At 71.2% G+C, this 113,746-nt stretch carries 99 protein-coding genes and 4 tRNA genes (1 of these 103 running past the window's edge); 51 read left to right on the top strand and 52 right to left on the bottom strand.

Features of this window, described 5'->3' with window-relative positions:
• Positions 1–77: 77 nt before the first annotated feature.
• Together ACH4G3_RS14070 and ACH4G3_RS14065 are read left to right on the top strand one after the other, a co-directional pair.
• Positions 78–923: an RNA polymerase sigma factor SigF gene (locus ACH4G3_RS14070; protein ID WP_397624677.1), complete on the top strand. Its 846-nt coding sequence runs from the start codon at positions 78–80 to the stop codon at positions 921–923.
• Between the two features lie 268 nt (positions 924–1,191).
• On the top strand, positions 1,192–2,097 hold the full coding sequence (locus ACH4G3_RS14065) for an RNA polymerase sigma factor SigF (protein WP_243380166.1): 906 nt from the start codon (positions 1,192–1,194) through the stop codon (positions 2,095–2,097).
• Positions 2,098–2,464: 367 nt separating this feature from the next.
• Here ACH4G3_RS14065 and ACH4G3_RS14060 read toward each other — a convergent pair whose 3' ends face one another.
• The gene (locus ACH4G3_RS14060) at positions 2,465–2,662 is read right to left on the bottom strand and encodes a hypothetical protein (RefSeq protein WP_397624676.1); all 198 of its coding nucleotides are present in this window, start codon (positions 2,660–2,662) and stop codon (positions 2,465–2,467) included.
• A gap of 215 nt (positions 2,663–2,877) precedes the next feature.
• Here ACH4G3_RS14060 and ACH4G3_RS14055 point away from each other — a divergent pair, with 215 nt between their 5' ends.
• The 3 genes from ACH4G3_RS14055 to ACH4G3_RS14045 all read left to right on the top strand — a co-directional run bounded on the left by ACH4G3_RS14055 (position 2,878) and on the right by ACH4G3_RS14045 (position 6,850).
• Positions 2,878–3,366 (top strand): MarR family winged helix-turn-helix transcriptional regulator, encoded by a 489-nt coding sequence (locus ACH4G3_RS14055; RefSeq protein WP_397624675.1) that lies wholly within the window; start codon positions 2,878–2,880, stop codon positions 3,364–3,366.
• Positions 3,367–3,379: 13 nt separating this feature from the next.
• Positions 3,380–5,926 (top strand): MFS transporter, encoded by a 2,547-nt coding sequence (locus tag ACH4G3_RS14050; protein ID WP_397624674.1) that lies wholly within the window; start codon positions 3,380–3,382, stop codon positions 5,924–5,926.
• Positions 5,927–6,028: 102 nt separating this feature from the next.
• Entirely contained in the window at positions 6,029–6,850 is an 822-nt protein-coding gene (locus ACH4G3_RS14045) for a YceI family protein (protein WP_397624673.1), read from the top strand.
• Here the strand turns inward: ACH4G3_RS14045 and ACH4G3_RS14040 are convergent.
• Both ACH4G3_RS14040 and ACH4G3_RS14035 read right to left on the bottom strand, forming a co-directional pair.
• The gene (locus ACH4G3_RS14040; protein ID WP_397624672.1) at positions 6,833–7,534 is read right to left on the bottom strand and encodes a GAF and ANTAR domain-containing protein; all 702 of its coding nucleotides are present in this window, start codon (positions 7,532–7,534) and stop codon (positions 6,833–6,835) included. The genes ACH4G3_RS14045 and ACH4G3_RS14040 overlap by 18 nt on opposite strands.
• 57 nt (positions 7,535–7,591) lie before the next feature.
• Positions 7,592–8,314, bottom strand: a complete 723-nt coding sequence (locus ACH4G3_RS14035) for an ANTAR domain-containing protein (protein ID WP_397624671.1) — start codon at positions 8,312–8,314, stop codon at positions 7,592–7,594.
• A 276-nt stretch (positions 8,315–8,590) separates the two neighbouring features.
• Between ACH4G3_RS14035 and ACH4G3_RS14030 the strand changes: the two genes are divergently transcribed.
• Together ACH4G3_RS14030 and ACH4G3_RS14025 are read left to right on the top strand one after the other, a co-directional pair.
• Positions 8,591–8,884 carry an STAS domain-containing protein gene (locus tag ACH4G3_RS14030; protein ID WP_307176174.1) on the top strand — a complete coding sequence of 98 codons (294 nt, stop codon included), beginning with the start codon at positions 8,591–8,593 and terminating at the stop codon, positions 8,882–8,884.
• Positions 8,885–8,894: 10 nt separating this feature from the next.
• Positions 8,895–9,365 (top strand): PPOX class F420-dependent oxidoreductase, encoded by a 471-nt coding sequence (locus ACH4G3_RS14025; RefSeq protein ID WP_397624670.1) that lies wholly within the window; start codon positions 8,895–8,897, stop codon positions 9,363–9,365.
• 14 nt (positions 9,366–9,379) lie between these two features.
• On the opposite strand, the gene ACH4G3_RS14020 is transcribed toward ACH4G3_RS14025, so the two are convergent.
• The 8 genes from ACH4G3_RS14020 to ACH4G3_RS13985 all read right to left on the bottom strand — a co-directional run bounded on the left by ACH4G3_RS14020 (position 9,380) and on the right by ACH4G3_RS13985 (position 19,531).
• Positions 9,380–10,147: a TetR/AcrR family transcriptional regulator gene (locus ACH4G3_RS14020; RefSeq protein WP_397624669.1), complete on the bottom strand. Its 768-nt coding sequence runs from the start codon at positions 10,145–10,147 to the stop codon at positions 9,380–9,382.
• Between the two features lie 145 nt (positions 10,148–10,292).
• Positions 10,293–11,789: an MFS transporter gene (locus ACH4G3_RS14015; RefSeq protein WP_397624668.1), complete on the bottom strand. Its 1,497-nt coding sequence runs from the start codon at positions 11,787–11,789 to the stop codon at positions 10,293–10,295.
• 116 nt (positions 11,790–11,905) lie between these two features.
• Entirely contained in the window at positions 11,906–14,107 is a 2,202-nt protein-coding gene (locus ACH4G3_RS14010) for an ArnT family glycosyltransferase (RefSeq protein WP_397624667.1), read from the bottom strand.
• The gene (locus ACH4G3_RS14005; protein WP_397624666.1) at positions 14,104–15,558 is read right to left on the bottom strand and encodes a bifunctional glycosyltransferase family 2/GtrA family protein; all 1,455 of its coding nucleotides are present in this window, start codon (positions 15,556–15,558) and stop codon (positions 14,104–14,106) included. The genes ACH4G3_RS14010 and ACH4G3_RS14005 overlap by 4 nt, the downstream gene beginning before the upstream one ends.
• Positions 15,559–15,572: 14 nt before the next feature.
• Positions 15,573–17,213: a sensor histidine kinase gene (locus ACH4G3_RS14000; protein WP_397624665.1), complete on the bottom strand. Its 1,641-nt coding sequence runs from the start codon at positions 17,211–17,213 to the stop codon at positions 15,573–15,575.
• Positions 17,210–17,950: a response regulator transcription factor gene (locus ACH4G3_RS13995; RefSeq protein ID WP_397624664.1), complete on the bottom strand. Its 741-nt coding sequence runs from the start codon at positions 17,948–17,950 to the stop codon at positions 17,210–17,212. Before ACH4G3_RS13995 ends, ACH4G3_RS14000 begins: the two co-directional genes overlap by 4 nt.
• A 218-nt stretch (positions 17,951–18,168) precedes the next feature.
• Entirely contained in the window at positions 18,169–19,041 is an 873-nt protein-coding gene (locus tag ACH4G3_RS13990; RefSeq protein ID WP_397624663.1) for a DUF2797 domain-containing protein, read from the bottom strand.
• 94 nt (positions 19,042–19,135) lie between these two features.
• Positions 19,136–19,531, bottom strand: coding sequence for an HGxxPAAW family protein (locus ACH4G3_RS13985; RefSeq protein ID WP_397624662.1), 396 nt, complete (start codon positions 19,529–19,531; stop codon positions 19,136–19,138).
• 103 nt (positions 19,532–19,634) lie between these two features.
• Between ACH4G3_RS13985 and ACH4G3_RS13980 the strand changes: the two genes are divergently transcribed.
• Positions 19,635–20,111 (top strand): MarR family winged helix-turn-helix transcriptional regulator, encoded by a 477-nt coding sequence (locus ACH4G3_RS13980; protein WP_397624661.1) that lies wholly within the window; start codon positions 19,635–19,637, stop codon positions 20,109–20,111.
• A 109-nt stretch (positions 20,112–20,220) separates the two neighbouring features.
• On the opposite strand, the gene ACH4G3_RS13975 is transcribed toward ACH4G3_RS13980, so the two are convergent.
• Both ACH4G3_RS13975 and ACH4G3_RS13970 read right to left on the bottom strand, forming a co-directional pair.
• Positions 20,221–20,547, bottom strand: a complete 327-nt coding sequence (locus ACH4G3_RS13975) for a GYD domain-containing protein (protein ID WP_397624660.1) — start codon at positions 20,545–20,547, stop codon at positions 20,221–20,223.
• Positions 20,548–20,703: 156 nt separating this feature from the next.
• Positions 20,704–22,185: an MFS transporter gene (locus ACH4G3_RS13970; protein WP_397624659.1), complete on the bottom strand. Its 1,482-nt coding sequence runs from the start codon at positions 22,183–22,185 to the stop codon at positions 20,704–20,706.
• A 69-nt stretch (positions 22,186–22,254) separates the two neighbouring features.
• Here ACH4G3_RS13970 and ACH4G3_RS13965 point away from each other — a divergent pair, with 69 nt between their 5' ends.
• Positions 22,255–23,235: a helix-turn-helix transcriptional regulator gene (locus ACH4G3_RS13965; protein ID WP_397624658.1), complete on the top strand. Its 981-nt coding sequence runs from the start codon at positions 22,255–22,257 to the stop codon at positions 23,233–23,235.
• Between the two features lie 80 nt (positions 23,236–23,315).
• On the opposite strand, the gene ACH4G3_RS13960 is transcribed toward ACH4G3_RS13965, so the two are convergent.
• Positions 23,316–23,388 (bottom strand) — tRNA-Arg (locus ACH4G3_RS13960).
• A 178-nt stretch (positions 23,389–23,566) separates the two neighbouring features.
• On the opposite strand from ACH4G3_RS13960, the gene ACH4G3_RS13955 reads away from it, so the two are divergent.
• Positions 23,567–24,406, top strand: coding sequence for an arginase family protein (locus ACH4G3_RS13955; protein WP_397624657.1), 840 nt, complete (start codon positions 23,567–23,569; stop codon positions 24,404–24,406).
• 88 nt (positions 24,407–24,494) lie between these two features.
• Here the strand turns inward: ACH4G3_RS13955 and ACH4G3_RS13950 are convergent.
• Positions 24,495–24,585 (bottom strand) — tRNA-Ser (locus ACH4G3_RS13950).
• Positions 24,586–24,827: 242 nt separating this feature from the next.
• On the opposite strand from ACH4G3_RS13950, the gene ACH4G3_RS13945 reads away from it, so the two are divergent.
• Positions 24,828–25,376: an SSI family serine proteinase inhibitor gene (locus tag ACH4G3_RS13945; RefSeq protein WP_397624656.1), complete on the top strand. Its 549-nt coding sequence runs from the start codon at positions 24,828–24,830 to the stop codon at positions 25,374–25,376.
• A 325-nt stretch (positions 25,377–25,701) separates the two neighbouring features.
• Positions 25,702–30,513 carry a hybrid sensor histidine kinase/response regulator gene (locus tag ACH4G3_RS13940; RefSeq protein ID WP_397624655.1) on the top strand — a complete coding sequence of 1,604 codons (4,812 nt, stop codon included), beginning with the start codon at positions 25,702–25,704 and terminating at the stop codon, positions 30,511–30,513.
• A 57-nt stretch (positions 30,514–30,570) separates the two neighbouring features.
• Here ACH4G3_RS13940 and ACH4G3_RS13935 read toward each other — a convergent pair whose 3' ends face one another.
• Positions 30,571–31,149, bottom strand: a complete 579-nt coding sequence (locus ACH4G3_RS13935) for a TetR/AcrR family transcriptional regulator (protein ID WP_397624654.1) — start codon at positions 31,147–31,149, stop codon at positions 30,571–30,573.
• Positions 31,150–31,279: 130 nt separating this feature from the next.
• On the opposite strand from ACH4G3_RS13935, the gene ACH4G3_RS13930 reads away from it, so the two are divergent.
• Positions 31,280–32,491 (top strand): MFS transporter, encoded by a 1,212-nt coding sequence (locus ACH4G3_RS13930; protein ID WP_397624653.1) that lies wholly within the window; start codon positions 31,280–31,282, stop codon positions 32,489–32,491.
• 64 nt (positions 32,492–32,555) lie between these two features.
• Here the strand turns inward: ACH4G3_RS13930 and ACH4G3_RS13925 are convergent, their stop codons facing one another.
• From ACH4G3_RS13925 to ACH4G3_RS13900, 6 genes are all read right to left on the bottom strand, one after another.
• The gene (locus ACH4G3_RS13925) at positions 32,556–34,199 is read right to left on the bottom strand and encodes a long-chain fatty acid--CoA ligase (protein ID WP_397624764.1); all 1,644 of its coding nucleotides are present in this window, start codon (positions 34,197–34,199) and stop codon (positions 32,556–32,558) included.
• A 157-nt stretch (positions 34,200–34,356) separates the two neighbouring features.
• Positions 34,357–34,917, bottom strand: a complete 561-nt coding sequence (locus tag ACH4G3_RS13920) for a SigE family RNA polymerase sigma factor (protein WP_397624652.1) — start codon at positions 34,915–34,917, stop codon at positions 34,357–34,359.
• 132 nt (positions 34,918–35,049) lie between these two features.
• Positions 35,050–36,222: a lipid-transfer protein gene (locus ACH4G3_RS13915; RefSeq protein ID WP_397624651.1), complete on the bottom strand. Its 1,173-nt coding sequence runs from the start codon at positions 36,220–36,222 to the stop codon at positions 35,050–35,052.
• Positions 36,219–36,602: a MaoC family dehydratase gene (locus ACH4G3_RS13910; protein WP_397624650.1), complete on the bottom strand. Its 384-nt coding sequence runs from the start codon at positions 36,600–36,602 to the stop codon at positions 36,219–36,221. Before ACH4G3_RS13910 ends, ACH4G3_RS13915 begins: the two co-directional genes overlap by 4 nt.
• Positions 36,599–37,582 carry a bifunctional MaoC family dehydratase N-terminal/OB-fold nucleic acid binding domain-containing protein gene (locus tag ACH4G3_RS13905; protein ID WP_397624649.1) on the bottom strand — a complete coding sequence of 328 codons (984 nt, stop codon included), beginning with the start codon at positions 37,580–37,582 and terminating at the stop codon, positions 36,599–36,601. The genes ACH4G3_RS13910 and ACH4G3_RS13905 overlap by 4 nt, the downstream gene beginning before the upstream one ends.
• A gap of 159 nt (positions 37,583–37,741) precedes the next feature.
• Positions 37,742–38,068 carry a hypothetical protein gene (locus ACH4G3_RS13900; RefSeq protein WP_397624648.1) on the bottom strand — a complete coding sequence of 109 codons (327 nt, stop codon included), beginning with the start codon at positions 38,066–38,068 and terminating at the stop codon, positions 37,742–37,744.
• A 328-nt stretch (positions 38,069–38,396) separates the two neighbouring features.
• On the opposite strand from ACH4G3_RS13900, the gene ACH4G3_RS13895 reads away from it, so the two are divergent.
• From ACH4G3_RS13895 to ACH4G3_RS13880, 4 genes are all read left to right on the top strand, one after another.
• The gene (locus tag ACH4G3_RS13895) at positions 38,397–39,263 is read left to right on the top strand and encodes a bifunctional DNA primase/polymerase (RefSeq protein ID WP_397624647.1); all 867 of its coding nucleotides are present in this window, start codon (positions 38,397–38,399) and stop codon (positions 39,261–39,263) included.
• Between the two features lie 47 nt (positions 39,264–39,310).
• Positions 39,311–39,775: a hypothetical protein gene (locus tag ACH4G3_RS13890; protein ID WP_397624646.1), complete on the top strand. Its 465-nt coding sequence runs from the start codon at positions 39,311–39,313 to the stop codon at positions 39,773–39,775.
• 9 nt (positions 39,776–39,784) lie between these two features.
• The gene (locus tag ACH4G3_RS13885; RefSeq protein ID WP_397624645.1) at positions 39,785–40,309 is read left to right on the top strand and encodes a DinB family protein; all 525 of its coding nucleotides are present in this window, start codon (positions 39,785–39,787) and stop codon (positions 40,307–40,309) included.
• A gap of 743 nt (positions 40,310–41,052) precedes the next feature.
• Entirely contained in the window at positions 41,053–41,628 is a 576-nt protein-coding gene (locus ACH4G3_RS13880; protein WP_397624644.1) for a GNAT family N-acetyltransferase, read from the top strand.
• Positions 41,629–41,802: 174 nt separating this feature from the next.
• Here ACH4G3_RS13880 and ACH4G3_RS13875 read toward each other — a convergent pair whose 3' ends face one another.
• On the bottom strand, positions 41,803–45,957 hold the full coding sequence (locus ACH4G3_RS13875) for an nSTAND1 domain-containing NTPase (protein ID WP_397624643.1): 4,155 nt from the start codon (positions 45,955–45,957) through the stop codon (positions 41,803–41,805).
• A gap of 355 nt (positions 45,958–46,312) precedes the next feature.
• Between ACH4G3_RS13875 and ACH4G3_RS13870 the strand changes: the two genes are divergently transcribed.
• From ACH4G3_RS13870 to ACH4G3_RS13860, 3 genes are all read left to right on the top strand, one after another.
• Positions 46,313–46,777 carry a hypothetical protein gene (locus ACH4G3_RS13870; protein WP_397624642.1) on the top strand — a complete coding sequence of 155 codons (465 nt, stop codon included), beginning with the start codon at positions 46,313–46,315 and terminating at the stop codon, positions 46,775–46,777.
• Between the two features lie 88 nt (positions 46,778–46,865).
• On the top strand, positions 46,866–47,102 hold the full coding sequence (locus ACH4G3_RS13865) for a ferredoxin (protein WP_397624641.1): 237 nt from the start codon (positions 46,866–46,868) through the stop codon (positions 47,100–47,102).
• 9 nt (positions 47,103–47,111) lie between these two features.
• Positions 47,112–47,873, top strand: a complete 762-nt coding sequence (locus tag ACH4G3_RS13860) for a PIG-L deacetylase family protein (protein ID WP_397624640.1) — start codon at positions 47,112–47,114, stop codon at positions 47,871–47,873.
• Positions 47,874–47,939: 66 nt separating this feature from the next.
• Here the strand turns inward: ACH4G3_RS13860 and ACH4G3_RS13855 are convergent, their stop codons facing one another.
• Positions 47,940–48,698: a glycosyltransferase family 2 protein gene (locus ACH4G3_RS13855; protein ID WP_397624639.1), complete on the bottom strand. Its 759-nt coding sequence runs from the start codon at positions 48,696–48,698 to the stop codon at positions 47,940–47,942.
• A gap of 134 nt (positions 48,699–48,832) precedes the next feature.
• Between ACH4G3_RS13855 and ACH4G3_RS13850 the strand changes: the two genes are divergently transcribed.
• Complete coding sequence (locus tag ACH4G3_RS13850) at positions 48,833–49,795, top strand: M48 family metalloprotease (RefSeq protein WP_397624638.1); 963 nt, start codon at positions 48,833–48,835, stop codon at positions 49,793–49,795.
• A 50-nt stretch (positions 49,796–49,845) separates the two neighbouring features.
• Here the strand turns inward: ACH4G3_RS13850 and ACH4G3_RS13845 are convergent, their stop codons facing one another.
• The 5 genes from ACH4G3_RS13845 to ACH4G3_RS13825 form a co-directional block, all read right to left on the bottom strand.
• The gene (locus tag ACH4G3_RS13845; RefSeq protein ID WP_397624637.1) at positions 49,846–50,163 is read right to left on the bottom strand and encodes a hypothetical protein; all 318 of its coding nucleotides are present in this window, start codon (positions 50,161–50,163) and stop codon (positions 49,846–49,848) included.
• Positions 50,164–50,298: 135 nt separating this feature from the next.
• Complete coding sequence (locus ACH4G3_RS13840; RefSeq protein ID WP_397624636.1) at positions 50,299–51,144, bottom strand: YhjD/YihY/BrkB family envelope integrity protein; 846 nt, start codon at positions 51,142–51,144, stop codon at positions 50,299–50,301.
• A 452-nt stretch (positions 51,145–51,596) separates the two neighbouring features.
• Positions 51,597–51,920, bottom strand: coding sequence for a hypothetical protein (locus tag ACH4G3_RS13835; protein ID WP_366000539.1), 324 nt, complete (start codon positions 51,918–51,920; stop codon positions 51,597–51,599).
• 301 nt (positions 51,921–52,221) lie between these two features.
• Positions 52,222–52,308 (bottom strand) — tRNA-Ser (locus ACH4G3_RS13830).
• A gap of 63 nt (positions 52,309–52,371) precedes the next feature.
• Positions 52,372–53,799, bottom strand: a complete 1,428-nt coding sequence (locus ACH4G3_RS13825) for a S1C family serine protease (RefSeq protein WP_397624635.1) — start codon at positions 53,797–53,799, stop codon at positions 52,372–52,374.
• Positions 53,800–54,085: 286 nt separating this feature from the next.
• Here ACH4G3_RS13825 and ACH4G3_RS13820 point away from each other — a divergent pair, with 286 nt between their 5' ends.
• From ACH4G3_RS13820 to ACH4G3_RS13810, 3 genes are all read left to right on the top strand, one after another.
• Positions 54,086–54,913, top strand: a complete 828-nt coding sequence (locus tag ACH4G3_RS13820; RefSeq protein WP_397624634.1) for a glycerophosphodiester phosphodiesterase — start codon at positions 54,086–54,088, stop codon at positions 54,911–54,913.
• Between the two features lie 183 nt (positions 54,914–55,096).
• Positions 55,097–55,735, top strand: a complete 639-nt coding sequence (locus ACH4G3_RS13815; protein ID WP_356928248.1) for an ATP-binding protein — start codon at positions 55,097–55,099, stop codon at positions 55,733–55,735.
• A 275-nt stretch (positions 55,736–56,010) separates the two neighbouring features.
• The gene (locus ACH4G3_RS13810) at positions 56,011–56,976 is read left to right on the top strand and encodes a DUF5926 family protein (RefSeq protein WP_397624633.1); all 966 of its coding nucleotides are present in this window, start codon (positions 56,011–56,013) and stop codon (positions 56,974–56,976) included.
• 244 nt (positions 56,977–57,220) lie between these two features.
• Here ACH4G3_RS13810 and ACH4G3_RS13805 read toward each other — a convergent pair whose 3' ends face one another.
• Together ACH4G3_RS13805 and ACH4G3_RS13800 are read right to left on the bottom strand one after the other, a co-directional pair.
• On the bottom strand, positions 57,221–57,670 hold the full coding sequence (locus ACH4G3_RS13805) for a hypothetical protein (protein ID WP_397624632.1): 450 nt from the start codon (positions 57,668–57,670) through the stop codon (positions 57,221–57,223).
• Positions 57,671–57,929: 259 nt separating this feature from the next.
• A complete protein-coding gene (locus tag ACH4G3_RS13800) occupies positions 57,930–58,595 on the bottom strand; it encodes a bifunctional DNA primase/polymerase (protein ID WP_397624631.1) in 666 nt (221 codons plus the stop codon).
• Positions 58,596–59,097: 502 nt separating this feature from the next.
• On the opposite strand from ACH4G3_RS13800, the gene ACH4G3_RS13795 reads away from it, so the two are divergent.
• From ACH4G3_RS13795 to ACH4G3_RS13785, 3 genes are all read left to right on the top strand, one after another.
• Complete coding sequence (locus ACH4G3_RS13795) at positions 59,098–60,630, top strand: PP2C family protein-serine/threonine phosphatase (RefSeq protein WP_397624630.1); 1,533 nt, start codon at positions 59,098–59,100, stop codon at positions 60,628–60,630.
• Between the two features lie 76 nt (positions 60,631–60,706).
• The gene (locus ACH4G3_RS13790) at positions 60,707–62,173 is read left to right on the top strand and encodes an aminopeptidase P family protein (protein ID WP_397624629.1); all 1,467 of its coding nucleotides are present in this window, start codon (positions 60,707–60,709) and stop codon (positions 62,171–62,173) included.
• Positions 62,174–62,352: 179 nt separating this feature from the next.
• The gene (locus tag ACH4G3_RS13785; RefSeq protein ID WP_397624628.1) at positions 62,353–65,346 is read left to right on the top strand and encodes a glycine--tRNA ligase; all 2,994 of its coding nucleotides are present in this window, start codon (positions 62,353–62,355) and stop codon (positions 65,344–65,346) included.
• Between the two features lie 73 nt (positions 65,347–65,419).
• On the opposite strand, the gene ACH4G3_RS13780 is transcribed toward ACH4G3_RS13785, so the two are convergent.
• Positions 65,420–65,890 carry an ATP-binding protein gene (locus tag ACH4G3_RS13780; RefSeq protein WP_397624627.1) on the bottom strand — a complete coding sequence of 157 codons (471 nt, stop codon included), beginning with the start codon at positions 65,888–65,890 and terminating at the stop codon, positions 65,420–65,422.
• 224 nt (positions 65,891–66,114) lie between these two features.
• Between ACH4G3_RS13780 and ACH4G3_RS13775 the strand changes: the two genes are divergently transcribed.
• The 9 genes from ACH4G3_RS13775 to ACH4G3_RS13735 all read left to right on the top strand — a co-directional run bounded on the left by ACH4G3_RS13775 (position 66,115) and on the right by ACH4G3_RS13735 (position 76,044).
• Positions 66,115–66,930, top strand: coding sequence for a hypothetical protein (locus ACH4G3_RS13775; RefSeq protein ID WP_397624626.1), 816 nt, complete (start codon positions 66,115–66,117; stop codon positions 66,928–66,930).
• Between the two features lie 186 nt (positions 66,931–67,116).
• Entirely contained in the window at positions 67,117–67,860 is a 744-nt protein-coding gene (locus ACH4G3_RS13770; RefSeq protein WP_397624625.1) for a YcnI family copper-binding membrane protein, read from the top strand.
• Between the two features lie 87 nt (positions 67,861–67,947).
• Positions 67,948–68,601: an SCO family protein gene (locus ACH4G3_RS13765; protein ID WP_397624624.1), complete on the top strand. Its 654-nt coding sequence runs from the start codon at positions 67,948–67,950 to the stop codon at positions 68,599–68,601.
• Positions 68,598–69,080, top strand: a complete 483-nt coding sequence (locus tag ACH4G3_RS13760; protein ID WP_397624623.1) for a copper chaperone PCu(A)C — start codon at positions 68,598–68,600, stop codon at positions 69,078–69,080. Before ACH4G3_RS13765 ends, ACH4G3_RS13760 begins: the two co-directional genes overlap by 4 nt.
• Positions 69,081–69,093: 13 nt before the next feature.
• The gene (locus tag ACH4G3_RS13755) at positions 69,094–71,154 is read left to right on the top strand and encodes a copper resistance CopC/CopD family protein (protein ID WP_397624622.1); all 2,061 of its coding nucleotides are present in this window, start codon (positions 69,094–69,096) and stop codon (positions 71,152–71,154) included.
• Positions 71,155–71,160: 6 nt separating this feature from the next.
• On the top strand, positions 71,161–72,450 hold the full coding sequence (efeB, locus tag ACH4G3_RS13750) for an iron uptake transporter deferrochelatase/peroxidase subunit (RefSeq protein ID WP_397624621.1): 1,290 nt from the start codon (positions 71,161–71,163) through the stop codon (positions 72,448–72,450).
• A 61-nt stretch (positions 72,451–72,511) separates the two neighbouring features.
• Positions 72,512–73,444 carry a prephenate dehydratase gene (gene pheA / locus ACH4G3_RS13745; protein WP_354737841.1) on the top strand — a complete coding sequence of 311 codons (933 nt, stop codon included), beginning with the start codon at positions 72,512–72,514 and terminating at the stop codon, positions 73,442–73,444.
• 519 nt (positions 73,445–73,963) lie between these two features.
• On the top strand, positions 73,964–75,241 hold the full coding sequence (gene serS, locus ACH4G3_RS13740) for a serine--tRNA ligase (protein WP_397624620.1): 1,278 nt from the start codon (positions 73,964–73,966) through the stop codon (positions 75,239–75,241).
• On the top strand, positions 75,238–76,044 hold the full coding sequence (locus tag ACH4G3_RS13735; RefSeq protein ID WP_397624619.1) for an HAD family hydrolase: 807 nt from the start codon (positions 75,238–75,240) through the stop codon (positions 76,042–76,044). The genes serS and ACH4G3_RS13735 overlap by 4 nt, the downstream gene beginning before the upstream one ends.
• 21 nt (positions 76,045–76,065) lie before the next feature.
• Here the strand turns inward: ACH4G3_RS13735 and ACH4G3_RS13730 are convergent.
• From ACH4G3_RS13730 to ACH4G3_RS13705, 6 genes are all read right to left on the bottom strand, one after another.
• Positions 76,066–76,169 (bottom strand) — tRNA-OTHER (locus tag ACH4G3_RS13730).
• A 276-nt stretch (positions 76,170–76,445) separates the two neighbouring features.
• On the bottom strand, positions 76,446–76,700 hold the full coding sequence (locus tag ACH4G3_RS13725; RefSeq protein WP_397624618.1) for an SGM_3592 family protein: 255 nt from the start codon (positions 76,698–76,700) through the stop codon (positions 76,446–76,448).
• Between the two features lie 102 nt (positions 76,701–76,802).
• The gene (locus tag ACH4G3_RS13720; RefSeq protein ID WP_397624617.1) at positions 76,803–77,522 is read right to left on the bottom strand and encodes an ABC transporter permease subunit; all 720 of its coding nucleotides are present in this window, start codon (positions 77,520–77,522) and stop codon (positions 76,803–76,805) included.
• 9 nt (positions 77,523–77,531) lie between these two features.
• Positions 77,532–78,443 carry an ABC transporter ATP-binding protein gene (locus ACH4G3_RS13715; RefSeq protein ID WP_020274321.1) on the bottom strand — a complete coding sequence of 304 codons (912 nt, stop codon included), beginning with the start codon at positions 78,441–78,443 and terminating at the stop codon, positions 77,532–77,534.
• Positions 78,440–79,357 carry an ABC transporter permease subunit gene (locus tag ACH4G3_RS13710; RefSeq protein WP_397624616.1) on the bottom strand — a complete coding sequence of 306 codons (918 nt, stop codon included), beginning with the start codon at positions 79,355–79,357 and terminating at the stop codon, positions 78,440–78,442. The genes ACH4G3_RS13715 and ACH4G3_RS13710 overlap by 4 nt, the downstream gene beginning before the upstream one ends.
• A complete protein-coding gene (locus ACH4G3_RS13705) occupies positions 79,347–80,315 on the bottom strand; it encodes an ABC transporter ATP-binding protein (protein WP_020274323.1) in 969 nt (322 codons plus the stop codon). Before ACH4G3_RS13705 ends, ACH4G3_RS13710 begins: the two co-directional genes overlap by 11 nt.
• A gap of 168 nt (positions 80,316–80,483) precedes the next feature.
• On the opposite strand from ACH4G3_RS13705, the gene ACH4G3_RS13700 reads away from it, so the two are divergent.
• From ACH4G3_RS13700 to ACH4G3_RS13690, 3 genes are all read left to right on the top strand, one after another.
• Positions 80,484–82,241 carry an SDR family oxidoreductase gene (locus ACH4G3_RS13700; RefSeq protein ID WP_397624615.1) on the top strand — a complete coding sequence of 586 codons (1,758 nt, stop codon included), beginning with the start codon at positions 80,484–80,486 and terminating at the stop codon, positions 82,239–82,241.
• 257 nt (positions 82,242–82,498) lie between these two features.
• A complete protein-coding gene (locus ACH4G3_RS13695; protein WP_397624614.1) occupies positions 82,499–83,401 on the top strand; it encodes an LLM class flavin-dependent oxidoreductase in 903 nt (300 codons plus the stop codon).
• Positions 83,402–83,487: 86 nt separating this feature from the next.
• On the top strand, positions 83,488–84,375 hold the full coding sequence (locus tag ACH4G3_RS13690) for a Cof-type HAD-IIB family hydrolase (RefSeq protein WP_397624613.1): 888 nt from the start codon (positions 83,488–83,490) through the stop codon (positions 84,373–84,375).
• A gap of 50 nt (positions 84,376–84,425) precedes the next feature.
• Here the strand turns inward: ACH4G3_RS13690 and ACH4G3_RS13685 are convergent, their stop codons facing one another.
• From ACH4G3_RS13685 to ACH4G3_RS13670, 4 genes are all read right to left on the bottom strand, one after another.
• Positions 84,426–85,484, bottom strand: a complete 1,059-nt coding sequence (locus ACH4G3_RS13685; protein WP_397624612.1) for a M23 family metallopeptidase — start codon at positions 85,482–85,484, stop codon at positions 84,426–84,428.
• A gap of 176 nt (positions 85,485–85,660) precedes the next feature.
• Positions 85,661–89,179: a thiol reductant ABC exporter subunit CydD gene (cydD, locus tag ACH4G3_RS13680; protein ID WP_397624611.1), complete on the bottom strand. Its 3,519-nt coding sequence runs from the start codon at positions 89,177–89,179 to the stop codon at positions 85,661–85,663.
• A gap of 12 nt (positions 89,180–89,191) precedes the next feature.
• Positions 89,192–90,196: a cytochrome d ubiquinol oxidase subunit II gene (gene cydB / locus ACH4G3_RS13675; protein WP_397624610.1), complete on the bottom strand. Its 1,005-nt coding sequence runs from the start codon at positions 90,194–90,196 to the stop codon at positions 89,192–89,194.
• Between the two features lie 20 nt (positions 90,197–90,216).
• Complete coding sequence (locus tag ACH4G3_RS13670) at positions 90,217–91,725, bottom strand: cytochrome ubiquinol oxidase subunit I (protein ID WP_397624609.1); 1,509 nt, start codon at positions 91,723–91,725, stop codon at positions 90,217–90,219.
• Positions 91,726–91,873: 148 nt separating this feature from the next.
• Between ACH4G3_RS13670 and ACH4G3_RS13665 the strand changes: the two genes are divergently transcribed.
• Positions 91,874–92,266, top strand: a complete 393-nt coding sequence (locus tag ACH4G3_RS13665) for a cyclophilin-like fold protein (protein WP_397624608.1) — start codon at positions 91,874–91,876, stop codon at positions 92,264–92,266.
• Between the two features lie 16 nt (positions 92,267–92,282).
• On the opposite strand, the gene hisC is transcribed toward ACH4G3_RS13665, so the two are convergent.
• The gene (gene hisC / locus ACH4G3_RS13660; protein ID WP_397624607.1) at positions 92,283–93,362 is read right to left on the bottom strand and encodes a histidinol-phosphate transaminase; all 1,080 of its coding nucleotides are present in this window, start codon (positions 93,360–93,362) and stop codon (positions 92,283–92,285) included.
• 431 nt (positions 93,363–93,793) lie between these two features.
• Between hisC and ACH4G3_RS13655 the strand changes: the two genes are divergently transcribed.
• From ACH4G3_RS13655 to ACH4G3_RS13645, 3 genes are all read left to right on the top strand, one after another.
• Positions 93,794–94,906 carry a LacI family DNA-binding transcriptional regulator gene (locus ACH4G3_RS13655; protein ID WP_082319792.1) on the top strand — a complete coding sequence of 371 codons (1,113 nt, stop codon included), beginning with the start codon at positions 93,794–93,796 and terminating at the stop codon, positions 94,904–94,906.
• 279 nt (positions 94,907–95,185) lie between these two features.
• A complete protein-coding gene (locus ACH4G3_RS13650; protein WP_397624606.1) occupies positions 95,186–96,277 on the top strand; it encodes a metallophosphoesterase in 1,092 nt (363 codons plus the stop codon).
• Positions 96,278–96,460: 183 nt separating this feature from the next.
• Positions 96,461–97,327 carry a hypothetical protein gene (locus ACH4G3_RS13645; protein WP_397624605.1) on the top strand — a complete coding sequence of 289 codons (867 nt, stop codon included), beginning with the start codon at positions 96,461–96,463 and terminating at the stop codon, positions 97,325–97,327.
• A 43-nt stretch (positions 97,328–97,370) separates the two neighbouring features.
• Here the strand turns inward: ACH4G3_RS13645 and ACH4G3_RS13640 are convergent, their stop codons facing one another.
• Entirely contained in the window at positions 97,371–98,474 is a 1,104-nt protein-coding gene (locus tag ACH4G3_RS13640) for an NUDIX hydrolase (RefSeq protein ID WP_397624604.1), read from the bottom strand.
• Between the two features lie 78 nt (positions 98,475–98,552).
• A complete protein-coding gene (thiC, locus tag ACH4G3_RS13635; protein ID WP_354737803.1) occupies positions 98,553–100,337 on the bottom strand; it encodes a phosphomethylpyrimidine synthase ThiC in 1,785 nt (594 codons plus the stop codon).
• A gap of 254 nt (positions 100,338–100,591) precedes the next feature.
• Between thiC and ACH4G3_RS13630 the strand changes: the two genes are divergently transcribed.
• The gene (locus ACH4G3_RS13630) at positions 100,592–102,352 is read left to right on the top strand and encodes a YibE/F family protein (RefSeq protein WP_397624603.1); all 1,761 of its coding nucleotides are present in this window, start codon (positions 100,592–100,594) and stop codon (positions 102,350–102,352) included.
• Positions 102,353–102,458: 106 nt separating this feature from the next.
• On the opposite strand, the gene ACH4G3_RS13625 is transcribed toward ACH4G3_RS13630, so the two are convergent.
• From ACH4G3_RS13625 to ACH4G3_RS13610, 4 genes are all read right to left on the bottom strand, one after another.
• Positions 102,459–102,893: an SsgA family sporulation/cell division regulator gene (locus tag ACH4G3_RS13625; protein ID WP_020271172.1), complete on the bottom strand. Its 435-nt coding sequence runs from the start codon at positions 102,891–102,893 to the stop codon at positions 102,459–102,461.
• A gap of 99 nt (positions 102,894–102,992) precedes the next feature.
• Positions 102,993–103,841, bottom strand: coding sequence for an IclR family transcriptional regulator (locus ACH4G3_RS13620; RefSeq protein ID WP_397624602.1), 849 nt, complete (start codon positions 103,839–103,841; stop codon positions 102,993–102,995).
• A 207-nt stretch (positions 103,842–104,048) separates the two neighbouring features.
• Complete coding sequence (locus ACH4G3_RS13615; protein WP_020271174.1) at positions 104,049–104,261, bottom strand: DUF5326 family protein; 213 nt, start codon at positions 104,259–104,261, stop codon at positions 104,049–104,051.
• Between the two features lie 164 nt (positions 104,262–104,425).
• A complete protein-coding gene (locus ACH4G3_RS13610) occupies positions 104,426–104,743 on the bottom strand; it encodes a cupin domain-containing protein (protein WP_020271175.1) in 318 nt (105 codons plus the stop codon).
• A gap of 60 nt (positions 104,744–104,803) precedes the next feature.
• On the opposite strand from ACH4G3_RS13610, the gene ACH4G3_RS13605 reads away from it, so the two are divergent.
• The 5 genes from ACH4G3_RS13605 (at position 104,804) to ACH4G3_RS13585 (ending at position 108,616) form a co-directional block, all read left to right on the top strand.
• Positions 104,804–105,181, top strand: coding sequence for a phage holin family protein (locus ACH4G3_RS13605; protein WP_010032821.1), 378 nt, complete (start codon positions 104,804–104,806; stop codon positions 105,179–105,181).
• 6 nt (positions 105,182–105,187) lie between these two features.
• Positions 105,188–105,679, top strand: coding sequence for a low molecular weight protein-tyrosine-phosphatase (locus tag ACH4G3_RS13600; protein ID WP_397624601.1), 492 nt, complete (start codon positions 105,188–105,190; stop codon positions 105,677–105,679).
• Positions 105,676–106,899, top strand: coding sequence for a cystathionine gamma-lyase (locus tag ACH4G3_RS13595; protein WP_397624600.1), 1,224 nt, complete (start codon positions 105,676–105,678; stop codon positions 106,897–106,899). Before ACH4G3_RS13600 ends, ACH4G3_RS13595 begins: the two co-directional genes overlap by 4 nt.
• A gap of 195 nt (positions 106,900–107,094) precedes the next feature.
• Positions 107,095–108,000: a LysR family transcriptional regulator gene (locus ACH4G3_RS13590; protein ID WP_397624599.1), complete on the top strand. Its 906-nt coding sequence runs from the start codon at positions 107,095–107,097 to the stop codon at positions 107,998–108,000.
• Positions 108,001–108,133: 133 nt separating this feature from the next.
• Positions 108,134–108,616: an NUDIX domain-containing protein gene (locus ACH4G3_RS13585; protein WP_397624598.1), complete on the top strand. Its 483-nt coding sequence runs from the start codon at positions 108,134–108,136 to the stop codon at positions 108,614–108,616.
• Positions 108,617–108,629: 13 nt separating this feature from the next.
• Here the strand turns inward: ACH4G3_RS13585 and ACH4G3_RS13580 are convergent, their stop codons facing one another.
• On the bottom strand, positions 108,630–110,234 hold the full coding sequence (locus tag ACH4G3_RS13580) for a globin domain-containing protein (protein ID WP_397624597.1): 1,605 nt from the start codon (positions 110,232–110,234) through the stop codon (positions 108,630–108,632).
• 556 nt (positions 110,235–110,790) lie between these two features.
• Between ACH4G3_RS13580 and ACH4G3_RS13575 the strand changes: the two genes are divergently transcribed.
• Complete coding sequence (locus ACH4G3_RS13575) at positions 110,791–111,657, top strand: GNAT family N-acetyltransferase (protein WP_397624596.1); 867 nt, start codon at positions 110,791–110,793, stop codon at positions 111,655–111,657.
• A 69-nt stretch (positions 111,658–111,726) separates the two neighbouring features.
• Here the strand turns inward: ACH4G3_RS13575 and ACH4G3_RS13570 are convergent, their stop codons facing one another.
• Both ACH4G3_RS13570 and ACH4G3_RS13565 read right to left on the bottom strand, forming a co-directional pair.
• Positions 111,727–112,149: a GlcG/HbpS family heme-binding protein gene (locus ACH4G3_RS13570; RefSeq protein ID WP_397624595.1), complete on the bottom strand. Its 423-nt coding sequence runs from the start codon at positions 112,147–112,149 to the stop codon at positions 111,727–111,729.
• A gap of 75 nt (positions 112,150–112,224) precedes the next feature.
• The gene (locus tag ACH4G3_RS13565; protein ID WP_397624594.1) at positions 112,225–113,433 is read right to left on the bottom strand and encodes an MFS transporter; all 1,209 of its coding nucleotides are present in this window, start codon (positions 113,431–113,433) and stop codon (positions 112,225–112,227) included.
• A 143-nt stretch (positions 113,434–113,576) separates the two neighbouring features.
• Between ACH4G3_RS13565 and ACH4G3_RS13560 the strand changes: the two genes are divergently transcribed.
• Positions 113,577–113,746, top strand: the 5' portion of a protein-coding gene (locus tag ACH4G3_RS13560; protein WP_020271185.1) for a MarR family winged helix-turn-helix transcriptional regulator. It continues 295 nt past the right edge of the window; 170 of the gene's 465 nt are visible here — the first part of the coding sequence; the start codon lies at positions 113,577–113,579; its stop codon lies off the right edge, out of view.

Raw genomic sequence — 113,746 nt, 5'->3', positions numbered from 1 at the left:
CATTTCTTGTGATGCTATGACCGCTTTTGCTGGAAGAGCTGACGGGCGGGTTGACGGATGACGAGGTGGAGTTGACCGTGCTGGCCAATACCGCACCTCAGGCACCGCCCGCGGAACCGGCCCCTCCGGCTCCCCCGGCTGCCCCGGCTCCCCAGCGGAGCCGCGGCGCCGACACCCGAGCCCTCACGCAGGTCCTCTTCGGTCAGCTCAAGGAGCTCCAGCCGGGGACACCGGAGCACGACCGGGTGCGCGGGGCGCTCATCGAGGCCAACCTCCCGCTCGTGCGCTACGCGGCCGCCCGTTTCCGCTCCCGCAACGAGCCGATGGAGGACGTCGTCCAGGTCGGCACCATCGGGCTCATCAACGCCATCGACCGCTTCGACCCGGACCGGGGTGTGCAGTTCCCGACGTTCGCGATGCCGACGGTGGTCGGCGAGATCAAGCGCTACTTCCGCGACAACGTCCGTACGGTGCACGTGCCGCGCCGGCTGCACGAGCTGTGGGTGCAGGTCAACAGCGCGACCGAGGACCTCACGACCGCCTTCGGGCGCACCCCGACCACCGCCGAGATCGCCGAGCGGCTGCGCATCACGGAGGACGAGGTGCTGTCCTGCATCGAGGCCGGGCGGTCGTACCACGCGACCTCGCTGGAGGCCGCACAGGAGGGCGACGGACTGCCGGGGCTGCTGGACCGGCTCGGTTACGAGGATCCCGCGCTGGACGGGGTGGAGCACCGGGACCTCGTACGGCATCTGCTCGTGCAACTGCCCGAAAGGGAGCAGCGGATCCTGCTGCTGCGGTACTACAGCAATCTCACGCAGTCCCAGATCAGTGCGGAACTCGGCGTCTCGCAGATGCACGTCTCGCGGCTACTCGCGCGTAGCTTCCAGCGATTGCGGTCCGCGAACCGGATCGACGCGTAACCGGAAACACTGGCGAGAGGTCACCGGGGCGAGGGAATCGCTGGTCAGGGCGGTTGCCGACGCTTCGGCGCCGACAGTGCGTCAGACCCCTTTCTTGCAGGGCGGATTCGCGTCTCAGATGTCGACATGTCACTACAGCGTGTTGCCGACATGTGACATTCTGCGGGAAGCGCGTTTGCCGGGGCTTCGGCTCCGGTATTCAGGTGAAGGCTGCGTTCCTCAGACGGGGGCGTTCGCCGCGACCGTCCCGCGACCCAAAGGGGGTGGCATGTCCGCAGAACAGGGCAGCTCGAAGGTGCTCACGCTCGCGGAGAGCGACACAGCTCCCCATGCTCTCGACTCACTCGGCCCCATCGACGACGTTCCGGCCGAGCTCGCGACCGAGCCCGCGCCGGCGCTTGTGGCCACGGGGGCCATCGACACCCGCACCCTGTCCCGCTCCCTGTTCCTGCGGCTGGCCGCGCTCGACGAGGACAGCCCCGAGCGTGCGTACGTCCGCGACACCTTGATCGAGCTCAACCTGCCGCTGGTGCGGTACGCGGCGGCGCGGTTCCGCTCCCGCAACGAGCCGATGGAGGACATCGTCCAGGTCGGCACGATCGGGCTGATCAAGGCGATCGACCGGTTCGACTGCGAACGGGGCGTCGAGTTCCCGACGTTCGCGATGCCGACCGTCGTGGGCGAGATCAAGCGGTTCTTCCGCGACACGTCGTGGTCGGTGCGGGTGCCGCGCCGGCTTCAGGAGCTGCGGCTGGCGCTGACGAAGGCCAGTGACGAGCTCTCGCAGAAGCTGGACCGCTCGCCGACGGTCACCGAACTCGCCTCCGTGCTCGGGGTGTCCGAGGAGGACGTCGTCGACGGGCTGGCGGTGGGGAACGCGTACACGGCGTCCTCGCTGGACTCCCCGGCGCCGGAGGACGACGGCGGCGAGGGCTCGCTGGCGGACCGGCTGGGGTACGAGGACAGCGCCCTGGAGGGCGTCGAGTACCGGGAGTCGCTGAAGCCGCTGCTGGCCAAACTGCCGCCTCGTGAGCGGCGGATCATCATGCTGCGGTTCTTCGCGAACATGACCCAGTCGCAGATCGGCGAGGAGGTCGGCATCTCGCAGATGCACGTCTCGCGGCTGCTGACGCGGACGTTGGCGCAGCTGCGGGAAGGTCTGATCTCGGACTGACGCTGCGGGTAGCGGGGTGCCTGGGGCGGTCTGTGCCTGCGGCGGCCTGTGCGGGTGCGGTGGGGTGCGCGTAGCGCCTGCTCGCCGGTGGTGGGTCGGGGCCGCGTCGGGGGGTGTCCGTCCTCGGAACGGCGCGATGGGGTCACACACCGACTGACTGGCGTTGACGCGCCAACCGCTGCGGGCGGACACCCCCCGACACGTCCCCTTGCGCCGTCCGGCGGGTGCAGGTCCGCTTAGCTGCGGGCATGCGTGCCGCCAAGGGCGGCACGGGTGGGCGATGGGGGTCCCCGCGCCTCAGCGCAAACGGCGGCACCGGGCAACGGCCAGTCCAGCAGCGCCGTTGCCCGGAAACCCGCCGTACGCGTTACGCCAGCGCCAGCCAGGCCACCGCCGCGATCACCGCGACGGCGACGACGACGCCGAGGATGAGACCGATGCGCGGCCCGCCACCGCTCGTCGGCGCGGCCTGCCGCCCCTGCGGCGCCTCGTCGACGAACGCGCGGAACATCTGGGTGCTGCCGGCGGGGTCGTGATTGCCCTGCGGGGCCTGGTTGTTAGCCATGGCCCGAGACCCTAGCGAAAACGCCGGGGCTCCCCAAGTGGGGGTTGGCATTCCGTTCAGTCCCACCCGACCCTTCCCCCCAGCCTCACGACCTGCACATTTACTACCGCAATACTTGCCTTTGCCAAGTTTTTATACCGAACACACCTCTTTTATTTGCCTGTAGCAACCAACAGCTCCTATGGTTGCCCTAAGCAACGAAAGCGGGAGGTGTCATGGCCGAGAGGGCGCAGTACGAAGAGCTGGTCCGCCAGTTCAGTGCCTTCGGTGCCGTGAAGCGGGAGCTCGGCCGGATCATGCCGGCCGACTGCCCCGGCGGGTCGGCGACCGTACTGACCATCCTCGGGCGCCACGGCGACATGCGCATGAGCAAGCTCGCGGAGCTGCTCGCGGTGGACATGTCGGTCACCAGCCGCCATGTCGCGCACGTCGTGGACCGGGGCTGGATCGAACGCTCCCCCGACCCCGCGGACAAGCGCTCCCGGATCCTGCGCCTCACCCCGGCGGGCCACGCACAGCTCGACGAGCTGTCCCGGCGGACCACCGAGGTCCTCGCCGAGCGCCTCAGCGACTGGACCGACGAGGACGTCGGCCGGCTCACCGACCTGATGGCCCGGCTGAGGGAGAGCTTCGACTGCCGGCCCGCGCCCCGGGCGGCACCACCCGCTGTCGAACAGACCACCCGTACACCCGCAAGCACGTAAGAAAAGGAAGCCCATGGCAACGACCACACCAGCCGGTGTGCGGGCTCATGCCAAGCACGGGGGAGGCTCCCACGGCTCCCCCGGCGGCGGCGCTCCGATGACGCACCGGCAGATCATGGAGGCCCTCACCGGCCTGCTGCTCGGCATGTTCGTGGCGATCCTGTCGTCGACGATCGTCTCCAACGCCCTGCCCCGGATCATCGGCGACCTCGGCGGCGGCCAGAGCGCCTACACCTGGGTCGTGACCGCGTCCCTGCTGACGATGACCGCGTCTACGCCGCTGTGGGGCAAGCTCGCCGACCTGTTCTCCAAGAAGCTGCTGATCCAGCTCGCGCTGGTGATCTTCGTCCTGGGTTCGGCGGCGGCCGGCATGTCGCAGAACCCCGGCATGCTCATCACGTTCCGCGCGGTCCAGGGCATCGGCATGGGCGGTCTGTCCGCGCTGGCCCAGATCATCATGGCGGCGATGATCTCGCCGCGTGAGCGCGGACGGTACAACGGCTACCTGGGTGCCGTCTTCGCCACGGCCATGGTCGGCGGTCCGCTGGTCGGTGGTGTCATCACCGACACGGACTGGCTCGGCTGGCGCTGGTGCTTCTACGTCGGCGTGCCCTTCGCCGTGATCGCCCTGATCGTGCTGCAGAAGACCCTGCACCTGCCCGTGGTGAAGCGGAAGGTCAAGGTCGACTGGGCCGGCGCCTTCTTCATCACCGCGGCCGTCTGCCTGCTGCTGGTCTGGGTGACCTTCGCCGGTGACAAGTACGACTGGCTGTCGTGGCAGACGTACGCGATGGTCGGCGGCTCGGTCGTGCTGCTGGCGCTGTTCGTCCTGGTCGAAGCCAAGGCGAGCGAGCCGATCATCCCGCTGCGGCTGTTCCGCAACCGCACGATCACGCTGGCCTCCGTGGCCTCGCTGTTCGTCGGTGTCGCGATGTTCTCGGGGACCGTGTTCTTCAGCCAGTACTTCCAGCTGGCGCGGGACAAGTCGCCGACGATGTCCGGCGTCATGACCATCCCGATGATCGCGGGCCTGTTCGTCTCCTCCACCGTCTCCGGCCAGGTCATCACCCGGACCGGACGCTGGAAGGGCTGGCTGCTCGGCGGCGGTGTGCTGGTGACCGCGGGCCTCGGCCTGCTGGGCACGATCCGGTACGACACCGAGTACTGGCACATAGCGATCTTCATGGCGCTGATGGGCCTCGGTATCGGCATGATGATGCAGAACCTGGTGCTGTGCACGCAGAACCAGGTGGAGCCGGGCGACCTGGGTGCCGCCAGCTCCACGGTGACCTTCTTCCGGTCCCTGGGCGGTGCCGTGGGCGTCTCGGCGCTGGGCGCGGTCCTGGGCAACAAGATCACCGACTACGTCAAGGACGGCCTCGCCGGCCTCGGCGCCAAGGGCCAGGCCCTCGGCCACGCCGGCACGGGCGGTGGCGGCATCCCCGACCTCAATGCGATGCCCGCGCCGATCCGCACCGTCGTGGAGAGCGCCTACGGCCACGGTGTCGCGGACGTGTTCCTCTACTCGGCCCCGCTGGCGCTGCTCGCGCTGCTGGTGTCGCTGTTCATCAAGGAGGTCCCGTTGAAGACGAAGGGCGGACTGGCGCAGGCGGCGGACACCGACGCCCGCGCGGAGGCTCCCGCAGAGGCGGCCGCCGAGGCTCCCGCCGCGGAGAAGGCCGTGCCGAGCTGGGCCGTGGCGGACACCGAGACCGCCGACGGCACCGGGCCCGAGGGCACGCAGCGGCTCGCCGCCGTCGCCACGGCGACCCGGGCCGAGGAGCCCGCGTCCGGTGGGAACGGTGTGCCGGTCCGCGGCTTCGTCCGCGGCAACGAGAGCGCCCCCGTGCCGCGGGCCGCCGTCACGCTGATCTCGCTGGCCGGGCGTCAGCTGGGCCGGTCCGTCGCGCAGGCCGACGGCTCCTACGCCCTCGACGCGCCGGGCGCCGGGTCGTACGTGCTGATCGCCTCCGCCGACGGCTACCAGCCGCAGGCGTCCACGGTCGTGGTGAACGGCGAGCCGGTCGCCTACGACATCCTGCTCAGCGGCACCAGCGGGCTGACCGGCCTGGTGCGGGCCGCCGAGGGCGGGCAGCCGGTGAAGGACGCGATGGTCATCGTGACCGATGTGCGCGGGGACCTGCTGGCCACCGGGACCACCGGTGAGCAGGGCGAGTTCTCCTTCGCCGAGCTGGTGCCCGGGGCCGTGACCGTCGCGGTGAACGCCGCCGGGTACCGGCCGCGCGCCCTGCCCGTCGAGGTGGGCGGCACCGGGGTCACCCGGGTCGAGATCGACCTGGACTCGGGCGCCCGCGTCCAGGGTGTCGTCCGCGCCCCGCACGGCCCGCTGGCCGACGCCCGGGTGACGCTGGTCGACCAGGCGGGCAACGTCGTCGGCTCGGCCACGACCGGATCGGACGGGGCGTACGCCTTCACCGACCTGGACGGCGGCGAGTACACCGTCATCGCCACGGGCTACCCGCCGGTGGCCACCGCCCTGACGGTCACGGGCCGCGGCACCGACGCCCACGACATCGAACTCGCCCACCCCGGCGAGTAGGACAAACCCCGGCCCGTGGCGGTGGGCGCGCTCCGAGCGGAGGCGCGCCCCTGCCACGGGCCGGTTTCCTTTCGAGTTTCTGTTTTAGGGGAGTTAGCTGAGATGGGACTGACCGCGAGGATCCGTACCCGGGACGGTTGGGCCGTGTCGCACGCGGTCGTCACCGTGGCCGACATGACCGGTGCGCAGGCGCTGCGTGCCGAGGCCGACGCGGAGGGCGCCGTACGGGACGCGACGCCGCTGGAGCCGGGGGCGTACACCGTCATCGTCACCGCCGTCGGCTACGCGCCCGCGGCCTCCAGCGTGATCGTCACGGCGAGCGGCCGGGCCGAGGTCGGCACGGTGACGCTGGCACGGCAGGGCGGCACCGAGCTGCCGCCGCCGGGGCCGTGGACCGTCGACCCGGTGCACTCCAGCGTGGCCGCCGTGGCACAGCACCTGGGCATCTCCAGCGTGCACGGCCGGTTCACGGAGTTCTCCGGCTCGATCGAGATCGCCCCGGACGACGTCACCAAGTCGCGGGTGGAGGCGGTGATCCGGGCCGCGTCCGTCGACACCGGCAACGGCATGCGCGACGGGCACCTGAAGTCGCCGGACTTCCTGGACGTCGAGCGGTTCCCCGAGATCACCTACCGTTCGACGGGGCTCACGGCGACCGGGTCCGACCGGTGGACCGTGCACGGTGAGCTGGGCATGCACGGCGTCGTACGGGCCGTGGACCTGGACCTGGCCTACCTCGGCACGGGCCCGGACCCGTGGGGCGGCACCCGGGCGGCGTTCCGTGCCACGACCGAACTGCACCGCGAGGACTTCGCGATGAACTACAACCAGGTCCTCCAGGCCGGCATCGCCGCCATCGGCACCACGCTCAAGGTGGAGCTGGACATCCAGGCCGTGCAGGGCGAGTCACTTCCGGCCGTCTGAGGCCGGTCCGGAAACCTTCGCCACCAACTGGCCGCACAGGTCGCGGAGCTTGACGTTCCGGTGCTGCGAGGCGCGACGCAGCCGCTCCAGCGCGTCCCGGGCGTCGATCCGCTCCCGGGCCATGAGGATGCCGATCGCCTGGTCGATGACGCTGCGCGAGAGCAGCGCGGTGCGCACGTCGGCCGCCGACTGGCGCCGCTGCTCGATGCGCAGCGCGACGTCGATCGCGTCCCCCGCCCGGGCCGCGAAGGTCCGGGCCTTGTCCCGGCCGGTGCCGAGCACCCCGGGCCGCTCGCCGTAGTAGTTGAGCGCCGCTCCCGTCTCGCCCTCGACGGCGAGCGGCACCGCCAGCACGCTCCGGACGCCCGTCCCCAGCGCGTACCGCGTGTACGCCGGCCAGCGGGACTCCTCGGCCAGGTCGGGGGCGTACTGCTCGACGCCGGTCTCGGCGGCCTCGACGCAGGGGCCCGAGCCGTACTCGTACTGCCGCTGGTCAAGGCCGTTGGGCAGGCCGTCGCTGCCGGCGAGGGTGAGCAGCCGGCCGGCGCGGCGCACCGTGATGCTGCACGCGGCGGCGCCGGGAACCTCCTGCACCGCACGGTCGGTCAGATCGCGCAGCAGGGTGTCGAGACCGCTGCTGCGCACCATCGCCTGGTCCAGCGTGTCGGACGTCTCGGAACTCATGAACGTACGGGTATCCCGTCGGCGTCCCTTAACGCCCCCGCTCCAACTCACAGTGACTCACGTGGAGTTGTGAGCGTCGACGATTCCGCGGGCCAGATCGCGCAGTTTCACGTTCTCCTGCTGGGAGGCCCGCACCAGGCTCTCGAAGGCCGCGGCCGCGTCGATGCCCTGGCGCTCCATGAGGATGCCGGTGGCCTGGCCGATCAGGTCCCGGGTGTGCATGGCCTCGGTGAGCTGCTCGCGCACGGTGGCGGAGTCCAGGGCGATGCTGACGTGCGCGGTGAACAGCCGGCCGATGCGCGTCGCGTCCTCGTCGAAGGCGCCCGGTTTGCGCGCGTAGGCGGTGAGCACGGTCAGCCTGCGGCGGTCGGCGCGCAGCCGCAGCGACAGCGCCGAGCGCAGTCCCAGGGCCGACAACACGTCCCAGCCGTCGCCGGCTTCGCTGTCCGTTATCCGCGCCACCGGGTTGTGCCACAACTGTTCCCAGTGCGCGTGCGGTTCGCGGCCGCCGTGCCGGGACTCGGCGGAGCGCACAACATCGTCGGTCCAGGCGAGCGTGCGGAACTTGTTGCCGCGCTCGATCTCGGAGACGCCGGCGTGCTCGGCCCCGGGCATGATGTGCACGGCCAGCCGCACCGCTGTGCGCAGCGTGTTGTGCGGCGAGGGCGTCTCGTGCAGCTGCTGAGCCGCCACCGTCAGGGCCTCGGCCAGCTCGAAGCCGACCGGAAAACGGGGCAAATCAGGAAACTCGGACGCAGCCACCACGAACCTCTTCGGCATGCACGACCAAGGCCGTGCGCAGGAGAGCTCCGCAGCACATTCCCGACTGCGAGCACAGGACGGACAGCACTCTAGCTGCTCGGTTGCGTGCAGGTGACGTCCGGCCGACGGCCGCCACGGGCGCTTCCGCAGCCGCGACCCGGCGTGGTGGAATGGGCCCGAGGGTCAGGAAGCGGCCTTACCGGAATCCGGACGAACGTCTGCCAGGTGAGTGCTGTGACCTTCCTCCCGAATCCCACCGAATCCCGAGGCCTGCCCGGCCGCTTCCGTGTGCCCATGCCCGCTGAGATCGACTTCGGCAACGCCGAGCAGCTGCTTCCGCTCATCGTGTCCGAGACCCTGGCCCGTGGTGACCGGCTGGAGGTGCTCGTCCTCGACCTCACCGCGACCCGCTTCATGGACTCCCAGGGCGTCCGCCTCATCAACGACGTGCGTCACCGGCTGCGCCCCGGGGCCCGGATGCGTCTGGTGGCCCGGCCGGACGGTGTCGCGAGCCGCGTACTGGAACTGACCGGCCTGCGCCGGGACGTGCCGGTGTACGACAACCTCGCCGAGGCCATGGCGTCGTAGGCTGCCTGGCATGGCACCGAACATCGCGACGAACACCCGCGTCTCCCTCGACGAGTTGCTCGACTTCGTACGGCCCCGGCACCACGCGATCCTGCTGACCCGGCGGTCCGACGGCGGCCCCCAGGGCTCGCCCCTGACCTGCGGGGTCGACGACTCCGGCCGGATCGTGGTCTCGACGTACCCGGAGCGGGCCAAGACCCGCAACGCCAAGCGGGACCCCCGGGTGAGCCTGCTCGTCCTCAGCGACGACTGGAACGGCCCCTGGGTCCAGATCGACGGCACGGCCGAGGTCCTCGACACCCCCGACTCCGTCGAACCGCTCGTGGAGTACTACCGGAACATCGCCGGGGAGCACCCCGACTGGGACGAGTACCGCGCGGCGATGGTCAAGCAGGGCAAGTCGATCATCCGCATCACTCCGGAGCGGTGGGGGCCGGTGGCGACCGGCGGGTTCCCGGCGCGGCTGGCCGAGGGGGAGTAGCGGGGAACTCCCGCTCAGGCCCCTCGCTCCCGGGCGACCATCGCCTCGATGCCCGCGATCAGCAGTTCCAGTGCGAACTCGAAGTCGCGCTCCAGCATCTCGGCGACGGTGTCGCCGCCGCGCGCCGCCATGATCTCCTGGGACTCCTGGATGACGTCCGCGGCCTGCGGGGCCGCGGTCACCGTGCTCAGGGCCTGCTGGAAGTACTCGTCCACGGTCATGCCGCCGGCCGCGGCCCGGGCGGAGAGATGGCCCTCCAGCGTGCCGTAGCCGTAGACGAACTGGAAGACGGCCGAGATCGTGCTCGTCAGACGCCTCGCGGGCAGTCCGGTCCGGCGCACCACGCGCTGTACGGTCCGCGAGAAGGCCAGATTGTTGGGGCCGATGTTGAGGAAGACGCCGACCAGCGCGGACACCCAGGGGTGACGCACCAGCAGCGTCCGGTACTCCCGGGCGAGCGCCCCCACCTGGTCCCGCCAGTCCTCGTCGGCGTCCGGATCGGGCAGCCGCATCTCGCCCATGACCTGGTCCAGGGCGAGTTCGAGGAGGTCGTCCTTGGTGTCGACGTACCAGTAGACGGACATCGCGGTGACGTTCAGCTCACCGGCCAGCCGCCGCATCGAGAACCTGGCCAGCCCCTCGGCGTCGAGCAGCCGGACGGTGACCTCGACGATGCGCGCCCGGTCCAGCCCCGAGGGCTGCCCTGAGCCACCGCGCCGCCGGTGCGCTTTGCTGTCCAGCCAGACGCTGGTCCGCGCGGCCTTGTCGGACGCCTTCGCCATGGCGCACCTTCCTCAACTTGCCAACGCCGATCATGCTAGGCGTCCCTGCGGGGGCGCGGGGCAGTGCCGATATGCGGCTCCGCCGCGTGGGCGCGCCCAGCCACAACGAACCCGCACCCGCCGGACAAGGACAAGGACCGATCTCCTAGGCAGATTCTGCCCGCTCGGCCCGCCGCAGCAACGCCGCCGCGACCAGACCACCGGCCAGCACAGCCACAGCCCCGACCAGCTGACTGGTCTCCAACCCGGACGCGAACGCGTCAGAAATACGAGCCTTCTCTTCCGCACTGTCCGCCGCCGCCAACGCCGCCGGCAACGACGCCGCCGACACGGCGACCAACGACGCGAACCGCGAATTGAGCACCGCACCGAGGACCGCCACACCGAGGCCGTTGCCGAACTCCGCGAGCGTTCCGTTGATCCCCGCTCCCACACCCGCCTTCTCCGGCGGTATCGCGCCCATGATCGCGTTGGCCATCGCCGGCATGGACAACGCCACACCCGCCCCCATCACGACCAGGCCGAGCAGCGTCCCGCCGTACCCGTGCCCGCCGAGCAGCGCGATCGCCGCCAGCCCGGCCGACACCAGGGTCATACCGAGCGCGATGGCCGCCGGCGTACCGGCCTTGAGCACCAGCTTCGCGCCGAGCCCGGTGAAGTTGAGCGCGACCACGGTCAACGCCAGCGGCGCCGTCCGCAGCCCGGCGTCCAGCGGCTCGTAGCCGAGCACGAACTGCAGATGCTGGGTGAGCAGGAACAGCGAGCCCGTCATGCCGAACGCCACGAGGATCGCGCCCGCGACCGCGCCGACGAACTTCTGGTTGCGGAAGAAGTGCATGTCGAGCATGGGGTGCTCGGTCCGCAGCTCCCACAGCACGAAGAGCCCGAGTACGGCCACGCCGATCAGCGCGGAGACCAGCACTTGCCCGGACGTCCAGCCGTGCTCGGGGCCGGTGATGATCGCGTACACGACGGACGTCATGCCGATGGTCGACAGCACCGCGCCGACCAGGTCGGGACGGTCGCCCGCCTTGTGCCTGGACTCCGGCACGAGGGCGGCGACCGCGATCAGGCCGATCGCGGCGACCGGGATGTTGATCAGGAAGATCGCGCCCCACGAGAAGTGGTTCAGCATCACTCCGCCGATCAGCGGCCCGGCCGCGAAACCGAGCGAACTGACCGTGGACCACAGCGCGATGGCCTTGACCCGCTCCTTGTCGTCGAAAATCTGCACGACAACGGCGAGGATCGTGGTCATCAGCAGCGCGCCGCCGACGCCCATGCCGGCGCGGGCCGCGATCAGCTGGGCAGGGCTCTGGGACAGCCCGGCCGCCAGCGAGCCCAGGCCGAAGATCGTCAGCCCCGCCATCAGCAGCAGCTTGCGGCCGTAGCGGTCGGCGGCGTTGCCCGCCGTGAGCAGCAGACCGGACTGCACCAGTGAGTAGGCGTTCATCATCCACTGGACGTCGGCGGTCGTCGCGTCCAGCTCGCGGGTGAGCGAGGGGATCGCCACGTTCAGGATCGTGTTGTCGAGCAGCACGGTGAGCTGCGCGAGGCAGATGACACCGAGGATCAGCCAGCGCTGGGGGTGGCCGCCTGGCGCCGTCTGCGGCGGGGCCTCTTCCTGGGGGGATGTCGTCATGCTGTACACCGTAGAATAATTCCCATACGCCGTACAACCGAGTACCCGGCTCCGCCTGCCGGGCATGGAGAAGGGCGGTGGCTTTCGGCCACCGCCCTTCTCCCGGTCAGGGACTGTCAGTTGCTCGCCTTCTGCGTGAGGTCGTAGAAGGTGGCCGAACCGACCGTGACCTTCTTGAAGTTGGCCTCGACCCAGGAGGTGATCTGGGAGGACGTGCCGTCGCTGCCGCCGCGCATGCCCCCGCCCGCGCCGGACGCGATGAAGTAGTGGATCTTTCCGTCCGCCACGTACTCCTTGAACTGGGCCAGGGTCGGGGACGGGTCCGTGCCGTTGAAGCCGCCGATGGCCATCACCGGCTCGCCGGTGGACAGCTGGTAACTCGCGGCGTTCTGGGCGCCGATGGCCGCCGCGGCCCAGGTGTACTGGCCGGCGTCGGTCTTCAGCAGCTTCTTGGCCTCGGAGCCGACGCTGGCGCCGTTGAGCAGCCCGCCGATGCCGCCACCGCCGCCCATGCGGCCGCCGTCACCGGTCCGGCCTCCGGGGGTGGTGTTCTGGCCCTGCTGGTTCTGGCCTTGCTGGTTCTGGCCCTGCTGGTTCTGGCCGCCGCCCGGGAAACCGCCGCCGGGGAAGCCGTTGCCCTGCCCGCCCTGGGTGTTGCCGTTGCCGTTCTGCTGGTTCTGGCCGGCGCCCGGGAAGCCGCCACCCGGGAAGCCGCCACCGCCGGGACCGCCTCCGCCCGGACCGCCCCGGCCGCCCGCGACCGCCGGGCCCGCCGTGACGATCGAGCCCGTGTGCCCCTCGTTCACCGTGGTGAGCGTGTACGCCGCCGGACCGGCCAGCGCCGCGACCAGGCCCAGCCCGGCCGCTCCCAGGGCCAGTCCGCGCCCCAGCCGGCCGGCGAAGATGAGGCCGAGGGCCGCCGTCAGGCCGCCGACCAGGACGAGCCACTTCAGCCAGGGCAGGTAGTCGGAGGAGCGGTTGAGCAGGACATAGCCCCAGGCCGCGGTCGCCGTCATCGCCGCCGCCAGGGTCAGCGACGCCCAGACCTTGTCGCGCTTCTCCCACAGCAGCACCGAGCCCATGCCGATCAGCGGCGCGATGTAGGGGGCGAGCGCCACCGTGTAGTACTCGTGGAAGATGCCCTGCATGTAGCTGAAGACCAGCATGGTCGTGAGCAGCGCGCCGCCCCAGACGAGGAACGCACCGCGCGTCACCGACGTACGCCGTGCCTTCCGCGTGGCCACCAGGCCCGCGACCAGCAGGATCAGCGCGGCCGGGATCAGCCAGGAGATCTGGCCCCCGATGCTGGAGCCGAACAGGCGGTCCCAGCCGGTCTCGCCCCAGTTGCCACCGCCGTTGCCGCCGCCACCGCCGCCTCCGACGCTGCCGGTCTCGTCGCCGTTGAGGCGGCCCAGGCCGTTGTAGCCGAAGGTCAGTTCCAGGAAGCTGTTGTTCTGCGAGCCGCCGATGTACGGGCGGGAGGACGCGGGCCACAGCTCGACGATCGCGACCCACCAGCCGCCGGAGACGACCAGCGCGACCGTGGCCAGGGCCAGTTGCCCGAGGCGCTTCCTCACCGACACCGGCGCGCACACCGCGTAGACGAGCGCCAGCGGCGGCAGGATCAGGAAGGCCTGGAGGGTCTTGGCGAGGAACGCGAAGCCGATGGCCACACCGGCCCACACCAGCCACTTCGTACGGCCGTCCTCCAGGGCCCGGAGGACGAAGTAGCAGGCCAGCGCCATCAGCAGGGCCAGCATCGCGTCCGGGTTGTTGAAGCGGAACATCAGCGCCGCGACGGGGGTGAGTGCCAGCACCGCGCCCGCGATCAGACCGGCCGCGGGGCTGAACCGGCGGCGTACGGCGGCGTGGACGACGGCCACCGTGCCGACGGCCATGAGCACCTCGGGGACCAGGATCGCCCAGGAGCTGAGGCCGAACAGCCGCACGGACAGGGCCATCGGCCACAGCGCGGCCGGGGGCTTGTCGACGGTGATGGCGTTGGCGGCGTCCAGCGAGCCGAAGAAGAAGGCCTTCCAGGACTGGCTGCCGGCCTGGACGGCCGCCGAGTAGAAGGAGTTGGCGTAGCCGGAGGCGCTCAGGTTGCAGAGGTAGAGCACCGCGGTCGCCAGCAGCAGGGCGAGGAAGGCCGGGCGGGCCCAGCGTGGGTCCTCGGGCCGGCCCCGCCACAGCCGTTGCGGCAGGGGCCGCTTGGGCTCACCGGCGTCGGGGGCCGGTGCGGAGGCAGGAGCGCGGCTGGTCCAGGTGCCGGGACTCCGGTCTCCGTCGGTGATCTGCTGGTCGTAGTGGACGGTCATCGGAAGTCCCTCGCATCGGTGTCGTGGGGGCGCACCGGCAGCAGTTGCACGGTGGTGTCCTGCCGGGTGGTGTCGCGCCGGGTGGTGTCCTGCCGGGTGATGTCCTGCCGGGGGGCGTCCCGCCAGGTGCCCTCCTGCCAGGTGCCGTCCGCGGCTTCACCGGCGCGGAACCGGTCGGCGGGGTACGAGGCGACCACCGTCGTCTCGCAGTCCTGCCGGTCCGGGAACACCCACGCCCGGAAGAGCAGGAAGCGCAGCACGGTCGCCGCGAGGTTGGCGGCGATGAGGACCGCCAGCTCGGTGGAGTGCGCGGGCTCGGACGTGGCCGCGTTCAGTGCGGCGAGCGAGCCGCTGGTCAGGGCCAGCCCGATGCTGAAGACGACCAGGCCCTGCGCCTGGTGCCGTACGGCCCCGCCGCGCCCGCGCACCCCGAAGGTGAGCCGCCGGTTCGCGGCGGTGTTGGCGACCGCCGAGACCAGCAGGGCGAGGGCGTTGGCGAACTGGGAGCCGGTGAAGACGCGGAAGCCGCTGTAGAGGAGCAGATAGAAGAGGGTGGAGAGGCCGCCGACCACGCAGAAGCCGACCAACTGGCGGGCGAGGCCCCGCGGTACGTCCTGGATCTCACGGTCGCGCGGGTCGTCGCCGAACGGCCGGGCGAGCCGGTCCAGCGGCAGCGAACCGGTGGCCAGGGCCCTGCCGACCCGCCACACACCCTTGAGGTCGTCGGTCGCGGTCCGGACGATGTGCACGGTCGAGTCGGGATCGTCGACCCAGTCGACCGGCACCTCGTGGATCCTGAGGCCCGCGCGCTCGGCGAGCACCAGCATCTCGGTGTCGAAGAACCAGCCGGTGTCCTCGATCAGGGGCAGCAGCACCTGCGCCACCTCACGGCGGATCGCCTTGAACCCGCACTGGGCGTCCGAGAAGCGGGCCTGGAGCGAGCCGCGCAGGATGAGGTTGTAGGCCCGGCTGATGAGCTCCCGCTTGGGACCGCGCACCACCCGCGAGCTGCGGGCCAGCCGGGAGCCGATCGCGAGGTCCGAGTGGCCGGAGATCAGCGGCGCCACCAGCGGGAGCAGGGCGTTGAGGTCGGTGGACAGGTCCACGTCCATGTAGGCGAGGACCGGGGCGTCCGAGGCCGACCAGACGGCCCGCAGCGCCCGGCCCCGGCCCTTCTGCTCCAGGCGGAAGGTGGTGACCTCGGGGATCTCCGCCGCCAGCCGTGCCGCCACCTGCGGGGTGGTGTCCGTGGAGGCGTTGTCCGCGATCGTGATGCGGAACGCGTACGGGAAGGTGCGGGCGAGGTGTTCGTGCAGTCTGCGGACGCACGGCTGGAGGTCCTTCTCCTCGTTGTAGACGGGGATCACTACGTCCAGGACAGGCGTACCGGCTGGTGCGGCCGGGAGGTGCTCCCGCGCCGGCAGGGTGCCGGGAGAAGAGTCGGTTCGCATGGAACCGACTTTCGTCAGGCGCCCTGTTGTGCCCATGTGGTGACGCTGTGGCGTGCCTGTGAGTGCTGCTGCGAGCGGGAGTGCTGCTGCGAGCGGAAGTGCTGCTGCCGGCTCATGTCCGGCTGCGGCCGGACCGGCAGCGCGGGCAGGTGCACCGTGAACACGGTCCGCCCGGGCACGCTGTCGACGGTCACGGCACCGCCGTGCGCGGTCGCCACGGCCTGCACGATGGCGAGGCCGAGACCGGTCGAGCCGGTGGCGCGGGACCGCGCGGAGTCGCCGCGCGCGAACCGTTCGAAGACGTGCGGCAGCAACTGGGCCGGAATGCCCTGCCCGTTGTCCTCGACGTCCACGCACAGCCAGGTGCCGCGCCGCTGGACGCGGGCGGTGACGGTCGTGCCGGGCGGGGTGTGGGTGCGGGCGTTGCCGAGCAGGTTCACGAGGACCTGTTGCAGCCGGGCCGCGTCCGCCGACACGAGCGCGGGCTCGTCGGGCAGGTCGAGACGCCAGTTGTGGTCCTGGCCGGCCGCGCGGGCGTCGCTGACGGTGTCCACGACGAGCGGTACGAGGTCGGTCTGCTCGAACCGGAGGGGCCGCCCGGCATCGAGCCGGGCGAGCAGCAGCAGGTCCTCGACGAGCAGCGACATGCGCCCGGCCTCGGACTCGATCCGCCCGAGCGCGTGCCGGGTGTCGGGGCCGACGTCCTCTCTTCCGCGCCTGGTCAGCTCGGCGTACCCGCGAATGGAGGCGAGCGGAGTCCGCAGCTCGTGACTGGCGTCGGCGACGAACTGCCTGACCCGCGTCTCGCTCTGCTGCCGTGCGTGCAGGGCGCCGTGGACGTGATCGAGCATCCGGTTGAGCGCGGCACCGACCTGGCCGACCTCGGTGTGCGGATCGGTCTCGGAGTCGGGGACCCGCTCGCTGAGGTTCACCTCGCCGGTGTGCAGGGGGAGTTCGGAGACCCGGGTGGCGGTGGCGGCGACGCGGCGGAGGGGGCGGGTGGCGACGCCGATGAGGACCGAACCGGCGATGGCGGCGGCGACCAGGCCGGCCCCGGTGACGCTCACCTCGACGATGATGAGGGTGTTGATCGTGGTGGTGACCGACTCGGTGGGCAGGGCGACGTAGTAGCTGCCTCCGTCGGCCCCGAGGACGTACTGCACCCGGTACTCGCCGAGTCCGGGAAGGTCGACGGTGTGCATTCCACTGGTCGGCACCTCGGCGAGGGCGGCCTTCTGCTCCGCGGTGAGGCTGACGGCCGCATTCCGCTGGAAGGGGCCGATCTCGTCGGCGGCCTGCTCGGCGATGGCCGCCCGGGTGACCGTGCCGTCGGCACCGACCTCGGCGGCGATGGTCCCCGGCTGGGCCGGTCCCCTGACGAAGCCGGTGATTCTGTCGATCGAGTCGGAGTCCTTTTCGCCCCCGGGTTTCATGGGCCCCGACAGACGCTTGCCGGCGTCCTCGACCTGCCCGTTCAACTGTTCGTACAGATGCGACCTGAGGGCGAGCGTCGTCACCGTCCCGATCACCGCACACACCACGGCGATCAGCACCACGGACGCGACGACGAGCCGTGTCCGCAGCGTGCGCGGCTTGCCCGCGCGCGACAGCCTGCCTGTCCTGTGCTGCGTATCCGGCCGTCGCCGCCCGCTCATGAGGCCGCGGGCTTGATCAGGTAACCGGCACCACGCCGGGTGTGGATCATCGGCTCCCGCCCCACGTCGATCTTCCGCCGCAGATACGAGATGTACAGCTCGACGACGTTGGCCTGCCCGCCGAAGTCGTACGACCACACGCGGTCGAGGATCTGCGCCTTGCTGAGCACGCGCCGCGGATTGCGCATCAGGAACCGCAGCAGCTCGAACTCGGTCGCGGTCAGGTGGATGTGCTCACCGGCCCGGGTCACCTCGTGACTGTCCTCGTCGAGGGTGAGGTCGCCGACGACCAGCATGGAATCGGAGCGCCGGTCGGCGGCACCGGACCGCCGTATCAGCCCGCGCAGCCGCGCGACGACCTCTTCCAGGCTGAACGGCTTGGTGACGTAGTCGTCCCCGCCGGCCGTCAGCCCGGCGATCCGGTCCTCGACGGCGTCCTTGGCGGTGAGGAAGAGAACCGGCACGTCGGGCACTTCACGGCGCAGCCGCCCGAGCACGGCCAGCCCGTCCATGTCGGGCAGCATCATGTCGAGCACGACGGCGTCGGGCCTGAAGTCGCGCGCGGCCTGGAGGGCGCCCTGGCCGTCTCCCGCGCTCCTGATCTGCCAGCCCTCGTAGCGCAGGGCCATGGACAGCAGCTCGGTGATCGACATCTCGTCGTCCACCACAAGCACTCGGACGGGGCTCCCGTCCGGCCTGAGCAGTTCGGTGCGCCCCTGGGGCGAGGTCGTGGTCATGGTGAACACGATGTCGGTGTGCTCTGAGAGCGCCCTTTCGGCAACCTGTGATTTCCCTGAGAAACACACAGGCGCTTCTCAGGGAATGCCTGGGAATGCCGGGGTCGGGTGGGTGGGGTCTGTGGGGGGGACTGTGAGACGGGAGGGGGAAGCTGTGGATCCGCTGGGCGGCGGCACAGCGGACGATCATCCGCGGGCGGGATTCATCAGCAGGTGAGTCAGAACAACCCGTCCTGCACCCCGGCCTCCTCCTTGAACTCCCGCACCGGCACGGTCAGTTCCGCACCCCCGGCGGGCACCAGCTCCCACCCGCTCATCAGCCGCGTATCCAGCACGACGGCCCCACCCGCGGTCGCCAGATGCAGATCGGGCCCGGCAGCAGCCACGAGCTCCCCGCTCACGACCCCACCGGCGACGAGCTCGCCCACCTCCCCGACGGCGCCGGGCAGCCCGGTGAGACCGAACACCTCCACGTGGTCGACAACGCGCAGGGGCTCCCGCACGAGCGACTCCGGCCACCCGCCGAGTGCGACCGCCCGCGCGTGCAACTCGGCGACCTCGACGGCCCGGTCAGCCGCCGCCTCCGGCAACACGGCCCGCACGGCCCGCTTCCCGGCGTATGGAATCCGGTCGGGCACCCCCAACGCGGCCCGCAACAACTCCTCCGTACGCCGCGCGGCCATGAGCGGCCCGACTCCGAGCCAGCTGAAGCACACGGCCCCCTGCTCGAGCAGCCGCGCGGAGCCCCGCTCCTCCGCCGTGATCCCGACCTTGACCATGCCGGGCCCGAACCACGCCAGATACACGCGATACGGCCGCGGATCGTCCGCGATCGTGTCGGCGGCCACGGAGTGCGCCCGGTCCAGCCGCGCACACTCCTCGCACCGAGCCCCCGTACTCCGCGCCGACACGGCCGCCCTCGTCGGACAGGCATGTCCCCGAGCCCCCACGCATGTCCGCACGCCCCCCTCCGCGACCCCGAAGGCGACCCGTTTCCCCCAGGTCAGCGCACTGCGCCGGCCGCCGTCCCACACCAGCACGGGACCGCCGGCGGACCACCGCAGCCCCGAGCACCTCCATGCCTGTGCCATCTCTGCCGAGACTAGAGGGCACCACTGACAACGGCGTCGGCCGGCAACGGATCCAGGGACAACGGCGGCCCACCCACCTCGGCGCTCGCGCGAGTCAGCGCCCGGAGTCGGCCCCCACGGCGGCGGCTTCGGGCTCCCCGCCCACACTCACGTCACCGCGTACGACAAGGTGCCCGGCCACCTGCGCCTTCCGCCCCCGCCCGGCCAGCCGGCACCCGAGGCACTCGGCATGCCCGGCCCGGGCCCCCGAGTCCCGCACCCGCCAGCCCCACTCCTCCCGGGGCCGGATCCCCGGTCCCTTACCCCAGCCGGCCAGATGCAGCGCCCAGGTGACCAGCAGGGCGACCACACCGATCGCGATCCCGCCGGCGATCAGCACGCCGGAGACGAAACACACCCCCGCCCCCGCCGCCACGGCCCCGACACTCGCGATCGCGGTTCCGACCCATCCCGCGGCGGTATGCCCGTGGTCATACTGATGTGCGCTCATACGCTGCCCCCTTACACACGAAGGCCCGGGAACCCGAGCTCCCGAACCTCTCACCAGCTAGCCTTTTAGAACCCAAACATCTCACGAACTAAGGGATCTGGGAATGCAAGCCAAGCCGCGTCCGGCAGCCACGCCGGAGCAGGCACTGTCGGCGATGGACCACCTCATCGCGACCCACCTGGTCGGGCAGCACGAGATCGCCCAGCAGGTAGGCCTGAGTGTGACCGACCTCACCTGTTTCGCCTACGTCATCGAAGCCGGTGAGAACCTGCCCACGGCCGGCGACCTGGCATCCCGTGTCCACGTCACGACGGGCGCGGTCACCGGCATCCTCAACCGCCTGGAACGCGCCGGCTACATCACCCGCCGCCCCGACCCGACCGACCGCCGCCGCATCCGCGTAGCCGCCCAGCCCGACGCGGTCGCCCGCGTCCGAGAGGTCTACGAGCCGTACTACGCCCGCCTCACGGAACTCTTCGCGGACTACTCCCCGGAGGAAATCGCGGTCCTGAACGACTGGTTCACCCGCGCGAGCGGCCTGGCGGCGGACTACTTGGAGGAACACTGCCGGACCGACTGAACGAAGGCCATCGAAAGCGCGTCCTCGCCCTCGATCGCGATCGGCACCTCCAGCTCGGCCTCCTCCCACCACGCCTCACCCCCCGACCGGCCCTCGCCCAGCCGTAGCTTCACGCGCCAGGAGCCCGGTACTGGACCTGCCCGACTGTGCGGAGGGCCTCGATCGTTTCGTCGACGGTCAGGAGAACCGTCGTCTCGAACGAACTCAGCGCGCCGCCGCCGCTGATCGCCAGGGCGACCGCGGCCATGGACACGTTGTCCGGGGCCTCCCACAGGTTGTAGCCGTCGTGCGTGCCGAAGGCGTACCAGAAGCCGTGGAGCTTTCCGCCGACGGACTCGATGTACGACCGAGCGGCCTGGGCCCGGTCCTCCGGGCGGTCGATCAGCCTCGCCCAGGTCTCCGGGGTGTAGCTGAACCTCGACAGGTAGAGCGGCATCGTGTCTCCCTTTCGTTCCCTCAAGGGATGCCCCCGCGGGGCGGGAAAGGCGCCGGCGGGGACCCGCGCATCCCCCGAACGGCGGGGGCCGAGGAGCGTTCGTCGAGCCAGAGAAACGCCAGAGGCCCCGGTGTGATCCGGGGCCTCCGCGTGGGTTCACTGGTCGACGTGCTCGGCCGCGGTCTTCGGGAGCGCGAGCATCACGAGTGCCGCCACGACGTACAGCACCGCGGAGACGACGAGGACGATGGTGAGCGCGTGACGGTAGTCGGCCGGTCCCGGTGTGCCGGTCGACGATCCGGTGACGGCGGCGAAGAAGATCGTGCCGAGAACGGCGATGCCGATGGCGCCGCCTATCTGGTTGACGGTGGAGAGGACGCCGCCCGCCGCGCCCGCATTGCGTCCGGGGACACCGGCGAGCACGACGTTGACGAGAATGGGTGCGGCGAGGCCGAGTCCCAGGCCGCCGATGAACAGTGCGAGCGCGAGGAGCCAGTATCCGGGGTCGCTGCCGCCCCTGATGACGGCCAGGAGCACGAGCTGAGATGCCGCGATGGTGAGCGAGCCGGTGATCAGCAGGGCCCTGCCCGCCCTGGCGGCGAGAGCCACACCGAGTCCTGAGGTGATGATCGAGCCGAGGGCATAGGGCAGGATCACCAAGCCGGTATCCCACGCGGTACGGCCGGTGCCGACCTGAAGGTAGACCGACAGGGTGAGGAAGAACGATCCGATACCGCCGAAGAAGAGCAGGGACGCGCTCAGACCGATGGCGAAAGCGCGGATTCTGAGCAGGGCCGGGTCGAAGACGGGTTCGCCCCGGCGTCCGGCGAGGCCGCGCTCGTATGCGAGGAAGATCGTGAGCATGATGATTCCGGCCGCCAGGAGGGCGTAGCTGGCCGCGGTCCACCCCCATGTCTCGGTCTGGATGATCGGCAGCAGGAGGAGCAGGATGCCCGAGGCCGCGAGAAGCGCACCCACGAGGTCCAGTCGCGCGGTGGAGGCGGAGCGAGACTCCGGCAAGACCTTGGCCCCGATGACGAGGGCGAGGACCGAGATGGGGACATTGATCCAGAAGATGGTGCGCCACCCCAGACCGAACAGGTCGGCCTCGACGAGGAGTCCGCCCAGCAGTGGGCCCGCGACGGCGGCGAGCCCCTGGACAGCCCCGTAAGCGCCGAATGCCTTCGCGCGCTCTGCCGGGGCGAACGATGCCCGGATCACGCCGAACACCTGCGGGACCATGATCCCCGCGGTCAGTCCTTGGGCTGCGCGCATGCCGATGAGCGTGCCCGGAGTGACGGCGACTGCGCAGAGCGCCGAGGTGACCATGAACCCGGCCAGCCCGATCATGAACAGGCGCTTGCGGCCGAACTGGTCACCGAGCCGTCCGCCAGTGATCAGTCCCGCGCCCAGGGCGAGGGTGTAGGCGGCGATCATCCACTGGATCTGAGCGTCACCGGCGCCCATGTCGCGGGCTATGGCCGGGGCCGCGACGGTGACGATCGTCGCGTCGACGAGGTCCATGAAGGAGCTGAACAGCACGACCAGGAGCGCCAGGCTCGCGCCTGCGCCGGAGATGAGTGCTGGGGGAGCGTCGGGGCCACGTGTGCCCTCTCGGGATGCCTGTGGAGCGGTCATGCCGGCCAGGCTCACAGATAAAGTTGCCATCGGATGACCACTATCCGGGAGGGTTCCGGGAGCATGGCTGTGACCTCCGCGCGAACGCTCAGGCTGCTGTCGATCTTCGGCATCGGCGCCACCCTGACCGCCGAGGAACTCGCCAAAAGACTCGGAGTCTCCCTTCGGACGGTGCGACGCGACATCGACACGCTCAGAGAGCTCGGGTACGAGATCGAGGCCGTGCGCGGTGCGGGCGGAGGCTACCGGCTCGGACGCGCCACCCGCTTGCCACCGGTCGTCTTCGACGAGGATCAGGCGGTCGCCGCGGCCGTCGCACTCCAGACCGTCCCCACGGTCCTCTCCGGCATCCGCGAGAACGCGGCCCGCGCCCTCGCCACGCTGCAGCAAGCGATGCCCGCCCGCAGCCGCATCCGCACCGAGCCGTTCACCGTCTCCGCAGCGCGCAACTACTGGGAATTCCCCGCGGCACCCATCGACGCCGAGATCATCCGCGTCATCGGTGGCGCGATCAGCCGGCAGCACATCGTTCGCGTGGACTACACCGGCGACGACGAACCGACGACGCTCACGCTGGAACCGCACGACCTCGTCGTCTGGGCGGCACGGTGGTACCTCGTCGCGTTCGAACCGGACGCGGGCCGCTGGCGCGCGATACGAGTCGACCGCCTCGAACCACGCATGCCCACGGGGAGAACCTTCGACCGCCGCGACGTCCCGCACGGCGATCCGACCGCCTTCGTCATGAGCACGTACGACCGCGGCGACACCCTGTCGGACTGGCCATGCCGCGGGTCGGCACTCGTCGCACTGCCCGCGCCCGTCGTCGCCCGGTTCGCCCCCGGCGGCTCGACGGTCGAGCACGACACCGACTCCAGCTGCCGGCTCACGCTCGGTGCATGGTCATGGGCAGGGCTGGCAGGACTGCTCCTCACTTTCGACGCTGACATCACAGACATCGAACCGGCAGAGCTCAAGCAGGCGTTGCGCTCCCTGCGCACCCGCATCGACGAAGGACTCGGGTGTGCCAGCGATGCCGAGACCGGCTGACTTCGGCGGTTGCTGTACTTCACTGCTGGACGCCCTGAAACGCAAGAGGCCCCGGATCTCTCCGGGGCCTCTGACCTGTGTGCACTCGGCAGGATTCGAACCTGCAACCTTCTGATCCGTAGTCAGATGCTCTATCCGTTAAGCTACGAGTGCTTGTTCTGTTTTTTCGCCGCTCTCGGGCCTTCCGGCTCGCTCGCGGCGACAGGAAGAACATTACATGACTGCCGTCGCCATGTGAAATCCGTTTGCCATACCGCTTGTGGCCTGCGGAAATGTCCTCAGACGGGGCTTCGTGACCGGGTGCGGAGACCGAGTGGGGAAGGGAGCGTTCGTGCGCGGTCCGGTCGTACTCGAAGTGGCGCAGTGGCAGGGGTCGGGTGCCCCTACGGCGCGTCGGTTGCCCGGCGGGGCTGCCTGGCTCGCCGAGCTGGTACCCGCAGGTCGGCGGCGCACGGTGACGCTCCACGACAGTGTCGGCAACGCGCGGGGCGGCGTGCAGAACGCCGATGTGCTGGAGCGCCATCTGGTGGCGATACGCGCGGCACTGGCCGAGGTTCCGCCGGGCGAGCGGACAGTGACCATCGGCGGCGACTGCGCGGTCGACCTCGCGCCGGTCGAAGCCGCGCTCTCCGCGTTCGGGGACCGGCTGACGGTGGTGTGGTTCGACGCGCACGGCGATCTCAACACCCCGGAGTCGTCGCCCTCCGGGGCCTTCCACGGCATGGTGCTCCGCGCACTCCTCGGCGACGGGCCGGAAGGCCTGCGGCCCGCGCGGAGCCTGTCGGCCGACCGCGTCGTGCTGGCGGGCGCGCGGTCACTGGACCGGGGCGAACAAGACCTTGTCGAGCACCGCGGCATACGGCACCTCGGCGTCGAGCAGCTGGCGGAACCAGGGCCGCTCCTGGCCGCCGTGCGCGCCACCGGCGCCGACGCGGTGTACGTCCACATCGACCTCGACGTCCTCGACCCGCAGGTGTTCCCGGCCGTCGGCACACCCGAGCCGGGCGGACTCGGGGTGGAGGAGCTGCTCGGAGCAGTGCGGGCGCTGACTGAGGAGTTCACCCTCGCCGGCCTTGCGCTCACCGAGTACGAACGGACGGAAGCCGCTGACCAGGAGGAGGCGGTACTGCGGCGGATCGTCGACGGACTGTTCGGGGCCGACCGAGGCTGAGCAGCGCCTCGGCGCCGGCGACGGACACGGGCCTGGAACGCGACTCAGGGAGTCCAGCCGCATGGGGCCGAACTCCCTGGTCAGAGTGCGGAGGCGGAGGGATTTGAACCCTCGATGGGCTTTAAGGCCCAAACCGCATTAGCAGTGCGGCGCCATAGACCGGACTAGGCGACGCCTCCAGTGCACATCCGCCCGCGCGAGCGCGAGTCGGTGCGTGCCGATGATGACACAGTCGAGCGTGCTGTCACCAATCGACCCCCACGGTACTAGGCGGGAAGGTCGCAGGGCAAAGGCCTTGTGTCGGCCGGTACCGCCGGTGTCGGGGGGCGCCGGCGTGTGGGGGCGGCCGGGTGTGCGGTGGAGTCGTGCGGCGCGTCCGACCGGCGCGCAACGTAGCGGGCCGCGCCGCGTTAGTCAGGTCATGCTGCATGCCATTCGCCGGGTTGAACCCGGAAACGTCTCCCCGACCACCGCTCGCCCCGGTCTGCGGCGGCTCGTCGTCGGCGCCACCGCCTCCGTCGCCGCCTTCGGGGCTCTGGCCGCGGTGTCCCCGGCCGCGTACGCCCAGGCCGGCCCGTCCCCAGCCGGGCTCGCCGCGGGGCAGGGCCCGGACCGGGACCGATACCGGGACCGGGACCATCTCATCGTCACCGTGCGGAACGCGGGGCGTGGGGCCGATGGGACATACGAGTTGTACTGCGGGCCCGACGGCGGCAGCCATCCCGACCCCCGCGCGGCCTGTGCCGCCCTGGAGCGGGACACGCGGTGGGGGAAGGACGTCTTCGCACCCGACCCGGTAGGCGGCTTCTGCACCATGCAGTACGGCGGGCCCGCCACTGCGCGTGTCACCGGCACCTGGGCCGGGCGGCCCGTCGACGCCACGTACGACCGGCGTGACGGCTGCGGGATCGCCCGCTGGGACCGGCTCGTGCCGCTGCTCCCGGACATGGGGTCCCGGAAGCGCCTCTGAGGCAACCGTGGCGATTTCGGCCCGTGTCGCCGCTCGCGCCCCTATCCGGCCACCTCACGGCCCCATTCGGCCACCCGGGCAAAAAGGTACAGAAACACTGCCCTCGTAAAGGTCCCGCGAAGGTCCCGCGACGTCGTTGCAGGAGGGCGGGCGTTTGCGGTTACTCGGTCGTCAGTTCGGGGTCACTTCCTCGTGCGACCTCGCTCTCATCCGGCGTCGCGAGCGCAACCGCAGCCCTTAGACTCCCTCGCGTGACACGCCGCGGGACGGTTGGCAAGATGGCCCGAGCGGTCGGCAAGGTGCGGTAACAGGGAGGAAGCGTCTCGTGAGCAGCAGGCCATCCCGAGGCGCTGCTCGCCTCGCAGCCATACTGGACGCCCTCCCCGACGCGTTGGTGCTGGTCAATGCCAACGGGACGGTCGTCAACGCGAACACCATCGCCCTGGAGGCCTTCGAGACGCCGGGGACCGCTCTGGTGGGGCGCGGGCTGCTCGATCTGCTGCCGCAGTTCGACTCCAGGCTCATCCCGGGGTCCATGCGGCGGCCGGAACACCTCGATCCGCAGGCCCGGACCAAGCCGACCCGGATGATCGCGCGCAGGACGGACGGGACCGAGTTCCCCGTCGAGGTCACCAGTGCGAACCTGGAGAACGGGCAGCAGGCCTACGACGGGTACGGGTACAGCGGGGACGAGCTGCTCATGCTCGTCGTGAGGGACCTGACCGGGACCGTCGACACCGAGGCCGAGCTCGCGCGTTCGCAACGGCAGACCGAGATGATCCTGCGGGCCGCCGCCGAGGGTGTCGTGGGAACCGACACCGACGGGCGGATCGTGCTCGTCAATCCGGCCGCCGCTCAGATACTGGGTTTCCGGGCCAGCGATCTCGGCGGGCGCGCACTGCACGATCTCGTGCTGCACTCGCGCGCCGACGGTTCGCCCTTCCCGTACGAGGAGTCGCCGCTCGCCGACACCCTGCGCTCCGGGCGCAAGCACCGGGTGCGCGGGCAGGTGCTGTACGCCAAGGACGGCGGCAAGGTGCCGGTCGATCTGACGACCGCGCCCGTGCGCGACGGCGACCAGCTCGTCGGCGCCGTCATGACCTTCACCGACCGGCGGCCGTACGACGCCGTCGTCGAGGAGAAGGAGGCGGCGGAGAAGCGCCATGCGGAAGAGCTGGAGCGGATCGCCGAGGAGCACGCCTCCGAGCTGACCGCCCTGCGCCAGCAGCACGTCACCGAGCTGGAGGAGCTGCACGAGCGGCACGCCGAGGAACTCGGCGCGAACGAGGACCGGTACGCCGCCCTCGGGGAGCGCGAGAAGGACCGGTACGAGGCGCTCGCCGCGCGGCACGAGCAGTTGCTGACCCTCCTCGGGCAGTCGCTGCGCGGGCCGCTGGAGGAGCTGCGGCGCGAGCTGGCCGCGCTCGCAGCGGACGACGCCGGGCAGCTGTGGCCCGAGGCCAACCAGGTGCTGCACCACCTGTCCGCCGGGTACTCACGCATCACGACGCTCATCGACAACGTCCTCGGCTACCAGCGGCTCGACGCGGGCAGCGAGGGCATCTCCCGTACGAAGGTCATGCTGGACGCCGTCGTCGCCGCCGGTGTCGACGGGGCCGTCGAGCTCATCGGGCCCGGGCGGGTGCAGTTCGCCGTGCACGCGCCGCCCATCGAGGCCGAGGTCGATCCCCGGCTGCTCGCCACCGCCCTCGCGCATCTGGTGGCGGACGTGGCGGGGGTCGACGCGACCGGCAACACGCCCGTGTCGGCGGGCGGTTACCTGGACAACACCGTCGTGGTGGCGGCGGCGCAGCGCGGCGAGGTCGTACGCATCGAGGTGCGCGGGCCGTACGCCGGCGGCGACACCGTGCACGAGCCCATCGTCCGCGGGATCGTCCGGGCCCACGGTGGTGTGCTCCAGACGCATGAAGTGCCGGGCATGAGCGGTAACGCGTACGTCCTCGAAGTGCCCATCGGGGGCGGGGCCGGGGCCGTTGCGGCGGATGCCGCCGCCCAGGCGCAGGCGGTCGACGAGGGACCGCTGCCCGCTGCCGACGGTGAGCAGGCCTCCGGTGGGCAGACCTTCGGCGGGCAGACGTCCGGTGGAGGGCGGCGCCGGGCGCGGCGGGCCACCACCGATGCCTTCCTGGACGGTGACGTTCCCGCTGAGGGCGACGGGGCCGCTGGGACTGGTGAGTCAGGTGGGTCCGGTGCCGAGGGCGTCGTACCCACCGGGCGGCGCCGGAGGCGGGCTGCCGGGGAACCGGCTGCCCTTCCCGCGCCGGCTTCCGGTGAGGGTGCGGCCGCGTCGGGCGGTACCGGGCGTCGGCGGCGTGCGGCCGAGGACGCGGGTGCTGTTGCGGCCCTGCCCGTCGGCGGTGCCGTCCAGGGTGTCGCCGAAGGGGCCGTCGTCACGGCCGCCGAGCACGCGGCGGGGACCGCCGCCTCGGGTACGGGGCTGGGCGGGACCGTTCCGCCGCAGGGCGTGCCCGCGCCCTCCGGGCGGCGGGCCCGGCGTGAACCCGGCGAGCAGCATGCGCTGCCGCCTGCGCTGCCCGCGTCGTCCGGCGAGGCCGCCGCGGGGTCGGCCGATGCGGCCCAGGGTCAGGGTCAGGGTCAGGGGCAAGGGGAGGCTGCGCAGCCGACCGGGCGTCGGCGGCGTGCGCTGGCGGCCGCCGCCGAGCGGGCGGCCGCGCAGGAGGCGGCGGGGCCGCGTCCGGTGTTCGCCCTGCCGCCGGCCGAGGCGGATCAGGCCCCGGCCGGTCCGGCAAGCACGCCCGGCCCCGCCGACCAGGGGCAGCCGGTCGCACCAGGTGGTGTGCCCGGTCAGACGCAGGTGGCTGGTCAGGCGCAGGTGCCCGGCCAGGGACAGGTGCCCGGCCAGGGACAGGTGCCCGGTCAGGCGCACGGGGTCGTGGCGGTTCCCGGTTCGGGTGCCGCCGGTGACGGGGTGGCCGAAGAGGGGCGGCACGACGCCGTCCCGCACGACCAGTCCGCCGATCACACCCCGCCCCAGCCGCATCCCACGAGTGCGCCGACCGGGCGTCGGCGGCGGGCAGTGGCGGCGCAGCCGGCGGCTGGTTCGCCTGCGCAGGGCGCGGCTGGGCAGCAGGCAGGTTCCGTGCCCGCCGGGTCCGAGCAGGGGGTTCCCCAGCAGGACGCCACCGGTCACGTTCCGGCGGGCCAGATCGCGCCCGGTACGGCCGTGCCGCCGCAGGGTGTGGCGGTCCCGGCCCAGGGTGTCGCCGTACCCCCGCAGGGCGCCGTACCCCCGCAGGGTGTGTCCGTGCCCGCCCCGGGCGGTCTCGGGCACAGCGTGCAGGCGGCGGCTCTCCCGGGGCAGGTGCTTCAGCCCGCGTCCCCGAACCAGCCCTACGGCGCCCAGCCCCTGCCGCAGCAGGGCGTCGCCGTGCCGGAGCAGCAGACCTCCGCCGGTCAGCCGCTCCCCGCCGAGGCCGCCCCCGGACAGGGCACCCCGGCCCAGGGAACCCCTGCCCCGGGCACCCCCGCCCCCCAGCCACAGCCCTGGCCCGCCGCCGACGACAGCTCGGGGGCCGGTGTCGCCGTACCCCCGAACGGTGCGGCACAGTCCGTTCCTCCGAACGGCGCTGCACAGTCCGTAGCCCCCAACGGCATCGCCCACCCTGCTCCCCCGAACGGCACCCCCACGGCCCAGGCCCCGGCCCCGCAGCCCGGCACGCCGGCCCCCGGGACCCCGTTGCCCCCGGAGGGCGCGGCGGCGCAGGCGCAGCGGGCGGCTCAGCCGTTGCCCGCGGAGACGGCCGCGCCCGTCGACCCGAACTCGACGCAGGGGCGGGCGATCAGCGTGCGGACGCTGGGGCAGGGCGTGCCGTTCAACCGGCAGGCGGCCCAGGTGCAGCAGATGCAGCAGCCGTCGGGCATGCCAGCCGCGCGTCCCTCGGCCGGTTCCGTACCTCAGGCGCCGGGCGCGCCCGCGCCCCAGTCGACGGCCACGCCACCCCCGCACCAGTCGGGCGGATCGGGCCGGCGCCGCAAGCTCGGCACGCCGCCCGACCCGGCCACGCGGACGGAACAGGCCTCCCGCCAGGAACCGGCGCCCCGCCCGGAGCAGGCCGCGCGCCCGCATCCGGCGGCCGAGCCGACTCCCGCGCAGGGCACCGGTCAGGGAATCGCGCAAGGCACCGCCCAGGGAATCGCACAAGGCACCGCGCAGGGCACCACCCCGGCCCACGCACCCGTTGCCGCGCCCGTCCCGGCGCAGCCGTCCCACGCCGGTCAGTCGCGGCTCGCGCAGATGACCGAGGGCGGTGGGCGGTCGTATGCCATAGGCGCGCCGGACGAGAACGCCGCCGAGGGGCCGGAGCCGCTGGACGGGCCCGGCGGTGCCGTCGAGGTGGCCGATCCGCCGCTGCCGCAGCCGATGGACGACGAGCTGCCGCCGGAGCCGCTGGACAACCCGCGGCGGCTGCTGGTGTGGCCGGCGCCGGACGTCAGCACCTCGCAGGCGCTGAGCGACCGCGGCTACCGGCCCGTGATCGTGAACTCGCGCGAGGAGGTCGACGCGCAGATCGCGGCCTTCCCCGCGGCGCTGTTCGTCGACCCGCTGACCGGGCCGATCACGCGTACGGCGTTGCAGTCGCTGCGGCAGGCCGCCGTCGCCGCCGAGGTGCCCGTCCTGGTCACGGCCGGACTCGGGCAGGCCTCGCGGGACGCGGCGTACGGTGCCGATCCCGCCGTCCTGCTGAAGGCGCTGGCGCCGCGCGACAGCGAGCAGCACCCGCCGCGCGTGCTGCTGATCGAGGAGCACGCGGAGATAGCGCTGGCGCTGACGGCGACGCTGGAGCGGCGCGGGATGCAGGTCGCGCGGGCGGCGAGTGACGCCGACGCGGTGACGCTGGCGGGGCAGTTCCGGCCGAACCTGGTCGTGATGGACCTGATGCAGGTGCACCGGCGGCAGGCCGGGATCGTGGACTGGCTGCGTGCGAACGGGCAGCTCAACCGCACCCCGCTCGTCGTCTACACGGCCGCCGTCGACCAGGCCGATCTGCCGCGGCTGGCCTCCGGCGAAACGGTGCTGTTCCTCGCGGAGCGGTCCACCAGCGGCGAGGTGCAGACCCGGATCGTCGAGTTGCTCTCCCGGATCGGGACCAACTAGGACCGTCGAGGGCCGTCCGCGCGACGACGGCGGCCGTGCAGACCGCCTCCGAGCGCTCTATCGGGCCGTGAGGCGCCGCGCCGCCTCCTTGACCGACCTGCGCAGGCGGTCCCCGTCGGGCTGCTCGCCGCCGACCAGGATGCGCCGCATCTGCGGCACGACCACGGTCCAGTTGGCCAGGGCCGTCAGCAGGAACAGCAGGTCGGCCGCCGGGATGGCGTCGGTGACGACTCCGCGGTCCTGGCCGTCCTGGAGGGCGGCGACCTTGCGGGCGTAGTGCTCCTGGCGGTCGGACTCGTGGGGCAGTTCGTCGCTGCCGTACTCCAGGCCCTCCCAGAAGAGCAGGCGCAGCAGTTCCGGGTGGGCGGCGTGGTAGTCCATCAGGCGGTCGACCCAGCCCTCGATGTCGTCCGGGTCGACGGGGACGGCCTCGGCGAGGTGGAGCATCTTCTTCTCGAGGACGATCGCGAAGAGCTCCGCCTTGTTGCCGAAGTAGGCGTAGATCAACTGCTTGTTGGCCTTCGCCTCGGCGGCGATGCGGTCGATGCGGGCGCCGGCGATGCCGTGCCGGGCGAACTCGGCGACCGCCGCCTCGAAGATCCGGGCCTTGGTGGCCTCGGGGTCCCTTGCTCCCATGGGGGAGAGGGTAGCGCGGCGAGTAACCAACTGTTTGGTTGACAGGGAATCGCAGGGCCGCTCACACTGTTGCCCCATCATCCAACCAACCAGTTAGTTGTTAGAGCCGACTCCAAGGAGTCCTCCTTCCATGCCGTCAGCGACCACAGCCACGAGCACGTCCCGCCCGGCCGGCACCGCCCCCGTGCCGGAGGCGCGTACGCCCGCTCCCGGTCTCTTCCTCACTCTCATCGCCGTGTGCAGCGCGGTCACCGCCGCCAACATCTACCTCGCCGCCCCGCTGCTCTCGCTCATGGCCCGCGACTTCGGTTCGGCGCCCTCGGCCATCGCCTGGATCGCCTCGGTCGCCCAGCTCGGCTACGCGGTCGGCCTGCTCTTCTTCGCCCCGCTCGGCGACAGCGCGAACCGGCGGCGGCTGGTCGGCGGGCTGACGCTCGTCACCGCCGCCGCGCTGGTCGCGAGTGCGGCCGCCCCGGGGGTCACCGCCCTCGCGGTCGCCATGTTCGTCGCCTCGGCGGCGACCGTCATCCCGCAGCTGCTCGTCCCGCTGGTCGCCGAACGCGCCCCGGCCGAGCGGCGTGGCCGCCATGTCGCGGCCGTCATCGCGGGCCTGTTCGCCGGCATCGTCGCCGCCCGGGTGCTGGGCGGACTGGCCGGGCAGGCCTTCGGGTGGCGGTGGGTGTTCGCGGGCGCGGCCGTGCTCACCCTCGTCCTGGGGCTCGCGACCGTCCTCGTCCTGCCGTCACAACGGCGGCGGGAAGGACCGCTGTTCGCCGGGCTCGCCGCGCTGCCCTCGGTGCTGCGCCACTCGCCCGACCTGTGGCGCGCGTGCCTGCGGCAGGCCGGGATGTTCGGGGCGTGGAGCGCGCTGTGGACCTCGCTGGCCCTGTTGCTGACGGGCCCGGAGTACGGGCTGTCCACCGCGACGGCCGGGCTCTTCGGGCTGTTCGGGCTGACGGCGAGTGCGGTGGCGCCGCCGGCCGGCGGGCTCGTCGACCGGTTCGGGGCGGCGCGTGTCGTGCGGTCCGCGTATCTGCTCGCGGCCGTGTCCGTGCCGCTGTTCTGGCTGGGCGGGCACACGCTGGGCGCGCTCTTCGCCGCCGCGGTGCTGATCCACGCGGCGCTGGTCGCGTCCCACGTCGCCAACCAGACCCTCGCCCTGACCGCCACGTCCACCCCGGCCACCGCCAACACCGCCTATGTGGTCGCCGGTTTCGCGGGCGGCGCCGGCGCCTCGGCCCTCGCCGGGTTCGCCTTCAGCCACTTCGGCTGGGGCGGGGTGTGCGCGGTGGCGGGCGTGTGGCTGGTGCTGGGGTGGGGGCTGACCGCCGTACGACGGTGACGGCGGTCGGGGGGAGGCTGACCGCCGTACGAGGGTGACGGCGGTCAGGCCGGGCGTGCCCGGATCAGAGCCGGGTGACGTCCAGCTCCCCCTCGGCGTACTGCCTGCGCAGCACCTTCTTGTCGAACTTGCCGACGCTCGTCTTCGGCACCGCCTCGATGACCGTCCAGCGCTCCGGGAGCTGCCACTTGGCGATGCTGCCCTCGTCGGCGAGGAAGGCGCGCAGGGTCTCGAAGGTGGCGGTCGCGCCCTCCTTGAGGACGACCGTGGCCAGGGGGCGCTCGCCCCACTTCTCGTCGGGGACGGCGACGACGGCGGCCTCGGCCACCTCGGGGTGGGACATGAGGGCGTTCTCCAGCTCCACCGACGAGATCCACTCGCCGCCGGACTTGATGACGTCCTTGGCCCGGTCGGTGAGGGTGAGGTAGCCGTCGGGGGAGATCGTGCCCACGTCGCCCGTCTTGAGCCAGCCGTCCTCGCTGATCTTGTCGGCGGGGCGGAGGGGGTCGGCGTCCGGGCCGTTGTAGTAGGCGCCGGCGATCCACGGGCCGCGCACCTCCAGCTCGCCGGCCGACTCGCCGTCCCAGGGGAGGCGCTCGCCGCCCGGGCCGGTCAGCCGGGCCTCGACGCCGGCCGGGAAACGGCCCTGGGTGAGGCGGTAGGCGAACTCCTCCTCCGTGCCGGCCACACCGGCCGGGGGACGGGCGATCGTGCCGAGCGGGGACGTCTCCGTCATGCCCCAGGCGTGGCAGACCCGCATGCCCAGCTTGTCGAAGGCCTCCATGAGGGACGGCGGGCAGGCCGAGCCGCCGATGGTGACCTGGGTGAGGGAGGAGACGTCGCGGGGATGCGCGGTCAGCTCGGCGAGCAGGCCCTGCCAGATGGTCGGGACGGCGGCGGCATGGGTCGGCTTCTCGCCCTCGATCATCGCGGCGAGCGGGGCCGGCTGGAGGAAGCGGTCCGGCATCAGCATGTTCACGCCGGTCATGAAGGTCGCGTGCGGCAGCCCCCACGCGTTCACATGGAACTGCGGCACCACGACCAGCGAGGTGTCCTCGTCGGTCAGGCCCATCGACTGGGCCATGTTCACCTGCATGGAGTGCAGATAGATGGAGCGGTGGCTGTAGACCACGCCCTTGGGGTCGCCGGTGGTGCCGGAGGTGTAGCACATGGAGGCGGCCTGGCGTTCGTCCAGCTGCGGCCAGTCGTACGAGGTGGGCTTGCCGGCGATCAGGTCGTCGTACTCGTGGACCCGCGCGGTCGCGTCCGCGAGCAGGGAGCGGTCCCCGGGGCCGGAGACGACCACGTGCTCGACCGTCTTCAGGTGCGGGAGCAGCGGGGCGAGCAGGGGGAGCAGCGAACCGTTGGCGATGATCACCCGGTCGGCCGCGTGGTTGACGATCCAGGCCAGCTGCTCGGGCGGGAGCCGGAGGTTCAGGGTGTGGAGGACCGCGCCCATGGAGGGGATCGCGAAGTAGGCCTCCACATGCTCCGCGTTGTTCCACATCAGGGTGGCGACCCGGTCGTCGTCGGCGACGCCGAGGTCCTCGCGCAGGGCGTGTGCGAGCTGGGCCGCGCGGGCGCCGATCTCGGCGAAGGAGCGGCGGTGCGGCTCGTCCTCACCGGTCCAGGTGGTCACCTGCGATGTCCCGTGGATCGTCGACCCGTGGGTCAGGATCCTCGAGATCAACAGCGGTACGTCCTGCATGGTGCTCAGCACGGCGTCCTCCTGGGCGACATTGCCTGCGCGGGGGTAAAGGTTGCGCTGATTCTGCGCACATACCGCGCGGTATGTCACTAGGACCGGGTGATCGATCACCCCACGGCTGTCGACGGAACCGCTCAGCGGGGACCGACAGATCCGCTCACTGACGCACAAGCCCCAGCTCAGCGTCCTCGCGGAGCTTGCCGAGCGCACGGGAGACGGCCGACTTCACCGTGCCCACCGAAACCCCGAGCACCTCCGCCGTCTGGACCTCGCTGAGGTCCTCGTAGTACCTGAGGACCACCATCGCCCGCTGCCGGGCCGGCAGCCGCATGATCGCCCGCCACATCGCGTCACGCAGCGCCTGCTGCTCGGCCGGGTCGTCACCGCCGGGCACCGGCTCCGGCTCGGGCAGCTCCTCGCAGGCGAACTCGTCGACCTTGCGCTTGCGCCACTGCGACGTCCGCGTGTTCAGCAGCGCCCGGCGCACATAGCCGTCGAGGGCGCGGTGGTCCTCGATACGCTCCCAGGCGACGTACGTCTTGGTGAGCGCGGTCTGCAACAGGTCCTCCGCGTCGCTCGGGTTGCCGGTGAGCGAGCGGGCGGTACGCAGCAGCACCGGCTGGCGGGCCCTGACGTACGACGAGAACGACGGGTACGGAAGGGTCTGCGCCGCTGGTGCAGCGGCCTTCGACGCGCTGGTGCAGACGAGTGGGGTCATGGCTCAACGCTATGAGCGGGGCCGCCGTCAGCGGATCGGCCGCAGGTCCCGAAGCGGGGTCCCCCTCAGGTTGTAGGGGTGGGGTCCGCCGCACCTCCTGTAGGTGGAGCGGAGGACCCCGGGTACTGCGGGTCAACCCTGAGAGTCGGCGGTCAGTACGAGTCCCGACGTAGGCACGCCCGTCCCCGCCGTCACCAGGACCCGCTCCGCACCGGGTATCGGGTTCACCGCCGTCCCCCTGATCTGCCGGACGGCCTCCGCCACCCCGTTCATCCCGTGCAGGTAGGCCTCCCCCAGCTGCCCGCCGTGCGTGTTGAGCGGCAGGCACTCCTCGGCCACGAAGTCCGGCGCCTCGCCGGGGCCGCAGAAGCCGAACTCCTCCAGCTGCATCAGAACGAACGGGGTGAAGTGGTCGTAGAGGATCCCCACGTCGATGTCGGCCGGTGCGAGTCCCGAGGTGCGCCACAGCTGCCGGGCCACCACCGCCGTCTCGGGCAGGCCGGTGAGGTCGTCGCGGTAGAAGCTGGTCATCTGCTCCTGCGCGCGTCCGGCGCCCTGGGCGGCCGCCGCGATCACGGCGGGCGGGTGCGGCAGGTCACGGGCCCGCTCCACGGAGGTGACGACGAGCGCCTGTCCGCCGTCCGTCTCCTGGCAGCAGTCCAGCAGCCGCAGCGGCTCGGCGATCCAGCGGGACGCGGCGTGCTCGGCCAGGGTGATGGGCCGGCCGTGGAAGTAGGCCGCCGGGTTGGTCGCCGCGTACTTGCGGTCGACGACGGCCACGTGCCCGAAGGCCTCCGGGGTCAGCCCGTACGTGTGGAGGTAGCGCTGGGCCGCCATGGCCACCCACGAGGCCGGGGTGAGCAGGCCGAACGGCAGCACCCAGCCGAGCGCCGCGCCCTCCGCGGACGGCTCCCGGTGCCGCACCCCGGAGCCGAAGCGGCGGCCCGAGCGCTCGTTGAACGCCCGGTAGCAGACGACGACGTCCGCCACGCCCGCGGCGACCGCCAGGGCCGCCTGCTGGACGGTGGCGCAGGCCGCGCCGCCGCCGTAGTGGATCCGGGAGAAGAAGGAGAGCTCGCCGATGCCCGCCGCCTGGGCGACGGTGATCTCGGGGCTGGTGTCCATGGTGAACGTGACCATCCCGTCCACGTCGGCCGGGGTGAGGCCCGCGTCGTCGAGGGCCGCCCGCACGGCCTCGACGGCCAGGCGCAGTTCGCTGCGGCCCGAGTCCTTGGAGAACTCGGTGGCCCCGATACCGGCGATGGCGGCGCGTCCGCCGAGACCGTCCCGCCCTCTCAGGCTCATGCCGGAACCCTCACCGTCACCGTGCCCGTGACGTGCTTGCCGATGCCGTTCGCGCCGACGACCCGGACCGTCACGATGTCCCCGTCGACCTTCTCGACCGTGCCCGTCAGCACCATCGTGTCCCCGGGGTGGTTGGGCGCGCCCAGCCGGATCGCCACCCGGCGCAGCTCGGCCCGGGGCCCGAACCGGTCGGTGATGTACCGCCCGACCAGGCCGTTGGTCGTCAGGATGTTCATGAAGATGTCGGGGGAGCCCTTCTGCCGGGCCAGCTCCGGATCGTGGTGCACGTCCTGGTAGTCCCGGGAGGCGATCGCCCCGGCGACGATCAGGGTGCGGGTGACCGGGATCTCCAGCGGCGGGAGGCGGTCGCCGGGGTTCACCGCGTCACCCCCTGGAAGACCGGCAGCACCAGCTCGTCGTCGCACTGCCGGAACTCCAGCCGCACCGGCATCCCGATCCGCACCTCGTCGTACGGCACTCCGACCACGTTGCTAACGATCCGCACCCCCTCGGCGAGCTCGATCAGCCCGACCGCGAAGGGAGGCGCGAAGGCCGGGAAGGGCGGGTGGTGCATGACGACGTACGAGTAGACCGTGCCCTCGCCGCACGCCCCGACGGTGTCCCAGTCCGGGGAGCCGCAGCTGTTGCAGCCCGGCAGCCAGGGCAAACGCAGGGTGCCGCAGCCGGTGCAGCGCTGGATCAGCAGCTCGTGGCGCGCCACGCCCTCCCAGAAGCCGGCGTTGTCGCGGTTGACGACGGGACGGGGGCGGCGCTCCTCCTGCTTCTTCGGCGGTTTCGTCGGCGGCTTCTTCGCCGGATTCCTCGCCGGATTCCTCGCCGGATTCCTCGGGCGGCGTGCGGGGGCGTATTTAAGGATGCGGAAGCGGTGGGTGCCGGCGAGTTCGCCGCCCGCCCTGATGTCCGTGCGCGTGGTGACGAAGTAGCCGGGTCCCAGTTTCGTGGTCTTGCGCTCCGACACCGACTCGATCACCGAGTCGAAGGTGATCTCGTCCCCGGGGCGCAGGGGGCGGAGGTAGTCCTGCTCGCAGTCGGTGGCGACGACCGCGTCGTGGCCCGACTCGTCGAGCAGGGTGAGGAGTTCGTCGTAGGCCGCCGTGCGTTCGGGGCGGCGGGAGAGGCCGGCCATGGTCCACGCCTGGAGCATGGTGGGGGGAGCTATGGCGTCCGGGCCCGTGTACGCCGGGTTGGTGTCGCCCATGGCCTCGCACCAGTGCCTGATCATCGGTTCGTTGACGGGGTCCCGGCCGGCCCCGGTGGCGGCGGCCGGGCGGCCCTCGTAGGCCTTCAGACGCGCCTCGAACCCCTCGTGCTCCTCGTGGATCTCCGGGTCACCGCTCACGGTTTCTGACTGTCCGTCAGATAAGTGATGCCGTCAAGACCTCGCAGCCGCCGAAAACGCCTGTGCGGCGGTACCGGAGTACCGCCGCACAGGCGCTCGTCACCCCACGAAGCACACCCACAGGACGCGGGCCGATGCCGGTGCACCGGCCCGCTCAGCTCACCACCACAGCGGGGAGAAGGTGACGGCGGTGTTGGCGTTTCCCTGGTTGACGGTCGTGGGCTCCGTGCCGTTGACCTGGGCGGTGTTGCTCTGGGTGGAGACACCCTCGCCGACGGCCTGCTGCTGCGTGGTGGCCGCGTTGCCGAAGTTGTCGCCGCCGACGCCGCTGCCGAGGAGGCCCTGCTCGGCCTCCGTGGCGGACGCGTTCGATCCGTTGTCCGCGATGGAGCCGTTGTCCGCCGTCGCGACACCGGCGAAGAGGGCGGCCGCGAGCGGCAGGGCGGAGACGGCGGCGATGACTCGGCCGGTACGGGTACTTGCCATGTTGTTGTCCCTCCAGGACTTCAGAAGTTCGGCTGATACCAGGGAAGTTGGCCGACCGCCCCGGTGCGGTGCACGACGTCGCGAGGCCAGACTTGCCCACTGAATCCCGACGAACCACCCAGGAAGCCGCCTTTCGCACTCAAGCGTGACGAAAAGTCGATAAACCTCTTCGTGTCACTTCCGCCCCGGACGAGAGCAGAAGAGGGCGTTCGAACCCAGGTGCAGCAAGGGCCGAAGCGTTCCCACGCTTTCCCGCCCGTCCCTCCGCCCCGGCGCGTCACACCGGCTCCCTCTTTCCTTTTTCGAACGCACGTACGAAACTAGGAGCATGGCCACCACCGACCGGCAGGCCACGACGCTGGCCCTCGCACACGCCCTGTCAGCCGCCGAACGCGGACTGGCCGTCCTCCCCCTGTCCCGCACCAAGCTCCCGGCGCTGCGTTCCCCGCACCGCGACGACCCCGACCCCTCCCCCTGCCACGGCGAGTGCGGCCGGCTCGGCCACGGCGTCTACGACGCGTCCAGCGACCCCGCCCGCATCCGCGAACTGTTCGCCGCGGCGCCCTGGGCGACCGGTTACGGCATCGCCTGCGGCCTGCCCCCGCACCATCTGATCGGCATCGACCTGGACGTGAAGACGGGCACGGACTCCTCGGCCGCCCTGCGCGAGCTGGCGCTGCGGCACCTGTTCACCATCCCGCCGACGGTGGTCGTCGTGACCCCGTCCGGCGGCCGACACCTCTGGCTGAGCGGCCCGCCCGACGTGGTCGTCCCCAACTCGGCCGGCCGCCTCGCCCCCGGCATCGACATCCGGGGCGCCGGCGGCTACGTCGTCGGCCCCGGCTCCCGCACCGGCCAGGGCGTGTACGCCGCGGCCCCGGGGACCGCGCACCTGCCCCCCGCACCCTGCCCGCGTTCCCTCCTGCGCCTGCTCCTCCCGCCGCCCCGCGCCCACCACCCCACACCCCCGGCGACCGGCGGACACGGCCAGGGCCTGGTCCAGTTCGTCCTCGCCGCGCACGAGGGCCAGCGCAACACCCGGCTGTTCTGGGCGGCCTGCCGGGCCTACGAGGACGGCATCGGCCCCGCGCTCGTGGACGCGCTGGTCGACGCCGCACGGGGCACCGGCCTGTCCGAGCGCGAGGCCCGGGCGACGATCGCGTCGGCGGCGCGGCTGACGGGGCACCGGCCGTGAACTAGGGGGTCATGCCCTGGCCCCCTCCTGAACACCGAAAGACCTCCATGCGACAGCACGTCACATCGCCGGCCCTGGCGCTCGCCCGTCTCGTCCTGGCCTCCGGCCGCTCGGTGGATCTCGCCGAGCTGCGCTTCACGTCGACGTACGGCGACCTGCTGGAGGGCTATCCCTGCAAGCCGGTGAACGACCTGCGGATCCGCGGCCTGCTGCGCTCCGCCGAGCGGGCCCGCCCCGGTACGCCGGTCCACCTGCTCCCGCCCCGGCGCGAATACCCCGACCAGTACGCGGGCGGCCTCGGACCCGTCGAGGTCCTGCCCGCCGTGGCCTGCGTCGGCACGTTCCACTCCACGGCCCTCGATCCGGCCCGCGATCCGGTCGCCTACCGCTCCCGGCTCACCGTCCTCTGGTTCCAGGCCACGCCTCGCCTGCCGTCGGGCTGCGACGCGGAGCCGGGGCTGCGGGACCTGGACTGGGCTGGACTGGCGCGGGACGCCCGGGCTCTTGCGTAGGGTCGTCCGATGAGCGCTTCCCGGACGGAACTGCTGCGCTGGCAGCACGAGTTGACCTGGTCGTTGTTCGAGTACCACCTGGAGCGGCTGGAGCCGGAGGACTTCCTCTGGGAGCCCGCGCCGCTCTGCTGGACGATGCGCAGGGGCCCCGACGGCACCTGGGTACCGGACTGGGCGGACACCGAGCCCGACCCCGTGCCCGTCCCCACCATCGCCTGGGTGAGCTGGCACATCGGCTGGTGGTGGAGCGTGGCCCTCGACCACGCGCAGGGCCGCCCGCCCCGCGACCGCACGGACATCGCCTGGCCCGGCGAGGGCACGCCGACCATCGACTGGCTGCGCGGCCTCCACACGGAGTGGCTGACCGTCCTGAACGGCCTCACAGACCCCGACCTGGACACCGCGGCACCCTTCCCCTGGCAGAACGACCCGCAGTACACGGTCGCGCGCATGGCGGCCTGGGTGAACGCGGAACTGATGAAGAACGTGACGGAAATCGGCCACCTGCGAATGCTGAGGGCGGCGTCGGCATGAGGGGGGGTCGGGCTCGTCGTTCTTCGCGGCTGAAGGCGTAGGGGGGCGGGACGGGCGGCGCGGCCGGGCGGCGCGGCCGGGCGGCGAGGCCGACCGGACTGACGGGCGGACGTCGCGGCCGGACTGACGGCGCGGCCGGACGGGCGGCGCGGCCGGACAGGCGGCGCGGCCGGGCGGACGGATGGATGGATGGATGGGCGGGCGGGCGGGTGGCGAGGACGGACGGCGCAGACGGACGGACGGCGCAGACGGACGGGCGGCGCGGTCGGACGGAGGGCGCGACCGGCGGACTGACGGGCGGACGGCGCGACCGCACGGACGGCGCGACCGGGCGGCGCGACCGGACGGCGCGACCGGACGGCGCGGGCCGACGGCGAGGCCGACCGGACTGACGGGCGGACGTCGCGGCCGGACGGGCGGCGCGGCCGGACTGACGGGCGGACGGACTGACGGGCGGACGGACTGACGGGCGGACGGATGGATGGATGGATGGGCGGACGGCGAGGACGGACGGCGCAGACGGACGGACGGCGCGGCCGGACGGCGCGACCCGGACGGACGGCGCGACCGGGCGGCGCGACCGGGCGGGCGGGCAGGCGGGCGGCGCGGGCGGGCGGCGCGGCCGGGCGGCGCGGCCGGGCGGACGGCGCGGGCGGACGGACGGCACGATCGGACGGCACGACCGGACGGGCGGCACGACCGGACGGACGGCGCAGCCGGGTCGTGCGTGGCATCGTGGTGGCATGAGCATCGACGTCCGGCCGGCCACGGTCTTCGACGACGTCCGTGCCGTGCTGGGGCCGAAGGCGCCCGGTGCGAACGTCTGCTGGTGTCTGAGCTACCGGATCCCCTCCAAGCTCAACAACGAACTGCGCGGACCGGCCCGAGGCGAGTACGTCGCCGAGCTGTGTCACCAGGAGCCCCCGCCCGGCGTGCTCGCCTACGACGGCGACGAACCGGTCGGCTGGGCCGCTGTCGCCCCGCGCGCGGACACCTCCTTCGCCCGCAACCGCAAGATCCCGCACGTCGACGACCTGCCCGTCTGGTCGGTGTGGTGCGTCCGGGTACGCCCCGGCCACCGGAAACAGGGCATCTCGCACGCCCTCATCGCCGGCGCGGTCGAGTTCGCCCGGGCCCACGGCGCACCGGCGATCGAGGCGTACCCGCTCGACAACGGCGACGCCAAGGTCGACCTGACGATGGCGTACCCGGGCCTGCGGAAGAACTTCGAGCGCGCCGGCTTCACCTACGCGGCAGCCACCACCTCGGTGCTGGCCGGTCATCCCCGGATCCTGATGCGGCTCGACCTGCGCACTTAAGCGCACACGGAAATGCCCGACCGCTGGCGACGGGGGATGCACCAGCGGTCGGGCTATGGCCAAGGGTAACAAGCGCTTGCCCATCGGAAGCGACTGTTCGTCAGCAAAGCCGCTGGTGTGACTCGTATCACTCAACTGCGGTGATTGCAGGGCCTGTTGGGCGGCCCGGACCCGTCAGGGCTCGCACGGCGGGTCGTAGGACAGCCGGGGCAGGTACTCGCCCCAGGTCTCCGGCGTCAGAACGCCCCGGGTCATCGTGCAGACGCGGCGTGCGGCCTCGTCGACGTCCAGGTTCCACAGCCGGATGGTGTCGGTGCCGCTCGACACCCCGATCATGTGGCTGTTCGGGCTGAACGACAGGAAGGTGCCGCCGCTCTTGGCGTTGGGGCTCATCGACTGGCCGATCGCGGTGGCCCTGGCGGGGTCGGAGAGGTTCCAGAGCCGTACGGTGCTGTCGTTGCCGCCGCTGGCCAGGGTATGGCCGCTCCGGCTGAACGTCAGGGACACGACGGCCTCGGTGTGGCCCGTGAGGCTCGTCCGCTCCGATGCCTTCGAGGGGTCCGCCATTCCCCAGAGCCGGACCGAGTTGTCGTCGCCGCCGCTGGCGAGCGTCTTCCCGTCGGGGCTGTAGGCGAGGACGTTGACCGCTCCGAGATGACCCTTGAGAGGCGCGCCGCGCAGCACGGCACGTCCGGGGTCCGTCACGTTCCACAGCCGGATCGTGCCGTCGGCGCTGCCGCTGGCGAGCGTACGGCCGTCCGGGCTGAAGACGAGGGAGTTGACGTACCCCTTGTGACCGGTGAGGGGCGCGCCGAGGGGGCGGGGACGGGACGGGTCGCCGATGTCCCACAGCTGGACGGTGCGGTCGTCGTCGGCGGTCGCCAGCAGGCGCCCGTCCGGGCTGAAGGCCAGCGGGTCGGCGAACCGGATGCGCAGGGGGACGGGGGACCCGTGCGGGACGGGGCGGTCCGGATCGCCGAGGTTCCACAGCTGCAAGGCCCGGTTCCCCGTCACCACCGCGAGGGTGCGGCCGTCCGCGGAGAACTCCAGGGAGCGCACGCCGCCCTTCGGCCGGAACGGTTCGCCCATCGGCACGGGCCTGCCGGGCTTCCGTACGTCCCACAGCCGGACCCGTCCGTCGAGCGCCGCCGTCGCGAGCACCCGCCCGTCCGGCCGGAACGCTCCGGTCCGGCCGATCATGTCCGCCGTCGGCAGCGCCCACAGCCGGACCTTGTTGTCGCCCGACCCGGTGGCCAGGGTGCGCCCGTCGGGGCTGAAACCGAGCGCGTACATCTCGCCGCTGCTGCCCGCCAGGGGCGCGCCGACCTGCGACGGGTACGCCGGATCACCGACCTTCCACAGACTCGCCGTGCTGTCCGCGCTGGCGGCGGCGAGCATGCTGCCGTCGGGGCTGAAGGCCACGGACCACACCGGGCCGGTGTGGCCGGTGAGCGGCGTCCCGATCGCTGCCGGGTGACGCCGGTCGGCCATGTTCCAGAGCCGGACGGTGTTGTCCGAGCTGCCGCTGGCGAGCGTACGGCCGTCGGGACTGAAGGCCACGGAGTGCACCGTGGCGGTGTGGCCGGTCAGCGGCTCCCCGACCGGCTCCGGACGCCGCGGATCGGTCACGTCCCACAGCCGGATCGTGCCGTCGTCGTCGCCGGCTGCCAGCGTCCGGCCGTCCGGGCTGAACGCCACCGAGCGCACGGCGGCCTTGTGCCCGGTCAGCGGCTTCCCCAGTGCCGCCGGCCGGCGCGGATCGGCCACGTCCCACAGCCGTACGGTGTGATCGTCGCCGACGGAGGCCAGGGTGCGCCCGTCCGGGCTGAAGGCGACCAGGTAGATCGTGCCGTCGTGGCCGGTCAGGGGCTTGCCGAGCTGCTTCGGCCGGCCGGGGTCGGTCACGTCCCACAGCCGGATCGTGCCGTCGTCGGAGGCGCTGGCCAGGGTGCGCCCGTCCGGGCTGAAGACCGCGCTGCTGACCCAGCTGGTGTGGCCGGTGAGCGGCTTGCCCAGGGGCTTCGGACGCTTCGGGTCGGTCACGTTCCACAGCCGTACGGTCCGGTCGTAGCTCGCGGTGGCGAGGGTGTGGCCGTCCGGGCTGAACGTCGTGAGGTAGACGGCGCCGCTGTGGCCGACCAGCGGCGTGGACAGCGGGGCGTTCACGATGGAGATCAGACGGCTGCTCGCGCCCTTGTCGTCCGGCCGCAGCCGGTGTGCCACCAGGTCGAGCTGCGCGGACAGCGAGGGGTCCGTGTACTGGACGCGGTCGGCCTGGGCGAGCACCTGTTCGAACACGGCCTCGTCCCGCTGCTTCCAGGCGACGACGGCCGCCCCGACGGCCAGCACCGCCAGCACGACCAGGGTCGCCACCGCGCCCCGGCTGATCCAGATGATGCGCCGGCGCAGCCTGACCGAGGCGGCCAGGAACTCCACCGCGCTCCGGGTCAGAAACGTGTCTCCGGCGGATTTGGCCCATCCGTGGGCCTGTTCCAGCCGGGAGCCCCGGTAGAGGAGCGAGGTGTCGCGGTCCGACTCCTCCCAGGCCCGGCCGTCCTCCTCCAGGCGCTGGCGCAGCAGGTTGCCCTGCCGGTCGTCGTCGATCCAGTCGCGCAGCCGCGGCCAGGCGTGCAGCAGCGCCTCGTGGGTGATCTCCACGGTCTCCGCGTCGAGCGTCACCAGCCGGGCGCGGACCAGCGCCTCCAGGGACTCCTCGGTCTTGCCCGGGTCGGTCGACTCCTCCGCCAGCTGGCGCCGGGTGCCCCGCCGGCGCGTGGCCTGGGTGTCCTCGCCGAGCCGGACCAGCCGCAGCAGGAGCAGCCGGGCCGCCGTGCGCGCCGCCGGGTCGAGACCGGACCAGGCCCGCTCGGCGGTCGCCGCGACCGCGCCCTGGATGCCGCCGGCCGCACGGTACCCGGCGAGCGTCAGCCGGCCCGCCTTCCGGCGCTGCCAGGTGGCGAGCAGGGCGTGCGAGAGGAGCGGCAGCACTCCCGAGTCGTGCGCCCCGCGCGGGCCGTCGGCGCTCACCTCCCGGACGATCAGCTCCGCCAGGCCCGGCTCCAGTTCCAGGCCGACGGCCTTGGCCGGGCCCGTCACCGCCTCGCGCAGCTCCGCGGTGGTCAGGGGGCCGAGCACCATGTGCCGGTGCTGGAGCGCGTCGGCCAGCTCGGGATACCTCAGGCACTGCTCGTAGAAGTCGGCCCGTATGCCCAGCACCACGACAGCCGGGGCCTGCTCGCCGTCGCCGGCCGGCGAACAGGCGGCGTGCAGGACCTCGACGAAGGCACGCCGCTCCGCCTCGTCGGAGCAGAGGGTGAACGTCTCCTCGAACTGGTCCACGATGACGACCGGCCGTGCGCCGGACGGCGCCGCACGCCGCGCCCAGGCGGCGACGGCGGCGCGGACGTCAGGGCCCCTGGGGACGCGTGGGCCCACGGTGGCGGGGACGACGGGGTCCTCCGCCCCGGGGACGCCTGGGCCTACTGCGGCGGGGACGACGGAGTCCTCCGCGCCGGGTGCGTCGGCCGCGGCCCCGGCCGGGACGACCGGCGCCAGCTCGGGGATGCACCGGGTCAGCTCCGCCAGGGGATGACCGCCGGGTACGAGCTGGACGACCTCCGTTGCCCGGCGGCCCCGGCCGGCGCCGTCACCACCGCCGGTACCGCCGTCCTCGCCGTCACCACGGGCGCCGCCGTCCAGGTCCTCGTCCAGCACCCCGTCCCGCAGGGCGGGCACCAGCCCGGCGTTCAGCAGCGAGGACTTCCCCGCACCCGAGGCGCCCACGAGCATGACCAGGCCGCCCGTCCCCGCCACGGCCCGGAGCTGGGCGACGAGCGCGTCCGTGCTCCGCTCCCGGCCGAAGAACCACCGGGCGTCCTCCCTGCGGTACGAGGCCAGCCCCCGGTACGGGCACACCCCTGCGGGCGGCGCGGGCGGGGCCTCGGCGTCCGGCCGCCCCTGCTCCGCGGAGTCCGGGCCGCGCTCGCCGACCGGGCCGGCCACCGCCGCCTCCCACAGCCGCTGCCACTGGCCGAGGTCGTACAGGCCCGGGGACACCGGCGTGGGCCGCGCGCGCCGCGCCTCGGGGATCAGCACGTGCAGCACCGCCGCGAGGGCGGTGAACTGGGCGGGTACGTTCCGTGCCCGGCGCCAGTCGCTGATGCGCTGCGCGGACACCCGGACGGGACGCCCGCGTTCGTCGACCCGCTGGAGCCGGGCGACCGCTTCGGACACACGTTTGAGCGGCGGGTTCCCGGCTTCCTTGTACAGCAGTGCGAGGCGCTCCGCGAAGGCCGTGCGTGCCCCGGAGTCGGAACCCAAGGTCTCCACTCCTCAACTCCCCGCGCCTGGACGTCCGGACCGGAAAACTCACTCTATATGCCTGACCTGCGGCAATACGGCCCACCCGGAACCGGAGACTCCTCGTCGGCGGGCGGAACTGGCAGGATCCGGACGCAGCAGCGCACTCATCCGGTCAAGTTCCAGCACCGTCAGACGAAGTGCCCCCACCGTTCGGTACCGGTCCCCACGAGGGGAGGGACCGGTGCCGGACGACGTGGTGATCCTCCCCGTCGGACCGCTCTCCAACCCTGGATAACTGACGACCCGTCAGCTATGGTCTGCCTGCCGTTGCCAAGGCCGGCCTGCCGTACCGCTTCCGGAGCGACGTACAGGGGTGAGCACAGTGGAGACACGTCCCGAGAGCCCGCGACCGCAGGGCGCCCCGCGCTGGGTGGCGATGCACTACCGGCCCGCCGAGCGGACCTGGCGGGCAGCCGCGGAGTCGCCCCACCGCTCACCCGTACTGCACGCGCTCGGCGAGATGACACAGACCCTGCGCGCACGTGGGGACGAGGTGACCTTCGCCCTGTGGGGTCCGAAGGACGGCGACTGGCACCGGTTCGACACCCCCTTGGAGCAGGCGGCTTCGTCCCGTCCGGAACCGGAGGCCCCCGCCGCCGAACCGGCCGGCCTGGCGGAACGCATGACCGGCCGCCGCCACCAGGTCCTCATGTCAGGGCTGAGCAGGGCGGGCCTCTACGACCTCTCCCCCGAGGACGACGCGGCCGTCCAGGCCCTCGCCGAGCGGCTCGACGAGGCCGCCGTACGCCGGGTCGCCCACTGGCTCGCGGCGGCCGGCGCGCGGTAGGGCGGGCCGGTTCAGCGGGCCCTGCGCTGGGCAGGCAACACCTCGGGTCCCACCGGCTTCCGGTATCGGCCGGTGGGGGGACGAGGGGATGAAGGGGATGAAGGGGCAAAAGGTCTCTGTCGACCGCGAGCTCTGCTACGGCTCCGCCGAGTGCGTCCACAGGGCCCCGCGGGTCTTCGAGTTCGTCGACGGATTCGGTGTCGTCCGCCCGGGCCACGAGGAGGCGGGCGACGCCCCGGAGATCCTGGAGGCGGCGGAGAAGTGCCCCAGCCAGGCCATCAGCATCACCCTCACCGACGCGCCCCCGTCACCGGACGTTCCGTAGCGAGGGCCCATGCCGGTACCGAGCCTGCTCGCGGTCTTCGCCCACCCCGACGACGAGTCCCTGATGGCGGGCGGCACCCTGGCCCGGCACGCGGCGGCGGGCGCCCGCACGGCGGTCGTCACGGCTACCTGGGCGGCGGACACCCCGCGCGCCGCGGAACTGGCCGACGCCCTCCACATCCTCGGCGCCGGCCGGCCACGCATGCTGGGCTACGCCGACTCCCGCGTCCCGCGGTCGGCCCCGGGCAGCCCGCGCCTGTGCGACGCCCCGCTCGACGAGGCGGTGGGCGCCCTGGTCGCGCGGATCCGGGACTTCCGCCCGGACGTCGTCGTCACCCACGACGCCTACGGCGGCCTGACCGGCCACGAGGACCACGTCCACACCCACCGCGTGACGCTGCTGGCGGTCCACGCCGCCGGACTCGAACGCCTCTATCCGGAAGCCGGTGAGCCCTGGCAGCCGAGCGCCCTGTACCTGTCCACGCACCCGCACTCCGCCGTCCGGGCGTGGGGCGGCCCCTTGGCCCCCACGGGCAAGAGGATGCGCACGGTCCCGGACGACCGGGTCACGGCGACCGTCGACGTCACCCCCTGGCTGGACCGGAAGATCGCCGCCGTGCTGGCGCACCGCACGGAGGTGGAACGGGGCGCCGCCCCGGGCCTGATCGCCGCGCTGCCGGGACCTGAGCGGGAGCGGTTGCTCGGTACGGAGTGGTACATCCGCCATGACCCCGTCGTCCGGGCGCCGGCAGGGACGGAACTCCACCCATAGTCCGGTGACCGGCTCGGGTGAGTGCCCAGCTCAGTGCCCCGCTCAGTGCCCAGCTCAGTGCCCCGCTCAGTGCCCCGCCGGAAAAGGCCACCGAAAACCGGCCAACGCCCGGGCCCTGGCCTCCACGACCGCCATCCGGGCAGCGCGCTCGGCTCGGTCCACATGGGCCGTCTGCCCGGTCACCTGCCCCTCCCACTTCCGGTACAGCAGCCCGACCTCCCCCGAGAACCATCCCCGGCTCACGGCGTTCAGCGCGAGCAGCAGCCCCGTGTCCTCCGACGCGGGCAGCGCCATCCAGCCGCCGAGGGCGAGCAACAACTCCCGGCGGACGAACAGCGAAGCCGGATGGACCGGTGCGAGGAAGCCGTTGGCCTTCCAGTGCTCGAAGACGACCCCGCGCTCGATCGGCCCCTGGTCGGGGTCGCCCGGGAAACCGACCGTCGACCCGTCGGGCATGAGGTCCAGCACGCGCGACGTCGCCCAACCGAGCCCGCTGTCGGCCTCCAGCGCCGCCAGATCCCGCGCGAGCGTGCCCGGCGTCAACTGGTCGTCGGCGTCCAGGACCTTCACGTACGCACCCTCGGCATGCGCCAGCGCGATGGTCCGGGCGACACCGGGCCCCCCGGCCCGGCCCTGCCGGAACGTCACCCGCTCGTCGTCGGGCACGTACGGCCGTACGTCCGCGCTCTCCCCGTCCTCCTGGATCACCCAGTGCCACTCCCAGCCCTCCGGCAGCCACTGCTCGCGCAGGGACTTGTGAGCCTCCGGCAGGAACCGCGCCGACGGGCCGTGCACAGCGGTGACGACGACGATGCGCCCCCTCACGCCCGCACTCACCACCTCTCACTCACCCCCACGCACACGGAAGGGGCCGCCGAGCATAGCTCGACTGGGACGCCTGTTCTGCGTGCGGGAGGGGGGCCTCAGGAGGAGAATGGGACGGAGGGAGCTGAGGCATCATGACGTCCCCCACAGCCCCGGAGTACCAGTCCTATCTCGGTACCTCAACCGCCAGACACCCGAACGAACGCGCAAGGCTCGTGGTCGCCGTAGGCTCCGTGTGGATCGCCTTCGGCCTCATCCTGGTCTTCATAATCCCGACGGGAGGCACCGGCCTTCTGTTCCTCTTCTTGACAATCCTCTTCGTCGTGGTGGCCGAGTGGCTCTTCCACCGGCTGCAGAAGGCCAGCCTTCTCGGCCGCGCCATCAAAGTGACACCTGACAGCTTTCCGGAGATCCACGCCGAAATCGCCGAGCTCCAGCGGAAGTTCGACTACCACCGGCCGGTCGACGTCTACGTGGTCGACGAGGTCGACGGGAAGATGACGGTGACCAGCCTGCTCGGAACGCGGGTACTCCTCATCGAGGGAGGGTTCGCAGCGGACCTCCAGCAGGACGGCCCCGCGGCCCTGCGCTTCATGCTGGGCAACTTCATCTGCTGGCTCAAGTACCGGCACGGGCGGCTGACCCTCTCCATGGTCGTTCTCGAGCACCTGAAGTGGCTGGCGTACGTCGCCCCCTGGATGCTTCCTTACTGGCGTTGCTCGGAGTACACGTGCGACCAGTCCGGCTACCTGTGCGCCGAAGACCTCCATGCGTCCCTCGGCGTGATAGCCCGCCTCGCCGCCGGGAAGGAACTGGGTCCCGGCATTTCCCCCACGGGCGTTCTCGAGCAGGCCTACCAGGTGTCCCGGCGTCCCCTTTCGCGCTACGCCGAACTGACCCAGGCGCAACCGCACCTGGTGAACCGCTACGTCAACCTCGTCGCATTCGCCGGGTCCCTGGTGCCTGCCGACTTCGAAAGGTTCCGCTCCGGCCTGGACGAGAAGGGCCGCCGCCTCCTCAGGGACCTCCTGCTGCAATCCCCTCACCACCAGTCGTCCGGCGGCTCGATCCCCCGGTCGACGACCGGACCCAGGTGAGCGACGAAGACGGCGCAGACCTCGAGAGTCTCCGGCTCGGCAGGCGGGCGCTATCCACCGGCAGCCAGTGAAGAGACCAGCACCGCCCCGCCCCCCAGGACGATCAACTGCACGACGCCGGGGATACGCCATCCCAGGGCGAGGAGGCCACCGCCTGTCAGTACTGCGCCCCCTCCCAGAAGCCACAACGCCTGCGACGCCGCCCGCGACGCACTCGTCGGACTGACGCCGTCGCTTTCGTAGCTGTCGGCCCATCCCGCCATCCCAACGCCGTACACCGACCAAGCGATGAGCATGAAGTCGATGACGAGTAGCGCCAGGCTGACCCCGATCTGCCGGCCGGTTGACGGCTCATTCACCCGTCTCATACCCACTGCCGTCCCGTCGGGAGGCGACGATCCACTAAGTGCATGCGGTCAGCATGGTGCTGCAGCGGACACCGCACATGAGCACAGGTACTCAGATGCGTCGTCTTCGACGAGCTGACCTCGCCCCTCCCAACCCTAGGACTGTGACCCACCGCCCCGTTTCAGTGCCTGTGCCACGCGGGGCAGTTCCTCGTACAGCAGTCGGCCGACCAGCGCCCCGCCGAAGACGACAACGCCCACGCCGACCAGCCAGGACTGGATGACCAGGACGGTTCCGACGGGCCCGTAGGTGACGGTGTTGGACGCGATCAACGGCGAGAAGACGAGCCTGGAGAAGACCCTCAGGCCGAGCAACCCGATCATGGTGGCAACGGCGCCGGGCATCAAGGCACGCCAGCGGACCCTCCCGCCGAGCAGCAGTCGCTGAGACCACCACAGGAACAGGACGGCACTCAGCGACGCGAGGGCCCCACCTGCCAGAGGTTCGCGCAGCAGCGTGGTGCTGGCCGAGACGTAGAGATATCCGGTGAGGACGCCGAGCCACACCACATGCCGCCACCTGGCCCACCAGCGGGCCGGCGGCAGGCCCCAGACCTTCTCGTAGCCGGTCTGCACCGCCGCCCCGAAGGTCAGGCCGAACACGGCAAGGGCGGCGATACCGAACGCGGTCGTGGTGCGCAGGGCCTGGCCGGGCGCGGTGAACAACTGCTCGACCTGCCGCCGGGAGGCTCTCGACACACCAAGCCCTTCCCCCAGCCACTGCGCGAACCCCCGCCCTTGCTCGGGATCAGCAGCGGAGACGATGATCAGCAGCGGCACGAGCGTGAGGAACCCCAGCGCCGCGAAGCCCAGCGAACGCGACCACAGCTCGATGGCCCTGCTCCGCCGCCACCCGCGCCCGACTGGAGAGCGGCTGATCACGCGGCTCAGCGGCCCGAACCGAGAGGAACGGTCCGCGGCACCGGAAGGCTTCGTCGGCATGCCCTGCCGAGTACCACGTTCGAAACCCTTGCCGCGCCAGGTCGAGACGCAGAGGTTCCCGGATAGCCTGGAAAACAAGAGCTCAGACCAGCGAAACCGGGACGCCGGGGGCGCAGCAATGCTTGTCGTGCCCTCTCAGCCGCCCGTCACAACAGGAACGATCACTGCGGCGACAGCCGACAGCAGGCCTCCTACAGCGAGAGCGCGGCTCGAAGAGCCAGCCGCTGAAGGCTCCCCGCCGACCTACGCGTCGAGCTCGTCACCGGGCTGCGACCAGCGCTTGATGATCTCTACGGGCGATTCCGGGGCTGGCCACACCTGGATACGGATCTGCCCGCCACTTCAGACTCTGGCCGACCGCCATCTCCAACCTCGAACGCGGCCTTCGCCGCGACGACGAGCTCGCCAGCACCTACCGGGACTGGCTCAACGCCGCTTGATCACACGCGAGGTCACACCACGTCCGGCCACTGACGACCATCAGCGGAGACACCCACCGGCCGACCGGCACGAACGAAGTCGCCGTACTCGTCCTGGACGACGCCCTCGTTGACCCAACGATCCCGCTCGGCTGCAACGTGCTGCTCGGCGATCCGCAGCGCGGCCAGCGGGTCCTCAGCCATGCCCAAGAGCAGCCCGAACTCGCTGGCCTCGTCGTCTGGATCGAACGGCGGGAACTCGCCCAGGTCCAAGAAGCTCTCGCTGCCGACGTCCTCGACCGTGTGGAGATAGACCTCAAACGGCCCCTTCGTTGCACGGACCTCGACATAGCGCACACCAGGGTGCTCTGCCGAGCCGCATGGCCCAAGGAACTGCTCTACCGAACGGCCCCGCCGCAAGGCCCCAAGAATGAACGGCTCCACCAAGTACCGCACCCGGCCACAATACGGTCCCCACCCCACCCGCACGGCTTGACGATCAATAGGAGCATCAGCCGGAGATGCGGTACCACCGTGCCCCTTCCGTGCCCGAAACGACGGGAAGCCACGGGGGACCCAAGGCAGTCACGGGCACGAACACACGGCGACGGCCCCCGACCAACTAACAGGTCAGGGGCCGTTCTCACTGCTAACCACGCGGAGGCGGTGGGATTTGAACCCACGGTGACATCGCTGCCACGACGGTTTTCAAGACCGTTCCCTTCGGCCGCTCGGGCACGCCTCCCCGCGCCGGCCGTGATCGGCGGCGCGGGGACAAGGGTAACGGGTCGGTGCGCGCAGGTGGGGGTCAGTTGTCGCCGATGCGCGAGCCCAGGGTCACCTCGGCCGTGTGCTGCTTGCCGCCGCGCTCGTAGGTGATCGTGACCTTGTCGCCCGGCTTGTGGGTCCAGATCTCGCCGATCAGGGTGGGCCCGGAGTCGATCACCCGGTCGTCCAGCTTGGTGATGACGTCGCCGGGCTTGAGGCCCGCCTTCGCGGCCGGGCCGCCCGGCTCGACCGGTGCCGCGCCGCCCGCGCCCTGGTCGGTGATCTGGGCGCCGTCCGAGCTGTCGTCCAGGGAGACGGACGCGCCGATCTTCGCGTACACCGGCTTGCCGGTCTTGATCAGCTCCTGGGCGACGTACTCGGCCTGGTTGATCGGGATGGCGAAGCCCAAGCCGATCGAACCGGACTGGCCGGTGCCGAAGCCGCCGTTGCCGGTGGACTGGATCGCGGAGTTGATGCCGATGACGTTGCCCTGCGCGTCCAGCAGCGGCCCGCCCGAGTTGCCCGGGTTGATCGAGGCGTCGGTCTGGAGGGCGCTCATGTACGACGCCTGGCTGCCGCTGCCGTCGCTGGAGGCGACCGGGCGATTCTTGGCGCTGATGATGCCCGTCGTCACCGTGTCGGACAGGCCGAAGGGGGCGCCGATCGCGATGGTCGCGTCGCCGACCGCCACCTTGTCGGAGTCGCCGAGGGTGAGCGGCTTCAGGTCCGACGGGGCGTTCTTGAGCTTGATGACCGCCACGTCGTAGCCCTGCGCGTGCCCGACCACCTCGGCGTCGTACTTCTTGCCGCTCGGGAACGTCGCGGTGAGCTTGCCGCCGTCCACCGCGCCGGCCACGACGTGGTTGTTGGTGACGATGTGGCCCTGCTTGTCGAAGACGAAGCCCGTGCCGGTGCCGCCCTCGCCGTTGGTGCTCTCGGCCTCGATCGTGACCGTGCTCGGCAGCGCCTTGGCGGCCACGCCCGCGACCGTGCCCGGGTCGCGCTTGACGTCACCGCCGCTGCTGGAGGCGGAGACCGTCGTCGAGCCGGTGCTCTCGTCGTTGTTCTTCGCCAGCGTGTAGCCGAGACCGCCGCCCAGGCCGCCCGCGACCAGCGCCGCCACCAGGAGCGCGGCGGCCAGACCACCACGGCCACGGCCGGACTTCGGCGCCGGCTGCTGGTACGAGGAACCCCAGCCGCCGCCGGAACCGGAACCGCCGCCGTACGGGGAGGTGGGCGGCGGGGGCGGGGGCCAGGAGGGGTCGGGGGCGGAGGAGGAGACGCCGTGATGTGCGGCGCCACCTGAAGCGCCCTGGCCGTGCGCGGACTCTCCCTGGGAGTCCTGTCCGTACGGTCCCGGCCCCTGAGATGTCTGTCCCTCGGGCGCCGGAGCAGCGGGAGCGTCCACCGGCACGGGGGGTGCGGACGGGGCGGGGGGTACCGCGGTGCCCTCGTTCTCGGTGCTCACAGCTTCTCTCCTCGATCCACGGCTGTTTCCTGGGTCGCACTCGGTCACGCTTTTTCACGCTGGCGACGGTCCGGCGCGATACAGCTGTGCTTGTCCCTTTGTATGCCGTCAGCTTTTCCCACTGGCCGTCAGAGCACCATAAGCGGTGGCTGTGCGTCCGGGGCCATTCTTTATATAGGTCATTACTGATGAAAAGGATGCAATTCCAGTGCCTCCGTCCGGACCTGTGAATCCGCCGGGTCCGTCCGACCAGACGCGTACCCGCGCGCGGTGGCACCATGACGCGGTGACCCACGCACGGCAGCATGTGATTCAAGTCGTCGCCCACCGCGGAGCCTCCGAGGACGCCCCGGAACACACCCTGGCCGCGTACACCAAGGCGATCGAGGACGGCGCGGACGCCCTCGAATGCGATGTGCGCCTCACCGCCGACGGCCACCTGGTGTGCGTACACGACCGCCGGGTCAACCGTACGTCCAACGGCCGCGGCGCGGTCTCCGCCCTGGAGCTCGCCGACCTCGCCGCCCTGGACTTCGGCTCCTGGAAGACGGGCGAGGCCTACAAGGGGCGTGACGAGGACCCCGACTGGGAGCACCGCCCGGAGGACCGTGAGGCGACGTCCGTCCTCACCCTGGAGCGGCTGCTCGGACTCGTCGCCGACGCCGGACGCCGGGTGGAACTGGCCATCGAGACCAAGCACCCCACGCGCTGGGCGGGGCAGGTCGAGGAGCGGCTGCTGGTCCTGCTGAAGCGGTTCGGCCTCGACGCCCCGGCCACCGCCGAGGAGTCCCAGGTGCGGGTCATGAGCTTCTCGGCCCGCTCACTGCACCGCGTGCGTGCCGCCTCGCCGACCCTGCCGACGGTCTACCTGACGCAGTTCGTCTCGCCCCGGCTGCGCGACGGACGGCTGCCCCTGGGCGTGCGGATCGCGGGCCCGTCCATCCGGCTCCTGCGCAACCACCCGGTCTACGTGGAGCGCCTGAAGCGGGCCGGCCACCAGGTGCACGTGTGGACCGTGAACGAGCCCGAGGACGTGGATCTCTGCGTCGGCCTGGGCGTCGACGCCATCATCACCAACCGCCCGCGCGCGGTGCTGGACCAACTCGGCCGCTGAGGTTCCGAGACGACCACATGTGTCCCACCAAGCCGACCACATATGTCCCATCAGACCCACGCACACCTCTTGACCTCACCGCTTGACGGACGTGATCCTCGCCTCTCGGCCACACCGATGAAATCAAGCCACACGATTACAGGGAGTGCTCCGGCGCGTTCGATCCGTATTCGGTTGTGGTGAATGCGTCACCGGACGTGGATTGGCCGGTTTCCGGTACAGGCCAATGGGGCATCCACACCGTGGCGTGGGGCGAAGGAGGTCTCGGGGGTGGCGTTGGTGGTGGCACAGGAGGTGCCCACGTCGTCGAGCATGGCCGTACCCCATGGCCCTGCGGGCGTGGGGGAAGCGAGACACCGGATGCGTGCACAGTTGCGCAGAGGTGGCGTAGCGGAATCGGTCATCGACGACGCCGTACTGATCCTTTCCGAACTTTTGAGCAACGCGTGCAAACACGGCAGACCCCTGGGCGACGCGTTCTCCGGCGACGGTGACGTCCGTGCCGCCTGGCGCGTGGACCCCTCCGGCCGGCTCATCGTCGAGGTCACGGACGGCGGCGGCCCGACCCGCCCCGCCCCGGCGACCCCGTCGGTCACGGCGCACGGCGGCCGCGGGCTGAACATCATCACCGCGCTGGCCGACGACTGGGGCGTCCGGGACGACATCCGCGGCGAGGTCACCGTGTGGGTCGTCGTCCACGCCGACGTGTACGACCCGGACGCCGGCCACCGCCGCGACGACTTCGCGACGCGGGTCACGGCTCCGGCGGTTTCCCAGATACCCGGGCTGGACTTCGCGGACGCCTTCGACGACATGGACTGACCCGGCACCGGCCTGACCCGGCACCGGCCCGTCCCCGGGCTCCACGACCGGCGTCGTCCACGCCCCGCGATGTCCACACGACCCGCGTCGTCCAGACGCCCCATTCGTCCACACGACCCGCGTCGTCCAGACGCCCCATTCGTCCACACGACCCGGGTCGTCCGGACGACCCACTCGTCCACACGACCCGCGTTGTCCACAGGATCCCGTCCCCCGAGGTGTGAACGGCTAGGCTCGCGAGCGTACGAGACGAGCCGTAACCGGGAGACCCATCGATGGCCAAGAAGCGACCCCAGACGAAGGCCAAGCGCCCGCAGATCACGGACGGAGAGATCCCGGTCGTCGGCGCTCGTGAGCCCTGCCCCTGCGGCAGCGGCCGCCGCTACAAGGCCTGTCACGGCCGGGCCGCGGCCCACGCCGCGACCGAGCTGGTGCACCGCCCCTTCGAGGGCCTGCCCGGCGAGTGCGACTGGGTCGCCCTGCGCGAGCTGGTCCCGGCGGCCACGGCCGGGCTGACGCTGAAGGGCGGCCTCCCCGAGGGCGTCCCGGCGGTCACGCTGGCCACGGTGCTGCCGATGGCCTGGCCCGCCCTGCGCCGCGACGACGGCTCGGTCCTGCTCGGCCTGCAGAACGACACCTCGTCGGGCGACATCAGCCGCGACCTCGCCGACATCCTCCAGCGCGCCCTGGAAGCCGAGCCCGGCACCCCGGTGCAGGGCCGCCGCGCCCCGGCCGACGGACCGCGGCTCCAGGATCTGCTCGACCCGGAGGGCGCCTTCGAGCCAGAAGTGCACAGCGGCTTCGAGTTCTGGGTGCCGGACCCGGAGAACGCCACACCGGAGGTGTCCGCCTCCCTGGAGCGGGCCAACTCCGCGGCCATCCCGACCGTCAAGCTCCAGGGCGTGGACGCCGCGTACTGGTGCGAGACGCCGGAGAAGAACCATTTGCGGTGGGTCATGCCGCACGCCGAGGAGCAGCTTCTGGACGCTCTCGCGCGGCTGCACGCCGCGGGTCGGTCGAGTCTGGGCGAGGGCACCCGCCTGGTGGGCTCCTTCCGCGCTCACGGGCTCACGGTGCCGGTCTGGGACCTGCCGAGCGGGGTCACGGCCGAGGACGTGGAGAAGCCGGCGGCGGAGTTCGCCGAGCGCCTCGCAGCCGCCCTGGCCACGGACGAGCCGCTCACTCCGGATGAGCGCCGCGCGCGTGGCGGCCTCACCAACCGGCAGGTCACACTCAGCTGACGGCTCGCCACAGGGTCCGGTCCGGCTGCTCGGACGGCCGGCCGGACCCTCGCCCTACGGACAGGTGACACCCTTCACAACTCCCGGCCGGGGCAAGCCGATCGGTGACTGGAAAGGGCGAGATCGAATTTGCGAACAGCCGATCTCTTGTTACCGTTCCTGTAGCCCGGTTGCTGGTGCATCCCCCGTCGCCAGCAACCGGGTCTTTTCATGTGCGCAGCCGTTCACCGAACGCAGCATCTTCTCAACTGCTCGTCCAGACAGGCGAGTTGCTCCCCGAGCGCAGCAGCAGCGGCCCCTGGCCGGCCCGCCTGGCGAACTCCGCGACCGCCGTGTAGGCCGCCAGATTCCCGCGTGCGGGCTCCCGAGGTGTCTCACAGATCCCCGGCTCGTCCTCGGCACCCACGGCGCAGGTGATCCGCACGGTCCGGGCGCCGGGCCCCATCAGACTCAGTACGGCGTCCAGCGCCTCGCCGGTCGCATTGCGGTAGTAGGTCCGCGCCCAGGTGTCCGCGGCCTGGGTCACGACACAGGTCTGCGCCTCGACGCCTTCGGGGGAGGAGAGTTCCGGACCGCAGCGCACGGCGGTCGACAGGCCCGGGTCGAGGGCGGGGAGACCGGCCGCGGCGGACGGCGCCTTGCCGTCCGCGGACGGCGGGGAGGAACGTACGCCGTGCTGTCCGGAACCGGACACAGAACCGCCGCGTGCAGCGGCACTCTTCGCCGGGCCCCCGCCAGGTGCCGTACCCCCTGACTCCGTGGAACCCGGGAACCCCGGAGACCCCGCGGACGCCACCGCGAGCGGCAGTGCGACGGCGCACGCCGCCACCACGCTCGCGAGGGCGAGCAGTCGGATCTTTCGGGGGTCCCGGGAGCGGGTCCGGGAATGACGCGGCATGGCCCCGGAACATAACGCCCCGGGACGGAACCCGGGCTCGGCGCGCCCGACAGCTCTAGAACTCGGGCGCGCTCACACCCGTACGAGTGAGGGCCTCGACCACGGCGTCCACCACGGCCTCCACATCGGGCACCCACGGCGAGGCCGAGCCGGGCAGCGGCGCCCGCTCCCAGCGGATCTCGCCCTGGCCCGTCTCGGACGGGGGCAGTGCCAGATAGCCGCCCTCGCCGTGGAAGCGGAGGGAGCCGGGCACGAAGTCCTTGGCGTAGAGCAGTTCGCCGAGCTGCTCCATGGAGTACGGCTTCACGAGGATCGCCCAGCGCGTCGGCGAGGCGACGACCGGGCCGAGCCGCAGCCCCGAGCGGTCGAGCGCTTCGAGGGCGCGGGCGGCCGGCAGGGCAGGCAGGGAGACCGCGCAGGGGGCCTTGCCGCCGGTGGCCAGGACGATCGGCGCCGTCGGCCGGTTGCTCCACCACCAGCGGACCATGCGGCCGTCGGTGGTGGCCGCGAGGAGGCCGGGGTCGAAGGGGTGGGCGCCGGGAACCGTGCACTCGGGGTCAGGGCAACCGCAGCGGCTGCGCCCCTCGGGGTCCGCCGCCACGCCCGGGAGTACGGGCCACTGCCATTCCGTCGCGTAGGTCAGGGCCGCGCCGATCAGCTCAGGCCTCCCGTCGCTGCGCTGGGACAGGAGCCTGCGTCGCCTTCCGAGGATCTCGCGCATGAGCGCTCGTTCCTTTCCGTTGCACGCCGGCAACACCGTGGTCCACATCACATCATGTGTCGATCACTTCACTGTGCGTACCTGTTGGCGCATCACACCCCTGCCGTGCGCAAGGGGAACCCCTATGGGTCGAGCAATGGCTGCCTCCGCGGCCGTCCCGCCCATACTGCGTCTATCAAAAGCACGGGCGTGGCGTAGGGGTGGCGAAGTATGGCGTTTGCCGTCGCGCGTATTTCTCTCCGCCTCCGCCACGGGAGGATGGGGCACGGTCGTCGGTGGATAGGACGCCCGGGTCCGTCACCAGGTTCCGGGTAGTTCCCAACCACCCCTGGTCTTCACCGAGTACGTACCCATCGCGACCGTTGTGACGCTCTGTGGAGCAAGGCCAGTCGACCGCAATAAGCCGTCCCATGCGGCAGTTTTAAGCCAGCTTTGCTTTTCCGCAAGAGGAAGGAGAGTTGTTCCCTCCGACCTCAGGGACACCAGGAATCCCAGCAGGACAATGCTGGACATCTCCTTACGAGTGCGTGTACATGTGGAGACACTGCTAGCGGCGCAGAATGACATGGGGGTTTGCGATGCTTTTGAGCAGTACGCGCTGGTCGGAAAGCCGGACGCCATGAACGCCCCGCACCCTCCGAAAGTGGCCGGAATCGATTCAACGGTTCCGGCACCCGCACACACTGTCGCGCCCGTCGCGGCGGGTACCTCCCCGGCCGCGCCGCCAAACCCTGCGGCCCCACCGGTCACGGTGCTCCAGGACCGTCTCGCCGGCTGGGTCTCCGACCTCACCACCCTCCACGAGCTGACCGAGCGCCTGACCCGCACGTCCGCGCTCGACGAGGCACTCCAGGAACTGCTGCGGGCCGGCGCCGCCCTGGTGGGCGCCCGCCGCGGCCTCGTCGTCCTGGAACCCGGAGACGGACTCGGCCCGGACACCACCATCGGCCTGGGCCTGGCCCGCGCCGACCTCGGCCACATCGAGACCGTGCCCCGCAGTGCCCTGTCCTACGGCCGGATCCTCGACGGACTGCCCGGCGGCGAGGACGGCGTCGCCGAGCCCGACCTGTTCGCCGAGGAGGGGCTCGACCCCCGCCACCGCGAGGTCGCGGCCCGCCTCGGCTACGCCGCCAGCTACGCCGTCCCCCTGACCCCCGAGTCCGCCGGGTCCACCGATTCCGCCGACCGCCTCGGCGCCGTCGTATGGCTCTACGACGAACCCGCCGAGCCGAACGAACGGCAGCGCCACCTCGTCGGCCTGTACGTCCGGTACGCGGCCGAACACCTCGCCCGGCTGCTCGAACTGGAGCGCACGCGCGCGTCCATGGCGACCATGTCGGACGAGCTGCTGCCCGCGCGGCTGCCGCGGGTGGCCGGTGTCCAGCTCGCCGCGCGGCACCGCACCGGCCCGCGCGGCGGCGGCGACTGGTACGACGCGCTGCCGCTGCCCGACGCCGCCCTCGGCCTCGCCGTCGGGTCCGTCACCGGGGCGGGGCCCAGCGCCGTCGCCGCGATGGGGCGGCTGCGGGCGTCCCTGCGCGCGTACGCCGTGATGGAGGGGGAGGACCCGGTCGCCGTCCTGTCCGACCTGGAGCTGCTGCTGCGGCTGACCGAGCCGGCCCGCTCGGCCACCGCCCTGTTCGGCTACTGCGAACCGGCCGCCCGCAAGATCACGCTGGCCGGTGCCGGGCACAGCCCGCCGCTGCTGATCGGACAGCGCCGCACCGAGTTCGTGGAGACGTCGGTCTCCGCCCCGCTCGGCATGCTCGCCTGCTGGGAGGCGCCGAGCGTGGAGATCCTCGCCGAGCCGGGAGAGACGGTTCTGCTGTACACCGACGGGCTGCTGCACCGCACCGGCGAGACCACCGACCGTGCCTTCGCCCGGCTGCACGCGGCGGCGGCCGGAGCGCCCCGGGCACTGCGGCGCGACCCCGGCGCCCTCGCCGATCACGTCCTGCGGAGCGTGCTGCCGAACGGGCTGGACGCGGCGGACGGGGCGGAGGACGTCGTCCTGCTGGCGGTGCGGTTCGAGTAACGCTCCTCGTCATAGCCCTGAGGCCGCTGCCGCGCCGCCGTACAGTGGAGGGCGGTCCAGCGCCGTATCGAGGAGGATGACCGCCGTGGCAGAAGAGCCTTCGGACACCCCGGAGACTGCCGAAGAAGAGCCGATCAAGCAGCGGAAGAACGGACTGTACCCCGGCGTGTCCGACGAGCTTGCCGAGAACATGAAGAGCGGCTGGGCCGACACCGAGCTGCGTGATCTCCAGCCCATCGCCCAGGCCGCCGAGACCGCCGCCCGCCGGGCCGCGCTGTCCGCGCGCTTCCCGGGCGAGCGGCTGGTGATCCCCGCGGGCAACCTGAAGACCCGCTCGAACGACACCGAGTACGCCTTCCGCGCCTCCGTCGAGTACGCCTACCTCACCGGCAACCAGACTGAGGACGGCGTCCTGGTCCTGGAGCCCAAGGGTGAGGGCCACGAAGCGACGATCTACCTCCTGCCGCGTTCGAACCGGGAGAACGGCGAGTTCTGGCTGGACGGCCAGGGCGAGCTGTGGGTCGGCCGCCGGCACTCCCTCACCGAGGCGGAGAAGCTGTACGGCATCCCCGCCTCCGACGTGCGCGAGCTGGCCGGGGCGCTGCGCGAGGCCACTGGCCCGGTGCGGGTCGTGCGCGGGTACGACGCCGGCATCGAGGCCGCGCTGACCGACAAGGTCACCGCCGAGCGCGACGAGGAGCTGCGGGTCTTCCTCTCCGAGGCGCGGCTGGTCAAGGACGAGTTCGAGATCGGCGAGCTGCAGAAGGCCGTCGACTCGACCGTGCGCGGCTTCGAGGACGTCGTGAAGATCCTCGACAAGGCCGAGGCGACCTCCGAGCGGTACATCGAGGGCACGTTCTTCCTCCGCGCGCGGGTGGAGGGCAACGACGTCGGCTACGGCACGATCGCCGCGGCCGGGCCGCACGCCTGCACCCTGCACTGGGTGCGCAACGACGGGCCCGTGCGGTCGGGCGATCTGCTGCTGCTCGACGCGGGTGTGGAGACGCACACGTACTACACCGCCGACGTCACGCGGACACTGCCGGTCAACGGGCGGTTCAGCGAGCTCCAGCGGAAGATCTACGACGCCGTGTACGAGGCCCAGGAGGCCGGCATCGCGGCGGTGCGGCCCGGGGCGAAGTACCGGGACTTCCACGACGCCGCGCAGCGGGTGCTGGCCGAGAAGCTGGTCGAGTGGGGGCTGGTCGAAGGGCCGGTGGAGCGGGTGCTGGAGCTAGGGCTTCAGCGGCGGTGGACGCTGCACGGGACCGGGCACATGCTCGGGATGGACGTGCACGACTGCGCTGCCGCGCGGACCGAGACATACGTCGACGGCGTGCTGGAGCCGGGGATGTGCCTGACCGTCGAGCCGGGGCTGTACTTCCAGGCCGATGATCTGACGGTGCCGGAGGAGTACCGGGGTATCGGTGTGCGGATCGAGGACGACATCCTCGTGACGGAGGACGGCAACCGGAACCTGAGTGCGGCGCTGCCGCGGCGTTCCGACGAGGTCGAGGCGTGGATGGCCGCCGTCAAGGGCTGAGGTCCGGGTGCGGGTGGGGGGCTGGTCGCTCACGCGGCGGAGCCGCATGGGGACACAGCCCCGCGCCCCTGAGTCGGCGCCATCCGGCCGGCGGCCAAAAAACCGCAGGTCAACGGTAGTTGGCGTGTGAGATCATGGCCGACCTTGCCGGTCCGACTCGGGGAACAGGCGCGATCATCATGAAGAACGTCCAGACGGCGCTGACCATGCAGGACGCCATCCTCACCCTGCAGAAGTACTGGAGCGACAACGGCTGCATGATCACGCAGCCGTTGAACACCGAGGTCGGAGCCGGTACGGCCAACCCGGCCACGGCGCTGCGGGTGCTCGGACCCGAGCCGTGGAGCGTCGCCTACGTGGAGCCGAGCGTGCGGCCGGACGACTCGCGTTACGGCGAGAACCCCAACCGGCTGCAGACCCACACCCAGTTCCAGGTCATCCTCAAGCCCGACCCGGGCAACCCGCAGGAGCTGTACCTGGGCAGCCTGAAGGCGCTCGGTGTCGACCTGGGCGCGCACGACGTGCGGTTCGTCGAGGACAACTGGGCCTCGCCAGCGCTCGGCGCCTGGGGGCTGGGCTGGGAAGTCTGGCTGGACGGCATGGAGATCACCCAGTTCACCTACTTCCAGCAGGTCGGCGGTGTCGCCCTGGACCCGGTGTCGGTGGAGATCACGTACGGGCTCGAACGCATCCTGATGAACCTTCAGGGCGTGTCCCACTTCAAGGACATCGTCTACGCGCCGGGCATCACGTACGGCGAGGTGTTCGGGCAGAACGAGTACGAGATGAGCCGCTACTACCTCGACGACGCCGATCTCGACACCAACCACCGGCTCTTCGAGGCGTACGCGGCCGAGGCCCGGCGCCTGCTCGATCTGGAGCTGCCGGTCCCGGCGTACACGTACGTGCTCAAGTGCAGCCACACCTTCAACGTGCTCGACGCGCGCGGTGCGATCAGCACCACCGAGCGGGCCAAGGCGTTCGCGCTGATGCGCGGCCTGACGCACGAGTCGGCCAAGCTGTGGGAGCGGCGGCGGGCCGCGCTGGAGCATCCGCTCGGGGTGGCGGCCGCACCGGCCCCCGCGAAGCGGGCCGCGCTGCCCAAGGTGCCCGACGCCGAGACGCTCCTGTTCGAGATCGGCGTCGAGGAACTGCCGTACGCCGATGTCCCCGCCACCACCGAGGCGGTGCGCGAGTCGGTCACCGCCAAGCTGGCCGCGACCCGGCTGGGGCACGGCTCCATCACCGTGATGGCCACGCCGCGCCGGATCGTGATCACCGTCGAGGGCGTGCAGCCGCGCGAGCGGGACACCATGCGGACCGTCCGCGGCCCCAAGGTCGCCGCCGCCTTCAAGGACGGCGCTCCGACGCCTGCCCTGCTGGGCTTCGCCCGCAGTCAGGGGGCCGAGCCGACCGACGTGCGGATCGTCAACGTCAAGGGCGTCGAGTACGTGGCCGTCACCCGGCACGAGGAGGGCCGTCCGGCCGTCGAGGTGCTCAGCGATCTGCTGGCCGAGGTCGTGTCCGGGCTGCGCGCCGGCCGCAACATGAGGTGGAGCGACCCGGGGCTGTCGTTCTCACGGCCCGTGCGCTGGCTGCTCGCTCTGCTGGGCCGTACTCCCCTGCCCGTGGTGGTCTCCTCGCTCTCCGCGAGCGACACGACGCGGGTGCAGCGCCAGGCCCCTTACCCGGAGGTCCGCGTGACCTCGGCCGAGGGCTACCCGCACTTCCTGCACATGCACGGCATCCTGCTCGACCGGGACGCCCGGCGCGGTGCGGTGGTCCGCGGTGCCCTGGAGGCGGCGGCGGAGGTGGGCGGGCGGATCGACGTGGCGGGCCAGGCCGATCTGATCGACGAGATCACCGACATCCTGGAGTTCCCGTACGCCGTGCGGGGGTCGTTCGACGAGCGCTACCTCGAACTGCCCGCGAGCGTCCTGACCACCGTGATGCGCAAGCACCAGCGCTATCTGCCGGTGCTCGACGGCGAGCGTCTGATGCCGCACTTCGTCACCTTCGCCAATGCCCTGTGCGACGACGACGTGGTGCGTGCGGGCAACGAGGCGGTGCTGCGGGCCCGCTACGAGGACGCCGCGTTCTTCTGGCGGGCGGATCTGAAGGTGCCGCCGGCGGAGTTCCGGCGCCGGCTGGACAAGCTGACCTTCGAGGACCGGCTCGGTACAGTCGCCGACCGCGCCGACCGCATCGCCTCCCTCGCCCTCGACCTGGCCGGGCGCGCCGGGCTCCCCGAGGAGGAGGTGGACGTCGTCCGGCGCGCCGGTGCGCTGGCGAAGTTCGACCTGGCGTCGCAGATGGTGATCGAGTTCTCCGGGCTGGCCGGAGTGATGGCCGAGGAGTACGCGCGCCGGGCCGGCGAGTCCGCCGAGGTCGCCCGGGCGCTGGCCGAGATGGAGCTGCCGCGCTCGGCCGGCGGTGCCCTGCCGGCCGGGGACGCTGGTGCCGTGCTGTCGCTCGCCGACCGGTTCGACCTGGTGACGGGCATGTTCGTGATCGGGGCGGCGCCGACCGGGAGCTCCGATCCGTACGGGGTGCGCCGGGCCGCCATCGGGCTGCTCAACGTGTTGCGGAGTCTGCCTGCTGTGGCCGGGGTGCGGGTGAGCGAAGGGCTGCGCGCGGCGGCCGTGCGGTACGCCGCGCAGGGCGTCGAAGTGCCCGCCGAGCGGGTCGCCGAGGCCGGCGAGCTGATCACCCGGCGCTACGAGCAGCAGCTCACGGACGCCGGGCACGAGCATCGGCTCGTTCAGGCCGTCCTGGTGTGGGCCGACCGGCCCTCCCACGGCGACCGCACCCTGGCCACGCTGGAGCGGCACATCGGTACGGAGGAGTTCGAGGCACTCGCTGCCGCGTTCCAGCGGGTTGTGCGCATCCTTCCCGAGGACGGCGTCGAGGCGGCGGATCCGTCCCTGCTGACCGCGCCCGCCGAGCTGCGTCTCGCCGAGAGCGCCGACGCCGTACGCCAGGCCCTGCACGGCCGCGAGGACGACCTCGGCGCACTGATCGAGGTTTCCGCCCCGCTGGTCGAGGCGATCGGCGCCTTCTTCGACGAGGTGCTGGTGATGGACCCCGACCCGGCGGTCCGCGCGGCCCGGCTGGCGCTGCTCACCCAGGTGGCGGGGCTGGCGCGTACGACGCTGGACTGGGGTGCGCTGTAGGGGGACGGACGGTCATGGGGACGGACGTTTCACGTGAAACACCGCCTCCGAGCCGATCGGGCCTCGGCAGAGGTCAGACCGCCATCAGTGGCGCGGCGTCCTCGCGCCACTTGAGGACCTTGTCGAAGCTCACCACGGCCCCGCCCCGGCCCGGCTTGTTGCCGATGTGGACATGGTCGGCGAGCTGCTCGATGAGGCACAGCCCTCTGCCGTTCTCCGCGTCGGTGTTTGCGGGCCGGATCGGCGGGCGGGACCGGCCGGTGGACGCGGCGGGGAACCCCGGGCCCGCGTCGGCGACCTCGATCCGGCATTTCTCGCCGTCGAGGTACGCCGTGACCCGGTACGCCTCAGAACCGGGGCCGCCGCGTGCCGTGTCCCCGCCGTGCTCCACGGCGTTCGCGCAGGCCTCGCTGAGGGCGACGGAGAGGTCGTAGGAGATATCGGGATCGACGCCTGCGGTCTCCATCGTGCCGATCAGAAGGCGCCTGGCGAGCGGCACGCTCGCAGCTTCGCGCCGCAGATGGAGTGACCACCAGATGCTCATGCTCCAGCCTCCTGGCCGCGGCTCGACATACCGTTACGTATTGCCCTGAGTCCCCGCTTGTAAGCGTGAAGTTGACGTGACGCCGCCCATACGGCGGATGCGCCCTAGCCCTGATCGGTGTATGTGGGGGGACAGCTGGGGCCAGAGAGTGATGTTCCGGTCGTTCCGCATCTTGTGGACCTGCCGCACGAGGCCTGGGTGGCCAGTGCGATGATGAGCCCGCCATGACTGCCCCCCACGCGTGCGCGACGCGCTCCGGACTCACGCTCCGGATCCTGCGGGCCGCGGTGTTCGCCGCGGTCTGTGTCGTGCTGGCCGGGGCAGGTCACGCGCTCGCCTCCTGCGACGGCATTCCGTTGTGGACGCTGGGCGCCGGATTCCTCGGGGTGCTCGCCGTGGCGGCGCCGTTCGCCGGGCGCGCGCGCTCGCTGCCGGGGATCGCGGCGCTGCTCGCGGCCGACCAGACGGTGCTGCACACGCTGTTCGGACTCGGTCAGCACGGCACGGCCGCCGCCGCATCGTCAGTGCCTGCGGGCACGAGTGACGCCGCGCTGGTCCAGCAGGCCGCGCGGTTGGTGTGCGGCACGACGGCAGCGGCGATCAGCCCGGCGCAGGCACACAAGATCCTCACCGACGCCCGGATCCAGCCGTCCACGGGTGCGCACACGCATCTGCCGGCGGACGCCGGGGCGTCGGCATCGCTGTGGCCGTCCCTGCCGATGCTGCTCGGTCACGTCCTCGCGGCGATCGCCGCCGGCTGGCTGCTACGCCACGGCGATCTGGCCCTGCTGCGGCTCACCGAACTGTCGGCGCATGGAGTCACGGAGGGGGCGCTCGTGCGCTCCCTGCGGGCCGCGCTGGCGCTGGTGCGCGCCCTGCGCGCCGGGCTGCCGGGAGGTCCGGAGGCCTGTCCGCGCCCCGTGCACGCCGTGCGGCCCGCGCCGGCGATGCCGCGCACGACCGCACTTCAGCACACGGTGATCCGGCGCGGCCCGCCGGCCGCCACGGCTTGCGCATCCGCACTCGCCCTCGCCGCCTGACGCGACGCGACCACCACTCCGCCTATTCGTACGATCCGATTGATCCGTTACCTCCAGTTGATTCGCTCGACTCGGATGACTCGGATGATTCGGACGGCTTGGAGGGGGGCCGCCGTCGTGCGGTCCGCGCGCGTGCGCGTCTCCCTTTCACGTCCTGATCCGACTCACAGCGGAGTGCTCCCTTCCATGAAGGCTTCCCGTATCGCCGCGGCCGGTGCCGCCGCCGGTGTCACCGTTCTCGCCCTGTCCGTCCCCGCCTTCGCGCACGTCACCGTGCAGCCCGAGGGCGACGCCGCCAAGGGCGGCTACGCGGTCGTCGACTTCAAGGTCCCCAACGAGCGTGACGACGCCTCGACCACCAAGCTCGAGGTCAACTTCCCCACCGACCACCCGCTGGCCTCGGTGATGCCGGAGCCGATGCCCGGATGGAAGATCGACGTCACCAAGTCCAAGCTGGACAAGCCGCTGGAGATGCACGGCGAGAAGATCTCCGAGGCCGTCACCAAGGTCACCTGGACCGCCGACGGCAAGGGCATCGAGCCCGGCTACTTCGAGAAGTTCCCCGTCTCCATCGGCCAACTGCCCGAGGACACCGACCAGCTGGTCTTCAAGGCCCTCCAGACGTACTCCAACAAGGAGGTCGTCCGCTGGATCGAGGTGCCGCAGGAGGGCCAGGAGGAGCCCGACAATCCGGCCCCGGTGCTGGAGCTGTCCGCCGCCTCCGAGGACGGGCACCACGCCTCCTCGGGCGACGAGGCCTCCGACGCCGAGTCGGCCGAGAAGGCTTCCGCCGACACCGCCTCCTCAGACACCGGCTCCTCCGACAGCACCGACACCACCGCCCGCGTCCTGGGCGTCGTCGGCATCGTGGTCGGCGCGGCGGGCGTCGCCTACGGCGTGCTGGCCGGGCGCCGGCGCACCAACGCCTGACCGCTTCCGTTGCACGGCGCGCGCCGGGTCCCGCCCGGGCGGAACACCCGGTGCGCGCCGGGTCACCGACATCTGGGACATTTTTCTATGCGCACCAAGACCTTCGCCGCGGCCGCTCTGCTCGCTGCGGCCTCTCTGACCCTGACCGCCTGCGGCAGCGGCAACGACAGCGACAAGCCGGTCGCCGTCGTCTCGGAGCAGGCCGGCAGCGACAAGGCCGCCACCGTCCTCGACAAGCCGTTCGAGAAGCCGGACCTGGTCCTCACCGACACGCAGGGCAAGAAGTACGACCTCCGCAAGGAGACCGAGGGCAAGCCCACACTGATCTACTTCGGCTACACCCACTGCCCCGACGTGTGCCCGTCGACGATGAGCAACATCGCCGTGGCCAAGAAGCAGCTGCCCAAGGCCGAGCAGGACGACCTGCGCGTCGTGTTCGTCACCACCGACCCGGACCGCGACAAGCCGGCCGAGCTCGGCAAGTGGCTCAAGGGCATCGACCCGCAGTTCATCGGCCTCACCGGCGACTTCGCGACCATCCAGGCCGGGGCCCGCACCCTCGGCATCTCCATCGATCCGCCGCACAAGGACAAGAACGGCAAGATCGTCTCCGAGCACGGTACCCAGGTCATCGCCTTCTCGCCGAAGACCGACGGCGGCTATGTGCTCTACGGCGAGGACGCCACGGTCGACGACTACACCAAGGACCTCCCCAAGATCGCCAAGGGGGAGAACCCGTGAGGCGGCGACTCGGTCCGGCGGCCCTCGTCATAGCCGGGGCCCTGGCCCTGGCGGGCTGCGGCGGCTCGGACTCGGAATCCGGCAACTCCGGTTCCGGGAGCGGCAAGGCGGAACTCTCCGTGGGCTCGGCGTACATGCCGCAGCCCGTCTCCGACGAGATGGCGGCCGGCTTCTTCACCGTCACCAACAAGGGCGGTGCCGCCGACGAACTGACCTCCGTCACCAGCGACGTCGCCGGACAGGTCACTGTGCACGAGACCGTCGGCGGGGCCATGCAGGAGGTCAAGGCCCTGAAGGTCCCCGCCCACGGCGAACTCGTGCTGAAGAGCGGCGGCAACCACTTGATGTTCGAGCAGCTCAAGCGCAAGCCGAAGGAAGGTCAGACGGTCTCCGTCGAACTGCACTTCGCCCACTCCGGCCCGGTCGAGGTCGAGATGCCCGTGAAGTCGGCGACCTACAACCCGAAGACCGGACACTGAGGGAGGGACCACTGTGACGCAGACCATCGCCCCCCGCGTCCGGACCGTGGTGCTGCTGCTCCTGGCCGCGGCCTGCGCACTCCTCGCCGGAGCCGGTCCGGCCTCGGCGCACGCCGCGGTGACCGGGAGCGACCCCGCGCAGGGGGCGGTGGTCGACAAGGCCCCGGCCCGGATCTCGCTCACCTTCTCCGAGCAGGTCGCGATGTCCGGTGACTCGCTGCGCGTGCTCGACCCCGAGGGCAAGCGCGTCGACGCGGGCGAGCCGTCCAACGTCAGCGGCACGACGTACGCCGTGCGGCTCCACTCCGGCCTGCCCGACGGCACCTACACGGTCGCCTACCAGGTGGTGTCCGCGGACAGCCATCCCGTCGCCGGTGCCTACACCTTCTCCATCGGCGCCCCGTCCAAGACGTCCGTGTCGGTCTCCGGGCAGTCGACCGACGACGGCGTGATCGGCTGGCTGTACGGCTTCGGGCGGTACGTGTCCTACGCCGGGTTCATCGTGATGGCCGGCGGCGCCGCCTTCGTGCTCGCCTGCTGGCAACGCGGCTCCGGAGTGCGGCCCGTGCAGCGGTTCGTCGTCTCCGGGTGGCTCGCGCTCACCGCCGCCACCCTGGCCCTGCTGCTCCTGCGCGGCTCCTTCACCGGCTCGGGGAAGGTCGCCGACGTCTTCGACCTGTCCCTGCTCGGGCAGGTGCTCCAGACCAAGACCGGCGCGGCCCTGGTGTCCCGGCTGCTGCTGCTCGCCGCGGCGGCGCTGTTCATCGCCGTGCTGTTCGGGGCGTACGACAAGCGCGAGGATCCCCAGGAGAAGCGGGACCTGACCTTCGGGCTCGCGATCGGCGGCGTAGTCGTGGCGGCCGGGCTGGCCGCGAGCTGGGCGATGTCCGAGCACGCCTCGGTCGGGCTCCAGGCGGGCATCGCCATGCCGGTCGACGTCCTCCATCTGATCGCCGTCGCCGCCTGGCTCGGCGGGCTGGGCGCGCTGCTGGTCGCCCTGTACCGGGCACCCGCCGACGCGCCCGTCGACGCGTCGGCCGTACGCCGTTTCTCCCGCGTCGCCTTCGGCAGCGTCCTCGCACTGATCGCGACCGGGACGTACCAGTCCTGGCGCCAGCTCGGCTCCTGGTCGGCCTTCACCGACACCCGCTACGGACAGCTGCTCCTCGCCAAGATCGCTCTCGTGTCCGTCCTGGTCGGCGTCGCGTGGATCTCACGCCGGTGGACCGGGCGGCTGGCGGAAGCGGTGCCGGCACCGGCGGAGCGGCAGAAGGCGCGGGTCGGAGCAGGGGCGGATGCCTCCCTCGAAGCGGGGGCGGATGCCCCCGTCGGGGCAGGGGCGGATGCCTCCGGCGAAGCGGGGGCCGCTGCCTCCGGTGTCGCTGCTGGTGACGCCGGGCTCGACGGGACCGGCGCTGACCCGGCCGGCACGGACACGGAGGCCGGCGCCAACACCGGTGACCAGCCTGATCCCGAGCCCGCCGGCACCGAGCGGGCCGCGCAGCTCGCCCGGCAGCGGGCCGCCCGGGACGCCGCCCGGCAGAAGCGGCTGCGGGACGCCGACCCGAACCGCTTCGGCCTGCGCCGCTCCGTGCTGGCCGAGGCCGGCATCGCGGTCGTCCTGCTCGCCGTCACCACCGTTCTCACGCAGACCGAGCCGGGACGCACGGAGCAGGAGGCCAAGGCCGCCACCTCGTCCTCCGCTTCCACTTCGCCCGACACGGGCGCGTCCGGGGCACTGACCCTGAACATGCCCTTCGACACCGGCGGCAAGGACGGCAAGGGCATCGTCACGATCGACCTCGACCCCGCACGCGTGGGCGACAACGAGATGCACGTCTACGTGGAGCGGCCCGACGGCCAGGCCTTCGACATCCCCGAGGTGAAGGTCGACTTCACCCTCGAGGCCAAGGACATCGGGCCGCTGCCCGTCGTCCCCGACCACATCGCAACCGGACACTGGTCGGCGAACGGAGTGCAGATCCCCATGGCCGGCGACTGGAAGGTCGACGTGACCGTGCGGACCTCCGACATCGACGAGGTGACCGTCTCCAAGAACGCGAAGATCGGCTGAACCACCATGGCTGACCAGTCCATTCCCAAAGCCCGTACCCCTGGCACCATCCCGGGCGAGACCGAAGCGGCCCCTGCTCAGGAGGGCATCTCACGGCGACGCGTGCTCGGCACCGCCGGCGCCACCGGGCTCGTGCTCGGCACGGCAGGCGCGGCCGTCGGATACGCCGCCGCCCCCTCCGATGCCGCCGCTCCGCTCACCTCGCTCGGCACCGGCCGGGCGATGTTTCACGGGAAACATCAGCCCGGCATCACCGACGGCCTCCAGGCCCGCGGCCATCTCGTCGCCTTCGACCTGACGGCAGGCGCCGGCCGCAAGGAAGCCGCCGCCCTGCTGCGCCGCTGGTCGGATACGGCCCGGCGGCTCATGGCGGGCGAGCCGAGCGCCCACGACGACACCGACGTGGCCCGCGACGCCGGCCCCTCGTCGCTGACGATCACCTTCGGCTTCGGCCACAGCTTCTTCGGCAGGACCGGCCTGGAGAAGCAGCGGCCGACCGCCCTGGACCCGCTGCCCGAGTTCTCCTCCGACCACCTCGACAAGAACCGCAGCAACGGCGACCTGTGGGTGCAGATCGGCGCCAACGACGCCCTCGTGGCCTTCCACGCCCTGCGCGCGATCCAGAAGGACGCCGGCTCGGCGGCCCGGGTCCGCTGGCAGATGAACGGCTTCAACCGCTCGCCGGGCGCCACCGCCCACCCCATGACGGCCCGCAACCTGATGGGCCAGATCGACGGTACCCGCAATCCGAAACCGTCCGAGCCCGACTTCGACCAGCGGATCTTCGTGCCCGAGAAGGGCGAACCCGCCTGGATGGCGAACGGCTCCTACGCCGTCGTACGCCGTATCCGCATGCTCCTCGACGACTGGGAGAAGCTCTCCGTCAAAGCGCAGGAGGACGTGATCGGCCGCCGCAAGTCCGACGGGGCGGCGCTGTCCGGAGGCACCGAGACGACCGCGATGGACCTGGAGAAGACGGACGCCAAGGGCAACCTGGTCGTCCCGATCAACGCCCACGCCCGGATCACCCGGCCCGACCAGAACGGCGGCGCGGCGATGCTCCGCCGCCCGTTCTCCTTCCACGACGGGATCGACCCGGACGGCGTCCCGGACGCGGGCCTGCTCTTCATCTGCTGGCAGGCCGATCCGCTGCGCGGCTTCGTGCCGGTGCAGCGCAAGCTCGACCGCGGCGACGCCCTGTCGCAGTTCATCCGGCACGAGTCGAGCGGGCTGTTCGCGGTGCCCGGTGGGGCCGCGGAGGGGGAGTACGTGGGGCAGAAGTTGCTGGAGGGGTGAGAGTTCATCTCTGGGCGGGCTTTGGGGGATAGCGCTTCCGCGGTCCCATTAGGGTGAGGTCATGCCAGCGAGCTATGCGTATCTCGGCCCCGAGGGCACCTTCACCGAAGTCGCCCTGCGCACGCTTCCCGAGGCCGCCACCCGGGAACTCATCCCGTACGTGTCCGTCCAGTCCGCGCTCGACGCGGTACGCGCCGGCGAGGCCGAGGCCGCGTTCGTGCCGATCGAGAACTCCGTCGAGGGCGGCATCACCACCACCCTCGACGAGCTGGTGGCCGGCGCGCCACTGATGATCTACCGCGAGGTGCTGCTGTCGATCACCTTCGCGCTGCTGGTCCGCCCCGGCACCGAGCTGTCGGACATCAAGACCGTCTCCGCCCACCCGGCCGCCCAGCCGCAGGTGCGCAACTGGCTGAAGAAGCATCTCCCGGACGCCCACTGGGAGTCGGCCGCCTCGAACGCGGACGCCGCCCGGCTGGTCCAGGAGGGCCAGTACGACGCCGCCTTCGCCGGCGAGTTCGCGGCCGCCCGCTACGGCCTGGAGGCCCTGGAGACCGGGATCCACGACGCGGAGAACGCCCAGACGCGGTTCGTGCTGGTCGGCCGGCCCGCCCGGCCCGCGGCACCGACCGGCGCGGACAAGACCTCCGTCGTGCTGTGGCAGCGCGACGACCACCCCGGCGGCCTGCGCGATCTGCTGGGCGAGTTCGCCACCCGCGGCATCAACCTGATGCTGCTCCAGTCCCGGCCCACCGGCGCGGGCATCGGCAACTACTGCTTCTGCATCGACGCCGAGGGCCATATCTCCGACCGCCGGGTGGCCGAGGCCCTGATGGGCCTGAAGCGGATCTGCCTCCAGGTGCGTTATCTCGGCTCCTATCCGCGCGCGGACATGCAGCCGGGGGATGTCCAGCCGCCGCGGCTGGGGACGTCGGACGACGAGTTCGTGGCGGCGGCGGACTGGGTGGCGCGGTGCCAGGACGGCCGGTTCTAGGCCGGGCGTACCTGCTGATTGTCGTTATCCACAGAAGTTATCCACAGCCCTGCTTCTCGACCTGGGGACAAGTCGACAGCGATGCATGAGTCAGTCGACAAATCGCCCTACAGACCCCTGATGCGTCCATCGACCGGCAGGTCACCCTTCGTCCACCGTTTTCCCTTGCGTAACTCTTCGGGGTGACCCATTTCCACTCGAAAGTGAGGACAGGGCGGGTTTGTCTCGGGAATTCTTCGGTGCGGCAGGCCCTTCCGGAGTGATCAATTCCGAAGTCCACAGATCTTCCACGCAGCCTGTGGATAACTTTTCGCCGGGCATGGATCCCTGTGGACAACCGAGCCCCAAGTCCCCTTCCCCACAAGGGATTCGAGTCAATGCCACGCCTTGCGGCTACCCCGTTCCGGGGAGATGTGGTCGGTTTATTGACACAGTGCGCAATTCCCCTATAACGGTACGTAAGCCACGCCCGGAATAGTGAGTCGTGGGTGGTCACCCCACACCGGTAGCCTTGGGCGCGTGATTGACCTTCGCCTGCTCCGTGAGGACCCCGACCGTGTGCGCGCGTCGCAGCGCGCCCGTGGAGAGGACGTCGCGCTCGTCGACTCCCTCCTGTCTGCCGACGAGCGGCGCAGGTCGTCCGGCGTCCGCTTCGACGAGCTGCGCGCCGAGCAGAAGGCGCTCGGCAAGCTCATCCCCAAGGCTTCCGGGGAGGAGAAGGCAGAGCTCCTCAAGAAGGCGGGCCAGCTCGCCGCCGACGTCAAGGCCGCCGACGCGGAGCGCGACGCCGCGGCCTCCGAGACCCAGGAGCTGCTCCAGAAGCTCGGCAACCTCGTCCACCCGGACGTGCCCGTGGGCGGCGAGGAGGACTTCGTCACGCTGGAGACGCACGGCACGATCCGCGACTTCACCGCCGAGGGCTTCGAGCCCAGGGACCACCTGGAGCTCGGCCAGATCCTCGGCGCGATCGACGTCGAGCGGGGCGCCAAGGTCTCCGGCTCTCGCTTCTACTTCCTGACGGGCGTGGGCGCCCTGCTGGAGCTCGCCCTGGTGAACGCGGCGATGGCCCAGGCCACCGCGGCCGGCTTCACGCCGATGCTGACCCCGGCCCTGGTCCGCCCCCAGTCCATGGCGGGCACCGGCTTCCTCGGCCAGGCCGCCCAGGACGTCTACCACCTCGCCGACGACGACCTCTACCTGGTCGGCACGTCCGAGGTCCCGCTCGCGGCGTACCACATGGACGAGATCCTCGACGCCGACAAGCTGCCGCTGCGCTACGCGGGCTTCTCGCCCTGCTTCCGCCGCGAGGCCGGCTCGCACGGCAAGGACACCCGGGGCATCTTCCGCGTGCACCAGTTCGACAAGGTCGAGATGTTCTCCTACGTCGCCCCGGAGGACTCGCAGGCCGAGCACCAGCGGCTGCTGGAGTGGGAGAAGCAGTGGCTGACCTCGCTGGAGCTGCCGTACCGCGTGATCGACGTGGCGAGCGCCGATCTGGGCGCCTCGGCGTCCCGCAAGTTCGACTGCGAGGCGTGGATCCCGACCCAGGGCAAGTACCGCGAGCTGACCTCGACCTCGGACTGCACCGAGTTCCAGTCCCGCCGCCTGTCCATCCGCGTCCGTGAGGGCAAGCAGGTCCGCCCGCTGGCCACGCTCAACGGCACGCTGTGCGCCGTGCCGCGCACGATCGTGGCGATCCTGGAGAACCACCAGCAGGCCGACGGCTCGGTGCGCGTGCCCGAGGTGCTGCGTCCGTTCCTCGGTGGCCGGGAGGTCCTGGAGCCGGTGGCCAAGTGACCACCGCCGGTTTCCCGTACCAGCTGATCGCCACCGACCTCGACGGGACGCTGCTGCGTTCCGACGAGTCGGTGGCGGCGCGCACCCGTGACGCGCTCGCCGCGGCCACCGCGGCGGGCGCCGCGCACATCGTCGTCACCGGCCGCGCTGTCCCATGGACCCGGCACATCCTCGACGACCTCGGCTACCAGGGGCTGGCCGTCTGCGGCCAGGGCGCGCAGGTGTACGACGCGGGGGCCCACCGGCTGCTGACGTCGGTGACGCTGGACCGGCAGCTGGCCGGGGTGGCGTTGGCCAAGATCGAGGCGGAGGTCGGCCCGCTGTACCTGGCGGCGAGCCGCGACGGCCTGGACGGTGAAGTGCTGGTGGGCCCCGGCTACGCTGCCCACGGCAACCTGCCCGCCACGCCGTTCACGGACGCGTCGGACCTGTGGACCGCGCCTCTGAACAAGCTGTACATCCAGCACCCGACGCTCTCGGACGACGAGCTGTGCGAGGCGGCCACGCGCACCGCCGGCGGTTTCGTCACCGTCGTCATGGCGGGCGAGGGCATCGTCGAGCTCCTGCCCCTGGGCCTGTCCAAGGCGACCGGCCTGTCCCTGGCGGCCCGTCGGCTCAAGGTGAAGGCGGCCGACACGATCGCCTTCGGCGACATGCCCAACGACATACCGATGTTCGCCTGGGCCTCCTACGGTGTCGCGATGGCGGACGCCCATGAGGAACTGAAGGCGGTGGCCGACGAGGTGACGTCCTCGAACGAGGAGGACGGGATCGCGGTGGTGCTGGAGCGGTTGCTGGGCTGAGCCTTCGTGTCGCGTGTGCGGCGGAGGATGCACGGATCGAACGTGCGCGGGCCTTTCGACCCGACCATGACTCGCTTCTGATCAGCACAGCGCAAGCCAGTGCCTTACCACTCGGCCAATCCTCCGGGTGGGCGGCCTCACGCGATGTGCGGTTCGCGTGCTCGAAGCGGCCGCCCCGGGCAGCTCCCCGTGCGGGGCGGGCTCTACGGAGGGGTAGCGATTACTCCGGAACCCGCCGCGGGCTGCCCTGAAGGGAGCTGGACGTACTGCCGTGCATGGACATCGTCCGGCTCCTCTCCCAGAACGTGACGCCGGACTCGTCGTCCGGCAGGGACACGACTACTCTGCCTGCCGGGCGAAAAGGACGCCACCGATTAAATCGGCGGCCGGACGGGGGTTGTTCAGCGCTTGCGCCACCTGCGCCGCCGGGCCTTGCTGAAGAACCAGCCCGCAGGCGGCTCGTCGGAGCGCCACGGCTGCGGCTCCGGTTCCTCGCGCCGCCAGCGCGCGGCGAGCATCCGGGCGCGGGCGGACGGCTCGGAGGTCCCGGCGGAGCGTATGAAGTCGTCGTCCAGGACGAGGTCGTCCCAGGCGTCGTCTCCGGACCCGGATCCCGACTGCCCGCGGTCGTCGTACTGAGCCCTCTCGCCCGCCATCCCCGTCCCCTCCCAGCCGTCCGACTTCCGTGCGATATCCCTACATACCGTTCGCCCAGTGTGCCCTGACGGGGGTGAAGACCCCGTCAGGGCCGGGGCACGTCACTCCTCGCCGGCGAGGGTCAGCGAGCGCAGCTTCTGACCGGCGTACCAGGTGGCCAGCACCGTGACGGCCACCAGCAGCACCGTCGCCGTGGTGAGGCCCACGTCGGAGGTCACCAGGTCGCCGCCGGAGACCTTCTGAGCCACGGCCAGCGCCCACTGCTGGACGCTCAGCGTGCGGGCGCCCGGTACCAGGGAGCCGAACAGGGCTTCCCAGACCAGCGCGTAGACGAGGCCGAACACCACCGCGTGCCGGGAGACCGTGCCGAGCAGCAGGAACAGGGCCGCGTACGCGATGGAGGCGACCAGTGCGGCCACCGTGTAGGCGACGGCGATCTGCTGGCCGTTGCCGTTCAGGATGAAGCCCGCGACGAGCGTCGGCACCGCGGAGAACACCATCGTCACCGCGATCGCGACGATCAGCTTCGTGAAGATGATCGCCGGGCGTTTGATCGGCTTGGACAGCAGGTACACCACCGAGCCGTCGTCGATCTCCGGCCCGATCGCGCCGGTTCCGGCGATGACGCCGATGATCGGCACCATCGTGGCGAGGGCGAGGCCGCCCAGCAGGTCCGCCGCCGTCTGGTCGTCCGCCCCGGCGAGGAGACGCACCACCACCGAGATGGCGATGAGCAGCAGCGGCAGGGCTCCGAGGATGAGGGCCCGGCGCCGGCCGAGCAGGGCCCGGTAAGTGAGCCGGGCGACTGTGGGGTCGTACATCAGGGCCTCCTACGCCGCGACGAGGTACGAGAAGACGGACTCGAGGGACTCGTCGGACGGCGAGACCGTGAGCAGCCGGATGCCGTGGTCCCTGGCCACCCGCGGCAGCAGGGCCGTGAAGCGGCCGAAGTCGACGGCCTGGATGCGCAGCGCGCCTTCGGCGAGGTCGACCTCGATGCCGGACGTCGACGGGTCGGCGATCAGCGCGGCCGCGAGGGCGCGGTCGTCGCTGGAGCGCACCAGGTAGCGGTGCGGCCGGTCGGTCATCAGGCGGCGGATCTTGCGGAAGTCACCGCTGGCGGCGTGCCGCCCGGCGACGACGACCTCGATGTGCCAGGCGAGTTGCTCGACCTCTTCGAGGATGTGGGACGAGAACAGCACCGTGCGGCCCTCGTCGCCCATGCGCCGCAGCAGGTCCATGAGCTGCATGCGCTGGCGCGGGTCCATGCCGTTGAAGGGCTCGTCCAGCAGGAGCAGGGACGGGTCGTGGACCAGGGCGGAGGCCATCTTCACGCGCTGGCGCATGCCCTTGGAGTACGTCTGGATCTTGCGGTCCTGCGCGTACTCCATCTCGACCGTGGCGAGCGCCCTCTGGGCCGCCTTGGCGCCCAGGCCGTGCAACTCGGCGTTGGCGAGGACGAACTCCTTCCCGGTGAGGAAGTCGTACATCGCCTCCCGCTCCGGGACGACGCCGATGTGCTTGTAGATCTGCTCGTTGCGCCACACCGGCTGGCCGTCGAGGGTGACCGTGCCGGTCGAGGGGGCCAGGAAGCCGCCCATCATGTTGATGAGGGTGGACTTTCCGGCGCCGTTGGGGCCGAGCAGGCCGGTGACGCCGGGGCCGACGGTCATGGTGATGTCGTTGACGGCGACCACGTTGCCGAACCAGCGGGAGACGTGGTCGATGGAGAGCGTGGTCACAGTCCCACCTTCTTGTAGCGGCGCATCAGGAGGCCGTAGCTCGCCGCGATGAGGCCCAGGGCGACGACGACGTAGACGACGCCCTCGGCGGTGCTCGGGCCCACCCCGCTGGGAGAGGCGGACGTCGCGCCCAGGAACGCGGACTGCACACCGTCGACGATCGTGATCGGCGAGAACAGCCCGATCCAGGGCACGGCGTCGCCGCTGCCCTGGGCGTCGGCGATGGCCTGGAGGGTGGAGACCGCGCCGTAGGTGATGGTCAGCACGGCGATCACGGCCGCGATGCCGAAGCCGCGGCGCGGGGTGAAGGACGCGATGACCAGGCCGATACCGGCGAAGAGCAGTGAGAGCAGTGCCACGGAGACGAGTCCTTGTGCGAATCCCTTGGTCTGGTCGGCGAAGTCGAGCTTGGCCAGCAGCGCGCCCACGTAGAGCACGATCAGGGGAGCGGCCGTGAGGATGAACAGCGCCGAGGCGAGCGCCGCGAACTTGGCGCGGACGTAGTCGGCGGTCTCGATGGGCCGCGAGAAGTACAGCGGCACGGTCTTGAAGCGCAGGTCGCGCGAGACGGACTGGGGTGCCTGCGAGGCGACGTACAGACTGATGACCGCCTGCATGATGATCGCGTAGCGCGTGTAGTCGACGGGCAGGGCGTTGGCCTTGGTGAAGACCGCGACGGCGACCATGATGGCCGCGGGCACGCACATCACCACGAACAGCAGCATCGGCAGCACCTTGGACTTCACCGAGCGGCCGAGGCCGTAGGAGCCGCGCAGGGACTGCGAGTACAGGGAGCGGCGGGCGTAGGCGCGGCCGAGGCGTGGGCCGTCGTAGCTGCGGTAGCCGATGTTGTGGATACGGGTCTGGTCACCCGGTGCCGGGGCGGATGTCCCCGTGGAGTGCTCAACCGCCATGGCCGACCGCCTCCTTCCGCTGCTCGTGCTGGTCACTGGTCGTGAAGACCTCGGAGATGTGGTGCCGGCGCTGCTCCATGCGCACCAGGCCGAGCCCGAGGTCCGCGATCACGTCCCTGACCAGGTCGTACGTCTCCTCGCCCTGGGCGGTGAGCAGCAGGATGTGGCCGGCGCCCGGCAGGCCGCTGCCGTCCTCGACGCTCACCCCGCGCGCGTGCAGCGCGTCGCGCATCGCACGGGTGCCGTCCGGGTGCTCGTCGGTGTCGGTGACCTCGATCGCGAGGGTCGTCGTGGTCTGAGTGAAGTCCGTGGTGGAGCTGGAGCGCAGGAGCTTGCCGCCGTCGACGACGACGACGTGGTCGCACGTGCGCTCCAGTTCGCCCAGCAGGTGCGAGGTGACCAGGACCGAGATGCCGAAGTCGGTGTGGATCCGGCGGATCAGGCCGAGCATCTCGTCGCGGCCGACCGGGTCGAGGCCGTTGGTCGGCTCGTCGAGGAAGACCAGCTGCGGGTCGTGGACGAGGGCCTGCGCGAGCTTCACGCGCTGCTTCATGCCGGTCGAGTAGCCGCCGATGGGGCGGTAGCGCTCCTCGTACAGACCGACGTGGCGCAGGGTGTCGGCGGTGCGCTCGCGTGCGGCGGTGGGCGGCAGGCCGGACATGCGCGCCATGTGGACGACGAACTCGGTGGCCGAGACGTCCGGGGGCAGGCAGTCGTGCTCGGGCATGTAGCCGACGCGCTCGCGGATGTCGGCGCCCTTGGTGGCGACGTCGAGGCCGAGCACTTCGGCGCGGCCCTCGGTGGCGGGGGACAGACCCAGCAGGATCTTGATCAGTGTGGACTTGCCGGCTCCGTTGGCTCCGACGAGTCCGGTCACACCGGGCCCGACGTCCACGGAGAGCCGGTCAAGCGCGGTCACTCGGGGGAACCGCTTGCTCAGGCTTTCGGTCGCGATCACAGTCACGCTATGAAGGTAGAGGCCGCGATCGTGGCGGTCGTCACTCCGCAGAGCTGTCTTCGGGTCAACCTGGAGTAGTACGGGCCCTTAGGGGACCTGGTTCTTGAGAGTTACCACGGTCGGGAGTCTCCTATTGACGAACCGTCTAACAACTGCCAGATTCGCCGGATGACGTTGCTCACGGGCGCGCGGGAGCGCTGGGTGCGGACCGGCGAAGTCGAGCTGTGCGTGGCCGAGGTGGGTGATCCGCGGCGGCCGACCGTGGTCCTCGTGCACGGCTACCCCGACAGCAAAGAGGTGTGGTCCGAGGTCGCCGCGCGTCTCGCCGGGCACTTCCACGTGGTGGCGTACGACGTCCGGGGCCACGGGCGGTCCACGGCGCCACGGCCACTGCGGGGCGGGTTCACGCTGGAGAAGCTGACGGACGACTTCCTGGCCGTCGCGGACGCGGTCAGCCCGGACCGGCCGGTGCATCTGGTCGGGCACGACTGGGGCTCGGTGCAGGCCTGGGAGTTCACCACCGTCCGGCGGACCGAGGGCCGCATCGCCTCCTTCACGTCCATGTCCGGGCCGTCCCTGGACCACTTCGGCCACTGGATCAACAGCCGTGTGAATCGGCCCACCCCGCGCCGCATCGGCCAGCTCCTCGGGCAGGGCGCCAGGTCCTGGTACGTGTACCTGCTGCACACACCCGTGCTGCCCGAGCTGGCCTGGCGCGGCCCGCTCGGCAAGCGCTGGCCCCGGATTCTGGAGCGCGTCGAGAAGGTGCCCCGGGGCGACTATCCGACCTCGTCCCTGCCGTCGGACGCGGCACACGGGGCCTGGCTGTACCGCGACAACGTCCGGGCCCGGCTGCGCAGGCCACGCACGGACGCGTACGCGCACGCGCCCGTGCAGATCGTGACGCCCCTGGAGGACCGGTTCCTGTCGGAGCGGCTCACCGACGAGCTGGAGCAGTGGGTTCCGCAGTTGACCCGCAGGACCGTGCAGGCGGGGCACTGGATCCCACGCACCCGGCCGGATCAGCTGGCTTCGTGGATCGAGGAGTTCGTGACGTCCGTGGAGAGCGGGCGGTCCCCTGTGCCGGCGAGCGGCAAGCACGCGCAGCGGTTCGGCGGGCAGCTCGTACTGGTCACCGGGGCGGGCAGCGGCATCGGGCGGGCGACGGCGCTGGCGTTCGCCGAGGCCGGCGCGCGCGTGGTCGCCGTCGACCGGAACGCGGAGGCGGCGGCCCGCACTGCCGAGTCGTCCCGCACCGCGGGCGCTCCGGCGGCCTGGGCGGAGACGGTCGACGTCTCCGACGAGCAGGCCATGGAGAAGCTCGCCGAGAAGGTCACCGCCGAGTACGGCACGGTGGACGTCCTCGTGAACAACGCCGGGATCGGACTGTCCGGTTCCTTCTTCGACACGACTCCGGAGGACTGGAAGAAGGTCCTCGACGTCAACCTCTGGGGTGTCATCCACGGCTGCCGGCTCTTCGGCCGGCGGATGGCCGAGCGCGGCCAGGGCGGCCACATCGTCAACGTGGCCTCGGCGGCGGCGTACCAGCCGTCCCGCGCGCTGCCCGCGTACAGCACCTCCAAGGCGGCCGTCCTCATGCTCAGCGAGTGCCTGCGCGCGGAGCTCGCCGGGCAGGGGATCGGCGTGACGGCAGTCTGCCCCGGTTTCGTCAACACCGCCATCACGTCCACGGCGCACTTCGCCGGGGTCGACGCGGGCGAGGAGAAACGGCTCCAGCAGCGCGCCGCCCGTCTGTACGGGCTGCGGAACTACCCGCCGGAGAAGGTCGCCGCCGCGATCCTGCGGGCCGTGGTGCGCAACGAGGCGGTGGTCCCGGTCACGCCGGAGGCACGGGGCGCGCGCTGGTTGTCGCGGTTCGCGCCGGGGGCGCTGCGGGGATTCGCGCGGGTGAAGCCGCCGATGTGACCCCAAGAGGCTTACTGGGAGGGCCAGTTGTCCACAGACTTGCCAATTCCCCCTGTGGATAACACCACTTGGCTGTGGATCAAACCTCTTACAGAAACTCGATCGCGTGATTCAGGTCTCTCCCGCGCTCTCAGCCACAGCCCATGGCTTTCGATCCCTTCCCCGGGCCTCACACATGCTGTGCAGGACGAAACGCTCTCAGTGACTGTTTCACGTGAAACACAGGTCACCCGCAGCACTCCCTTAGGCTCGATGCCATGAGTCTGCGTCTGAGCACCGTGATCCTCCCCTACCGCCGCTGGCAGGAAGGCGGCCGTGCGGCCTGGACGCGTGCCGAGCAGCTCGGCTTCCACACCGCCTACACCTACGACCACCTCTCATGGCGCAGCTTCCGGGACGGTCCCTGGTTCGGCGCCGTCCCGACCCTCACGGCCGCCGCGACCGTGACCGACCGGCTGCGGCTGGGCACTCTGGTGACCTCGCCGAACTTCCGGCATCCGGTGACACTCGCCAAGGAACTGATCTCCCTCGACGACATCTCCGGCGGGCGGGTCACCCTGGGCATCGGCGCGGGCGGCTCGGGTTTCGACGCCACCGCGCTCGGCCAGGAGCCGTGGACCCCGCGGGAGCGCGCCGACCGCTTCGCCGAGTTCGTCCCGCTGCTCGACCGGCTGCTCAGCGAGGACGCGGTGTCGTACAAGGGCGACTTCTACTCGGCACACGAGGCACGGAACATCCCCGGCTGTGTGCAGCGCCCCAGGCTTCCGTTCGCGGTGGCTGCGACCGGGCCGCGCGGGATGCGGCTCGCCGCACGGTACGGGCAGGCGTGGGTGACCACCGGCGACCCCAAGCTGTACGAGAACGGCACTCCTGAGCAGTCGGTTCAGGCCATACGGGGGCAGGCGGAGAAACTCGCCGACATCTGCGCCGAGATCGGCCGGGACGTGACCGGCCTCGACAAGGTCCTGCTCACCGGATTCACCCCGGACCGCGGCGGCCCGCTCCAGTCCCTGGACGCCTTCGTCGACTTCGCCGGCCGGCACCTGGAACTGGGCTTCACGGACATCGTGATCCACTGGCCCATCCCCGACTCGCCCTTCGCGGCGGACGAGAAGGCCTTCGAGCAGATCGCCATGGAGGCGCCGGCGCAGTTGCGCTGAGGGCCTTACGGGAAGCACCTCGGGAAGTTCCTGGTGAGGGCGGTATCCACTCACCTGTGCGGAGTCCCGCACGCACGTGCAGGCATATGCGGGACAATGGCCGGGTGATCTCAGCGACCCGACAGCCCGAGACCGCGGCCGAGACCGTCCCGCCGCGGCTGATCGCCACCGACCTGGACGGCACGCTGCTGCGCGACGACAAGTCGGTGTCCCCCCGCACGGTGGCCGCCCTGGCCGCCGCCGAGGAGGCGGGCATCGAGGTCTTCTTCGTCACCGGCCGCCCGGCCCGCTGGATGGACGTCGTCAGCGACCACGTGCACGGCCACGGCCTGGCGATCTGCGGCAACGGCGCCGCCGTGGTCGACCTGCACGGCGGCCCCGGCTCCCACCGGTTCGTGAAGGTACGGGAGCTGGAGCGGGCGAACGCACTGGATGCCGTACGGCTGTTGCGTGACGCGGCTCCGGGGACGGTGTACGCGGTGGAGCAGACGTACGGCTTCTACCAGGAACCGGCCTATCCGAAGCTGCACATGGAGACCCCGGACAGCCTCGCCCCCGCGGAGGAACTGCTGTCGCCGGAGCACCGCGCTGCCGCGGAGCCGGTCCTGAAGATCCTGGCCTACCACCCCGAGATGGACCCCGACGCCTTCCTGACCCTGGCCCGGCTCGCCATCGGCGACCGCGCCAACGTGACCCGCTCCAGCCCGAGTGCACTGCTGGAGATCAGCGGCCCCGGGGTGTCCAAGGCCAGCACGCTCGCCCTGTGCTGCGCCGAGCGCGGCATCTCGCACGAGCAAGTCGTCGCCTTCGGCGACATGCCGAACGACGTCGAGATGCTGACCTGGGCGGGCCGCTCCTACGCGATGGGCAACGCCCACCCGGACGTGATCGCCGCGGCCTCGGGACGGACGGTCGCGAACAACGAGGACGGCGTGGCGGTCGTGATCGAGCAGCTGCTCACGGAAGTGCGGTAGCCGGCGCGGCTGTCCGCACGACCTCGGTGCGACTACGGCTCTCGCCGGGGTCAGAGCGACACCCCGCGAGCCGCCAGCCATGACACCGGATCCACGGACGAGCCCATCTCCGGCGTGACCCTGGTCTCGAAGTGCAGGTGCGGTCCGGTGGAGTTGCCCGTGGTGCCCGACTGGCCGATCCACTGGCCGGGTTCCACGTGCTCCCCCTGGTCGACCGCGACGGACGCGAGGTGGGCGTACTGCGTGTAGTAGCCGCCCGCGTGCTTGAGCACGATCTCGATTCCGAAGGCACCCCCGCAGGACACCTTCACCACCCGCCCCGCACCCACGGCCCGCACCGGCGTACCGATCGGCACCGCGAAGTCCTGCCCGGTGTGCCGGCTCGACCACCGCGCACCGCCGCTGCCGTAGGACGCGGACAGCTCGTACGTCTCCACGGGCGCGACCCACGCGCTCGTGAACCCCGTCTCCGGCTGGTCGAGCCGCACGGCCCCACGGCACGCCCCGGCGGCGACCGAGGCGTCCGCCTGCCCCTGGAGCTGCGAGCGTGCCGTTTCCAGCTTCTGCTCGATGTCCGCCTTGAGACCGGCGAGTTGCGTGTTCCGCTTCTCCAGCGCCTGCCAGTGCGCCGCGGCCTTGGCCTCGTTCGCGGCGAGCCGTGCCTCGGCCCGGCGGCTCTTGGAGATGGCGTTGTTCACGGCGAGATTCGTCTGCGAGAAGGCGTGCTGGCCCCGCATCAGATCGTCGGGGCCGTCGGCGAGGAGCAGCTGGGCGGCCACCGGCAGGCCACCACTGGAGCGGTACTGGGCACGGGCGATCCTGCCGAGGTCCTCGTGCAGGGCCGCGATGTGCCGCCGCTGACTGTCCAGGAGTTCCTCGGCCCGCTGAGCTCTGGCCCGTTGCTCCTCGGCCTCCCGGCGACCCGCCTCGTACTGCTGCGTCGCCACCGCGGCCTCCTCGTACAGCCGCGCCACCTCGGCACTGAGCCCCGAGTCCCCGCCGGTGCCGCTCCCGGGTTCCTTGTGCGCCGCCGTCGGCCCGGCCGCGAGCACCGCCAGCGCGCACAGCAGTACCGGGACGAGCAGCCGATGGCGGCGATATGAGCGCATGTCAGTGATCGTCACCCAGCCCGGCCGCCCTGGCCCTGTTCGCCTCGTACGGCCGGGGGACCGGCTGCCCCGAACGGCTCAGTGCGGCGCCGCCCGGGCCCCGCCAGGGCGTGGCTCGGTGCTGCGCCGGCCGGGCAGACCAGGGCGCGGCTCGCGGGGGCGAGAGCCCGGCACCCCTAGGGCGCAGTCACCAGCGACTCCGACGCCGCCTCCCGTTCCGCCATCTCCCGCAGCGGTCCGTCCACGGCCACCAGCTCCTCGTACGCCCCGCGCTGCACGACACGTCCCTGGTCCAGCACGATGACCTCGTCCACCGCCTCCAGACCCGCCAGCCGGTGTGTGATGAGCAGCGTCGTACGGCCCTCGGTGGCCGCCAGCAGGTCGGCGGTGAGCGCGTCGGCGGTGGGCAGGTCCAGGTGTTCGGCGGGCTCGTCGAGCACCAGGACGGGGAAGTCGGCGAGGAGTGCCCGGGCCAGCGCCAGCCGCTGCCGCTGGCCTCCCGACAGCCGCGCCCCGTGTTCGCCGACGAGCGTGTCGAGCCCGTCGGGCAGGCCGTCGGCCCAGTCCAGCAGCCGGGCCCGCCCGAGTGCGGTACGCAGGTCGTCCTCGGTGGCGTCCTTCTTTGCGAGCAGCAGGTTCTCGCGCAGCGAGCTGTCGAAGAGGTGCGCGTCCTGCGCGCACAGCCCGACGAGCCTGCGTACGTCGTCCCCGTGCAGCGCGTACGCGTCCACGCCCGCCAGCGTGTACGAACCCGCGTCCGCGTCGAGGAAGCGCAGCAGCACCTGCGCCAGGGTCGTCTTGCCGGAGCCGGAGGGTCCGACCACGGCGACCCGGCGGCCCTCTTCGAGGGTCAGGTCCAGCCCGGCGAGCGCGTCCCGGTCCTGCCCCGCGTGCCGTGCGGCCAGCCCCTTCACGGCGACCGGGAACGGCGACGCGGGCGCCTGCCGGGGCTGCTCGGGCTCCCCCACGGGCTCCGGGGCGTCCAGCACCTCGTACACCCGCTCGGCGCTCCGGCGCACCCGCTGCCGGTACTGCACGGCGAGCGGCAGCCCGAGCACGGCCTCGAAGGCGGCCAGCGGGGTGAGGACGACGACGGCCATGGTCACGCCGTCCAGCCGCCCTGCCGCGACCGCCTGTGCGCCGACCAGGGCGGCGGCCGTGACGGTCAGGCCGGAGATCAGCGCGGTGAGCCCGTCGCCGAGTGCCGTGGCCGTGGCGGCGCGCGACGCGATCCGGGTGAGTGCGCCGTCTGCCTCGCGTGCCTGGGCAGTCCGGGAGGGCAGGGCGCCGGCGACGGTCAGTTCCGCGGTTCCGGTGAGCAGATCGGCCACCCGCGTCGCGAGCACTCCGCGGGCGGGCGCCAGCCTGTGCTCGGCCCGTCGTGCCACGGCACCCGTGACGAGGGGCACCCCCGCCCCCGCAGCCAGCAGCCCGGCCGCGAGCACGGCCCCGGCCTCCGGCAGCAGCCACGCCGTGAACCCGACGGACGCGGCCGACACGACGACGGCCGCCCCGGCCGGCAGCAGCCACCGCAGCCAGTAGTCCTGCAACGCGTCCACGTCCGCGACCAGCCGGGACAGCAGATCACCCCGGCGGGTCCGGCGCAGTCCGGCGGGCGCCAGCCGCTCCAGCCTGCGGAACACCGCGACCCTGGTGTCCGCCAGCATCCGCAGTACGGCGTCGTGAGAGACCAGCCGCTCGGCGTACCGGAACACGGCCCGCCCGATCCCGAAGGCCCGCGTCGCCGTCACGGCCACCATCAGGTACAGCACGGGCGGCTGCTGCGAGGCCCGCGAGATCAGCCACCCGGAGGTGGCCATGAGCCCTACGGCACTCCCGAGCGCGAGGCTCCCGAGCAGCAGGGCGAGTCCCAGCCGTCCGCGCCGGGCACCGGACATGGCGCGGACGCGCGCGAGGACGCCGCCGCCCGAAGCGGGCCGGCCGCCGGGCTCCGCCGGAGGGGCCGGGGCAGGCGGCTCGGCCTCGACGGAGACCGTTCCGGGGTTCCGGACCACAGCGGACGCGACGGGCACCGGGGCGGACGCGACGGGCACCGGGGCAATCTCGGGCTCTGCCAGCCGCACCACCCGGTCCGCCACTCCCAGCAGCGCCGGCCGGTGCACCACGAGGAGCACCGTCCGCCCGGCCGCGAGCCGCCGTACAGCTGCCACGACCTCGGCCTCGGTGGCCCCGTCCAGCGCGGCCGTCGGCTCGTCGAGCAGCAGCACGGGCCGGTCCGCGAGGAACGCCCGGGCCAGCGCGAGCCGCTGCCGCTGCCCGGCGGACAGCCCGGCCCCGTCCTCACCGAGCACGGTGTCCGCACCCTCGGGCAGCGCGTCTACGAACTCCAGCGCCCCGGCGTCCCGCAGCGCCCGCCGAACGGCGTCGTCGTCGGCGTCGGGCCGCGCCAGCCGTACGTTCTCGGCGATCGTCCCGGCGTACAGATGCGGCCGCTGCGGCACCCACGCGATCCGGGACCGCCACTGCTCCAGGTTCACGTCAGCGAGATCGGCTCCCCCGACCCGCACCCGTCCCTCGGCCGGTGGCACGAACCCGAGCAGGACGTTCAGCAGCGTCGACTTGCCCGCACCGCTCGGCCCGACCAGCGCGACCGTCTCCCCGGGCTCGACGGTGAAGGACACGTCCGACACGGCGTCCGCCGACCGCCCCGGGTAGCGGACGGTCACTCCCTCGAAGGCCAGCGCACCCGCCGGCACAACCCCCGAACCGGAGGCCGGAACGGGCGTCTCCAGAACCTCGAAGATCTCCTCGGCCGCGGCGAGCCCCTCCGCCGCAGCGTGGTACTGCGCCCCGACCTGCCGCAACGGCAGATACGCCTCCGGCGCCAGGATCAGGATGACCAGGCCGATGTACAGGTCCATCTCACCGTGCACCAGCCGCATGCCGATCGTCACGGCGACCAGCGCCACCGAGATCGTCGCGAGCAGCTCCAGCGCGAAGGAGGAGATGAAGGCGATCCGCAGCGTCCGCATGGTCGCCTGCCGGTACTCATCCGTGATCCGCCGGATCGACTCGGCCTGCGCCTTGGCCCGCCCGAAGACCCTCAGCGTCGGCAGCCCCGCCACGACGTCCAGGAAGTGCCCGGACAGCCGTGACAGCAGCCGCCACTGACGGTCCATCCGGGACTGGGTGGCCCAGCCGATCAACACCATGAAGACCGGGATGAGGGGGAGGGTGCCCACGATGATGGCCGCGGAGACCCAGTCCTCGGTGACGATCCGCGCCAGCACCGCCACCGGCACGACCACCGCGAGACCCAACTGCGGCAGATACCGCGAGAAGTAGTCGTCGAGGGCGTCGACGCCCCGGGTGGCCAGGGCGACCAGCGAACCGGTCCGCTGCCCGCTCAGCCAGCCCGGCCCCAGCTGAGCGGAACGCTCCAGCAACCGCCCCCGCAACTCGGACTTCACCGCCGCGCTCGCCCGGTGCGCGGCGAGCTCGGTGAGCCAGCCGACCAGCGCCCGACTGACCGCGACGGCGGCCAGCAGCAGCAGGGGAGTGCCGAGGTCGGACACCGCCATGCGGTGCTGGAACGCGCCGACCACCACCTCGGCGATGAGCATCGCCTGCGCGATGACCAGCCCCGCCCCCACGACACCCAGGGCGACGACCGCCACCAGGAAGACCCGGGTGGCACGGGCGTACCGGAGCAGACGCGGATCGATTGGTTTCACGTGAAACACACCTCAGTGCACAGTCTCGGCGATGTGCTGCGTACCGATCCGCTTGCGGAACACCCAGTACGTCCAGCCCTGGTAGAGCATCACGATCGGAGTGGCGACCGCCGCGCACCAGGTCATGATCTTCAGTGTGTACGGGCTGGAGGAGGCGTTGGTGACCGTCAGGCTCCAGTCCGGGTTGAGCGTCGACGGCATGACGTTCGGGAACAGCGTCAGGAAGAGCATCGCCACCGTGGCCACGATGGTGAGCCCCGACAGGGCGAACGCCCAGCCCTCACGACCCGCCCGCGCCGCGACCATGGCCACGACGAGGGACACCACGGCCACGGCCACCGCGACGAGCGATGCCCCGTCGCCCCGGTCGGACTGCGTCCACAGCAGGAAGGCGAGGGCCAGCAGGGCGGTCACCGACCCGACCCGAAGCGCCAGCTTCCGCGCCCGCTCCCGGATCTCACCGACCGTCTTGAGTCCGACGAACACCGTCCCATGGAAGGTGAACAGCGCCAGCGTGACGAGACCGCCGAGCAGGGCGTACGGGTTGAGCAGGTCCAGGACGCCGCCGGCGTAGTTGAAGTCCTGGTCGATCTTCACGCCCCGCACGATGTTGCCGAAGGCCACACCCCACAGGAACGCGGGGATCAGCGAGGTCCAGAAGATCGCCGTCTCCCAGTTGCGCTGCCAGTGCTCCTCGGGCCGCTTGGCGCGGTACTCGAAGGCCACACCCCGGACGATGAGGCAGACCAGGATGAGCAGCAGCGGCAGGTAGAAGCCGGAGAAGAGCGTGGCGTACCACTCGGGGAAGGCGGCGAAGGTGGCACCACCCGCCGACAGCAGCCACACCTCGTTTCCGTCCCAGACGGGTCCGATGGTGTTGATCAGCACCCGCTTCTCGGGCCGGTTGCGGGCGAGCAGCTTCGTGAGTACACCGACCCCGAAGTCGAAGCCCTCCAGGAAGAAGTAGCCCGTCCACAGGACGGCGATCAGGACGAACCAGACGTCGTGCAGTTCCATGACTGTGCAGCTCCCTCGGCCTAGTACGAGAAGGCCATCGGCTTGTCGGCGTCACGGGTGTCGCCGCCGATCTTCGTGGGCGGGTTGAGGTCGGCCTCGGTGAGCTCGGGCGGGCCCGCCTTGACGTACTTGACGAGCAGCTTGACCTCGACGACGGCGAGGATCGCGTACAGCGTGGTGAAGACGACCATCGAGGTGATGACCTCGGCCTGGGAGACACCGGGGGAGACCGCGTGACGGGTCTGCAGGACGCCGTAGACGACCCACGGCTGGCGGCCCATCTCGGTGAAGATCCAGCCCCAGGAGCTGGCGATCAGCGGGAAGCCCAGGGTGAGGATCGCGATGCGCCAGTACCACTTGGTGAGGGTCGGACCGAGGGCCTTCTTCGGCAGGAGCACCAGATGCGGCACCTCGTCCTCACCCACCCGCAGATGCCGCGGCAGCAGGAACTTCTTGCGGGTCAGCCACAGCCCGGCCAGGCCGATGGCGAAGGACGTCATGCCGAAGCCGATCATCCAGCGGAATCCCCAGTAGGCCACGGGGATGTTGGGCCGGTAGTCGCCGGGTCCGTACTTCTCCTGCTCGGCCTTGTTGACGTCGTTGATGCCGGGCACGTACGAGGTGAAGTCGTCCTTGGCGAGGAAGGACAGCAGGCCGGGGATCTCGATGGCGACCTTGTTGTGCCCCTTGTCGACGTCGCCGATGGCGAAGACCGAGAAGGGCGCCGGCTTCTCGCCGTCCCACAGCGCCTCGGCCGCGGCCATCTTCATCGGCTGCTGCTGGTACATGATCTTGCCGAGGACATCGCCGCTGACCGCGGTGAGCAGACCGCCGACGACGACGGTGACGAGGCCCAGCCGCAGCGAGGTCTTCATCACGGGGACGTGCTTCTTGCGGGCCAGGTGGAAGGCGGCGATGCCCACCATGAAGGCGCCGCCGGTCAGGAAGGCCGCGGTGAGGGTGTGGAAGACCTGGGCGAGCGCGGTGTTCTGGGTCAGCACCAGCCAGAAGTCGGTGAGCTCGGCCCGCCCCTTCGCCTCGTTGATCCGGTAGCCGACCGGGTGCTGCATCCAGGAGTTGGCCGCGAGGATGAAGTAGGCCGACAGGATCGTGCCGATCGAGACCATCCATATGCAGGCCAGGTGGATCTTCTTGGGCAGCTTGTCCCACCCGAAGATCCACAGGCCGATGAAGGTGGACTCGAAGAAGAAGGCGATCAGGGCCTCGAAGGCGAGCGGCGCGCCGAAGACGTCACCGACGAAGCGCGAGTAGTCGGACCAGTTCATGCCGAACTGGAACTCCTGCACGATGCCGGTGACCACCCCCATCGCGATGTTGATCAGGAAGAGCTTGCCCCAGAACTTCGTCGCCCGGAGGTACTTCTCCTTCTCCGTCCGCACCCAGGCGGTCTGCAGTCCGGCCGTCAGGGCGGCCAGCGAGATCGTCAGGGGGACGAACAGAAAGTGGTAGACGGTGGTGATGCCGAACTGCCATCGCGCCAGGGTCTCCGGCGCCAAAGCCAGGTCCACGTCGCCGCTCCTTACACCGCTTGTGAAAGCGTTCACATTCACAAGCCATTATGCAGTACGGACTTTCGAGCCCTGGAGGGGGTCCCCTGTCTCCCCCGTCACAGTCAAGCCCTTGGCCGGAACTTCAACATATTGTTGAATCGACGGCATGCAGACACCGATATCGCTACAGATCCGGATCTCCTGGCCCTCGGGCCATCTCACCGCGTCGCTCGACGACACCCCGACCACTCAGGCACTCGCCGAGACGCTGCCCTTCGTCTCGACCGCACGCACCTGGGGCAAGGAGGTGTACTTCGAGACAGGAGTGTCGGTTTCACGTGAAACAGGCGCCCGCGAGGTCGTCGAGCCCGGCACCGTCGCCTTCTGGACCGACGGCGACGCCCTCGCCCTCCCCTATGGGCCCACACCGATCTCCCGGGGCGACGAGTGCCGCCTCGCAAGCCCGTGCAACGTCCTGGGCCGCCTCGACGGCGACCCCGGTCTGCTCGCGACCGTGCGGGACGGCGACCCCGTGCGCGTGGAGCTTCTCGACGCCTGACCTGGCTCGCGGAGCCCTACAGCTCCTTGCGAAACCCTTCCGCCACCTTCAGGAAGATGTCGTTCGCCTCGGTCTCCCCGACCGTCACCCGCACACCCTCACCCGGGAACGGCCGGATCACCACGCCCGCCTGATCACACGCCTCCGCGAACGGGACCGTGCGTTCCCCCAGCCGCAGCCACACGAAGTTGGCCTGGGTCTCGGGCACCGTCCAGCCCTGGGCGCGCAGCCCGTCGACCACGCGCGTGCGCTCACACACCAGCGAGCCGACCCGGCCGAGCAGTTCGTCCTCGGCACGCAGCGAGGCGATCGCCGCCTCCTGCGCGAGCTGGCTCACCCCGAACGGGACCGCCGTCTTGCGCAGCGCCGCGGCCACCGGCTCATGGGCGATGGCGAACCCGACGCGCAGGCCGGCGAGACCGTAGGCCTTGGAGAAGGTCCGCAGGACGCAGACGTTGGGCCGGTCACGGTAGAGCTCGACACCGTCCGGCACCTCGGGGTCACGGATGAACTCGCGGTAGGCCTCGTCGAGTACCACCAGCACATCACCGGGCACCCGGTCGAGGAAGCGCTCCAGCTCCGCACGCCGCACGACCGTGCCCGTCGGGTTGTTGGGGTTGCAGACGAAGATCAGCCGGGTCCGGTCGGTGATCGCGTCGGCCATCGCGTCGAGGTCGTGCACATCACCGGAGGTCAGCGGCACCTGCACCGATGTCGCGCCGCTGATCTGCGTGATGATCGGGTACGCCTCGAAGGACCGCCAGGCGTAGATGACCTCGTCGCCGGGGCCGGAGGTGGCCTGGATCAGCTGCTGTGCGACACCGACCGACCCGGTGCCCGTGGCCAGGTGGGAGAGCGGCACGCCGAACCGGTCGGACAGCTCGTTCATCAGCGCCGTACAGGCCATGTCCGGGTAGCGGTTGAAGTTGCAGGCCGCCGCCGTCACCGTCTCCATCACACCCGGCAGCGGCGGGTAGGGGTTCTCGTTGGAGGACAGCTTGTAGGCCACCGGCCCACCCGCCGCGGCCGGCTTGCCCGGCTTGTAGGTGGGGATCCCCTCCAGCTCGGCGCGCAGCCTGGGGCTCGTCTCGCTCACCGCAGTCCTCCTTACGAAGACCGGCGGCCCATGACCGCCGCCGACATCCAATACTCCTCACCTTATGAGGATTCGGCGCCGCTGCGTATAGCCACGACGGCGTGACGAACGCCGGCCTCGCGTGTCCCGCCGGCATCAGGGGCATCACCGTACGAAGGCGTACGAATTCAGGGGCGCGCCGCACATATATCTACGCGCCGGTGGTGCACGCCGTGGCGCGCATCCCCCGTGCAGGTGAGTTGAGACCTCTTCGCAACATCGGCCACTTGGCAGGCCCGTGCGGGCCGACAAGTCACGTAGTGGCATGAGAGCGCCCAACGTCCTTGTTTTCCCAGGCAATTGAGCCTAAATGATCATGCAGAAACGTGTCTGTCAACGCGTGCATATGCGTCCGCACTACCCCACCGCATGAGCCCTACTATCGGCTCGCCATGACAGCAGCAGGGAAGCACCAGGTGAGCCGCGCGGAAACCTCACGTCGAGGCAGTCGGCCGGGTCGGGCGGGTATCAGAGACGTGGCCGCCGCCGCCGGAGTGTCCATCACGACCGTCTCCGACGCCCTCAACGGCAAGGGCAGGCTCCCGGACGCCACCCGGCGCCATGTCCGTGAGGTCGCCGACCGGCTGGGCTACCGGCCCTCGGCCGCCGCCCGGACCCTCCGTACCGGCAAGTCGGGACTCATCGGCCTGACCGTGACCACGTACGGGGATGAACCTTTCACCTTCACCGAGTTCGCGTACTTCGCCGAGATGGCGCGGGCCGCCACCTCCGCGGCGCTCGCCCGCGGCTACGCCCTCGTCATCCTGCCCGCGACCTCCCGCCACGACGTGTGGTCGAACGTCGCCCTGGACGGCACGGTCGTCATCGACCCGTCCGACCAGGACCCGGTCGTCAGCGAGCTCGTCCGGCAGGGCCTGCCGGTCGTCTCCGACGGCCGCCCGGCCGGCTCGCTGCCGGTCACGGCCTGGGTCGACAACGACCACGAGGCCGCCGTCCTCGGCATCCTCGACCACCTGGCCGACGCCGGCGCGCGCCGCATCGGCCTGCTGACCGGCACGACGACCGACACCTACACCCATCTCTCCACCACCGCATACCTGCGCTGGTGCGAGCGCGTCGGCCAGGATCCGGTCTACGAGGCCTACCCGGCGCACGATCCGTGCGCGGGCGCCGTCGCCGCCGACCGGCTGCTCGCCCGACCCGACCGGCCGGACGCGGTCTACGGGCTGTTCGACCCGAACGGCACCGACCTGCTCGCCGCCGCCCGCCGCTACGGCCTGCGCGTACCGGACGACCTGCTGCTGGTCTGTTGCAGCGAATCCACCGTGTACGCCCACACCGAGCCGCCCATCACGACGCTCTCCCTGAAGCCGCGCCGGATCGGCACGGCGGTCGTGCAGCTCCTCATCGACGCCATCGAGGGAGCGGACTCGGACCGTCCGGTGGAGCAGGTGATACCGACGGAGCTGATCGTGCGCACGTCGTCCCAGCGGCGCCCGCCGCGCACGACGGTCAGCCCGCCGCGGTCACCCGAGAAGACGTAAGCCGGTACACCCGGTAAAGGGACGTTCGCACTCCTGGGGAGAAACGGGGCCGGTCCCCCGGAGAGAAGGGATCGTTCTCGCGAAGAGAAGGAAAGCGAGGACGGTCACACGGTGGTCGAAGCCCGGCTCAATCGGGGCGAAAGCCGCGGTGAACTGGACTCTTGCTCTGATTCACCACCCCTGGGTCATCACATGGCGCGATCCGCATTCCTATGATGGGCCCACGACACCCACGGGCCGCTACGACCAGGCAGTCCGATGCGGTGCAGATGCGGCGCGATGGTGGAGGGGTCGATGACTCAGGGGGCCGGTCAGGGACCCGAGGTGGAGCGGACGGCGACGCTGCGCGACTTCCGGGTGCCCGCGTACGTCCACGAGACCGGTCCGTACGTCCACAGCGCCCAGCCCGGCGAGGTCGCCCCGCCGCCCGAGGAGGCCTACCCCGAGGGGTACACGCCGACCGAGCGCGATCTGCCGGTGATCAACCGGGGCGACACCGTGCAGGTGACCGTCGACCCCGAGGCCGTCGCAGCCCCGCAGGCCGACACCGGGCAGGGCCCGCTGTACGTCGTGGGTGACGTGCACGGCTACCTCGACCAGCTGGTGGCGGCCCTCCAGGAGAAGGGCCTCCTCGACGCCGACGGCCACTGGTGCGCGGGCACCGCCCGGCTGTGGTTCCTCGGCGACTTCACCGACCGCGGCCCCGACGGCATCGGCGTCATCGACCTGGTGATGCGGCTGTCCGCCGAGGCCGCCGCGGCCGGCGGCTACTGCAAAGCGCTCATGGGCAACCACGAGCTGCTGCTGCTCGGCGCCAAGCGGTTCGGCGACACCCCCGTCAACTCCGGCGCCGGCACCGCCACTTTCCAGGCGGCCTGGCTGCTCAACGGGGGCCAGAAGACCGACATGGACCGCCTCCAGGACCACCACCTGCAGTGGATGGCCCGCCTGGACGCCGTCGAGGAGGTCGACGGCCACCTGCTCGTCCACTCCGACACCACCGCCTACCTCGACTACGGCCGCTCCATCGAAGAGGTCAACGACACCGTCCGCGAGACGCTCACGCGCAACGACGCGGACGAGGTCTGGGACCTGTTCCGCAAGTTCACCAAGCGGTTCTCCTTCCGTGACGAGGGCGGCGCGGACGCCGTGCGCTCCCTGCTCGATACGTACGGGGGCACCCGCATCGTTCACGGTCACAGCCCGATTCCGTATCTGCTGGGCGAGGTCGGCTCCGAGGAGGACGACGACAGCACCGACCCCGTGGTCGAGGGTCCGCACGTCTACGCCGACGGACTCGCCATCGCCATGGACGGCGGCGTGACCATGGCCGGAAAGCTGCTGGTCCAGCAACTGCCGCTGGGTACATGAACGCTCGCCGGGCAGGCGTTTCCCGTCACCGGACCGGACCGGTGAGGGGCCAATTTCGGTAAACCCCCTGTCACCGCCCACCTTCACGGCTCTACCATCGGCTTATCCGTAGCAGGCTCCCCTCCGTTTCTGCCCGACGGCTCGTCAGCATGCCGAGCCCCAAGCCCTACGGAGCATCGGGGGATGCACATGAACAGCGTTCCGCAGCACCTGCTGAGCGAGGACCGCCAGGAATACGAGCGGATCCTCGATGAGGCGCTGCGCTCCGCACCACACCGTCCGGAACTGGCCGCTGTCGGACAGCGGCTCAACCCCGAACAACTGCGCACGATGGCGCTGAACGCCACCGCGCTCATCACGGCAGCCGCGTCGACCGAATACCAGCACTACGTCAAGGTCCGCGAGGAAATGCGCCAGCCGGCACCGTCCGGCCAGGCGGGCGTGCGCGCATCCGGCTCCTCCGAGCCGGGCACGGGCGCGGGGGGCCTCGCCGCCACCATGGGTGAGGTCGCCGAGACCGCCGGCGCGGGCGCCGTCGCCGTCGTCGCCGTCCTCGCTCCCGTCCTGGCCGGAACCGCCGCGGCGATCTTCCTGCTCGTCGGCTACATCCTTCAGATGCTCAACCCCGAGCAGACGTTCGCCCGGACCATGCTCACCACGGGCTGGGTGTTCGGCGCCGTGACCGCCGTCGCGATCCTCGTCGCGGCGGTGGGACTGCTGATCACCGCCCTGCGCAACAAGCCGACGGCCGAAGTCGATCCGCACGGCGAGCGGCAGGGAGAGGTGGACAAGGCCAGGGAAGCCTGGCGTGAGGCCCTGCTGGAGCGCGGCATCCTGCCGTTCCTCCGGGAAGCCCTCGTCGATCCGGACGCGAGCGCGGCGCTGCGCCACACGTCCTCGTCCGCACCGGTCAGCCGGATACCGCACCTCGGATACGACCGCCCGGGGTTCACCAGCCCGGAGGAAGGCCGGCACGGCTCGCGGCCCAGCTACAGCAGTCCTGACTACAGCAGCCCGGACTTCGGAGGACCGGAACACCAACCGGAGTAGCGGCCCAGCCGCCGCGCGGCGCCGGTCCGCGCAGTCGGCTTCCTCACAGGCGGCGGAGGATCTGCGCCTCGACCCGTTCGACCGTGCGGCGGCTGAATGCACGGACGAGTGCCAGGTGGTACAGCGCCGGTGCCGTCGCCGCCCATCGGTGGACGCGGTCGTCCCGCAGCAGGTACCTGACCACCGCCGTCGGCCGGAAGGGAACGAAGTCGACGGTCTGGTGCTCCCAGCGGTCGGCGACACCCCTGCTCATCCGTGCTTGCAAATCCGTGCTCTTGAGCTCCCGCAGCCGGGCGTAGAAGTGCGCACTCCAGCCCCTCCTCTCCACGTCCAGCACGAAGGCCAGCAGTTCGAGCGTGTACTCGTCGGCCTCCAGGGACAGTTCCTCCCGCATGCCGCGGCGGGCCACCGCGTGCAGGTCGGGGGCGTTCCTCCCCGAGGAGTCGATGTGGCGTGACAGTCCCTCGTTGACCGAGGAGTTCCACACGCCCGGCGCCGTACGGACCCGGTCGCTGCGCTGGGTCACGACGAGCATGTCGTCAGCGGTGACCACCGCGATGTTGACGCCCAGGCTGCACTGGAGGAAGGCCGGGGCCTTCAGCGGCTCGTCCGGGTCGAGGTAACGCGACCTGGGCGTGGTGCCGTCCGGGAGCCGGCGGTCGAGTTGCTGGGCGGCGAGGAAGGTGTAGTAGTCGGTCGGGCGCAGCCGCAGGTGGACCTCGGGGCGTTCCTCGAGTGCCGTGCGCGAGATGTCGAGGGATTCGACCGCGTACCGTGGGCCGTTCCACAGCGGAGCGCGTCCCCCGGCTTGCAGGCGCTCGCTCTCCTCGGCGATCTCGTCCCGCCAGCCGGCCATGTCCGCGGGCAGCGTCACCTCCTCGTCGAGTACGTGTACGTGGACGGTTTCGGGCGATATGGGCAGCTCTCCGTCGCCCTCGACGATGAGGGCGGACGTCTGGAGCGGCCCGAGGGAGAACGCCCGCCAGGCGGGCGCCGACTCGTCACGCCGCCCCAGGCTCCGGACCGCGCTGGTGGAGCGTCTGCGCAGGCGGTACCACGCGTCCTGCAGCGGCTGCTGGAACAGCACGGCGAACACCATGCCGAGTGCGGCGCCCACGACACCGTTGACGACATCGATCCCATCCATGCCACGACAGTAGGGATCTTGGACCGGACAGGCGACGCCGTGCTGTTTTCCGTTACGCGATCAATGCCACGGGCCGCGTCAGTCCGCGATCGGCAGGTACACGCGGTTCCCGCTCGCCGCGAACTCCTTCGACTTCTGGGCCATGCCGTCCTCGATCTCGGCCTTGGAGCCGCCGTGTTCACGGCGGATGTCCTGCGAGATCTTCATGCTGCAGAACTTGGGACCGCACATAGAGCAGAAGTGAGCCGTCTTGGCGGGCTCCGCCGGCAGGGTCTCGTCGTGGAACTCCCGTGCCGTGTCCGGGTCGAGGGCCAGGTTGAACTGGTCCTCCCACCGGAACTCGAAGCGGGCGTCGGACAGCGCGTCGTCCCACTCCTGGGCACCCGGGTGTCCCTTGGCGAGATCCGCGGCATGGGCGGCGATCTTGTAGGTGATGACGCCGGTCTTGACGTCGTCACGGTTCGGCAGGCCCAAGTGCTCCTTGGGCGTGACGTAACACAGCATGGCCGTGCCCCACCAGGCGATCATCGCGGCGCCGATGCCGGAGGTGATGTGGTCGTACGCCGGCGCGACGTCCGTGGTCAGCGGGCCGAGCGTATAGAACGGAGCTTCATCGCAGATCTCCTGCTGAAGGTCGATGTTCTCCTTGATCTTGTGCATCGGGACGTGGCCCGGGCCTTCGATCATGGTCTGTACGTTGAAACGCTTGGCGATCCGGTTGAGTTCCCCGAGAGTCCGGAGTTCCGCGAACTGCGCCTCGTCGTTGGCGTCCGCGATCGACCCCGGCCGCAGGCCGTCGCCGAGGGAGTACGTCACGTCGTACGCGGCGAGGATCTCGCAGAGCTCCTCGAAGTTCTCGTACAGGAACGACTCCTTGTGGTGCGCGAGGCACCAGGCGGCCATGATCGAGCCGCCGCGCGAGACGATGCCGGTCTTGCGGTTGGCCGTCAGCGGCACGTACGGCAGGCGCACGCCCGCGTGGACCGTCATGTAGTCCACGCCCTGCTCGGCCTGTTCGATGACCGTGTCCTTGTAGATCTCCCAGGTCAGTTCCTCGGCCCGGCCGTCGACCTTCTCCAGGGCCTGGTAGAGCGGCACGGTGCCGATGGGAACGGGGGAGTTGCGCAGCACCCACTCGCGTGTGGTGTGGATGTTGCGGCCGGTGGACAGGTCCATGACCGTGTCGGCGCCCCAGCGGGTCGCCCAGGTCATCTTCTCGACCTCCTCCTCGATGGAGGACGTCACCGCCGAGTTGCCGATGTTGGCGTTGACCTTCACCAGGAACCGCTTGCCGATGATCATCGGCTCGATCTCCGGGTGGTTGACGTTGGCGGGGAGCACCGCCCGCCCCGCCGCGATCTCGTCACGCACCACCTCGGGCGACACGTTCTCCCGGATGGCGACGTACTCCATCTCGGGCGTGATCTCGCCGCGGCGGGCGTACGCGAGCTGTGTGACCGCCTTGCCGTCCCTGCCGCGGCGCGGCTGGCGCGGCCGGCCGGGGAAGACGGCGTCGAGGTTGCGCAGGCCGCCGCGGGGTGAGGTGTGCTTGATGCCGTCGTCCTCGGGTCGGACAGGCCGGCCCGCGTACTCCTCGGTGTCGCCGCGGGCGATGATCCAGTTCTCGCGCAGCGGCGGCAGGCCCCTGCGGACGTCGGTCTCGACGAGCGGATCGGTGTACGGGCCCGACGTGTCGTACAGCGTGACCGACTGCCCGTTGGTGAGATGCACCTGACGGACCGGCACCCGCAGGTCGGGGCGGCTGCCCTCGACGTACGCCTTGTGCCAGCCGATGGACTTCCCGGCCTCCTCGGACTGTGCGTCCTGAACGGAGGCAGGCGTGCGTGCGTCCTTGTTGGTCATGAGACCTACTCCCTACGCCGGCATTACCCGGTAACAGGTTCGGCGGTCGACGCAGCGGCTTCCGTCTGCCGACGTTTCGTGTGAAACATCACTCGACTTCGGTGATGTTTCATGTGAAACATCGCTGGGACGGAGGTCAGCGCCCTCTCAGCCCGGTGCTCCGAGCTCCCGCGTGTACAAAAGGTGCCTCCACGCTAGCGGCAATTCTGGCGCGGTGAACAGAGGGCCCCCCTCGTTCTTGCGATGATCGGTCGGTGACCACGACGCAGCGTCCTCCTTACCCACCGCCCGAACCGCCCCGCGGATCCGGCGCCGGAAACGGCAACGGCCGTGGACACGAGCACGATTTCGCCGCCGGGGGCGGGCTCGGGCCTGCCCGGGGACAGACACAGGGGCACAGGCCCGGTCCCGGCAGCGGGCGAAGTGCCGGTCCGGCCGGTACGTACGGTGCCGGTTCCGGAGGCTGGCACGGCCCCGGAGAGGGCGACAGGCCCGGCGGAGGAAACGGGTACGGGCACGGAGACGGCGACAGGCCCGGCGGAGGCCACGGGCGCGGCGGAGACGACGGGTACGGCGGAGACGACGGGTACGGCGAACGACACGGTCCCGGCGGAAGCCACGGGCACGGTGGCGGTGGCGGTGGCGGTGACGGGCACGGCGGTGGCAACGACGGGCACGGTCACGGAAACGGGCCCGGCTCCGCCCCGGGCGACGGGCACGGGCACTCGCACAGTCACAACCACGGTCCTGCCACGCCCGTCTCCATGCACCTGCGCAAGGTCATCGCGGCGGTCCTGATCCCGTTCGCCGCCGCCGTGCTGGTCGGTCTCGCCGTGCTGTGGCCGGGCGGCGCCCCGCCGCACGAGCGCACCGGCGTCGGCTTCGACCGGCAGACACAGGAGGCCTCGGTCACCAAGGTCGTGGCGGTGAGCTGCAAGGAGGCCGGCGCATCGGGCGTCCCGCCGACCGGCGACACCTCCACCGCCGAGGGCTCCTCCGCGGTGCAGCAGGAGCAGGGCACCTGCAAGCGGGCTACGATCCGGGTCGACAGCGGCAAGGACAAGGGCCGTACCTTCACCGAGATCGTCCAGCCGGACCAGTCCCGCCAGTTGCACGAGGGCCAGAAGGTCGTGGTCGCCTACGAGCCCTCCGCGCCGAAGGACCTCCAGTACTCGGTCACCGACATCAACCGCCGCCTGCCCATGGCGCTGCTCGCCGGCATCTTCGCCCTAGCCGTCGTGGTCGTCGGGCGACTGCGGGGTGTCATGGCGCTGGTCGCGCTGGCCATCAGCTTCATGGTGCTGAACTTCTTCATCCTGCCCGCGATCCTTCAGGGATCGAACCCGCTGCTCGTGGCGGTGGTGGGCGCGAGCGCCATCATGCTCATCGCCCTGTATCTGTGTCACGGCCTGTCCGCCCGGACCTCAGTGGCGGTGCTCGGCACCCTCGTCTCGCTGCTGCTGATCGGGGTTCTCGGCTCGCTGTTCATCGACTGGGCCGCGCTCACCGGCAACACCGACGACAACACCGGTCTGATCCACGGCCTCTACCCGACGATCGACATGAGCGGTCTGCTGCTCGCGGGCGTCATCATCGGATCGCTCGGTGTCCTCGACGACGTGACGGTCACGCAGACGTCGGCGGTCTGGGAGCTGCACGATGCCAACCCGTCCATGGGCTGGCGTGGCCTCTACCGCGCGGGGATCCGGATCGGCCGCGACCACATCGCCTCGGTCGTCAACACCCTGGTCCTCGCGTACGCGGGTGCCGCGCTGCCGCTGCTCCTGCTGTTCTCCATCGCGCAGAGCGGTGTCGGGACGGTCGCCAACAGCGAGCTGGTCGCGGAGGAGATCGTGCGCACGCTGGTCGGTTCGATCGGCCTGGTCGCCTCGGTGCCGGTCACCACGGCCCTTGCGGCACTGGTGGTCTCGGCCGACCGCCCGGGAGCGCAGCCGGCCGCGGAAGCCGCCGCTGTCCCGGCACGCGGGGGGAAGGGCCGGCGCCGTAAGCGCTGACGCCTCTCGAACTCCACAGCCGCCTGCCCCGCCGCAGGGAAAGCGTTCCTGCACGGCTCGGGGCGTCCGGTGAAGCGTTACTCCACGGTGCCGCCCGGTGGATGCCTCAGCCGGCGCCCTGTTCCGCGAGGATGCGGTCCAGGGCCTCGTCGAGATGGGCGTCGAAGTCGGCGAGCGAGCCTTCCTGACCCAGTGGCACCAGCTTGTCGGTGCGGTCCAGGAAGGCGACCAGCGGTGCCGTCGACGACCGGAACAGCGCCTGGTCACTGCCCACCTGAAGCCGGATCAACACCTCGCCCAGCGAGTCCGGTTCGACGGGCGTGACCCGCACATCGCCCTCCCCACAAGGCCGGCCGACCCCGTCGATCAGCAGCTCCCGGCCGAAAGCCCATGTCACCGGGGCATCACCCGGCAAGTGGAAGGTCAGTCGGACCGCATAGGGATCACTGGTCTCATAGCGCAGCTCCACCGGAATGCGGAAAGAGAGCTCCTCGGACACGAGAAAGCTCATCATGACCTCTGCTTGTACGGACTCGCGCATCGCTAACCCCGTCATTCGCCGTGGACTGGCCGGGAACGAACCTCTGACACTTGGTGGAATCTTGCTGAACGTACACAGCAGATCACAAGGAGTGAGTTTTCACATACTGATAGAGAGCGCGAGCGTCCCGAGGAGACTCCCGATCTCGCTCTGCAACTGCCGGGCCGCCGGGAGCAACCGGTGCTCCTGGTGGGCGGGCAGGGAGATGGCCATCGTCGCGGCCGTCGTACCGAGGGTGAGCGGAATCGCCGCGCAGACGGCGCCCAGGGCGTACTCCTGACGCTCGGTCACCGGTTCCATTCGCCGCACCCGTTCGAGACGGCGCAGCAGGCTGTGGTTGTCCCGCACGGTGTAGGGCGTGAGGGCCTGCACCGGATAGCGGTCGAGGTGGTCCCGGCGGGCCTCCTCGTCCAGCTGGGACAGCAGGCACTGCCCGATGGCGTGCGCGTGCCCGGTCTCCCGGAAGTCGGCCCACTCCTCGACCGCGGGAATGCCCGGGGTGTCGGAGACGCACATGACCTCGATCTCGCCCTCGCGGTACACCGCGTAGTACACGGGGACACCGAGCACGTCCCGCCAGTGCGCGAGCGCGTCGACGACCGTGCTGCGACGTTTCTGCCGTGCCCCGCTGCTGCTCAGCCGCTCGGCGGCCTCACCGAGGAAGAACAGGCCCTTGTCCCGGCGCAGATAGCCCTCGTGCACGAGGGTGCGCAGCAGGTGGTACGTCGTGGGCAGGGCCAGCCCGGTCTCCCGGGCCAGTTGCTTGGCGGGAGCGCCGTATTCGTGTGCGGCGACGGTCTCCAGCAGACGCATCGCGCGCTGCACGGACCCGATGAGGGTCGCCGGCGGCGGTGGCGTGGCGGGAGGCGGTTGCTCGGAGCGGGGCGCCGAGCGGGGTTGTGCGGGGACGGTGTGCAGGTGGACAGGTGCGGTGTCAGCCGGAGCCAAGGGTCACTCCCGAAGCGCGGGGGGGGCAGACCGTGCCGATGGGCACGGGTGGGGGTGTATGCCGCTCGCGGGGATGTCCCCGCGTCGAGTTCCGGACTCTATTCGCCTGCCACCGCACGCAGACGGCCTGGAACGGAAACTTCCCCCGGCCGAGGGAACCGGTGACTCCGGGTGTTTCCCGCTACCCCCACCGGTTTCCCACCGGTCTCACCAGTCGCTGCGCGACGAGGAGCTCGACGTGAACTTCCGTACGACGTAGATCAGTCCGCCGACCAGTGCCACGAAGACCAGCACCTTGAAGAGCAGTCCGATGACGAAGCCGACCACACTGGCGATCAGCCCGCCGAACACGACCAGGGCGATGACCGGCACCGCGATCCACTTCACCCACCACGGCAGTCCCGTGAAGATCTCTCGCATCGCCCTCGTCCTTACCTCTCCACCCGTTCGAGTGCCGGGTCCTGTCGGTCTTTCCGGATCCTGATGTCCTGCACTCGATGCTAGGTCGGGGAGGGGGCCCGGCGGGGGCCTCGCATCCCTTGTCCTCCCCTGACCGACCCCCTAGGGAACCCTGAGGCGGCGCGTCAGCTTTCGGGCGGAGAGAAGACCACCAGCACCCTCAGGTCCTCGGTGATGTGGTGGAACTTGTGCGCGACACCGGCCGGCACATAGATCACGCTTCCGCGTGCCACCTGTGTCGTCTCCAGCCCGACGGTGACCGCGGCACGACCGCTCACGACGAAGTAGACCTCGTCCTGATTGTGCGGCTTCTGTGGATCCTGGTCGCCCGCATCGAGGGCGTACAGGCCGACCGACATGTTCTGCTCCCGCAGAAACTGCAGGTAGGCGCCCTCGTTGGCGGCGCGCTCCGCCTCCAGTTCGTCCAGCCGGAATACCTTCATCGTCTTGTCCGCCCCTGCCTTGTGTCCCCAGGTCCGATCCGGTCTGCCACGATCAGACACATGATGAATTTTGTAGTCAAGACGATTGCCAACGCGGGTGCCCTGGCGGTCGCCGTATGGCTGCTCGACAAGATCACCCTGACCGGTGACAGCACGGGCAAGAAGGCCGGCACCCTGATAATCGTCGCGCTGATCTTCGGCCTGGTGAACTTCCTGGTCAAGCCGGTCGTCAAGCTCCTCAGCCTCCCGCTGCTGATCCTGACACTCGGCCTGTTCACCCTGGTCGTCAACGCGCTGATGCTGCTGCTCACCTCGTGGCTGGCCGACCAGCTCGACCTCAGCTTCCACGTCGAGGGCTTCTGGACGGCCGTCCTGGGCGGTCTGATCATCTCGGTCGTCTCCTGGGCGCTGCACGTCGTCCTGCCCGACAAGGACTGAGCGCGCATGACGTACCGCGTCTGCTTCGTCTGCACGGGCAACATCTGCCGTTCGCCGATGGCCGAGATCGTCTTCCGCGCCCGCGTGGCGGAGGCCGGCCTCGACGGCCTGGTCGAGGTCGACAGCGCCGGCACGGGCGGCTGGCACGAGGGCGACGGCGCCGACCCGCGCACGGTGGCCGTCCTGGAGGACAACGGCTACGCCACCGGCCACACGGCCCGGCAGTTCCAGCCGTCGTGGTTCTCCCGCCTCGACCTGGTCGTCGCCCTGGACGCCGGCCACCTCAGGGCGCTGCGCCGCCTCGCGCCCACGGAACAGGACGCGCAGAAGGTGCGTCTGCTGCGTTCGTACGACCCCGCCGCCGGCGACGACCTCGACGTACCGGACCCCTACTACGGGGGCGCCGAGGGCTTCGAGGAGTGCCTTGAGATGGTGGAGGCTGCGAGCGCCGGTCTGCTCGCCGCAGTACGTGAGGACGTGGAGGGACAGGCCGCATGAGCGAATCCGCGACGGGCGACGCGCATCGGACGACAGGCGACGCCGGTCGGGCGGATGCCGCGGGCCCGGTGGCGCGCGACATCGGCCAGGCGGCCGCGGGCGCCGGTGACGGCACGCGCGCGGTGCGGGCCGGGCTGCCCGAGCCGGCCAAGTACGAGCCGGCGCTGCCCGGACCGGTCTTCGCCGCCCACTACCACCTGCCGGGCGAGCCCACAGGCCCCTACACCTACGGCCGCGACGAGAACCCGACCTGGACACTGCTGGAACGCGCCGTCGGCGAGCTGGAGGCGCCCGGCCGGGACGGCGTCGAAACCCTCGTGTTCGCCTCCGGCATGGCCGCGACCTCGGCGGTGCTCTTCTCCCAGCTGCGCGCCGGGGACGTGTGCGTCCTGCCCGACGACGGCTACCAGGCACTGCCCCTGGTGCGCGCCCAGCTGGAGGCGTACGGCATCGAGGTGCGCACCGCGCCCACCCGTGATGACGCCCAGCTCGACGTCCTCGACGGCGCGAAGCTGCTGTGGATCGAGACCCCGTCGAACCCCGGCCTCGACGTGTGCGACATCAGGCGGCTCGCGCGGGCGGCGCACGAGCGTGGCGCCCTGGTGGCCGTCGACAACACCCTGGCCACACCGCTCGGCCAGCGCCCCCTGGAGCTCGGCGCCGATTTCGCGGTGGCCAGCGGCACCAAGCAGCTCACCGGTCACGGTGACGTCCTCCTGGGCTACGTCGTCGGCCGGAACCCCGAGGCCATGGCCGCCGTACGCCGCTGGCGCAAGATCGTCGGTGCGATTCCCGGGCCGATGGAGGCCTGGCTCGCGCACCGTTCGATCGCGACGCTCCAGCTGCGGGTCGACCGGCAGTGCGCGACGGCCCTGGCCGTCGCCGAGGCGCTGCGCGAGCGGCCCGAGGTGACCGGGCTGCGCTACCCGGGACTTCCCGGCGACCCCGCACACAAGATCGCCGCGCAGCAGATGCGGCGCTACGGCTGCGTGGTGTCGTTCACGCTGCCCACGCGCGCGCGTGCCGACCGTTTTCTCGACGCCCTGCGGCTCGTGGACGACGCGACGAGCTTCGGCGGAGTGCGGTCCACGGCCGAACGGCGCCGACGCTGGGGCGGCGACGCGGTCCCGGAGGGCTTCATCCGCCTCTCGGTCGGCGCCGAGGACCCCGAGGACCTCGTGGCCGATGTGCTGCGCGCGCTGGAGACGTCGGCAGCCTGACCATCCCCACGGACGGTCCGAGCCTCCCCCCTCGTGGCTCGGACCGTCCCCCGGTTCCGCGCGCAAGAACCGCGCGACCAAGGCTAGTTGACTCTCTGTCAGTGTCCAATCACAGTAGCGACAGAGACCTATCGACTTATTTATAGTTGGGCGCGGCCGGGAGGCCGGGAGCGGGGCCGAAGAGGGGAGAGTGCGGTGGATCTGGCCTTGCTGCGGACCTTCGTGACCGTGCACCGGGCCGGCTCCTTCACCCGCGCCGCCGCCCTGCTCGGCCTCTCCCAGCCGGCCGTCACCTCGCAGATCCGCACACTGGAACGGCAGCTGGGCCGCCCCCTGTTCCTGCGGCAGGCCCGTGGCGTGACCCCGACCAGCATCGGCGACGAACTCGCCCACAAGGCCGCTCCGCATCTCGACGCCTTGGTGGAGATAGCCGAGACCGGCCTCGACGACGACTCCTCCTTACGGACGCTGCACCTCGCCGGGCCTCCGGAGTTCACCGCCGAACGAGCCCTGCCCGCCCTCACGGAACTGACCGGAGAGGACGGCCAGGGCTTCGCTCTGCGCGCCTCCTTCGGGAACGCCGAGGAGACACTGGAAGGGCTTTCCGCCGGGCATCATGATCTGGCCATCAGCACGGCCCGTCCGCGCGGTGCTCTGCTCACGGCGACTGCGCTCTGCGACGAGGAACACGTCCTCGTCGCCGCCCCGCGCTGGGCCGAACAGATCGGCGCCGGGCAGCCGGACCGCAAGCCGGAACCGGCCCTGGAGCAGGTGCCCGTGGTGGAGGTGCACGAGTCGCTGCCGTTCGTCTCCCGCTACTGGGCCTCCGTCTTCGACTCACGCCCGGCCGCCCCGGGCACCGTCGTCGTCCCCGACCTGCGTGCGGTTCTGGCGTGCGTGGTCGCGGGCGCGGGTCTGGCGGTGCTGCCCCGCTATCTGTGTGCGGCCGCGTTGGAGCGGGGTGACGTCGTCGCCCTGCACGATCCGGCGGTGCCGCCGCTGCGCACGTACTTCCTGGTGGTCCGCACCGGGACGCTCGCGATGCCCCACATCGCGCGGGCCCACGAGTGGTTGCAGCGGGCGGCGGCCGACTGGTGCTGAGGAGGCGCCCGAGGGCGGGTGCCGGGTTGCGCGGGCGCGTATGACGGCTGCCCGGGCAGGACCTCACTCTGGGAGCTCGGCCGGTGACTTTTCGCGATGTTTCACGTGGAACCAGCCGGGCCACATTTCACCCATGACCGTCCGACCTGTGGTCAAGCGCACCGCCCGTGCCGTTCTGCTGGACGGTGACGACCTGATCCTGATCAAGCGCACCAAGCCGGGCCTGGATCCCTACTGGCTCACTCCCGGCGGCGGGGTCGAGCCCGACGACTCGACCGTTGTCGACGCCCTGCACCGGGAGGTGTACGAGGAACTCGGCGCGAAGATCACCGACGTGGTGCCCTGCTTCGTGGACACCGTGGAGCACATCGGGGAGGACGGCGGCGCGACGGGTGTGAAGGTGCAGCACTTCTTCGTCTGCCGCCTGGAGTCCATGGATCCGTCCCTCCGCCACGGCCCCGAGGTGGAGGAGCCGGTGGGCGAGTACGAGATCGTGCGCGTGCCCTTCACCCGGGTCGGCATCGCCTCGGTCCATCTCGTTCCGCTGTCGCTGCGGCACTACCTGGACGGCAACATCGAGGGCGTACGTGCCATGCACGCACCCGACCTGGGCTGACGCCCGCATCGGATCAGGGCGCGGCCACGACCAGTTCCTCCACGGAGTCGTGCCGTATGCGCTCCGACGGGATGCCGATGTCCCGCAGGGCGTCCACACCGCTGCGGATCATCCCGGGCGGGCCCGACAGATAGGCGTCGAACTCGTTCCACGGCCCGTAGGCGCGTACCGCGTCCGGCAGCTGCTGGTGTGCCAGCTGGTCGATGACCGCGCGGACCGAGAGCCAGGGGTGGCTCTGCTGGAGGCGGAGCATGGTGTCGATGTCGTACAGGTCATGGTCGGTGCGGGCCCCGTAGAAGACCTCGACCGGCCGGCGTTCCCCGTGTTCGGCGACGTCCTCGACCAGTGCCTTGATGGGCGCTATACCGGTGCCGCCGCCCAGGCAGAGCAGCCCGCTGTCGGTGGTGTGGTCCACGGTCATGGAACCCGCGGGCGGGCCGAGCCGGACGATGTCACCGGGGCGGGCGCGGTGCACCAGGGCGTTTGAGACCCAGCCCGCCGGGACGGCCTTCACGTGGAACGACAGCAGGCCGTCGGAGCGGGGTGCCGAGGCGAAGGAGTAGTGCCGCCATATCCGAGGCCACCAGGGGGTCTCCAGGCTCGTGTACTGCCCGGCGAGGAAGGGATAGGGCTGGTCGGGGCGGACGGTGACGACCGCGACGTCCGGGGTCCTGAGGTCGTGCGTGACGATCTCGGCGTACCACCAGGCCGGGGCACGCAGTTCGTCTGCGGCCGCCGCGTCGATCATGACCTGGGAGATCGTCGTGTACGTCCTCACCCAGGCCGCCTCCATCTCCGCGTCCCAGACGCCGGCGGCGTACTTGCTGAGCGCGCCGATCAGGCATTCGCCGACGGCCGGGTAGTGCTCGGCCCGCGTTCCGTACTTCCGGTGGCCCCGCCCGAGGTTCTGCAGGTAGTCGACCAGGACATCGGTGTTGTCGATGTGCTCGGCGGCCGTGAGCAGTGCCCTGAGCAGCCGGTCCCGCTGGGTGTCCATCGCGGCCGGGAAGAGCGAGCGCAGGTCGGGGTGGCGGACGAAGAGCAGGGCGTAGAAGTACGAGGTGACCTTGTCGGCCACGGGCGTGACCTCTGCCATGGCGCGGCGAATGAGGACGGCGTCCGGGGAGGCTTGGCCGGCCGGCGCGGAGACGGCCGGCCCCGGGGGCGACACCGGTCCGGGCCGCTGGGCGGGGACACGCGGCTCGGCGGGAGGAGCCGAGGCCGAGGCGAAGGACGCCGGGGCCGGTGTGCCCGTCGCGGGCGCGGGTCGTGGCGACGAGGCCTCGGGAGAGGGGGCGGAGGGCGGCGCTGTTGTCGGGGCGTGCCCGGGTATCGCGTCCGTGGATCCGCGCTCCTGGTCCGGCACACCGGTGCTCGCGCTGTCTGCCGCGGGGAGCGGCGGGGCCGCTGTGCCGTCTGCCGGCGCGTCCGGGTCGGCAGCCTGCCGGCCCACCGGGCGTATCACCGCCGGGCGTCGGCCGTCCGGTGTCCCGGACTCGTTGTCCGGCGTACCGGGCTCGTTGTCCGGCGTCGTCGTCGGCTTGTTGCGGGGCGTGAACCAGTCGCCCCCGCCGCCAGAAGTGCCGTTGTCGGCCGACGTGGTGGTCGGAGCGTCCATGGTGTGCCTCGCCTCGAGCATCTTTCGGTCGGTCTGCGCACTTCCCCAGTCGGAAGGTGCCTGCTTTCCCCCGTGGACGGACGGCGTTCCCATCCGGTGTCGTGGCTAATGCGGCCACATTCAACCTGTGTTCCAGCTCTGTACGGACAAGTAAGGCAAGAGTGTGACATTGGCCGCAGTACTCCCACCCGAGCGTCCCACCCGCCTGGGCGGCTCAGGCCCGTAACCGGAAACGCGGGTTTTCGATCTCTCCGTCCCCTTAGACTGGATTGCCCTGTACGCGGCCCACACAGAACGGGTCAGCCGCCCCGGATGTGAACCGGAGTCGACCCTACCGGCCACCGCTGTGCACACAAGTCCCCCCTTGCCCCGTCACGAATGAGGGCACGGCGCGAATCATCAGTGCGGTCAACTACCGGGTGACGCGCCTGTGTTTCACGTGAAACGTCCGGCGTGTGTCCGCGCTCTGTGCAGTCGGCTACAACTGGCCAAAAGCTCGTGCGTGTCCAGGCAAAGAGGTGGACGTCAGGGGCTCCGGTCGGACAGCCTGACCTGCGTGCCGACTCCTTCCCTTGCCTCTTTGCCCATCCGCCGTCTGACGCTCCGCGATCTCGCCGCCTGCGCCGACTTGTCCGAGGACCGGGGGTGGCCACGGGAGGAGCACAAGTGGGGCTTCCTCCTCACAGCCGGGAAGGGCTACGGCATCGACGACCCCGACGGCGGCCTCGTGAGCGCCTGTGTCGTCACCGAGTACGGACCGCACGAGCGCCCCGCCCTCGGGGCGATCGGCATGGTCCTCGTCGCCGAACGGCACACCCGGCAGGGCGTGGGACGTCGGCTGATGCGCCACGTCGTTTCCGCTATGGGCACCACGCCCCTCACCCTGCATGCGACGCCGAACGGCCGGCCCCTCTACGAGGAACTCGGCTTCAAGGTCATCGGTCGGGCGGAGATGGTGTGCGGGCGTTTCACTCCTGGCGGGCCACAACCGGCGGTCGCCACCCGTGCCGCGACCGCCGAGGACCTCTCCGCGATCCTCCGGCTCGACGAGCAGGCATTCGGGACCGACCGCACGCATATCGTCACCCGGCTGCCGGCCTTCGCCGACCAGTTGCGCGTGGCGGAGGAGAACGGGCGGATCATCGGATACGCGGCTGCCTGGCCCAACATGGACACCCATGTCGTCGGTCCGCTCATCGCGCGTGACCAGTCGGTGGCCCAGGCCCTCATCGCCTCGCTCGCCGCCCACACCGACCGCCCCCTGCGCACCGACATCGACGTACGCCACACAGAGCTGCTCGCGTGGGCGAAGGAGCGCGGTCTGGCGTCCGTTGCCTTCAACTCCGTGATGGCCTACGGGATCACCGAGCTGCCCGGGGACTGGAGCCGTCGGTTCGCCCCGGTCACGGTCGCGGCGGGCTGACGGGCCCCGGTACGACGACGCCGATTCCCCTGAGGTTCGGGGAACCGGCGTCTCGCTGAAGGGGCTCGGTCAGGCGAGGGCCTCCACGGCGGCCGTGGCGAAGGCGTGGTCCTGCTCCGGCGCACCGCCGCCGACACCGATCGCGCCGATCAGCCGGCCGTCGCGGTGCACCGGCACGCCACCGGCGATGAACAGCAGCGGCCGGTCGAGCGCGGTGGGCAGGGTGTGGAAGAGGCCTCCGGGCCGCACGGCGTCGACGAGGTCGGCGGTGGGTGCGTTCAGCTGGAGAGCCGTGTAGGCCTTGCGGGTGCTGGTCTCGCCGGAGATCAGCACGGCACGGTCGTCACGCCGGAAGGCGAGCAGATGACCGCCCGCGTCCAGGACGGTGATGCTGACGGTGACGCCTGCAGCCTCGGCGGCACGCCGGGCGGCGGTGACGAGGACGTCGGCGTCCTGGGTGGTCAGCGGGGCGACTGCGGTGCTGGTGCTCATGAGGGGTTCTCCTGGAAGCTTGCGGATTGTGCTGATGGGTCAAGGGAAGCCGGTGCGCCTGGTCGGCCCGGTGGCTCAGTGGCGGACGGCGGTCCGCTGCTCGGTCGGCGCGGATTCCGTGACGACGGTGCTGGGGGCACCGGCGCGGCGTTCCAGGGCGGCTGAGAGGAAGGCCAGGACCAGGGCCCCCGCGGCCAGGGCGGCACCGACCCAATTGGGGGCGGTGTAGCCGAAGCCCGCCGCGATGACGAGGCCGCCGAGCCAGGCGGACAGAGCGTTGCCGAGGTTGAAGGCGCCGATGTTCACAGCGGAGGCGAGCGTGGGGGCGCCGTGCGCCTGATCGAGGACGCGCTTCTGGAGCGGCGGGACGGTGGCGAAGCCCAGGGCGCCGATCAGGGCGATCGTGACGGCCGACAGCAGCTTGTCGTGCGCCGTGAGGGTGAACAGCGCCAGGACGGCGGCCAGGGCGCCCAGGGACACGTACAGCATGGGCATCAGGGCGCGGTCGGCGAACTTGCCGCCCACGAGGTTGCCGCCGACCATGCCGAGGCCGAAGAGGACCAGCAGCCAGGTGACGGAGCCGTCGGCGAAGCCCGCGGTGTGGGTCATCATCGGAGCGATGTAGGTGATGGCCGCGAAGACGCCGCCGAAGCCGAGGACGGTCATCGCCATGGCGAGCAGCACCTGCACGTTCTTGAAGGCGGCGAGCTCGTGCCGCAGGCGCACCCCCTCCGGCTTGGGCATGTCGGGGACCAGCCGGGCGATGCCGGCCAGGCCGACGACGCCGAGGGCGGCGACGATCCCGAAGGTCACCCGCCAGCCGACGGACTGCCCGACGAGCGTGCCCAGCGGGACGCCGATGACGTTGGCGACGGTCAGGCCGGTGAACATCATCGCGATGGCTCCGGCCTTCTTGTCGGGGGCGACGAGGTCGGCCGCGACGACCGAGCCGATACCGAAGAAGGCGCCGTGAGCCAGCGAGGCGACGATCCGGCCGATCAGCATGACGGCGAAGGCGGGAGCGAGTGCCGACAGCAGGTTGCCGACGATGAACAGGCCCATCAGCAGCATCAGCATTCGTTTGCGGGAGATCTTGGTGCCCAGCACGGTCATCAGCGGGGCGCCGAACATGACACCGAGCGCGTAGCCGGTCACCAGATACCCGGCGGTGGGAATGGAGACCCCGTAGTCGCCCGCGACCTCGGGCAGCAAGCCCATGATCACGAACTCGGTCGTTCCGATTCCGAAGGCCCCGATCGCGAGGGCCAGAAGCGCGAGAGGCATGGAGGGGTACACCTTCCCAGACGATTGCAGGAGCGCTTTGCGTGCGTCCACAATAGTTGCACACGCGGGCTATAGGCAACCGCCGTCTATTGCGGACCTGCTCTATCCTGGATGTCAGCCGCTCCGGGACGGAGGAAACGCCAATGACAGCGACGGACCCCGCGCTCACCGCTCTCGCCCAGAGCTGGTGCGCCCTCTCCCTGCTGCACGGGAGAATCGAGGCCCACATCGAGCGCGCTCTGCAGGCCAAGCACGACCTGAGCGCGCGTGAGTACTCCCTGCTCGACGTGCTCAGCCGGCAGCACGACGGGGA

The sequence above is a fragment of the Streptomyces afghaniensis genome (genome assembly GCF_044327915.1).
Taxonomy (GTDB): Bacteria; Actinomycetota; Actinomycetes; order Streptomycetales; family Streptomycetaceae; genus Streptomyces; species Streptomyces afghaniensis.
This window is presented reverse-complemented; position numbering and strand designations above follow the sequence as displayed.

Coding starts and splice junctions, on each gene's coding strand:
- ACH4G3_RS13650 (WP_397624606.1), top strand. CDS start 95,186: ATGGTGGAGGGGTCGATGACTCAGGGGGCCGGTCAGGGACCCGAGGTG.
- ACH4G3_RS13775 (WP_397624626.1), top strand. CDS start 66,115: ATGACTGCCCCCCACGCGTGCGCGACGCGCTCCGGACTCACGCTCCGG.
- ACH4G3_RS13795 (WP_397624630.1), top strand. CDS start 59,098: ATGCTGGACATCTCCTTACGAGTGCGTGTACATGTGGAGACACTGCTA.
- ACH4G3_RS13840 (WP_397624636.1), bottom strand. CDS start 51,144: ATGCCGACGAAGCCTTCCGGTGCCGCGGACCGTTCCTCTCGGTTCGGG.
- ACH4G3_RS13770 (WP_397624625.1), top strand. CDS start 67,117: ATGAAGGCTTCCCGTATCGCCGCGGCCGGTGCCGCCGCCGGTGTCACC.
- ACH4G3_RS13920 (WP_397624652.1), bottom strand. CDS start 34,917: ATGACCCCACTCGTCTGCACCAGCGCGTCGAAGGCCGCTGCACCAGCG.
- thiC (WP_354737803.1), bottom strand. CDS start 100,337: ATGACCAACAAGGACGCACGCACGCCTGCCTCCGTTCAGGACGCACAG.
- ACH4G3_RS13565 (WP_397624594.1), bottom strand. CDS start 113,433: ATGCCTCTCGCGCTTCTGGCCCTCGCGATCGGGGCCTTCGGAATCGGA.
- ACH4G3_RS13685 (WP_397624612.1), bottom strand. CDS start 85,484: ATGCGCTCATATCGCCGCCATCGGCTGCTCGTCCCGGTACTGCTGTGC.
- ACH4G3_RS13935 (WP_397624654.1), bottom strand. CDS start 31,149: ATGGGAGCAAGGGACCCCGAGGCCACCAAGGCCCGGATCTTCGAGGCG.
- ACH4G3_RS13640 (WP_397624604.1), bottom strand. CDS start 98,474: ATGGATGGGATCGATGTCGTCAACGGTGTCGTGGGCGCCGCACTCGGC.
- ACH4G3_RS13925 (WP_397624764.1), bottom strand. CDS start 34,199: ATGCAGGACGTACCGCTGTTGATCTCGAGGATCCTGACCCACGGGTCG.
- ACH4G3_RS13720 (WP_397624617.1), bottom strand. CDS start 77,522: ATGTACGACCCCACAGTCGCCCGGCTCACTTACCGGGCCCTGCTCGGC.
- ACH4G3_RS13800 (WP_397624631.1), bottom strand. CDS start 58,595: ATGCGCGAGATCCTCGGAAGGCGACGCAGGCTCCTGTCCCAGCGCAGC.
- ACH4G3_RS13690 (WP_397624613.1), top strand. CDS start 83,488: ATGCGGGACAATGGCCGGGTGATCTCAGCGACCCGACAGCCCGAGACC.
- ACH4G3_RS14010 (WP_397624667.1), bottom strand. CDS start 14,107: ATGACCGTCCACTACGACCAGCAGATCACCGACGGAGACCGGAGTCCC.
- ACH4G3_RS13695 (WP_397624614.1), top strand. CDS start 82,499: ATGAGTCTGCGTCTGAGCACCGTGATCCTCCCCTACCGCCGCTGGCAG.
- ACH4G3_RS13915 (WP_397624651.1), bottom strand. CDS start 36,222: ATGAGCCTGAGAGGGCGGGACGGTCTCGGCGGACGCGCCGCCATCGCC.
- ACH4G3_RS13710 (WP_397624616.1), bottom strand. CDS start 79,357: ATGGCGGTTGAGCACTCCACGGGGACATCCGCCCCGGCACCGGGTGAC.
- ACH4G3_RS13765 (WP_397624624.1), top strand. CDS start 67,948: ATGCGCACCAAGACCTTCGCCGCGGCCGCTCTGCTCGCTGCGGCCTCT.
- ACH4G3_RS13570 (WP_397624595.1), bottom strand. CDS start 112,149: ATGAGCACCAGCACCGCAGTCGCCCCGCTGACCACCCAGGACGCCGAC.
- ACH4G3_RS13930 (WP_397624653.1), top strand. CDS start 31,280: ATGCCGTCAGCGACCACAGCCACGAGCACGTCCCGCCCGGCCGGCACC.
- ACH4G3_RS13970 (WP_397624659.1), bottom strand. CDS start 22,185: ATGACCGCTCCACAGGCATCCCGAGAGGGCACACGTGGCCCCGACGCT.
- ACH4G3_RS13645 (WP_397624605.1), top strand. CDS start 96,461: ATGCACATGAACAGCGTTCCGCAGCACCTGCTGAGCGAGGACCGCCAG.
- ACH4G3_RS14025 (WP_397624670.1), top strand. CDS start 8,895: ATGGCACCGAACATCGCGACGAACACCCGCGTCTCCCTCGACGAGTTG.
- ACH4G3_RS14045 (WP_397624673.1), top strand. CDS start 6,029: ATGGGACTGACCGCGAGGATCCGTACCCGGGACGGTTGGGCCGTGTCG.
- ACH4G3_RS13810 (WP_397624633.1), top strand. CDS start 56,011: ATGGCCAAGAAGCGACCCCAGACGAAGGCCAAGCGCCCGCAGATCACG.
- ACH4G3_RS13985 (WP_397624662.1), bottom strand. CDS start 19,531: ATGAGCGCACATCAGTATGACCACGGGCATACCGCCGCGGGATGGGTC.
- ACH4G3_RS13665 (WP_397624608.1), top strand. CDS start 91,874: ATGCAGACACCGATATCGCTACAGATCCGGATCTCCTGGCCCTCGGGC.
- ACH4G3_RS14020 (WP_397624669.1), bottom strand. CDS start 10,147: ATGGCGAAGGCGTCCGACAAGGCCGCGCGGACCAGCGTCTGGCTGGAC.
- ACH4G3_RS13595 (WP_397624600.1), top strand. CDS start 105,676: ATGAGCGAATCCGCGACGGGCGACGCGCATCGGACGACAGGCGACGCC.
- ACH4G3_RS14000 (WP_397624665.1), bottom strand. CDS start 17,213: ATGAGCGGGCGGCGACGGCCGGATACGCAGCACAGGACAGGCAGGCTG.
- ACH4G3_RS13605 (WP_010032821.1), top strand. CDS start 104,804: ATGATGAATTTTGTAGTCAAGACGATTGCCAACGCGGGTGCCCTGGCG.
- ACH4G3_RS14055 (WP_397624675.1), top strand. CDS start 2,878: ATGGCCGAGAGGGCGCAGTACGAAGAGCTGGTCCGCCAGTTCAGTGCC.
- ACH4G3_RS13790 (WP_397624629.1), top strand. CDS start 60,707: ATGACCGCCGTGGCAGAAGAGCCTTCGGACACCCCGGAGACTGCCGAA.
- ACH4G3_RS13725 (WP_397624618.1), bottom strand. CDS start 76,700: ATGGCGGGCGAGAGGGCTCAGTACGACGACCGCGGGCAGTCGGGATCC.
- ACH4G3_RS14035 (WP_397624671.1), bottom strand. CDS start 8,314: ATGCCGAAGAGGTTCGTGGTGGCTGCGTCCGAGTTTCCTGATTTGCCC.
- efeB (WP_397624621.1), top strand. CDS start 71,161: ATGGCTGACCAGTCCATTCCCAAAGCCCGTACCCCTGGCACCATCCCG.
- ACH4G3_RS14060 (WP_397624676.1), bottom strand. CDS start 2,662: ATGGCTAACAACCAGGCCCCGCAGGGCAATCACGACCCCGCCGGCAGC.
- ACH4G3_RS13975 (WP_397624660.1), bottom strand. CDS start 20,547: ATGCCGCTCTACCTGTCGAGGTTCAGCTACACCCCGGAGACCTGGGCG.
- ACH4G3_RS13890 (WP_397624646.1), top strand. CDS start 39,311: ATGCGACAGCACGTCACATCGCCGGCCCTGGCGCTCGCCCGTCTCGTC.
- ACH4G3_RS13850 (WP_397624638.1), top strand. CDS start 48,833: ATGACGTCCCCCACAGCCCCGGAGTACCAGTCCTATCTCGGTACCTCA.
- ACH4G3_RS13785 (WP_397624628.1), top strand. CDS start 62,353: ATGAAGAACGTCCAGACGGCGCTGACCATGCAGGACGCCATCCTCACC.
- ACH4G3_RS13945 (WP_397624656.1), top strand. CDS start 24,828: ATGCTGCATGCCATTCGCCGGGTTGAACCCGGAAACGTCTCCCCGACC.
- ACH4G3_RS13615 (WP_020271174.1), bottom strand. CDS start 104,261: ATGCGAGAGATCTTCACGGGACTGCCGTGGTGGGTGAAGTGGATCGCG.
- ACH4G3_RS13700 (WP_397624615.1), top strand. CDS start 80,484: ATGACGTTGCTCACGGGCGCGCGGGAGCGCTGGGTGCGGACCGGCGAA.
- ACH4G3_RS13580 (WP_397624597.1), bottom strand. CDS start 110,234: ATGGACGCTCCGACCACCACGTCGGCCGACAACGGCACTTCTGGCGGC.
- ACH4G3_RS13990 (WP_397624663.1), bottom strand. CDS start 19,041: ATGGCACAGGCATGGAGGTGCTCGGGGCTGCGGTGGTCCGCCGGCGGT.
- ACH4G3_RS14065 (WP_243380166.1), top strand. CDS start 1,192: ATGTCCGCAGAACAGGGCAGCTCGAAGGTGCTCACGCTCGCGGAGAGC.
- ACH4G3_RS14050 (WP_397624674.1), top strand. CDS start 3,380: ATGGCAACGACCACACCAGCCGGTGTGCGGGCTCATGCCAAGCACGGG.
- ACH4G3_RS13995 (WP_397624664.1), bottom strand. CDS start 17,950: ATGACCACGACCTCGCCCCAGGGGCGCACCGAACTGCTCAGGCCGGAC.
- ACH4G3_RS13895 (WP_397624647.1), top strand. CDS start 38,397: ATGGCCACCACCGACCGGCAGGCCACGACGCTGGCCCTCGCACACGCC.
- cydB (WP_397624610.1), bottom strand. CDS start 90,196: ATGGAACTGCACGACGTCTGGTTCGTCCTGATCGCCGTCCTGTGGACG.
- ACH4G3_RS13900 (WP_397624648.1), bottom strand. CDS start 38,068: ATGGCAAGTACCCGTACCGGCCGAGTCATCGCCGCCGTCTCCGCCCTG.
- ACH4G3_RS14040 (WP_397624672.1), bottom strand. CDS start 7,534: ATGAGTTCCGAGACGTCCGACACGCTGGACCAGGCGATGGTGCGCAGC.
- ACH4G3_RS13655 (WP_082319792.1), top strand. CDS start 93,794: ATGACAGCAGCAGGGAAGCACCAGGTGAGCCGCGCGGAAACCTCACGT.
- ACH4G3_RS13780 (WP_397624627.1), bottom strand. CDS start 65,890: ATGAGCATCTGGTGGTCACTCCATCTGCGGCGCGAAGCTGCGAGCGTG.
- ACH4G3_RS13625 (WP_020271172.1), bottom strand. CDS start 102,893: ATGCGCGAGTCCGTACAAGCAGAGGTCATGATGAGCTTTCTCGTGTCC.
- ACH4G3_RS13860 (WP_397624640.1), top strand. CDS start 47,112: ATGCCGGTACCGAGCCTGCTCGCGGTCTTCGCCCACCCCGACGACGAG.
- ACH4G3_RS13585 (WP_397624598.1), top strand. CDS start 108,134: ATGACCGTCCGACCTGTGGTCAAGCGCACCGCCCGTGCCGTTCTGCTG.
- ACH4G3_RS13980 (WP_397624661.1), top strand. CDS start 19,635: ATGCAAGCCAAGCCGCGTCCGGCAGCCACGCCGGAGCAGGCACTGTCG.
- ACH4G3_RS13610 (WP_020271175.1), bottom strand. CDS start 104,743: ATGAAGGTATTCCGGCTGGACGAACTGGAGGCGGAGCGCGCCGCCAAC.
- ACH4G3_RS13815 (WP_356928248.1), top strand. CDS start 55,097: ATGCGTCACCGGACGTGGATTGGCCGGTTTCCGGTACAGGCCAATGGG.
- ACH4G3_RS14030 (WP_307176174.1), top strand. CDS start 8,591: ATGCCCGCTGAGATCGACTTCGGCAACGCCGAGCAGCTGCTTCCGCTC.
- pheA (WP_354737841.1), top strand. CDS start 72,512: ATGCCAGCGAGCTATGCGTATCTCGGCCCCGAGGGCACCTTCACCGAA.
- ACH4G3_RS13865 (WP_397624641.1), top strand. CDS start 46,866: ATGAAGGGGATGAAGGGGCAAAAGGTCTCTGTCGACCGCGAGCTCTGC.
- ACH4G3_RS14005 (WP_397624666.1), bottom strand. CDS start 15,558: ATGCGAACCGACTCTTCTCCCGGCACCCTGCCGGCGCGGGAGCACCTC.
- ACH4G3_RS13845 (WP_397624637.1), bottom strand. CDS start 50,163: ATGAGACGGGTGAATGAGCCGTCAACCGGCCGGCAGATCGGGGTCAGC.
- ACH4G3_RS14015 (WP_397624668.1), bottom strand. CDS start 11,789: ATGACGACATCCCCCCAGGAAGAGGCCCCGCCGCAGACGGCGCCAGGC.
- ACH4G3_RS13880 (WP_397624644.1), top strand. CDS start 41,053: ATGAGCATCGACGTCCGGCCGGCCACGGTCTTCGACGACGTCCGTGCC.
- ACH4G3_RS13600 (WP_397624601.1), top strand. CDS start 105,188: ATGACGTACCGCGTCTGCTTCGTCTGCACGGGCAACATCTGCCGTTCG.
- ACH4G3_RS13885 (WP_397624645.1), top strand. CDS start 39,785: ATGAGCGCTTCCCGGACGGAACTGCTGCGCTGGCAGCACGAGTTGACC.